96 protein-coding genes, 4 tRNA genes and 1 CRISPR repeat array (2 of these 101 only partly in view) are annotated in these 115,343 nt (G+C 53.8%); of the genes, 55 read left to right on the top strand and 45 right to left on the bottom strand.

All coding sequences use genetic code 11. The annotated features are described in order from the left end of the window. From cysC to rph, 6 genes are all read right to left on the bottom strand, one after another. Positions 1-1,361, bottom strand: the 5' portion of a protein-coding gene (cysC, locus tag NQF64_RS05575; protein WP_266106753.1) for an adenylyl-sulfate kinase. It extends 511 nt beyond the left edge of the window; 1,361 of the gene's 1,872 nt are visible here — the first part of the coding sequence; its start codon is at positions 1,359-1,361; the stop codon falls past the left edge of the window. A gap of 14 nt (positions 1,362-1,375) precedes the next feature. Next, a complete protein-coding gene (gene cysD / locus NQF64_RS05570; protein ID WP_266106829.1) occupies positions 1,376-2,170 on the bottom strand; it encodes a sulfate adenylyltransferase subunit CysD in 795 nt (264 codons plus the stop codon). Positions 2,171-2,235: 65 nt separating this feature from the next. After that, on the bottom strand, positions 2,236-3,015 hold the full coding sequence (locus tag NQF64_RS05565) for a phosphoadenylyl-sulfate reductase (protein ID WP_266106752.1): 780 nt from the start codon (positions 3,013-3,015) through the stop codon (positions 2,236-2,238). A 197-nt stretch (positions 3,016-3,212) separates the two neighbouring features. Next, positions 3,213-4,898: an alginate export family protein gene (locus NQF64_RS05560; protein ID WP_266106751.1), complete on the bottom strand. Its 1,686-nt coding sequence runs from the start codon at positions 4,896-4,898 to the stop codon at positions 3,213-3,215. A 103-nt stretch (positions 4,899-5,001) separates the two neighbouring features. Beyond that, positions 5,002-5,604, bottom strand: a complete 603-nt coding sequence (gene rdgB, locus NQF64_RS05555; protein WP_266106828.1) for an RdgB/HAM1 family non-canonical purine NTP pyrophosphatase — start codon at positions 5,602-5,604, stop codon at positions 5,002-5,004. A gap of 26 nt (positions 5,605-5,630) precedes the next feature. Continuing rightward, positions 5,631-6,350 carry a ribonuclease PH gene (rph, locus tag NQF64_RS05550; protein ID WP_099026457.1) on the bottom strand — a complete coding sequence of 240 codons (720 nt, stop codon included), beginning with the start codon at positions 6,348-6,350 and terminating at the stop codon, positions 5,631-5,633. Positions 6,351-6,485: 135 nt separating this feature from the next. On the opposite strand from rph, the gene NQF64_RS05545 reads away from it, so the two are divergent. The 8 genes from NQF64_RS05545 (at position 6,486) to NQF64_RS05510 (ending at position 17,203) form a co-directional block, all read left to right on the top strand. After that, positions 6,486-9,050: a penicillin-binding protein 1A gene (locus NQF64_RS05545; protein WP_266106750.1), complete on the top strand. Its 2,565-nt coding sequence runs from the start codon at positions 6,486-6,488 to the stop codon at positions 9,048-9,050. Positions 9,051-9,088: 38 nt separating this feature from the next. After that, positions 9,089-10,220 (top strand): peptide chain release factor 2 gene (gene prfB, locus NQF64_RS05540; protein ID WP_266106749.1). Its coding sequence is split into 2 segments (ribosomal slippage): positions 9,089-9,157 and positions 9,159-10,220, totalling 1,131 coding nucleotides; the frame shifts between segments, so codons are not numbered across the junction. Between the two features lie 348 nt (positions 10,221-10,568). Then, the gene (locus tag NQF64_RS05535; protein WP_099026460.1) at positions 10,569-11,258 is read left to right on the top strand and encodes an energy transducer TonB; all 690 of its coding nucleotides are present in this window, start codon (positions 10,569-10,571) and stop codon (positions 11,256-11,258) included. Between the two features lie 92 nt (positions 11,259-11,350). Further along, positions 11,351-12,409: a MotA/TolQ/ExbB proton channel family protein gene (locus NQF64_RS05530; protein ID WP_266106748.1), complete on the top strand. Its 1,059-nt coding sequence runs from the start codon at positions 11,351-11,353 to the stop codon at positions 12,407-12,409. Positions 12,410-12,414: 5 nt separating this feature from the next. Continuing rightward, entirely contained in the window at positions 12,415-12,840 is a 426-nt protein-coding gene (locus NQF64_RS05525; RefSeq protein WP_099026461.1) for an ExbD/TolR family protein, read from the top strand. Positions 12,841-12,932: 92 nt separating this feature from the next. Next, positions 12,933-13,373: an ExbD/TolR family protein gene (locus NQF64_RS05520; RefSeq protein ID WP_266106747.1), complete on the top strand. Its 441-nt coding sequence runs from the start codon at positions 12,933-12,935 to the stop codon at positions 13,371-13,373. Between the two features lie 2 nt (positions 13,374-13,375). Beyond that, complete coding sequence (locus NQF64_RS05515) at positions 13,376-14,665, top strand: hypothetical protein (RefSeq protein WP_266106746.1); 1,290 nt, start codon at positions 13,376-13,378, stop codon at positions 14,663-14,665. Positions 14,666-14,764: 99 nt separating this feature from the next. Next, positions 14,765-17,203, top strand: coding sequence for a mechanosensitive ion channel family protein (locus tag NQF64_RS05510; RefSeq protein ID WP_266106745.1), 2,439 nt, complete (start codon positions 14,765-14,767; stop codon positions 17,201-17,203). A gap of 64 nt (positions 17,204-17,267) precedes the next feature. Here the strand turns inward: NQF64_RS05510 and NQF64_RS05505 are convergent, their stop codons facing one another. Beyond that, positions 17,268-17,435, bottom strand: a complete 168-nt coding sequence (locus tag NQF64_RS05505; protein WP_099026690.1) for a YqaE/Pmp3 family membrane protein — start codon at positions 17,433-17,435, stop codon at positions 17,268-17,270. Between the two features lie 174 nt (positions 17,436-17,609). Here NQF64_RS05505 and NQF64_RS05500 point away from each other — a divergent pair, with 174 nt between their 5' ends. The 6 genes from NQF64_RS05500 (at position 17,610) to NQF64_RS05475 (ending at position 22,375) form a co-directional block, all read left to right on the top strand. After that, the gene (locus tag NQF64_RS05500; RefSeq protein WP_155578945.1) at positions 17,610-17,900 is read left to right on the top strand and encodes a YciI family protein; all 291 of its coding nucleotides are present in this window, start codon (positions 17,610-17,612) and stop codon (positions 17,898-17,900) included. A 10-nt stretch (positions 17,901-17,910) separates the two neighbouring features. After that, positions 17,911-18,783 (top strand): 3-hydroxyacyl-CoA dehydrogenase family protein, encoded by an 873-nt coding sequence (locus NQF64_RS05495; RefSeq protein WP_099026465.1) that lies wholly within the window; start codon positions 17,911-17,913, stop codon positions 18,781-18,783. Next, positions 18,780-19,661, top strand: a complete 882-nt coding sequence (locus NQF64_RS05490) for a YncE family protein (RefSeq protein WP_266106744.1) — start codon at positions 18,780-18,782, stop codon at positions 19,659-19,661. Before NQF64_RS05495 ends, NQF64_RS05490 begins: the two co-directional genes overlap by 4 nt. 218 nt (positions 19,662-19,879) lie before the next feature. Continuing rightward, on the top strand, positions 19,880-20,710 hold the full coding sequence (locus NQF64_RS05485; RefSeq protein ID WP_155572639.1) for a MetQ/NlpA family ABC transporter substrate-binding protein: 831 nt from the start codon (positions 19,880-19,882) through the stop codon (positions 20,708-20,710). After that, complete coding sequence (locus tag NQF64_RS05480) at positions 20,707-21,744, top strand: methionine ABC transporter ATP-binding protein (RefSeq protein WP_266106743.1); 1,038 nt, start codon at positions 20,707-20,709, stop codon at positions 21,742-21,744. Before NQF64_RS05485 ends, NQF64_RS05480 begins: the two co-directional genes overlap by 4 nt. After that, positions 21,725-22,375 (top strand): methionine ABC transporter permease, encoded by a 651-nt coding sequence (locus tag NQF64_RS05475; protein ID WP_099026469.1) that lies wholly within the window; start codon positions 21,725-21,727, stop codon positions 22,373-22,375. The genes NQF64_RS05480 and NQF64_RS05475 overlap by 20 nt, the downstream gene beginning before the upstream one ends. A gap of 88 nt (positions 22,376-22,463) precedes the next feature. Here NQF64_RS05475 and NQF64_RS05470 read toward each other — a convergent pair whose 3' ends face one another. The 9 genes from NQF64_RS05470 to gyrA form a co-directional block, all read right to left on the bottom strand. Beyond that, complete coding sequence (locus tag NQF64_RS05470; protein ID WP_155572637.1) at positions 22,464-23,747, bottom strand: cystathionine gamma-synthase family protein; 1,284 nt, start codon at positions 23,745-23,747, stop codon at positions 22,464-22,466. A 141-nt stretch (positions 23,748-23,888) separates the two neighbouring features. After that, positions 23,889-24,473: a cytochrome b gene (locus NQF64_RS05465; protein ID WP_099026471.1), complete on the bottom strand. Its 585-nt coding sequence runs from the start codon at positions 24,471-24,473 to the stop codon at positions 23,889-23,891. Positions 24,474-24,584: 111 nt separating this feature from the next. Continuing rightward, complete coding sequence (locus NQF64_RS05460) at positions 24,585-25,028, bottom strand: pseudoazurin (protein WP_180794197.1); 444 nt, start codon at positions 25,026-25,028, stop codon at positions 24,585-24,587. 86 nt (positions 25,029-25,114) lie between these two features. Continuing rightward, positions 25,115-27,355 carry a catalase/peroxidase HPI gene (gene katG / locus NQF64_RS05455; protein WP_099026473.1) on the bottom strand — a complete coding sequence of 747 codons (2,241 nt, stop codon included), beginning with the start codon at positions 27,353-27,355 and terminating at the stop codon, positions 25,115-25,117. A gap of 467 nt (positions 27,356-27,822) precedes the next feature. Further along, positions 27,823-27,909, bottom strand: a tRNA-Leu gene (locus tag NQF64_RS05450). Positions 27,910-27,926: 17 nt separating this feature from the next. Beyond that, a tRNA-Lys gene (locus NQF64_RS05445) sits at positions 27,927-28,002 on the bottom strand. Positions 28,003-28,145: 143 nt separating this feature from the next. After that, positions 28,146-28,625: a peptidylprolyl isomerase gene (locus NQF64_RS05440; RefSeq protein WP_266106827.1), complete on the bottom strand. Its 480-nt coding sequence runs from the start codon at positions 28,623-28,625 to the stop codon at positions 28,146-28,148. 121 nt (positions 28,626-28,746) lie between these two features. Beyond that, on the bottom strand, positions 28,747-29,259 hold the full coding sequence (gene coaD, locus NQF64_RS05435; RefSeq protein WP_099026474.1) for a pantetheine-phosphate adenylyltransferase: 513 nt from the start codon (positions 29,257-29,259) through the stop codon (positions 28,747-28,749). Continuing rightward, complete coding sequence (gyrA, locus tag NQF64_RS05430; RefSeq protein ID WP_407651822.1) at positions 29,240-31,996, bottom strand: DNA gyrase subunit A; 2,757 nt, start codon at positions 31,994-31,996, stop codon at positions 29,240-29,242. The genes coaD and gyrA overlap by 20 nt, the downstream gene beginning before the upstream one ends. Positions 31,997-32,167: 171 nt before the next feature. Between gyrA and NQF64_RS05425 the strand changes: the two genes are divergently transcribed. Genes NQF64_RS05425 through NQF64_RS05415 form a run of 3 tightly spaced genes read left to right on the top strand, consistent with a single transcriptional unit; the run spans position 32,168 to position 36,499 of the window. Next, positions 32,168-33,502 carry an anthranilate synthase component I family protein gene (locus NQF64_RS05425; RefSeq protein WP_266106741.1) on the top strand — a complete coding sequence of 445 codons (1,335 nt, stop codon included), beginning with the start codon at positions 32,168-32,170 and terminating at the stop codon, positions 33,500-33,502. Then, positions 33,492-34,355 carry an aminotransferase class IV gene (locus tag NQF64_RS05420; protein WP_266106740.1) on the top strand — a complete coding sequence of 288 codons (864 nt, stop codon included), beginning with the start codon at positions 33,492-33,494 and terminating at the stop codon, positions 34,353-34,355. The genes NQF64_RS05425 and NQF64_RS05420 overlap by 11 nt, the downstream gene beginning before the upstream one ends. Then, on the top strand, positions 34,352-36,499 hold the full coding sequence (locus NQF64_RS05415) for a S9 family peptidase (RefSeq protein ID WP_266106739.1): 2,148 nt from the start codon (positions 34,352-34,354) through the stop codon (positions 36,497-36,499). Before NQF64_RS05420 ends, NQF64_RS05415 begins: the two co-directional genes overlap by 4 nt. Before the next feature lie 26 nt (positions 36,500-36,525). Here NQF64_RS05415 and NQF64_RS05410 read toward each other — a convergent pair whose 3' ends face one another. Beyond that, a complete protein-coding gene (locus NQF64_RS05410) occupies positions 36,526-36,987 on the bottom strand; it encodes a hypothetical protein (RefSeq protein ID WP_266106738.1) in 462 nt (153 codons plus the stop codon). A gap of 187 nt (positions 36,988-37,174) precedes the next feature. Between NQF64_RS05410 and ykgO the strand changes: the two genes are divergently transcribed. After that, the gene (gene ykgO, locus NQF64_RS05405; RefSeq protein ID WP_099026480.1) at positions 37,175-37,300 is read left to right on the top strand and encodes a type B 50S ribosomal protein L36; all 126 of its coding nucleotides are present in this window, start codon (positions 37,175-37,177) and stop codon (positions 37,298-37,300) included. A 26-nt stretch (positions 37,301-37,326) separates the two neighbouring features. Continuing rightward, positions 37,327-37,977: a tetratricopeptide repeat protein gene (locus NQF64_RS05400; RefSeq protein WP_266106737.1), complete on the top strand. Its 651-nt coding sequence runs from the start codon at positions 37,327-37,329 to the stop codon at positions 37,975-37,977. A gap of 9 nt (positions 37,978-37,986) precedes the next feature. On the opposite strand, the gene NQF64_RS05395 is transcribed toward NQF64_RS05400, so the two are convergent. Continuing rightward, complete coding sequence (locus NQF64_RS05395; protein WP_266106736.1) at positions 37,987-40,239, bottom strand: primosomal protein N'; 2,253 nt, start codon at positions 40,237-40,239, stop codon at positions 37,987-37,989. A 36-nt stretch (positions 40,240-40,275) separates the two neighbouring features. Between NQF64_RS05395 and NQF64_RS05390 the strand changes: the two genes are divergently transcribed. From NQF64_RS05390 to NQF64_RS05365, 6 genes are all read left to right on the top strand, one after another. Continuing rightward, on the top strand, positions 40,276-41,283 hold the full coding sequence (locus NQF64_RS05390) for a tyrosine recombinase XerC (RefSeq protein WP_266106735.1): 1,008 nt from the start codon (positions 40,276-40,278) through the stop codon (positions 41,281-41,283). Further along, entirely contained in the window at positions 41,264-42,271 is a 1,008-nt protein-coding gene (locus NQF64_RS05385; protein ID WP_266106734.1) for a retroviral-like aspartic protease family protein, read from the top strand. Before NQF64_RS05390 ends, NQF64_RS05385 begins: the two co-directional genes overlap by 20 nt. 92 nt (positions 42,272-42,363) lie before the next feature. Then, positions 42,364-42,440, top strand: a tRNA-Asp gene (locus NQF64_RS05380). Between the two features lie 116 nt (positions 42,441-42,556). After that, positions 42,557-43,198 (top strand): 7-carboxy-7-deazaguanine synthase, encoded by a 642-nt coding sequence (gene queE, locus NQF64_RS05375; RefSeq protein ID WP_266106733.1) that lies wholly within the window; start codon positions 42,557-42,559, stop codon positions 43,196-43,198. Positions 43,199-43,200: 2 nt separating this feature from the next. Continuing rightward, positions 43,201-43,938: a 7-cyano-7-deazaguanine synthase QueC gene (gene queC, locus NQF64_RS05370; protein ID WP_099026486.1), complete on the top strand. Its 738-nt coding sequence runs from the start codon at positions 43,201-43,203 to the stop codon at positions 43,936-43,938. Beyond that, a complete protein-coding gene (locus NQF64_RS05365) occupies positions 43,935-44,489 on the top strand; it encodes a 6-pyruvoyl trahydropterin synthase family protein (protein ID WP_266106732.1) in 555 nt (184 codons plus the stop codon). Before queC ends, NQF64_RS05365 begins: the two co-directional genes overlap by 4 nt. 19 nt (positions 44,490-44,508) lie before the next feature. Here the strand turns inward: NQF64_RS05365 and folE are convergent, their stop codons facing one another. The 4 genes from folE to NQF64_RS05345 are packed head-to-tail and all read right to left on the bottom strand — an operon-like array spanning position 44,509 to position 47,717. Next, entirely contained in the window at positions 44,509-45,150 is a 642-nt protein-coding gene (folE, locus tag NQF64_RS05360; protein WP_266106731.1) for a GTP cyclohydrolase I FolE, read from the bottom strand. Positions 45,151-45,179: 29 nt separating this feature from the next. Further along, on the bottom strand, positions 45,180-46,031 hold the full coding sequence (gene folK / locus NQF64_RS05355) for a 2-amino-4-hydroxy-6-hydroxymethyldihydropteridine diphosphokinase (RefSeq protein ID WP_266106730.1): 852 nt from the start codon (positions 46,029-46,031) through the stop codon (positions 45,180-45,182). Further along, positions 46,028-46,906 (bottom strand): dihydropteroate synthase, encoded by an 879-nt coding sequence (gene folP / locus NQF64_RS05350; RefSeq protein ID WP_099026490.1) that lies wholly within the window; start codon positions 46,904-46,906, stop codon positions 46,028-46,030. Before folP ends, folK begins: the two co-directional genes overlap by 4 nt. A 37-nt stretch (positions 46,907-46,943) precedes the next feature. Then, positions 46,944-47,717: a DsbA family protein gene (locus NQF64_RS05345; RefSeq protein WP_257875100.1), complete on the bottom strand. Its 774-nt coding sequence runs from the start codon at positions 47,715-47,717 to the stop codon at positions 46,944-46,946. Between the two features lie 210 nt (positions 47,718-47,927). On the opposite strand from NQF64_RS05345, the gene NQF64_RS05340 reads away from it, so the two are divergent. Together NQF64_RS05340 and recA are read left to right on the top strand one after the other, a co-directional pair. Further along, on the top strand, positions 47,928-49,349 hold the full coding sequence (locus NQF64_RS05340) for a gamma-glutamyltransferase (protein ID WP_266106729.1): 1,422 nt from the start codon (positions 47,928-47,930) through the stop codon (positions 49,347-49,349). A 45-nt stretch (positions 49,350-49,394) separates the two neighbouring features. Next, positions 49,395-50,489 (top strand): recombinase RecA, encoded by a 1,095-nt coding sequence (gene recA, locus NQF64_RS05335; protein ID WP_099026491.1) that lies wholly within the window; start codon positions 49,395-49,397, stop codon positions 50,487-50,489. Positions 50,490-50,541: 52 nt separating this feature from the next. Here recA and NQF64_RS05330 read toward each other — a convergent pair whose 3' ends face one another. The 3 genes from NQF64_RS05330 to NQF64_RS05320 all read right to left on the bottom strand — a co-directional run bounded on the left by NQF64_RS05330 (position 50,542) and on the right by NQF64_RS05320 (position 52,621). After that, a complete protein-coding gene (locus NQF64_RS05330; RefSeq protein WP_143813617.1) occupies positions 50,542-50,808 on the bottom strand; it encodes a hypothetical protein in 267 nt (88 codons plus the stop codon). A gap of 166 nt (positions 50,809-50,974) precedes the next feature. Then, a complete protein-coding gene (locus tag NQF64_RS05325; RefSeq protein ID WP_099026493.1) occupies positions 50,975-51,991 on the bottom strand; it encodes a ferritin-like domain-containing protein in 1,017 nt (338 codons plus the stop codon). A gap of 27 nt (positions 51,992-52,018) precedes the next feature. Then, on the bottom strand, positions 52,019-52,621 hold the full coding sequence (locus NQF64_RS05320) for an ATP-dependent Clp protease proteolytic subunit (RefSeq protein WP_266106826.1): 603 nt from the start codon (positions 52,619-52,621) through the stop codon (positions 52,019-52,021). 308 nt (positions 52,622-52,929) lie between these two features. Here NQF64_RS05320 and NQF64_RS05315 point away from each other — a divergent pair, with 308 nt between their 5' ends. The 10 genes from NQF64_RS05315 (at position 52,930) to NQF64_RS05270 (ending at position 65,309) form a co-directional block, all read left to right on the top strand. Next, positions 52,930-53,895 (top strand): OmpA family protein, encoded by a 966-nt coding sequence (locus NQF64_RS05315; RefSeq protein WP_266106728.1) that lies wholly within the window; start codon positions 52,930-52,932, stop codon positions 53,893-53,895. A 151-nt stretch (positions 53,896-54,046) separates the two neighbouring features. Continuing rightward, on the top strand, positions 54,047-55,240 hold the full coding sequence (locus NQF64_RS05310; protein ID WP_266106727.1) for an LL-diaminopimelate aminotransferase: 1,194 nt from the start codon (positions 54,047-54,049) through the stop codon (positions 55,238-55,240). Between the two features lie 48 nt (positions 55,241-55,288). After that, positions 55,289-56,632, top strand: a complete 1,344-nt coding sequence (locus NQF64_RS05305) for a homoserine dehydrogenase (RefSeq protein ID WP_266106726.1) — start codon at positions 55,289-55,291, stop codon at positions 56,630-56,632. Beyond that, positions 56,629-57,633, top strand: a complete 1,005-nt coding sequence (glpX, locus tag NQF64_RS05300; RefSeq protein ID WP_266106725.1) for a class II fructose-bisphosphatase — start codon at positions 56,629-56,631, stop codon at positions 57,631-57,633. The genes NQF64_RS05305 and glpX overlap by 4 nt, the downstream gene beginning before the upstream one ends. An 18-nt stretch (positions 57,634-57,651) precedes the next feature. Then, positions 57,652-59,475: a single-stranded-DNA-specific exonuclease RecJ gene (gene recJ, locus NQF64_RS05295; protein WP_266106724.1), complete on the top strand. Its 1,824-nt coding sequence runs from the start codon at positions 57,652-57,654 to the stop codon at positions 59,473-59,475. A 40-nt stretch (positions 59,476-59,515) separates the two neighbouring features. Next, positions 59,516-59,591, top strand: a tRNA-Glu gene (locus tag NQF64_RS05290). Between the two features lie 112 nt (positions 59,592-59,703). Then, the gene (locus NQF64_RS05285; RefSeq protein ID WP_266106723.1) at positions 59,704-61,254 is read left to right on the top strand and encodes a carbohydrate porin; all 1,551 of its coding nucleotides are present in this window, start codon (positions 59,704-59,706) and stop codon (positions 61,252-61,254) included. Positions 61,255-61,408: 154 nt separating this feature from the next. Then, positions 61,409-62,905, top strand: coding sequence for a carbohydrate porin (locus NQF64_RS05280; protein WP_266106722.1), 1,497 nt, complete (start codon positions 61,409-61,411; stop codon positions 62,903-62,905). A gap of 11 nt (positions 62,906-62,916) precedes the next feature. Continuing rightward, positions 62,917-64,092, top strand: a complete 1,176-nt coding sequence (locus NQF64_RS05275; protein WP_230880564.1) for an NHL repeat-containing protein — start codon at positions 62,917-62,919, stop codon at positions 64,090-64,092. Between the two features lie 11 nt (positions 64,093-64,103). After that, positions 64,104-65,309 carry a Dyp-type peroxidase gene (locus tag NQF64_RS05270; protein ID WP_266106721.1) on the top strand — a complete coding sequence of 402 codons (1,206 nt, stop codon included), beginning with the start codon at positions 64,104-64,106 and terminating at the stop codon, positions 65,307-65,309. Here the strand turns inward: NQF64_RS05270 and NQF64_RS05265 are convergent. Genes NQF64_RS05265 through NQF64_RS05250 form a run of 4 tightly spaced genes read right to left on the bottom strand, consistent with a single transcriptional unit; the run spans position 65,295 to position 68,545 of the window. Further along, positions 65,295-66,320: a chorismate transformation enzyme, FkbO/Hyg5 family gene (locus NQF64_RS05265; protein ID WP_266106720.1), complete on the bottom strand. Its 1,026-nt coding sequence runs from the start codon at positions 66,318-66,320 to the stop codon at positions 65,295-65,297. The two genes, NQF64_RS05270 and NQF64_RS05265, sit on opposite strands and share 15 nt — an antisense overlap. A gap of 3 nt (positions 66,321-66,323) precedes the next feature. Further along, a complete protein-coding gene (locus tag NQF64_RS05260) occupies positions 66,324-67,058 on the bottom strand; it encodes a class I SAM-dependent methyltransferase (protein WP_266106719.1) in 735 nt (244 codons plus the stop codon). 46 nt (positions 67,059-67,104) lie between these two features. Further along, positions 67,105-67,836 carry a class I SAM-dependent methyltransferase gene (locus NQF64_RS05255; protein WP_099026504.1) on the bottom strand — a complete coding sequence of 244 codons (732 nt, stop codon included), beginning with the start codon at positions 67,834-67,836 and terminating at the stop codon, positions 67,105-67,107. A 40-nt stretch (positions 67,837-67,876) separates the two neighbouring features. Continuing rightward, a complete protein-coding gene (locus tag NQF64_RS05250) occupies positions 67,877-68,545 on the bottom strand; it encodes a COG4648 family protein (RefSeq protein WP_266106718.1) in 669 nt (222 codons plus the stop codon). Between the two features lie 20 nt (positions 68,546-68,565). Between NQF64_RS05250 and NQF64_RS05245 the strand changes: the two genes are divergently transcribed. From NQF64_RS05245 to NQF64_RS05200, 10 genes are all read left to right on the top strand, one after another. Beyond that, the gene (locus NQF64_RS05245; RefSeq protein ID WP_257875103.1) at positions 68,566-68,850 is read left to right on the top strand and encodes a phosphopantetheine-binding protein; all 285 of its coding nucleotides are present in this window, start codon (positions 68,566-68,568) and stop codon (positions 68,848-68,850) included. A 17-nt stretch (positions 68,851-68,867) separates the two neighbouring features. Next, positions 68,868-70,517, top strand: coding sequence for an AMP-binding protein (locus NQF64_RS05240; RefSeq protein WP_266106717.1), 1,650 nt, complete (start codon positions 68,868-68,870; stop codon positions 70,515-70,517). After that, a complete protein-coding gene (locus tag NQF64_RS05235) occupies positions 70,514-71,413 on the top strand; it encodes an LpxL/LpxP family acyltransferase (protein ID WP_099026508.1) in 900 nt (299 codons plus the stop codon). The genes NQF64_RS05240 and NQF64_RS05235 overlap by 4 nt, the downstream gene beginning before the upstream one ends. Positions 71,414-71,417: 4 nt before the next feature. Then, the gene (locus NQF64_RS05230) at positions 71,418-72,026 is read left to right on the top strand and encodes a LolA-related protein (RefSeq protein WP_266106716.1); all 609 of its coding nucleotides are present in this window, start codon (positions 71,418-71,420) and stop codon (positions 72,024-72,026) included. Next, entirely contained in the window at positions 72,023-74,338 is a 2,316-nt protein-coding gene (locus NQF64_RS05225; protein ID WP_266106715.1) for an MMPL family transporter, read from the top strand. Before NQF64_RS05230 ends, NQF64_RS05225 begins: the two co-directional genes overlap by 4 nt. Continuing rightward, positions 74,335-75,540 (top strand): beta-ketoacyl-[acyl-carrier-protein] synthase family protein, encoded by a 1,206-nt coding sequence (locus NQF64_RS05220; protein WP_266106714.1) that lies wholly within the window; start codon positions 74,335-74,337, stop codon positions 75,538-75,540. The genes NQF64_RS05225 and NQF64_RS05220 overlap by 4 nt, the downstream gene beginning before the upstream one ends. Next, the gene (locus NQF64_RS05215; RefSeq protein ID WP_266106713.1) at positions 75,537-76,334 is read left to right on the top strand and encodes a beta-ketoacyl synthase chain length factor; all 798 of its coding nucleotides are present in this window, start codon (positions 75,537-75,539) and stop codon (positions 76,332-76,334) included. The genes NQF64_RS05220 and NQF64_RS05215 overlap by 4 nt, the downstream gene beginning before the upstream one ends. Beyond that, on the top strand, positions 76,321-76,746 hold the full coding sequence (locus NQF64_RS05210) for a phosphotransferase (protein WP_266106712.1): 426 nt from the start codon (positions 76,321-76,323) through the stop codon (positions 76,744-76,746). Before NQF64_RS05215 ends, NQF64_RS05210 begins: the two co-directional genes overlap by 14 nt. Before the next feature lie 5 nt (positions 76,747-76,751). Then, positions 76,752-78,014 carry an NAD(P)/FAD-dependent oxidoreductase gene (locus NQF64_RS05205; protein ID WP_266106711.1) on the top strand — a complete coding sequence of 421 codons (1,263 nt, stop codon included), beginning with the start codon at positions 76,752-76,754 and terminating at the stop codon, positions 78,012-78,014. A 62-nt stretch (positions 78,015-78,076) separates the two neighbouring features. Then, positions 78,077-78,709 (top strand): LysE/ArgO family amino acid transporter, encoded by a 633-nt coding sequence (locus NQF64_RS05200; protein WP_266106710.1) that lies wholly within the window; start codon positions 78,077-78,079, stop codon positions 78,707-78,709. A gap of 94 nt (positions 78,710-78,803) precedes the next feature. On the opposite strand, the gene NQF64_RS05195 is transcribed toward NQF64_RS05200, so the two are convergent. Then, on the bottom strand, positions 78,804-83,747 hold the full coding sequence (locus tag NQF64_RS05195) for an autotransporter domain-containing protein (protein ID WP_266106709.1): 4,944 nt from the start codon (positions 83,745-83,747) through the stop codon (positions 78,804-78,806). Positions 83,748-84,075: 328 nt separating this feature from the next. After that, positions 84,076-84,543, bottom strand: coding sequence for an RrF2 family transcriptional regulator (locus tag NQF64_RS05190; RefSeq protein ID WP_099026697.1), 468 nt, complete (start codon positions 84,541-84,543; stop codon positions 84,076-84,078). A gap of 189 nt (positions 84,544-84,732) precedes the next feature. Here NQF64_RS05190 and cysK point away from each other — a divergent pair, with 189 nt between their 5' ends. Then, positions 84,733-85,731, top strand: a complete 999-nt coding sequence (gene cysK, locus NQF64_RS05185) for a cysteine synthase A (RefSeq protein WP_099026516.1) — start codon at positions 84,733-84,735, stop codon at positions 85,729-85,731. Positions 85,732-85,826: 95 nt separating this feature from the next. Here cysK and NQF64_RS05180 read toward each other — a convergent pair whose 3' ends face one another. Further along, positions 85,827-86,597 (bottom strand): glucose 1-dehydrogenase, encoded by a 771-nt coding sequence (locus NQF64_RS05180; protein WP_099026517.1) that lies wholly within the window; start codon positions 86,595-86,597, stop codon positions 85,827-85,829. A gap of 471 nt (positions 86,598-87,068) precedes the next feature. Here NQF64_RS05180 and tauD point away from each other — a divergent pair, with 471 nt between their 5' ends. After that, a complete protein-coding gene (tauD, locus tag NQF64_RS05175) occupies positions 87,069-87,977 on the top strand; it encodes a taurine dioxygenase (protein WP_266106708.1) in 909 nt (302 codons plus the stop codon). Positions 87,978-87,983: 6 nt separating this feature from the next. Then, the gene (locus NQF64_RS05170) at positions 87,984-89,336 is read left to right on the top strand and encodes an amino acid permease (protein ID WP_266106707.1); all 1,353 of its coding nucleotides are present in this window, start codon (positions 87,984-87,986) and stop codon (positions 89,334-89,336) included. 18 nt (positions 89,337-89,354) lie between these two features. Here the strand turns inward: NQF64_RS05170 and NQF64_RS05165 are convergent, their stop codons facing one another. The 6 genes from NQF64_RS05165 to NQF64_RS05140 all read right to left on the bottom strand — a co-directional run bounded on the left by NQF64_RS05165 (position 89,355) and on the right by NQF64_RS05140 (position 96,984). Then, positions 89,355-89,759 carry a DUF934 domain-containing protein gene (locus NQF64_RS05165; RefSeq protein WP_266106706.1) on the bottom strand — a complete coding sequence of 135 codons (405 nt, stop codon included), beginning with the start codon at positions 89,757-89,759 and terminating at the stop codon, positions 89,355-89,357. Next, positions 89,746-91,428 carry a nitrite/sulfite reductase gene (locus tag NQF64_RS05160; protein WP_266106705.1) on the bottom strand — a complete coding sequence of 561 codons (1,683 nt, stop codon included), beginning with the start codon at positions 91,426-91,428 and terminating at the stop codon, positions 89,746-89,748. The genes NQF64_RS05165 and NQF64_RS05160 overlap by 14 nt, the downstream gene beginning before the upstream one ends. Then, positions 91,425-91,778, bottom strand: coding sequence for a DUF2849 domain-containing protein (locus NQF64_RS05155; RefSeq protein WP_155579724.1), 354 nt, complete (start codon positions 91,776-91,778; stop codon positions 91,425-91,427). The genes NQF64_RS05160 and NQF64_RS05155 overlap by 4 nt, the downstream gene beginning before the upstream one ends. Then, positions 91,778-93,226 (bottom strand): siroheme synthase CysG, encoded by a 1,449-nt coding sequence (cysG, locus tag NQF64_RS05150; RefSeq protein WP_266106704.1) that lies wholly within the window; start codon positions 93,224-93,226, stop codon positions 91,778-91,780. Before cysG ends, NQF64_RS05155 begins: the two co-directional genes overlap by 1 nt. 144 nt (positions 93,227-93,370) lie before the next feature. Then, positions 93,371-94,619: direct repeats of the CRISPR family, unit length 29 nt; unit sequence CGGTTCATCCCCGCGAGGGCGGGGAACAT. Positions 94,620-94,810: 191 nt separating this feature from the next. Beyond that, complete coding sequence (locus NQF64_RS05145) at positions 94,811-96,274, bottom strand: mannitol dehydrogenase family protein (protein ID WP_099026523.1); 1,464 nt, start codon at positions 96,272-96,274, stop codon at positions 94,811-94,813. Positions 96,275-96,312: 38 nt separating this feature from the next. Next, positions 96,313-96,984 (bottom strand): HAD family hydrolase, encoded by a 672-nt coding sequence (locus NQF64_RS05140; RefSeq protein ID WP_099026699.1) that lies wholly within the window; start codon positions 96,982-96,984, stop codon positions 96,313-96,315. 340 nt (positions 96,985-97,324) lie between these two features. On the opposite strand from NQF64_RS05140, the gene NQF64_RS05135 reads away from it, so the two are divergent. Further along, the gene (locus NQF64_RS05135) at positions 97,325-98,116 is read left to right on the top strand and encodes a DUF421 domain-containing protein (protein WP_257875106.1); all 792 of its coding nucleotides are present in this window, start codon (positions 97,325-97,327) and stop codon (positions 98,114-98,116) included. A 60-nt stretch (positions 98,117-98,176) separates the two neighbouring features. Here the strand turns inward: NQF64_RS05135 and NQF64_RS05130 are convergent, their stop codons facing one another. Together NQF64_RS05130 and ssb are read right to left on the bottom strand one after the other, a co-directional pair. Beyond that, on the bottom strand, positions 98,177-98,821 hold the full coding sequence (locus NQF64_RS05130; protein ID WP_155572584.1) for a transglycosylase SLT domain-containing protein: 645 nt from the start codon (positions 98,819-98,821) through the stop codon (positions 98,177-98,179). A 2-nt stretch (positions 98,822-98,823) separates the two neighbouring features. Next, entirely contained in the window at positions 98,824-99,357 is a 534-nt protein-coding gene (ssb, locus tag NQF64_RS05125; protein WP_266106703.1) for a single-stranded DNA-binding protein, read from the bottom strand. A 139-nt stretch (positions 99,358-99,496) separates the two neighbouring features. Here ssb and uvrA point away from each other — a divergent pair, with 139 nt between their 5' ends. The 4 genes from uvrA (at position 99,497) to NQF64_RS05105 (ending at position 105,588) form a co-directional block, all read left to right on the top strand. Next, entirely contained in the window at positions 99,497-102,409 is a 2,913-nt protein-coding gene (gene uvrA / locus NQF64_RS05120; RefSeq protein WP_266106702.1) for an excinuclease ABC subunit UvrA, read from the top strand. A 12-nt stretch (positions 102,410-102,421) separates the two neighbouring features. Next, positions 102,422-102,760 carry a DMT family transporter gene (locus tag NQF64_RS05115; RefSeq protein ID WP_099026527.1) on the top strand — a complete coding sequence of 113 codons (339 nt, stop codon included), beginning with the start codon at positions 102,422-102,424 and terminating at the stop codon, positions 102,758-102,760. A 4-nt stretch (positions 102,761-102,764) separates the two neighbouring features. Continuing rightward, positions 102,765-103,268, top strand: a complete 504-nt coding sequence (locus NQF64_RS05110) for a DUF2946 family protein (RefSeq protein ID WP_266106701.1) — start codon at positions 102,765-102,767, stop codon at positions 103,266-103,268. Positions 103,269-103,446: 178 nt separating this feature from the next. Then, positions 103,447-105,588 carry a TonB-dependent receptor gene (locus NQF64_RS05105; RefSeq protein WP_407651821.1) on the top strand — a complete coding sequence of 714 codons (2,142 nt, stop codon included), beginning with the start codon at positions 103,447-103,449 and terminating at the stop codon, positions 105,586-105,588. 58 nt (positions 105,589-105,646) lie between these two features. Here NQF64_RS05105 and trhO read toward each other — a convergent pair whose 3' ends face one another. From trhO to NQF64_RS05080, 5 genes are all read right to left on the bottom strand, one after another. Continuing rightward, entirely contained in the window at positions 105,647-106,591 is a 945-nt protein-coding gene (trhO, locus tag NQF64_RS05100; protein ID WP_266106700.1) for an oxygen-dependent tRNA uridine(34) hydroxylase TrhO, read from the bottom strand. Positions 106,592-106,694: 103 nt separating this feature from the next. Then, the gene (locus NQF64_RS05095) at positions 106,695-108,212 is read right to left on the bottom strand and encodes an autotransporter strand-loop-strand O-heptosyltransferase (RefSeq protein WP_266106699.1); all 1,518 of its coding nucleotides are present in this window, start codon (positions 108,210-108,212) and stop codon (positions 106,695-106,697) included. Next, positions 108,212-109,378, bottom strand: coding sequence for an autotransporter strand-loop-strand O-heptosyltransferase (locus NQF64_RS05090; RefSeq protein ID WP_266106698.1), 1,167 nt, complete (start codon positions 109,376-109,378; stop codon positions 108,212-108,214). The genes NQF64_RS05095 and NQF64_RS05090 overlap by 1 nt, the downstream gene beginning before the upstream one ends. Beyond that, the gene (locus NQF64_RS05085) at positions 109,375-111,201 is read right to left on the bottom strand and encodes an AMP-binding protein (RefSeq protein ID WP_266106697.1); all 1,827 of its coding nucleotides are present in this window, start codon (positions 111,199-111,201) and stop codon (positions 109,375-109,377) included. Before NQF64_RS05085 ends, NQF64_RS05090 begins: the two co-directional genes overlap by 4 nt. Beyond that, positions 111,198-115,343, bottom strand: the 3' portion of a protein-coding gene (locus NQF64_RS05080; protein ID WP_266106696.1) for a type I polyketide synthase. It continues 2,322 nt past the right edge of the window; only the last 4,146 of its 6,468 coding nucleotides appear in the window; its start codon lies beyond the right edge, outside the window; the stop codon is at positions 111,198-111,200. Before NQF64_RS05080 ends, NQF64_RS05085 begins: the two co-directional genes overlap by 4 nt.

Raw genomic sequence — 115,343 nt, 5'->3', positions numbered from 1 at the left:
CGCTTATGCCCGCGCAACCCTGCCCGAACAGCCTCACTCACACCGCTTGCTGTAGGATGAATGGCATGTGCCCCATCTGCCAACACAGCTGGGCCGATAAGCGGTGCCCCACCGACAATCTTCTGATGCCGGTCCACCAATACACCGCGCCCATCTGGCATCCCCGGTGCAAAGGGATCGAACAAGATATTCCGTGCGACCGCCAACGTAATCTCGGCAAAACCATCGGGGGGAACTTCATCAGCGGGGCTGAGGGTGAGGTCATCCAGATTCACCACCGCATCAATCGCCGCAACCGTCACGTCATATTCCGCTGTGGCTAAACGTAGGCGGAAGCTTTCACCCACATGCAACGGTTCACCACGCAGCCAAAAGAGCCGTGTTTTCAAACGCGCCGCTTTCAATGGGGCAGCGGCTTCATCCCCCGCAGGAAAGAGCAAATCCCCACGGTCTGGTACGAGGTCAGGCTCTAAACGCAAAGCAATGGATTCACCAGCACCTGCAACAGGCTCATGCGGGGCATGCCAACGGCAGACCTCCGCCACGGTGGCCTCCTGCCCTTGCCCGCCAATCACCAGCCGGTCCCCCTCCCGCACTGTGCCGCGCTCAATACGGCCTGCGACATAACGCACACCTTCAAAACGATACACATCTTGCACAGGCATACGCAAAGGCAGCGCATGACGAGAGGCTGGCGGCTGAATCTGCGCTAGGGCCTCCAACAAGGTTGGGCCTTTATACCATTCTGCCCTCTCCGAGCGGGTAGCGATGTTATCGCCATCCCGTGCCGAAGCAGGAATGACCTGCTTAACATCAATCTCCAACCGGGCTAACAACTGGCGAATATCGCCCTCGACCTGTTTAAGCTTTGCCTCATCAAAATTGATGCTATCAGCCTTATTAAGCAGCACAATCACATGACTAATGCCGATGAGCCGTAGCAACATCGCATGGCGGCGTGTTTGCTCGCGCACGCCCTCAGCTGCGTCAACCACCAGCACGGCAGCCTCTGCATCCGCTGCACCAGTAATCATATTCCGTAAAAATTGCCGATGACCCGGCGCATCGACAATCACAAAATCCCGCCCATTCAGTTGGAAAGGGATGCGCGTGGAATCCACCGTCACGCCTTGGTCCCGCTCAATCTGAAGGGAATCGAGCAGGAAGCTCCATTCCACAGCAAGGCCACGCTTACGGCTACTCTCGACAATCTGGACGAGGCGGCCATCAGGCAGGCTATCTGTATCGTATAACAAACGGCCAATCAGGGTGGATTTGCCATGGTCCACATGGCCAACAATCACAATCGGCGTGCTAACACCGTGACGCACCTGCGTAGAAGATGAATGAGGTTGTGTCATCGTTAAAGCTCTCCTCACAAATAGCCAGCAACGCGGAGACGCTCAAACGCATCTTCTGATTCATGGTCCATAGCGCGGCCCGCCCGCTCGGACGTGCGGCTTGTCTCAAGCTCGGCAATAACCTCCGCCACGGTGGAGGCTTGGCTCTCAATCGGGCTGGTAATGTCTTGGTCGCCTAGCGAGCGATAACGCTTGCCATCTTTTGCGAAATAGAGGTCCACTAGCGGAATATTTTCGCGCTCAATATACCGCCAAATATCTAGCTCCCGCCATGCCAGCAGCGGATGAACACGCACATGCATCCCCTCCTCATAAGGGGTAGCATATTGGTCCCAAAACTCTGGCGGTTGGTTCCGCACATCCCATTGATGGCTCGCCCCGCGCGGGCTAAAGACGCGCTCTTTAGCACGGGTCGCCTGCTCATCCCGCCGAATACCAGCCACAACACCGCGGAACTTATGCTTATCAATCAAATTCGCTAACCCGACCGTCTTGCGTGCAGCAGAGCGTGCAGCGGGGGGGAGAGACGGGTCCATCTCCTCCACGGGGGGACATTCCCCTAAAATGAGGTCTAAGTTCCATTTTTTGGCGTATTCATCACGAAACGCATACATCTCGGGGAACTTCTTACCCGTATCCACATGCATCACGGGGAAAGGCACATGACCCATAAACGCCTTACGCGCGAGCCAGACCATCACGTTACTATCTTTGCCTAAAGACCATAGCAGGGCCATAGGCTTCAGCTTGCGATAAGCCTCCCGCAGGATGAAGATGCTCTGGGCCTCTAATTGGTCCAAACCATCCATAATATGTGCGTCTTGCAGAGCCATGCCTGCTCCCTTTCCTTACTGATAAACCCGATAGTCGGGCGTCATTCTACGGGCCGTTCCGCTAATAAAGCCGTGGCTGAAATCTCTTCCTTATCCGCACCGGGTGGCGGCGTAACAGGTACAGGGCGATGTAGGCCACATTCCGTTTTCGCAAGCCCAGCCCAGCGGCCTGCGCGGCTATCCTCACCCGCACCAACGGGCCTTGTGCAAGGCTCACACCCAATAGAGCGATAACCACGCGCAACAAGAGGATGAGCAGGCAAGGCTTTCTCCTTCATAAAGTCAGCAATCTGCGCCTCACTCCACCCAGCAAGGGGGTTAAGCTTTACACTGCCATCCGCCTGCCGCTCAGCCACTGGGAGGGCTGCCCGCGTGGCTGCTTGCATACGCTTACGCCCCGTCACCCAAATATCAAACTCTGGCAGAACAACATCTAAAGGCTCTACTTTACGCAGGGCACAACACGCATCAGGGTCGAAGGCCACAAGCTGGCCCTCCGGGTCACGATACTCGACCTCTTTACGCGCAGGCTGGAGGGTACGGACATCCTCCAACCCCAAATGCTGGCTTAGCTCATCACGATAGGCCAAAGTCTCCGGGAAATGCCGCCCTGTATCGAGGAAGAAAACCGGCACGGCTTTATCCTGCGCGGCAATCTGCGCGAGTAATACGGCGGACTCCGCCCCAAAGGAGGAAATCACCGCCACGCGACCGGGAAAACGTGCCAAAACAGAGGCCAGCACACGCCCTGTTTCCTCCTCTGACGCTGCAACAACCCCCTGACGAGGGAGGGTTTGAAATTCATCCTCCGAGACTGCCACGTACCCTGCTCCTGCATCTTTAATACGATAAGAAAGAGAGTAATTGCATAATCCACTAACTTCAATGTGTATTTGATATAAAAAATGAAAAAAGATCATTTTTTGATGATATAAAGATAGCTTTGTAAAGAAATTCAGCCAAAATATTTGCTTTTATTAAACTATTTATATTAGTTGTTTTTTCTCTCGCAGCATCCTTAAAAGCGGAAGGTCAACGTAGAGAGCATATAGGTCCCATTCTTTCCCCCCGCTTGCCGCATCCGATGGGTAAGAAAAATAGCCCCACCATCAAGCTGCCAATTCACATGCTGTTGAAGCTGAAATTGCACCTGCCCTTGCGGTTGTAACCCCACGGCACGCCCCGCCGCCCTTAGACGAGACCCCGCTAAAAAGGAAAAAGGCGATGAGGAGTTATACAGCCCATCATGCACGCTCTCTCGCCATAAATACGGCACACGAATACGGATATTCATAAAAGGGCGAGGCACAATGCTCATAAGCGGGCCTGCACTAATAAGGTTAGCCCGCGCTATCGTCCGTGTGAGGTCGAATGTCGCGTTACGCGGGGAGAAAGGGGCCGAGAATGTTCCCTCCGTACCATGCGCGCGACGATTATCCCCCCCGCTATAAGCCTCCGCCTGCACACCGAGGAAGGGATGTAAAGAAGAGGAAGAATGACGCCAGCCCGCCACCCCACGCACAGCCCATGCGCTCACCGGGCGGCTGCCGATAGCAGATTTGCTCGAATGGAACCGCCCTGCCTGATAAACGCCACTAACATCATACTCAAAGGCGGGGGCCGAGCCATACCAGCGGAACCCGCCATTTTGGCGCGTCTGCGTGCCTGCCTCGCTTCCTTTAAACTGGGCGATAGCAGCAGCCTTCCCCCCATAGTGAAAGCCCATCCAAAATAGGTCCAAAAAAGAATGAACCTGCTGCCCCGCGATAGAAAAACGCGGCAGAGCGACCGTAACATCGCCCCCATAAAGGCGCGTTCCATCATCAAATCCGCCGCCCATGATAGTATCTCGCGTCACTTGTGTTGCCACAAAATTATACACATCAACCCGCACACGCTCCCACATGGCATAGCCTCGCGCGCCATTCCATGAGAGTTGCACATTAGGGGTCTCACGGGCGTAAATCAGCCATGAAGGGGCATCCAAAAATTGCTGCCGCCCGACCATTACGCCCGTTTTTGCACCTAGAAGCTTCTGCTCGTAACGAACAAAAAGCTGCTGCAAGCCAAGCCTACGCCGCCATGTCGCGTTATAGCCGTAATAATTCCACCCTGCGGCCTCGCCATTATTAAGCTGCCCGAATATCTGCCAATGCGTGCCGAGATGCAGCTCTGCCCCCAACAAATTACGCACTGTAAACCGGCCAGAATGACGCTTACCTACTGTGCCAAGCATCGGACTGGATTCATACCAGTTCCGAATCCGTGATTCCCCGGAGAGGGTCAGCCAAATACTGCCTGATTCATTCAGACGAATCGCTTTTAGAGGGTCCAGAAAATCCGTGTAATTCTTCGGGTCTTTTTTGCTGCTCCAATCCTCAGCCCATGGGGCCACACCATAAACCCCCACCGGACCAAAACCTGCGAACTCCCCATTCCCCCAATTAAAAGCCCCCCAATCGCCCTGATGTCGCTTTTTAGAACGATTCTGCTCCAGCGTGACACGGCGTGGTTGGCCAATCACCCCCGCCCCCGGCATGACCTCCACCGCTGGCGGGGGCTTATCCTCTGCCTGTAACGGCCCTACCCCGCCAAAGCACGCCGATACCACCATCACAATAGATGCCCATACAGGGCCATCCCATTTTGGCACATCACCAATGATATACGCACGAGCATGGCGTGATGACGAGGCGGGGGGCATGGGGCATCCATTTATACGTTATGTAATAGTGCAATATATTACATATGTTTTTATCCCCTTTGTGAAGTCGTGAAATTATAATTCCACGATTATTTTTCCGATTCTACGCCACACAATCTTGCAAAAAGCGGGCCATGGCCTGTCCACGATGGCTGAAACGGTTTTTCTCCTCCTCGGTCATTTCGGCAAAACGGCGGCTCTCCCCTTCAGGGATAAAGATAGGGTCATAACCATGGCCATGCGTCCCACGCGGGGGCCATGCGACATGGCCATGACATGCCGCCTCTACCATACGATACGCCCCATCAGGCCACGCCACACATAAGACCACAACAAAAGAGGCCCCTTTATCAGCAGAGCCACTGGCCTGCATCGCCTCATATACGCGGTTCATCGCGAGGGTCATATCACGGTGCGGACCAGCCCAGCGGGCGGAATACACACCCGGCTTGCCGTTAAGGGCTGCAACGCAAAAACCGGAATCATCTGCCAAAGCAGGCAGGCCGGTTGCTTTTGCTGCGGCCGCAGCCTTAATCAGCGCATTCCCGGCAAAATCCGCTGCGGTTTCCTCTGGCTCTGGCAAATTTAATGCCGCTGCGGAGCGGACTGTAATGCCGCTCTCCGCCAATAAGAGGGAGAACTCTCGTAATTTACCTTGATTATGGCTAGCGAGGACAAGCTCACTCCCCCGCGCTAGGCGGCGCATTTTATCTTCATAATGCGGCATAAAGCTTAGCCTCCCTTTTTACGAGTGAGAGCTTCTTTCTGCACGGCAAAGAGGGTCTGTGTGCCTTTCTGTGCAAGGTCAAAAAGCTGTTGGAACTCCTCCGGGCGGAAGGGGCGATCCTCCGCTGTGCCTTGAATCTCCACAATCCCGCCATCGGCTGTGAGGACAAAATTGGTATCGGCCTGCGCGCTGCTATCTTCTTGATAATCAAGGTCCAACACAGCCCCGGCCTCTGTCAAACCACACGATACAGCTGCGACTTGTGCGGTCAGAGCTTTGCTTTTGCCCATCCCCTCCAACGCATGCGCCAGGGCAACCCATGCCCCGGTAATGGAGGCACAACGCGTCCCGCCATCGGCATTCAGCACGTCACAATCTAGCGTAATCATACATTCGCCAAGGGCTTTAAGGTCCACGCAAGCCCGAAGGGACCGCCCAATGAGCCGCTGAATCTCCTGCGTGCGGCCTGATTGCTTACCCCGTGCTGCCTCGCGGGAGCCACGCGTATGAGTCGCGCGCGGTAACATGCCATATTCCGCCGTTACCCACCCTTGGCCCTGCCCCCGCAGGAAAGGTGGCACCCGTGTCTCGACCGAGGCCGTGCAGAGCACTTCCGTCCCCCCTACGCGAATCAGCGCAGAGCCTTCCGCATGAGTGGCAAAGCCTGTCTCGATTGTAACAGAACGGAGGGCATCGGCAGCGCGACCGGAGGGACGTGTAACCATAAAACTGAATCCTTAACTCTTTTTAAAACAAGCCCCACAATAAGGCTTATCCTATGGGCGTCCAGCACCGTACCATAAAACAGAGCCTATGAGGCTGCCTCCCGTTTTTTTATTGACCATGTTATAGAGGGCAGCATGACGCGTTCTTCTATGCTGCCAGACAGCCCGCCACCGCCTTTTCAGAAGCCCCGTTTCCGCCGTTGGCGGTTCTTACTAGGGGCTGCGCTTAGCCTTTGCACGCTTGGCCTTGCCACCCTTGTGCTGGTGGGTTGGGGCTTATATGCCCATCTTAGTGCTAATCTCCCCAGCGTAGAGAGCTTGCAACATTACCAACCCCCCGTTGTAAGCCGGCTATACACCGCTGATGACCAACTCATGGCCGAACTCTCGCACGAGCGGCGTATTTATGTGCCCATCCGGGCCATCCCCCCGCGTGTGCGTAACGCCTTCCTCGCTGCGGAGGACCAAAATTTCTATTCCCATGGCGGGGTGGACCCCTTAGCGATGCTGCGTGCTGGGGTGACGGATATTATCAGCATCCTCACCCATCAGGGTAAGCGTCCCCTCGGGGCCTCCACCATTACCCAACAGGTCGCTAAGGTTATGCTGCTTAATAATAACAGCCTGACCATCGACCGCAAAATACGCGAAGCTCTGCTTGCGATGCGTATTGAGCACACCCTCTCCAAAGACCGTATTTTAGAAATCTATCTTAACGGGATTTATCTGGGTAATGGGGCTTATGGTGTAGAAGCCGCCGCTCAGACTTATTTTAATAAAACGCTCGACCAGCTTAGCAATGCCGAGGCTGCGATGCTGGCCAGCATGCCTAAATCCCCTAGCAATTATAATCCCTTCCTCCACCCTAAAGCGGCGATGTGGCGGCGCAACTGGGTGCTGGACCGGATGAGCGAGACACGCGCCATCACCCCAGAGGATGCCCAGCAAGCCAAGCAAGACCCGCTCATCCCCCAAGGCTATACGCGCTTCGGCCCCTTGCAGGATTCCGAATGGTTCGCCGCAGAAGTCCGCCGCCAGCTCACCACCCTCTATAGTGAGGAACAAACCACCGAGGGCGGGTTGGATGTCCATACCAGTTTGGATGCTCACCTCCAGCAAGTCAGCACTCATTTATTACGGGAAGGGCTCATCAATTATGCACGCACGCATGAGGGCTGGCACGGCCCTGTAGGGCACCTATCCAGCCTGACAACATGGCAAGATGACCTCCCCAGCCAGAAGCCTCCCGCAGGGATGCTCTCCTCATGGCGGTTAGCCGTTATACTCTCCCCAGCCCCAGTAGTGCATGTTGGGTGGGTGAGTGGCCATACAGCCCACACCGCCACACTCCGCAAAGCTGATGAGAGCTGGAGCCGGCGCACTCATCCACTTCTCCCCGGTCAAATCGTGATGATTGAACCGCAAAGCGATGGCTCCGCAGCACTAGAGCAAATCCCTCAAGTGGAAGGGGCTACCGTCACGCTGGATGCCCATACAGGCCGCGTGCTGGCCCTTGTGGGGGGATGGTCCTTCCAGCAAAGCCAATTTAACCGTGCCACACAGGCCCAACGTCAACCGGGGTCCTCCTTTAAGCCGCTCGTCTATCTTGCTGCGATGGAGCGGGATATTTCTCCCTCTGAAACATTTGATGATTCCCCCATCAGCTTTGGGGATTGGAAGCCGCAAAATTACGAGCATGATAATTGGGGCCCCACCACGTTGCATGATGCCCTGCGGGAGAGCCGTAACCTCGTCACGATTCGCGTTGCCGCGCATCTAGGGATGAAGGCTGTTAGCGATATAGCGGTACGCTCTGGCATGGTGAACAATATGCCGCCTTACCTGCCCGCTGCCCTCGGTGCGGTGGAGACAACCGTCCTTAAAGAAGCTGGGGCCTATGCTGCTATCGCCAATGGTGGCCATAGCATCACCCCTAGCCTCATCGACTATATCCAAAACCCAGATGGGACAATTATTTGGCGAAATCAGGCTAATCACCGTACCGTCACAACGGAGAATGGCCTGCCTGTCATCCATGATGACCGGCCTGTCCTCGCCTCCCCGCAAAGTGCTTATCAAATCACCACCATGATGCGCGATGTCATTGCCCGTGGGACTGGTGTGCGCGCAGGTGTGGGGATTGACCGCCCCATCGCCGGGAAAACCGGGACAAGCCAAGATTATCATGACGCATGGTTTGCAGGCTTCTCGCCCGATGTCGTCACTGTGGTGTGGATTGGTTATGATAACCCCCGCAGCCTCGGTAAGAACGAGACAGGCGGCCATCTCTCCGGCCCTATCTGGAATGGCATCATGAAAGCCGTTTTTGCCACCCGTCCCAAACTGGACTTCCCCACCCCAGAGGGCATGACCTTGGCAGAATATGACACAGGGCGCATCCGGGCGATTGATGCGTTTAAACAGGACCAGATTCCAGGAGCATCCGTCCCACTGCATGGCTTTGGCGATGGGACACAAACCCTTACTGCGGCCGATACGGGTGCGGATATGATTCCTGATTCTGAGACCGATATGCCCAGCAGCACCCCCAACAACACATCAAATCCTGCTAACCCTGCCAATAGTGATGCCCCCCTTCCCCCCCCTACACCTATGGCAGCTACGCCAACCCCCAGCACTCCCAACACGACACCAAACACCACAGGGGGAGGTGACATTGGCGTTGGGGGGCTATACTAAGGCGGCATCACTAACCATAGGAATAAGGAGAACGCCTCATGTCGGCTGAGACCGAAGCCCTCTCCGAGCAAATCAAGCAGTCTGTTGCACTGCTGAGGAGGCATCTTTGACTGGGATGCCGCCAAAACACGCCTTGCTGAGCTAAACCACCTCGCTGAGGACCCAGAGCTTTGGAATAATCCAGACGCTGCCCAAAAAATGATGCGCGAGCGCACCATGCTCGCTAATCAGATTGAGGGGGTCGAGGCCTTAGAGACTGAAGTGCAAGACACGCTCGACCTTGTCGAACTTGCCGAGATGGAGAATGACGAGGCTGTCATCCAAGATGGCCTGACCACTCTGCGTGCCTTAGCCGCCCAAGCCCAACAGCGTGAGACGGAGAGCCTTCTTTCTGGTGAGGCCGATGGGAATGACTGTTACCTTGAGGTCAATTCCGGCGCGGGAGGGACCGAGGCGCAAGACTGGGCCGAGATGCTGCTGCGCATGTACACGCGTTGGGCCGAGCAACATGGCTATAAAGTCACGCTGATGGAAAGCAGCGCAGGCGAGCAAGCGGGGCTAAAATCAGCTACGATTCTCGTAAGCGGCCCCAATGCGTATGGCTGGCTGAAAACCGAAGCCGGGGTGCATCGGCTTGTCCGCATCTCCCCCTTTGACGCTGCTGCACGCCGTCAGACCTCCTTCGCCTCCATCTATATCTCCCCCGTTGTGGATGATTCGATTGAGATTGAAGTCCTCGATTCTGACCTCCGAGTCGATACATTCCGTGCTTCTGGTGCGGGGGGCCAGCATGTGAACAAAACGGATTCGGCTATCCGTATTACGCACATCCCCACCGGCATTGTTGTGGCCTGCCAGACAGACCGCTCCCAGCACCGCAACCGTGCCACTGCGATGGAGATGCTGCGTGCCCGCCTTTACGAAGCTGAGCTGCAAAAGCGGGAGGCTGAAGCCTCCGCCGCAGAAGCGGCTAAGACGGATATTGGTTGGGGGCACCAAATTCGCTCCTACGTTCTAGCACCTTATCAGCTGGTCAAGGACTTGCGGACGAACATAGAGAAAGGCAACCCCGATGCCGTTCTTGATGGTGATTTAGATGAATTCATGGCCGCGTCACTCGCCCAACGTGTAAGCGCAACACGCTCCGAAGCCAGTGCAACCGCACAATAATAACCCTATAATCAGCATAAGAGGGGGCACAACACCCCCTCCCCAAAGGGGCTACTCCTATCGTTTTTATAAGTAAGTCTAGTATAAAATTATACACAATGGTCCCTCTCTCAAAAATGAGAGTATGGCTCTACAACCCTTGTATAATAGCCGTTTTTTAATCTTTTTAAAAATTATCCACATTTTATATAAGAGTTATGCACAGGCTTTTCTGCGAAAGAGTCGCATATCACCCCTTGCATAACGGGGACGGCTTAGGCCATTTTGACACAATAAACCAGACGGGAATGGTCCCGTGTTGGGGTAGTGTGTGACCCTAAGATAACCAAAGGGGCAAAGAGTTTTGCTATGAAAAGCTACGCTGCCTTACAACGTAGGCCGATTGACTATATCGTTGCCGCTGTTGTGGCTTTTCTTGCCATTGGGTTGGTGGTCTATGCCCTCACGCTCAATAAGGCAGAGAAGACCGAGCCTACACACCCGCCGATTCAAACGGTCATCATTGCAGAGGCACCACCTCCCCCACCACCGCCACCGCCGCCTCATCCGGTCATGGTGCAGCCACCACCACCTTATATCCCTCCCCCGCGCATTAAGCTGCCACCGCCGCCTAAGCCGCCTATCCATCATAGCGCGCAAAAAGTGCCTCAACCTAAAGTGGCTCCTACATCTGTTGCGCCTGCTGCCACATCGGCCTCGGCGGCGTCCAGCAGCAGTAGTGGCAGTGGTGATAGCACCTCCGATAGCGACCATGCTGCTGGGGCTGTGCCGATTAATAATGTACGGCCAGAATATCCTGAAGAAGCCCAAGAGGAGAGCCGGGAGGGCTCTGTGACGGCTTCATGCGATATTCTCACCAATGGCAAGCCCGCTAATTGTAAGTTGCTCAGTGTAAAAGGAGGGCATGATTTTGCCGAAAGCGCACTCAACTTCCTAGAACGCTCCCCCGTACGCTACCAACCCGCTGTGGCTGGCGGACAACCCGTTATTGAACATAACCACGTCCTACATGTGGACTTCACCCTCGGTGATGAATGAGTATCGCCTCATCCATCACCCGCTTATTTGCCCTGACCACAGGGTCCGTTAAGAAAACGCACCCTGCGTTGATAGACAAGGATATGGGATTCATGACCAGAATGCTCCGCCTTCCCCTGACACATACCGCCTCTAAAGCACGTCCATTCTACGGTACAGCTTTGGCCTTAATCCTTGCAGCTATGCCGCTTTCCTCTGCGGCGTTGGCCCAAGAGGCAAGCCCTGCTGTACCGCCCGCGGGGGCGAGCGCACCAGCCCAACCCCCCGCTGGGGCAACAGCTCCCGCACAAGCACCCGTTACAACAACCGCTCCGGCTCAACCGCCAGCAGGGGCGACTAATGACGCCCAACCCCCCGCTGGGACCGAGGGCAATGCCCCTGTCACAGCAACCCCCGTCAGCGACAAACCCGCTGATGATGCCTCAAAAGACAATCCCTATGGGCTGAAAGCCTTGTGGAAGAATGGGGACATCATCGCCCGTGGCGTCCTGCTGATTATGGCTCTGATGTCCTTAGGGACATGGATTATCATGGTCAGCAAGTTCATTGAGCAATCCCGTCTCTTTAGTGCCTCCAAAGCGGCAGACCGGACCTTCTGGACACAAAAGACCATTCAAGAAGGGGCGAAAACCCTCAAGCCCACCTCGCCCTTCCGCTATATTGCGGAGACAGGCATCATCGCCGCGCAGCATCATGAAGGCTCCATGCGGGATTCAATCGACCTGCAATCTTGGACAGCCATGTCCATCCAACGCGCGTTAGAGACCATCAATACACGTTTGCAAGCGGGTCTCGCCTTCCTCGGTACGGTTGGCTCCACATCGCCCTTTATCGGGCTTTTTGGTACGGTTTGGGGTATTTACCATGCTCTGACAGCCATCGGCATTGCAGGGCAAGCCTCCATTGATAAAGTCGCTGGCCCTGTTGGTGAATCCCTCATCATGACGGCTATCGGTCTTGCTACCGCTGTCCCGGCTGTATTGGGGTACAACCTTTTGGTGCGCCGTAATAAAGGAGCGATGGACCGCGTCCGTAATTTCGGCTCTGACCTTCACTCCATTCTGCTCGGCGGTTATCGGCATGAAGATGGCCTGAGCGAAGCCGTGAAGGATGACAGCCCCACCACGACAACCACCAGCACGCGAGTCTAATCATCATGGCTATGAACATCGGTAACGGTGGAGATGATGACGGCGAGGTGGTGTCGGCTATCAACACCACGCCGCTTGTTGATGTCATGCTGGTGCTGCTTATCATCTTCCTCATCACCATCCCGGTAGCGACCCATACGGTTAAGGTGCAGCTACCGGTGGACCGCAACCAGCCAACCAAGACCAAACCGGGCAATATTGTGTTGGCTGTCACCGCTGATGGGCAAAGCTACTGGAACACCACCCCCCTCACCGGGCATAAGGACCTCCTCAACCGCCTTATGGAGGCAGCACGCCAGCAGCCTCAACCGCAAATCCAAATCCGTGGCGATGGGTCTGTCCAATATATGCCCATCGGTCGGATTGTAGCGGCGTGCCAAGAGGCTGGCATCCAACATGTGGACTTCATCACCGAGCAACCACACGACTAACCCCCCCTCTATTTACCTAATCTGTAACAGAGGCCCCATTTTCTGCCCCCTCTTTGGGGGCCAAACCGGACGAACATTTTGGGAGGTCCATCATGGCTATGGGTATTGGCTCTAGCAGCACTCATGAAGATGAAGCCATTGTCGATATCAACACCACCCCGTTGATTGACGTCATGTTGGTGTTGCTCATCATGCTCATCATCACCATCCCCCTCCAGACTCATTCCGTGGCGATTGACCTCCCCCAAGGCAACCCGCCTCCCTCGGCAATACAGCCACAAATTGTTACGATTAGCATTAATTACGACAATTCATTGAGCTGGAATGACATGCCCATCCCCTCTGAGGATGCTCTCCAAGCGCATATTAACGAGGCCGTACATCCTGCAACGGGGGAGCAGCCCGAAATCCATATCCGGCCCGACCGCCTTGCGAATTATAAAACCGTGGCTCATGTCCTTGCCGATGCCCAGCGCCTTGGTGTGACCAAACTCGGCATTGTAGGGTTAGAGCAAATGATGGAGGGCCAATAATCATGATGTTCCCATCTCTCAAACAGCCGCGCCCGTGGCTTTTAACAGCCCTAATTGGTCTTTCTGCCACCGGGGTTGCAGGGCTAACGCACACCCCTCTTACTCCCCTCGCCTTCAGCACCGCTTATGCAGAGGATGAGCTAGGGCAAGAGGTTGGCAAGCCACTCCAACAAGCGCAAGCTGCTCTGGATGCTCACCGCCCTGCTCAGGCGTTAGAGTTCATCAAACGCGCGGATGCTGTCCCGACAAAAACCGCTTATGAGAGCTACGTCATCGCCCAAATGCGCGCTGCAGCGGCAAGCCAAGCAGGTGATGTCCCAACGGCTTTAAAAGCGTATGATGTACTCATCACTAATGAGCGCACAGCCCCTGCAACACGCCATCAAATGCTCATGGCCCAAGCCAGCCTTGCTTATGGGGCGCATGACTACCCTAGCGCAGCCCGTGCCGCCAGCCGCTACCTGCGTGAGGCTGGCCCTAACCCTGCGATGCAAACTCTCTTGCTGCAATGTTATTACCTCCAACAAGATTGGAAGGGCCTAACAGGGGTTGGGAAAGCCATCCTCGCCGCGGACCAAAAAGCCAAGCTCATTCCCGCGGAAAATCAGCTCCAAATGCTGGCGACTGCTTATGATAAGCTGCATGACATCACCAATAAGACGGGCATTTATGTCAAGCTGGTGAAATATTATGCACGGCCACAATATTGGCAGATGCTGATTCATGACCTCACGACGGACAGCACCTTGACCCCACGTATGGTCTTTAACCTCCAACGCTTACGCCTCGCAACCGGGCTGCTTACAAACCCGGCGGAGTTCCAAGATATGGCCGAGCGTGCCGTCCAAATGGGGCTGCCGCAGCTTGCGCTTAATTTGCTGGATGAAGGCTATAACCGTCATCTCCTCGGTGCGGGGCCACAAGCAGCAGCCCAAGCGCATTTCCGCGCCTTCGTAGCCCAACGCGCGAACGAGACACGCGCGGCTCTTCCTGCTGCTGTTGAACACGCCAAAACCTCACCAGATGCAGGGCTATCTCTCACAGCGGGTTATAATCTTGTCCTCAATGGGCAGGTGGACCAAGGCATCGCCCTGATGCAACAAGGCCTAGCAAAACACCCGCATCAACCAGACCTTGCCCGTCTGACCCTCGGTATGGCCCTGCTGGATGGCGGCAAACGTACCGAGGCTATTGCCCTCTTTAACAGCCTAGATGGTGAAGGAACTGCCGATAATCTGGCACAATTATGGGCTGTAAAGCTCACCTCACACGCCGCCTCCCCCGAGAAATGACATGATCTTCATAAAACTAGCCCTTAAAACCATATGAAACTTTTGAGAAAAGAGCGATTAACTCGCTTTATATCGATCTCCCATAAGAGGCATCTCTCTATGTTCAAAACCATACGGCTCTCTGCCATGATGCGGCGGGCCCTCCATTCTACAATATTGCCAGCCCTCCTTTTAGGCGGGATGCTTAGCGTTGGGGTAGCCAGTTTACATCCTGCCCTAGCTGCGGATACACCCGCTAAAACCGGCTTGAGTGCAGAGCAAGCACAACAGCTTATTTCTGTTTTAAATAATGAAAGCCAACGGCAGCAATTTCTCACAACATTGCAAAACCTTGTCACGGCAGAGCAAAGCACAAAACATGTCTCGCTCCTCACAATAGCGCGCGACAATATTGCAGACTTCGGGGCGCGCGCACTCCAGCAATTGCACGTTCTTCATCAAAATATTCTTGATTTCGGCGCAATTAGCCCCTGGCTTCATACCGTCTTACAGGATGCAGCCCTCCAAACCACCATTGCACAGATTGCGCTGCGCGTTCTCATCATGCTGGTAGCCAGTTTCGTGCTATTTTATGGTATGCGCCTTCTGCTGCGTCCGCTCCGCCAGCGTCTTAATCGCATGGCTAAGGAGCATAACAAGAAAGTCCTCAAAGACGAGGCTTTTAAACTCCGCAAAGCTAATGCCGAGGCGGAAGGTATCGTCCAAAAAACAGCAGCTGAAACCACAACTGAAAGTAAACTTAAAACCACGGATGATGCCGAAGCGCTCCAAGCCAATATTGAGGAAAGCTTGCGCCATCAAGGGGCGTTAACACAGCTTATGCTATGCCTGCGTCGCGCACCCTATGCGCTTGCCTGGGCTGCGTTAGAGCTACTCACAATTGTGATGTTCCCCCTCGTTGCGTTACTGATGGAGATACTAGACCCAGCACGCACCCCCCAAAGCAGCCATGCTTTATGGAGTATTGCGTGGTTAGGCGGTATCGGACTAGGCGTGTGGGTTATTGTTCTCCGCATTTTCCTCGCCCCAGAAGCCCCTTGGTTACGTCTCAGCATCCTGCATGACCGTACTGCGAGCTTCATTTTCCATTATCTACGCCAGGTTGGGTTTATCCTGGCATGGGGGCTTGCTCTACTTGATGTCATTAATATGATGACCGTCCCCGACCCGGTCATTCATGGGTTGCAAAAACTCCTTCTTTTGGTGGTTCACCTCATCCTCGCAGTGATGATCATTCGCTCACGCGGGATTGTCCGCCGGGCTTGCCAACATATCGGAGCAGCAAACCGCCATTTGCAATCGCTTATGACAATCATCGCCCGTGGGTGGTGGGTTGTTGCGCTCTTTTTTGACGTGGCGTTGTGGCTCGTTTGGGCTGCTGATATTGCAGGGGGGTACCAACTCATCCTCCAGCTCTTTGTCCGCACCATTGTAGCGTTAGTCATTGTCCGGGTTGTAAGCATCCTCATCTATGGTGGGTTAGAACGCTTCATGCGCGCTTTGGATGACTGGAACCTTAATGAGGAAACCCTAACGCGCATCCGCCGTTATTATCCGGCCGCTACAGCGATTATTCGCATCATTATGGCCGTTATCACCATCTTGGCTCTTGCCATTGCATGGGGGGCCCCTGTTTATCTGCTCATGGGGCAGAACACACTTGGCCCGCGCATCTTCCAAGCCGCTCTCACCATTCTCGTAGCCTTGATCATCGGTGTGGTTGCTTGGGAAGTAGCCAATGTGACGATTGAGCATCATATCCGCCGCCTTGATGCACAAGAGGACCGCGATACCAAAATCCGCGTAGCACGGCTGCAGACATTAACGCCGATGTTCCGCATCCTCTTTCTCCTCATCTTGGCTGTTATTATTGGGCTGACGGTTCTCTCCCAATTGGGCATTGATACCGGCCCATTAATTGCCAGTGCGTCTATCTTCGGTGTGGCCTTGGGTTTTGGCTCTCAAAAGCTCGTCCAAGACTTTATTAGCGGGATCTTCTTGCTTTTGGAGAACGCCCTTACCGTTGGTGATGCCGTCACACTCAACGGGACATATGGGGTGATTGAGCGTCTCTCCCTGCGCTCGGTGCATGTACGAGCAAATGATGGGTCCATCAATATCTTCTCCTTTAGCTCACTCAGCCAAGTGACCAACTATAATCGCGACTTCTCCCGCGCTATGATTCTCGCAACTGTGGATATTGAAAGCGATACGGACCAAGTAGCGGCTATTCTGGTCGAAATTGGGAAGGAGATGCGTCATGAGGCCCCTTATAAAGACCTCATCCTCGCTGATTTCGACCTCTGGGGCGTCTCGGCCATCGGCACATCCTCTGTCTCGGTTAAGGGGGTTTATCCCACCACCAATGCAGGCCGTTGGACGGTGGAATGGGAGTTTAACCGCCGTATGAAGAAACGCTTTGAGGAGCATGGCATCCAATATCCCCGCGAGGTTGTGGATATTCAAGGTGCTACGTTGGAGAGATTTATCACCAATGCTGCCCCCTCTGGGGAGACCCCCCAACCCCCACAACACTAGCCCATAAAAAAGCCCCCTGACCTTACAATCAGGGGGCTTTCTTTTTAACGGACGTTACCGCGTCTTAGCGATTTGTCTCATCATATTTCTGCAAAGCCAACACCGCCCAAATGGCCGCCGGAATCCAGCCCAGAATGGTGATTTGCAGGATAAGGCAAATAATCCCAGCAAAAGGGCGACCAATGGTAAAAAAGGTCAGCCAGGGGATGAAAAAGGCTATCAATGTACGAATCATAATTAGTCCTCCCTATCATAAAGGGCAGTAGCAAAAACAGCGTTCCTCCCTTTTTGGAAGAACACCTTATCATCCTTAAAAAAAATGCCAATATTATGAAAGTGTTATTCTCCTTCCCTATGGGGCTGCTAGATTAAATCGCCTCCATATACTCACCAAAGGACCTCTTCTATGATCATCGCTGAAGTTTCCTACCTCGCCTCACCTGAAGACGTACAAGCCCAACGCCCTGCTCATCGCGCCTTCCTTGATACATTATATGACCGCCGCTTATTGCTGGCCTCTGGTCCCAAAACCAGCAAGGATGGTGGCATCCTCATCATTCGCGATGGCATTAGCCTAGATGAGATTGAATCCCTCTTAGCGGAGGACCCTTTTGTAACCTCTGGCGTAGGGCAATATCGGTTTATTGAGTTCACAGCCGCCAAAACAGCCCCAGAGCTAAAAACACTAGCGCAATAAAGGGGCCATCATGCTCGATACACTCTTAACAAAAGCCCGTAACAGGCCAGCCGTTGTTATTGGGGCAGGGACGATGGGCACGCGCATCGCCCTTATGCTCGCCACACAAGGGGGAGAAGTACGCCTTTTTGACCGCAGCGTGGAAGCCACCCAACGCGGGCTTGCTTATATTCAACACACACTTCCACAGGTCATCCCTACCGTAAAAGGGGGGAAAGCCGGGCCTGTACATATCACCACCGCTCTGGACGATGCCTTAAAAGACGCATGGCTTGTGATTGAGGCCCTGCCGGAAAAATTGGACCTTAAAATAGATATTTTTGGCCAATTAGAGCAATACGCCCCCAAAGATGCCCTCCTTACAACGACCTCATCCTCCTTCCCCTCTCGTCACATTATTGGCCATGTGAAGGATACGCACCGCGTCTTTAACACGCATTTTATGATGCCACCGGATAAGCGCGCGGTGGAGATTATGTCCTGCGGGGCCACAGAGCCTAGCCTTATGGAAGGGCTAGCGGCTTACTTCACCCAGCTTGGCCTCTCACCTTATCTCCTAAAGAAAGAGAGCATGGGGTTTATCCAAAATCGTATTTGGGCGGCCATCAAACGCGAAGCTCTCTGCGTTGCGGCTGAAGGCATTACCGAGCCTGAAACGATCGACCGCATTTACCGCGAAACTATAGGAACCGCCCAAGGCCCCTTCCAGCTTATGGACCAAGTGGGGTTGGACATCGTTTTACAAATTGAGGAACATTACGCAGCGGTATTCCCTCATCTGCCAGAGGCCCCACGCCAGCTTCTCCGCGAAATGATTGCCGAAAACCGGCTCGGTATCAAAACAGGCCGCGGCTTCTATAGCTATGGTAAAGAAACATCATGACCCATCAGCCCCTTCTCTACACGTTAGAAACCGAACCACCACGCATAATAATTCTCTCCCCCAAAGAAGGGCAGGTGCTCTCCCATATTGACATCGGTTGGGGCACACCTGATGGCCTCTGGATTGATAAAGCCGAGGGCCGCCTTTATTGGACCAATATGGGCAAGGATTACGCCGCTGCTGATGGCACAATAAACACCGCCCGGTTAGATGGACGTGACCATAAAACCCTCATAGGCCACGGCCTTGTCGTAACACCCAAGCAGCTTACCTCCGCCCCGCATTGTGAGCATCTTTATTGGTGCGACCGAGAGGGGATGCGCATCATGCGCTGCCGCCGCGATGGTAGCAATCTGGAAGTTCTCCTCCAAAGAGGCACCTTCCCCACAGATATGACAGATTGCACCCTCCATTGCGTTGGAATCGCCCTCGATACACATCATAATTACCTCTATTGGACCCAAAAAGGCCCCCCAAAAGGAGGCACAGGCAGCATCTTCCGTATGGCATTAGAGCGGCCAGAGGGCATGGACCCCGCTCATCGTACAGATATAGACTGCCTCCTTTCGCATCTGCCTGAACCTATTGACCTGCATCTCTCCTCCGATGGCCGCACCTTATGGTGGACAGACCGAGGCGGCCCCCCGAATGGCAGCAGCTTGAATGTTGCCCATGTAGATAAGCAGGGCCTACACGACCATCGCATCATCGCCCGAGACCTAGGAGACGCCATCGGCCTCGCTATTGATGAAGCAAAAGGATGCGCTTTTGTCAGTAATTTAGAGGGTGCCCTTTACGAGATTAACCTCACCACAGCAGAGGCACGCCTTCTCACCCAACAAGGCCCCATGACGGGTCTCCATCTCTTAACGCCATAAGACGCACCCTTTCCCCCTAAAGGATGATATTCCTGAAGCTTTATATTCCTTTATCATTAACTGCTCATATGGTCATATCTTTATCTTGACAGAATAAAGCGACCAGCTAAAAACTCATCTCACACGCGCTATGATTGGTGTGCGTGTCCCTCTTTCCTTGTGGTGGAAACGTCTGTAATACAGTACCCATCCACTCCCAAATGTTGAAAGGTATGCCCATGTCCCGGTCCTTTTCTCTCCCCCGGCGTCGTTTTCTTAGCCTTTCAACAGGGCTAGCGGGGGCTGCGACTCTTGGCCTTCTCGGTTCTGCCGCAGCTCATGCGGAGGAGCGTACGCTCAAAATCGGTATCATGTCCGGTGAGGATGAAGATATTTGGCGCGTTGTGAGCCAAAATGCGGCACAGCGTGGCTTGAGCCTTAAAATCATCACCTTCTCCGATTATAACACCCCTAATGAAGCCCTCTCCGAGCATGAGGTGGATGCAAATGCCTTCCAGCACAAGCCGTTCCTTGATGCGCAAAAGAAGGCCCATGGGTATGACATCGTCCCTGTAGGGGATACTTACTTCCAGCCGATTGGCCTGTACTCCCATAAATGGCACAGCCCTGCGGACATCCCTAAGGGGGCCCGCATTGGCATCCCTAATGACCCCAGCAATGAGGGCCGTGCCCTGCATGTGTTAGAGACACTTGGCCTCATTAAGCTTCCCAGCAATACGGGGCTCTTCCCCACTGTGCTAGATATTGCTGAAAACCCGCGTGACCTCTCTATTGAGGAGCTTGATGCTGGTGTTGTTGGCCGCTCCCTGCCGGATTTAGACGCCGCGGTTGTGAATATGGACTGGGCGCGTAAGGCTGGCATCCCGCAGACAGAGCGCATTGGGGTAGAAGGCTTGGCCAATAACCCTTATGTCAATTTCATCTCTGTGAATGGGAATGACGCTAATGCACCATGGGTTAAGCCTTTGGTGGAGAGCTATCATCAACCTAATGTCCGTCAGGTGATTTTGGACCTCTATCACGGTACGGTCACCCCTGCGTGGTCATGAGGCCTATCCTTGACATCCAGCATGTAACCCATGCTTTTGGCCACCATACCGCCCTGCATGATATTTCCTTCTCCATCAAGCAAGGAGAGGTTGTTGGGCTGATTGGTCGCTCTGGAGCGGGGAAATCCACCCTTTTGCGCTGCCTCTGCGCGTTAGAGCGACCACAGCAAGGCCATATCTTGCTCGATGGGGTGGACCTCACCACCCAAACCGAGCGGCAACTTGTCCGCGCGCGGCGCAAGATTGGCTTGGTCTTTCAGCATTTTAATTTGCTTACCTCGCGCACGGTGGCGGGTAATATTGCCCTCCCCCTCCAAATCGCGGGCCGCCCCCGTAAGGACCATGCCAAACGCATCGCCGAGTTATTGGCCCTTGTCGGGTTGGAAGGCTTTGAGGATAAATACCCCTCCCAACTTTCTGGCGGGCAAAAGCAGCGTGTCGGCATTGCGCGTGCCCTCGCCGCAGAGCCAACATTGCTCCTTTGTGATGAGGCGACCTCCGCCCTAGACCCGGAATCCACAAACTCCATATTGGCCCTCTTGGCCGACATTAACCGCACACTTGGCCTGACGATTATCCTCATCACACATGAGATGGAGGTTGTCCGCCGCTTTGCCCAGCGGATTCTCGTCCTTGACCATGGCCGCCTCGTGGAAGATGGCTCCTTGCTCGACATCCTGCGCGATGGGCAGGAGAACCAAACCTTACATAAATTGCTAGCCGATATTCGCCCTTCTCTCCCGGCCTTCATTGCTGAGAACCTCAGCCCCAGCCCCCCAGCTGAGCCACATAAAACCATCATCCGGCTGGTTTTGAGTGGGGATAGTGCTACAACCCCGCTCTTTAGTATGCTTTACGCACACTATGCCGTTAAAGCGACCTTACTCCAAGGTGGGGTTACGACCATTAGCCAACGCCTTAGCGGCGATATAATCCTCAGCTTAGAGGGAGAACATATAGAGCAAGCCTTGGCCTTCCTCAAAACAGCGACACAAAGCATGGAGGTTTTGGGCTATGTCCCCTCTCATCCTTAAGCTGATTCTCCAATCCACAGAACAAACGCTGGAGATGGTCCTCGCCTCCACAGCGATTTCCGTCTTATTGGGGCTGCCTCTTGCTCTATTTATGATTGCTACAGGCCCGCGCGGGCTTTATCGCCTCCCTTTTGCAGCGCGTCTTATTGGTATGATTGTTGATGCTGTACGGGCTGTCCCCTTCATCATTTTGCTCGTCCTGCTCATCCCTGTTACCCGCTTTGTTGCAGGGACCTCCTTAGGGACCGAGGCCGCCATTGTCCCACTCTCCATTGCGGGGATTCCTTACTTCGCCCGTATTGCGGAGATGGCATTGCGGGAGGTTGATTCCGGCTTGATAGACGCCGTACGCGCTATGGGCGGGACACGTCTAACCATCATCCGCTCGGTCTTGATTGCAGAGGCCATGCCAAGCCTCGTCACCGGGGTGACGGTGACGCTCATCTCCATGGTGGGGGCCTCTGCTATGGCAGGTGTGATTGGGGCCGGTGGGCTAGGCGACTTGGCCATTCGCTACGGGTATCAACGTTTCAACACCACTGTGATGTTCGGTGTGGTGGTGGTCCTCATCATCATGGTCAGTGTGATGCAGATTCTCGGTAATGCGCTCGCTCGTTGGTTAAAGCACTAGCAAGCAACGCGCCTCCACTCCCATTTAAAAAGCCCGCCTCCATAATGGGGACGGGCTTTTCTACACTGTACCTTAACGCCACACCCTCTCAGGCAACATTAAGAGCTTGCTCAACATCCACCAGCAGGTCATCAACATGCTCCACACCGATGGAGAGACGCACGGTGGACGATGTCACCCCGATGCGCTCGCGCACCTCTTTCGGCACGCCAGAATGGGTCATGGTAGCGGGATGGCTCGCTAAAGATTCTGTTCCGCCAAGACTGACAGCCAGCTTCATAATCTTCAACGCATTGAGGAAGCGGAAGGCCGCAGCCTCACCGCCCTCAATATCAAACGAGAAAGTTGAGCCCGCACCGCTGCATTGGCGGGCATAAAGCTGCCCCTCAGCTGAGGAAGCCTCATAAAAAGGCGGGAAGTGCACCTTCTGCACCTTAGGATGATGGTTTAAGAATGTCGCCACACGCTCCGCATTCTTCGTGGCCCGCTCCATCCGCAAGCTCAATGTCTCCAAAGAACGGCCAAGCATCCAGCAGCTATGCGGGTCCAAATGCGTCCCAATCGCCCCGCGTAATTGACGCAACGGGCGGGTCATCGCCTCACTACCCAGCACAGCCCCTGCCACAAGGTCGGAATGACCACCCACATATTTTGTCAGAGAATAGAGCGACAAATCTGCCCCATGCTTCAACGGATGCTGATAAAGCGGGCCGAGGAGCGTATTATCACACGCAATGACAGGCCGCTTTCCCTGCTTCGCCTCAATCTCTTCTGCAATGTGACGAATCAGCTTTAAATCCACCAGACCATTTGTTGGATTCGCAGGCGTCTCGACCAGAATCATCGCTACATGGCCCTCTGCCATGGCTTGCTCTGCCGCCTTCCGCATTAAGCCAGCATCAACACCATTGCTGCCTAACCCTACGGACTTCATCCCTAGAGAGGCCATAGTTTTGGTCAATAAAGTTTCCGTCCCGCCATAAAGCGGCTGGGAGTGGAGAATCACCTCCCCCGGACGCACATACGCCAATAAGGTGGTCGCAATCGCGGACATGCCAGAGGAGAATAATACGCCCCGCTCTGCCTCCTCATAAACCGCCAAGCGGTCCTCTACAATCTCGCTATTGGGATGGTTAAAGCGGGAATAAACCAACCCCTGCCCTTTGCCCTCCGGTGGCTCTTTACGACCAGAGACGTAATCAAAAAAATCGCGCCCATCTTCCGCCGTGGGGAACACAAAGGTGGAGGTTAAAAATACCGGCGGCTTTACCGCTCCTTCTGAAAGAGCTGGGTCATACCCGTAATTCAGCATCTCCGTCTCAGGATGCAGCTTATGGTTGCCGATATGGGTTTTTTTATGATCTGACGCCATTGCGCTCTTCCTTCAGCGGGCTTTCACTAGCAGGATATATAGCTTGCTTTATATCCTACCTATCACGCTGAGTGATACCATATTCTCCAAAGAAAAACACCCTCACTCCCAATCGAGTAAGGGTGTTCCAGCAAGAACCATTCAGCGGTCAGAACGATGACCCGGCACCATACGCTCTACAATATGGTCCTTCTTAATAAACCGATGATACAACGCCGCCAGCACATGCAATGCAATAAACCCAGCAAATATCCACCCAAGCCACTGATGCAGCCCTGGCATCATCTCTGCAAGGGAGCCACTATCCATCACACTCTGCGGCAGGGGAATTAATGGCCAAGCCACAAGACCAAACAATACAAGCGGCATCGCCATGGCAGAGACCATCAACCAACCTGTTGCAGGTAGGAGAATTTGAAAAAGATACAACATCCCCTCAACGCTGCCCGCCATTACACGTTGAATACCAGACATACCTTGCGGAAGCGGTGGGGCTTTATGCGTCAGCCGCCATATAATCCGCACTGCAATTAGCAGCATCGTTATAATACCAACTGATTTATGCAGCTGATGTAACGCCACTGGATCACTCACAGAGGCATGATCCATATATAAACCAAGGGCTATCAAAAAAAGAATAAGTAGGGCAATTACCCAATGCAGGAGCATCGCAACCACGTCATAACGCGCCAGTTGCCCGCCCTGTGTCTCCGTCCTCTCAGACATGGTGTGTCTCCGTAAAGTTTATATAAAAAACCGGCCTCTCCCCGCAGGGTGCAGAGATAAGGCCGATGATATTATAAACAACTCTATGGCCTTTCTAAGACCAGCTGTTTTTTACTTACTAGCACTGTCCACTTGCTGGAATAGCTGCTCAAAGCGAGCCTTAGCTTTACCATACATCGGGGCTTTACGCGCTTGGGCCTCGTTATTGGCGTTATCCACCACAACAAGCCCTACCATCCCCAATGAGTAATGCGGCAAGCACTTATAGCCATACACACCAGCCGTTGTGAACTTAATTGTCCGCTCTTGGCTAAAGGGTACGCTAAAAGACTGTGCCCCCTCAGGGATCATCCCTGGGATAGACTGCACATTATGGCCTTTATCGGTAGGGATAAAGCGCACACTATCACCAGAATGAATACGCACAACGCCTGGCTCAAAAGCATAAGCGCCATCACTACCATGGGTCAGCATTTTAACATCGACCGTCGCCGCTGTGGCGGACAGGGCCGTTGCCATGAACAGAGCTAAAGCTCCACCTGCAAACTTAAACATACTATCCTCCACTTCTTAACAAACCGCCGGGGAAAGACCCCGGCGGAATGCTTTATCTGATCTTTCTTTAAACGAAGGAACAGAGATTAACGCTGAAGGTCAAAACGGTCTAGGTTCATCACCTTCGTCCAAGCCTTCACAAAGTCGTTATAGAACTTCGCTTTAGCATCGTCAGAAGCATAAACCTCAGCCGCAGCGCGCAGCTCTGGGTTCGCACCGAAGACCAAGTCCACATCCGTGGCTGTCCACAGTTTCTGCCCTGTTGCGCGGTCAAAGCCCTCATAGAGGTCTTCCTGACCAGCAGCTTTCTGCCAGCGTGTATCCATCGTCAACACGTTGGTGAAGAAGTCTTGCGTCAAGACACCTGGGTTCTTTGTCAACACACCATTCTGAGAATGATTGGTGTTGATATCCAGAGTACGCAGACCACCAAGCAGGACTGTCATCTCAGGGATGGTCAGACCCAGCGTATCAGCCTTATCCACCAATGCGTTAAGCGGCGGTGTGTTATCGGCATCTGCACGATAGTAGTTACGGAAGGCATCAGCTGTCGGCTCCAACAAATTGAAGGAGTTAACATCTGTCTGCTCTTGCGTAGCATCACCACGACCCGGAGCGAACGGCACCTGGATGTTCACGCCAGCTTTCTTAGCCGCATCCTCGATCCCGACGCTACCGCCAAGAACAATGATATCAGCCAGAGCAACCTTACGGGCACTGTGAGCGTTGAACTTATCACGGATGGCTTCCAGCTTCGGCAGGATGGTCTGAAGATCCTGCGGATCATTCACTGCCCAACCATTCTGCGGCATCAGAGCCAGACGGCCACCATTAGCACCACCACGGTGATCGGTCACGCGATGAGAAGACGCAGCAGCCCATGCTGTCTTGATCAGATCACGATCAGACAAGCCGCTTGCAGCGATCATCTTCTTCAGCTCACGAACGTCAGCCTGATTGATCGGCTTAGCCGGCATATTGACCGGATCCTGCCATACGAAGGTCTCTTTAGGAACTTCGCTACCGAAGTAACGGCTCTTCGGACCCATGTCACGCACAACCAGCTTGAACCATGCACGAGCAAAAGCATCAGCGAACTCATTCGGATGCTCAGCCCAACGAGCCAAGATCTTGTGGTAAGCCGGATCCGTCTTCAGCGCGATGTCCGTTGTGAACATCATGATCGGACGCATCTTGGAAGGATCGTTCGGGTTTGCCGGGTCTGGAGCGATCTTGTCGTCCGTCTTGGTGTGCCACTGATGCGCACCAGTCGGGCTTGTCCCCAACACCCAGTCATTGTTCAACAGGTTGTCAATATACTGTGTGGTGAAGTGGATCGGATCAGCAGACCAAGAGCCTTCCAGACCACTGGTGGAGGCATCATCAGCTGTTTGCTTACCCTTAATGCAGTGGTCAGCCCAGCCAAGACCCTGATGCTCCACACCGTTAGCAACCGGCGGGCCGCTCAAGCAGGAGTTCGGGTGCGCACCATGTGCCTTACCAAAGGTATGACCACCAGCGATAAGAGCCACAGTCTCTTCATCATTCATCGCCATACGGCCAAAGGCCAGACGAATCATCGCAGCGGACTTCACAGGGTCAGGATCGCCATTCGGCCCCTCTGGGTTCACATAGATAAGACCCATGTGCGTAGCAGCCAGCGGGTGCTTCAGGGTACCGTTCTGACCAACCTGGAAGGAGCTCTTATTGGGGAAGAATGTAGTACCCGGCCCCCAGTAGATCAGCTCGGACTGCCAGTCATCAGGACGACCACCGACAAAGCCGAGGGTCTTAAAGCCCATCTGGTTCAGCGCGACATCACCTGTCAGGACGATAAGGTCACCCCAGGAGAGCTTCTCACCGTATTTCTTCTTAACAGGCCAGAGCAAACGCTTTGCTTTATCCAAGCTAGCGTTATCGGGCCAGTCATTCAGCTGAGCAAAACGCTGTTGTGCGCCTTCCTCACCACCACGGCCGTCAATAGCGCGGTATGTACCAGCATTATGCCATGCCATACGGATGAAGAACGGCCCATAATTGCCGTAGTCAGCCGGCCACCAAGGCTGAGAGGTCAGCATAACCTTCTCAATATCCTTGCGGACTTCCTGAAGATTCAGCTGCTCGAACTTTTTATGATAGTTCGTGTAATAATCTGCACCATATGGGTCAGATTCTGAATCATGAGCGCGCAGCTTGGCCAGATTCATACCCTTCGGCCAGTAATACTGGTTCGGTGAAGGGACATCAGCGGCCATAGCAACCGATGCAAAAGAGGTCAGTGTCGTGCTGGCAATCAGCAGAGCTGCCCCAAATTGTTTCAATTTCATCCTGATAATTTCCCTATTCATGGATGAGGACTCGCTAGAGTGCGTAACGGCAACAAACCACGTACAACAAGCTGTTGCATGGCAGATGCATCACTGTCACACATCGCACAGTTATATTATCGGGAAGGGGTAAGGCAAGTAAATCGTTATTTTCAATAACTCTTATAAAACAATTTGTTTTCTGCCGGTTTTTTCTTATAGAAGAAAGCATACATCTTTACAAGAAAAACAGTACAAAAAAACTCCAATAAGATGCACGATACCGCAAACGCATCGCACAATCTCTTCGCAATAGACCTAAAAAGACTGCACAATCGCCTTAATAAATCGTTTCTTGAAAGAAGTTCTTAATCTCTATTAGAATAGAACAGGTCAAAACACCTCAGTTAGGTGCTGCATCTCATCAATAAATCACTTTTATGGAAACCATATAATGATTGCTTTTAAAGCACTCATCATCACAAGATTGGTGCCCAGAAGAAGACTCGAACTTCCACGTCCTTGCGGACACAGGCACCTGAAGCCTGCGCGTCTACCAATTCCGCCATCTGGGCATACCCATTTGCACGCATGGTGAACCGGCTGGGACTCGAACCCAGGACCATTCGATTAAAAGTCGAATGCTCTACCAACTGAGCTACCGGTTCACTTGAGGAGGCTATCTACCCGCTCCCCTAGGGGGCGTCAACCCCGCTTAGGGGAGAAAGACGCCAGCGCAGCAATTTTCTTCTCCTGCTTAAAACGGGGATACCCCTTACAGGAGAAGAAACGCCATATTCCACCTTACAGCTTACTTCTCGACATAAGCCTTAATGATGTGGTCCGGATTCTGCACCATGCCAGAGGCACCAGCCCCACGTTTGACCTTATCGACAGCCTCCATCCCCTCAATGACCTGACCAACAATTGTATATTGGCCATCCAAAGACGGAACGCGATCAAACATGATGAAGAACTGGCTGTTAGCGGAGTTCGGGTCCATAGTACGGGCCATGCCCACTGTCCCACGGTCGAACACGGCCGTTTGGCTAAACTCTGCTGGCAGGTCGGGATATTGGCTACCGCCTGTCCCCGTCCCTGTGGGGTCGCCTGTCTGCGCCATGAAGCCTTCAATCACACGGTGGAACTTCACACCATTATAAAAGCCCTCATTCGCCAAGGTCTCCAAACGCTCCACCGCTTTAGGGGCGAGGTCTGGACGCAGCGCGATGACAACCTTGCCGTCCTTTAATTCCAAAACCAATTTATGCCCGTTTGTTGTCTCTGTCATGGTTGTACCCTCTCCTAAATTATCACTATCAGCCTGCTCACTAGCCCAAGCTTGTGCCAAGCTTCCGCCAGCCGCGCATAAGGCTGTTAAAGCGGTGACGAAATGCCGCCGTTTCATCTCATTATCCTCCTGCTAATTTACCCCGCAAGTGACGAGCTGTCCTGTCACTGACAAAGGGGGAAATATCCCCCCCTAGGCGGGCAATCTCCTTCACAATCCGGCTTGCGGTTGTACGGTGATTCTCTGAGGCCAGCAAAAAGACCGTCTCAATCTCCGGGGCTAAACGCCGTAACGCACCAGAGAGCTGAGTCTCAAAGTCAAAATCCCCCGCAGAGCGCAACCCACGAATAACCGTCCCCGCCCCAGCTTGCCTAACTGCATCAACTAAGAGCGTATCAAAGCCTGTAACAGAGATGCGATCCCGGTGCGGTAGGCTAGCAATCTCTTGCTCTACAAGGCCGCGCCGCTCCTCAAAGCCTAAAAGCGGTGCCTTAGCATCGTTAATCGCCACACCAACCACAACATGATCGAACAACACCGCCGCCCGGTCAATCACATCCAGATGCCCGAATGTGATAGGGTCAAACGTACCGGGGTAGAAACCGATGCGCGGGTTAGTCATCCGTTTTATCATCCGTAGCGGCTTCAGCCGTTTCGGCCTCACCTTCGGCAGACGATTCAGCCTCCTCAGTCTCCTCCTCCATCACGGGGAATACGCTGATGATGCGCTCATCCCCATCGACACGGAAGAGCGTTACCCCCCCTGCCTGACGGGACATCACGCGCACTTGCTCCACTGGCAGACGGATAAGACGGCCTGTATCGGTCACCATCATCACATCTGTACCATCTAGCGTTACAAGCGTGCCGACCACCTCACGACCACGGCGCGCATTGGAGAAGGTCATGTTATTAATGCCCTGCCCCCCACGGCCGGAGACGCGATAATCATACGCGGAGGACCGCCGCCCAAAGCCTGTATCTGTCACAGTGAGAAGGATTTGCTCCTGCGCCTCAAGCGCGGCATAGCGTTCCTCACTCAGTGGGCTATCAGCGAGAATCCCCTCTAGCCCTTCTTCATCAGAGGCGACATCGCTGCTCTCATCAATATCCTCCTCAAGGGTCTCATCCCCCGATTGAGCGGCAAGGACGCGGCGATGTGCATTTGCGGCGCGGAGATAAGCAGCACGCTCCTCCACGCTTGCCTCAACGTGATTCAATACGGCCAGAGAGACCACCTTATCCCCATCAGCGAGGCGAATACCCCGCACACCGGTGCTGCCACGCCCTGCAAAAACACGCAGCACATCATCGGTGATATGGAAGCGAATCGCACGCGCATTACGCGTAGCAAGGAAGACATCCTGCCCCTCCCGGCATGTTGCCACGCCAATGAGCTGGTCATTTTCATCCAGCTTCATCGCGATAAGACCAGAGGAACGAATATTGCGGAAGTCACTTAACCGGTTACGCCGCACATTCCCGCTTGCTGTGGCAAAGACGAGATGCAAATCATCCCACAGCTCCTCATCTTGCGGCAACGGCAGCACGGCAGTGATAGTATCCTCGCCCAATTCTGGCAGCAGATTCACCAAAGCGCGGCCTTTAGCGGTTGGGGCTGCCTCTGGCAAATGCCAGACCTTCATCCGATACGCCTTCCCGCCAGAGGAGAAGAACAACACCCATTGATGAGTATGGGCATTAAAGCTGCGGATGACGATATCATCACCACGCCGCCCTGCTGCCGTACGCCCACGCCCACCACGATTCTGCGAACGGAATAAATCAAGCGGGGTCCGCTTAATAAAGCCATCGCGCGTGATGGTCACAACCATCTGGCCCGGCTCAATCAGGCTCTCATCGGACTGATCACCCAGCGCATCGGAGATTTCCGTACAACGCGGGTCTGCCAGAGCAGCGCGTGCGGCCTGAAGTTCCTCCCGCATGACTTCCATACGGCGGACATGGCTGCCGATAATCTCCAACAATTCCGTAATGCGCTGGCTGACCTCTGCCAACTCACCCTGAATCTTCTCCCGCTCAAGCCCTGTTAAGCGTTGGAGACGCAGCTCCAAAATACCGCGCGCCTGTGCCTCGGTAAGATGGACGCGGCCATCAATAATCACATTGCCTTCATCATGGATCAATTCCAGCAACGGCTCTACATCCGCAGCGGGCCATGTACGCGTCATGAGCTGCTCACGCGCTGTAGCGGCATCTGGTGCGGAGCGGATGAGGGCAATGACCTCATCAATATTCGCCACAGCCAGCACCAGACCAACGAGCAAATGCCCACGGTCGCGCGCTTTATTCAAATCGAACCGCGCCCGGCGGAGAATCACATCCTCACGGAAGCGAATAAACGCATCCAACACATCGCGCAGCCCCATCGTACGGGGGCGGCCTTCATCCAGAGCCAGCATATTCACGCTAAAACTCGTCTGAAGCTGCGTAAAGCGATAAAGCTGATTCAACACCACTTCCGGCGTAGCATCACGCTTTAGCTCAATCACCACCCGCATACCGGAGCGATCACTCTCATCGCGGATGTCGGAAATGCCTTCAATATCCTTAGAGCGGACAAGGTCGGCAATCTTCTCCTGCAACGTCGCTTTATTGACCTGATAAGGAATCTCTGTCACCACAATGGCAAAACGGTCTTTACGGATTTCCTCAATCTCAGCACGGGCACGCACAGGGATAGAGCCACGGCCTGTCTCATAAGCCTGCCGGATACCCCGGCGGCCCATAATAATTCCCCCCGTTGGGAAGTCCGGCCCCGGGACAATCTGCATGAGGTCTTCAAGCGTCATATCCGGGTTAGCAATAAGGGCTAGGACAGCATCAATCACCTCGCCCGGATTATGGGGTGGGATGTTCGTCGCCATACCCACCGCAATACCGGATGCCCCATTAACTAAAAGATTCGGGAAGGCAGCCGGAAGAACCTGCGGCTCTTGCTCGCTCTCATCATAATTAGGCTGGAAGGCAACCGTATCGCGGTCAATATCATCCAGCAAAAAGGAGGCTGATTTTGCTAAGCGGGCCTCGGTATAGCGCATAGCCGCAGGGCTATCCCCATCGACAGAGCCAAAATTACCCTGCCCATCCACAAGCCGCACACGCATGGACCATGATTGCGCCATGCGGACCATAGCATCATAAATGGAGCTATCACCATGAGGGTGATATTTACCCATCACGTCACCGACCGCGCGGGCCGATTTACGATAAGGCTTATCCGCCGTAAAGCCGCTCTCTCGCATAGCGTACAAAATACGGCGATGCACAGGCTTCAACCCATCGCGCACATCTGGCAAAGCGCGGGAGACGATCACCGACATCGCATAAGCCAGGTAAGAGGAGCGCATTTCCTCCTCAATCGTTACTGGGAGACGGTCGGAGGGTAAAATATCGTGCGGCTCGCTCAAGACAAATCAACCTATTTTCTATAAATGGTTAGGGTCCCTAGCATAGCCTATTCTACCGAGAGTTCCTAGTTTGTTCCGTCCATCCTCTTTTATCGCGCTCTTTTTACCCTTATGAGCCACCCTGCTGCCCCCTTTATCACACCCCTCCCATGGCAGCCGCCTGCGGCATTTTTCCCCCTCTGCCGCACGACAGAACATTCCGTTTTTCTCGATAGTGGCGGCCCTGCCACACAAGACCGCCATCGTTGGAGCTTGCTTTGCCCCCGCCCGGTGGCTCATCTCACCCTGCCTTTGGCAGAGATACACCAGTTTCCCCAAATATTACGCCAGTTCCTCACCACTCATGCCCCCGCTACACCGTTAGAGCCTATGGATGACGCTCTGCCCTTTCTGGGTGGGGTGATTGGTATGCTCAGCTATGAGGCGGGTATGCGCTATGCAGGTCTAACCTCCCGCCATCAAACAGAATGCCCCGCCTTAACAGCCCTTGCCTGCCGGGATTTCTTCCTCTTTGACCGGCGCGCACAAAAATTATGGTGGGTCAGCGCGGAAGGGCTCCCTCCCCCCGCTATGCCCACCCCAACGCATAAACCCGCCCTAACACCACATCTCACCCCTCATGCCACGCAAAATGCCTCACACTGGCAAGAGGCTGTACAAACTATGCGGCGTTACATTGCAGCCGGCGATATCTTCCAAGCGAACCTCACTATGCGCTGGTATGCTGACCGCCCCGCAGGGTTGGACCTCCCACTTTTATATGAGCAACTCCGCACCCAATGCCCTGCCCCCTTTGGGGCGTGGTTTCATACACCGGATTTTACGCTGCTCAGTGCCTCAGTTGAGCGGTTTATCGCCCTTGATGCCGAGGGCATGATTGAGACACGGCCCATTAAAGGCACCTGCCCCATCAGCCCAGACCCACAACAGAATGACGCTTTCAAAGAGGCTCTCCGCCATGATGAGAAAGAGCGGGCGGAAAACCTCATGATTACCGACCTGATGCGCCATGATATTGGGCAAGTCTGCCAGCTTGGCAGCGTCACCGTGCCGCAGCTTTTTGCGGTCGAGGCGTTTGCCCATGTGCATCATCTTGTCTCTAGCGTGCAAGGGCGGCTCAGACCGGGGTTGGATGCAGCGGACCTCCTCGCCGCCACAATACCGCCCGGCTCCGTCACCGGGGCCCCAAAATATCGGGCTATGGAGATTATTGATGAGGTCGAGACCTCCGCACGCGGGGCCTATTGTGGGACGCTTTTCCGCCTCGGATGGGACGGCACGCTTGATAGTGCCGTTATCATCCGCAGTATCAGCGTAACAGCCAAGACCCTTGCCATCGGGGCTGGTGGGGGCATCACATATCCCTCCCACCCAGAGCGCGAATATGAGGAAATGTGCCTCAAAGCCGCGCCTCTTTTAAAGGTGCTTCGCCATTATGGCTCATAAGGTCATCCCCCCTTATCTCTGGCTGAATGACACGCTCCACCCAGCGGACCAACCGGCCATTATGGCCCAAGACAGAGGCTACCTCCTCGGTGATGGGCTCTTTGAGACCATGCAGCTTTATAATCACCGCGTGCCTTTACTAGAGGCTCACCTCACCCGGCTAGAAGAAGGCTGCCGCCTATTGCACATCCCCACACCTCAGCGCACTCTTATTGAGAGGGCACTCCACCAACTTATAGAGGCCAACCACCTCACTCATGGCTCTGTGCGCTTGACGCTCACACGCGGCCCCGGCCCGCGGGGCTTAGCCCCACCAGCTCACCCAAACCCGACCTTGCTCATCACAACCGCCCCACCACTGCAACACCCACCCCAGCCTATCCGCCTGCATATCAGCACGCAGCGGCGGGACCCTCACTCTATGTTGAATCGGGTGAAATCACTCAATGCATTACCGGCCATCCTCGCCCGTTTAGAAGCCCAAGACCATGGGGCAGATGATGCGCTTTGGCTCACCCATGAAGGCTCCATTACCGAAGCCACTGCGGCAAGCTTCCTAGCTTTGATAGACGGACGATTAGTAACACCTCCCCTCTCCACCGGCATCCTCCCTGGTATTACGCGCGCACGATTGCTCGCCGCTGGGATGTGTGAAGAGCAACTTTTGAGCAACAATGACATTCCCCTTCTACAAGGGGCATGGCTGGCCACGGCCCTTAACCTCACCCCGATTGCCGCGATTGGGGGATATGCACTGCCACCTCAGCCAGAGCGCAGCGCAGAGTTACGGCGCATCCTCTATGACCATCCCATCTTGAATCCCCCCACCCAAACAGCCACATCTGCCTCATGACTGCACATACACATACCCCCGCTCCCACCGCCACGCCCAAGGCCCCCATCGCCCGGCGCAACCCCATCGTGCTAGAGCAGCTTGGCCGCACCCGCACGGATTCCTACGCGTGGATGAAAGATGAAAACTGGCAGAAGGTCTTAAGAGACCCTTCCATTCTACGCGATGATATCCGCACCCATTTAGAGCACGAAAACGCCTATACAAAGGCCATGCTGGCCGAGACCGTCCCCTTACAAGAGGCCCTCTTTAAAGAGATGGTCGGCCGGATTCCTCCTGCTGAAGAATCCGTCCCGCTCCCCTCTGGCCCGTGGCTATATAGCTTACGTTTTGAGAAAGACGCCCAATATCCCCTCCATGTCCGCCGCCCCCGCAAAGCTGGCACTAACGAGGCCGATGGGCCGGAAGAAATTCTCCTTGATGTCAACAAGCTTGCCGCTCAACATAGCTTCTACAGCCTCGCCCAAGCTGCCCATACCGAAGACCACCGCTATTACGTCTATGCTGAGGATGTACAAGGCTCAGAGGTCTATCGCATTCAGGTCAAAGACCTCTCCACAGGGACACTCTGCGCCCCAGCGGTGGAGAGCTGTACCGGCAGCTTCACCCTTTCGCCGGATAGCCAATATCTCTTTTGGATTTACCGCGATGATAATGGCCGCCCCTCCCGTATTTATCGCCGCCCCCTGCGTGGGGGGGATGATACGCTCGTCTTTGATGAGACCGACCCCGGTTTCTTCCTCAGCATTGGGGTGAGTGCCTCCCGCGCATGGATTATCATCGAGCGCGGGGACCATGATACGAATGAGACCCTCCTCATCCCCGCAGCGGAGCCAACAGCCCCTCCAAAATTAGCCGCCCCCCTCGTGCGGGGAGAACGCTATAGCCTCACCCATTGGAATGACCGTTTTATCATCCTCACCAATGCAGGGGGGGCGGTTGATTTCAAGCTCATGACCGCACCAGAAGCCACGCCAGACCGGAGCCATTGGCGGAACTTCCTCCCTTATGAGGAAGGCCATTTCCTCCTCGGTGTTAGTACAGGGCGCGAGCATCTCGCTTGGATAGAACGGCGCAATGGCAATACGGAAATCTTCATCCTTGACCATAAGGATGCTGATAAAGGGGCGATTCGCACCCATGCACGCCGTATCAGCATGGATGAGCCAGCCTATACGCTCAGCCTCCTCGGGGTGTTGGAATATGACGTGCCTATTCTGCGTTATATTTACCAATCCCCCACCACACCGGCCCATTGGTATGATTACGATATGCAGACAGGGCAAAAGACCCTCCGCAAAGTGCGGGAGGTCCCCTCCGGGCATGACCCTGCCGCTTATGAAACACGCCGCCTTTTTGCTAAAGCACAGGATGGCGCGTTGGTTCCCATCACCCTCTTGATGAAAAAAGGCACGGAGCTAAATGGGAAGAACCCCATGTTGCTCTATGGCTATGGCTCTTATGGTATCTCTATGGAGGCCAGCTTCTCCACCACTGCGCTAAGCTTGGTGGATCGTGGAGTCATTTACGCTATAGCCCATGTGCGTGGTGGCAGTGAGAAAGGATGGGGGTGGTTCCTAGACGGGCGAGCCACCAAAAAGACCAACAGCTTTACCGACTTCATCAGCTCTGCTCATTATTTGATTGATGAAGGCTATACCGCACCACGCCGCATTGTCGCCCATGGGGGCTCTGCTGGGGGGCTGCTTATGGGGGCGATTGCCAATATGGCTCCGGAGCTTTTTGCCGGGATTGCGGCCCAAGTGCCCTTTGTGGATATGCTCAACACAATGTCGGACATCTCCCTCCCCCTCACCCCGCCGGAATGGCCAGAATGGGGTAATCCTCTCACCGACCCAGAGGCTTACGATCTCATCGCCAGCTATTCCCCTTACGATAACATCCGGCCTGTCCCCTATCCGGCGATTCTGGCGATGGGGGGTTTATCTGACCCACGCGTCACCTATTGGGAGCCAGCAAAATGGATTGCCCGTTTGCGAGAGGAAGCCAAGGGCGGGCCTTTCCTCTGTCATATCAATATGGAGGCAGGCCATGGCGGCTCCTCCGGGCGGTTTGCACGTTTGAAGGAAGTCGCCCTCGTGCAAGCCTTCGCATTATGGAGCCTCCAACGCGCTAACGCATAACCCCTCCATTAAAGCGGGGGAGAGCCTTATTGGAGGTCATCCCCCTCGCTATCCATATCCATCTCTGCAAGCTGGGAGCAAATCTTACCTAGCCGGGAATCACCCTGCCCCACGCCCTCCCCGCAAGCTGTGCGCGCATCTTTACCGCAGCTTTTAATCACGCTCTCCATGTCCGATTCCAAAACATCGCGGACAAGCCCAACGTCAAAGCTACGTTGTGCGGTTTCCTCAACATCGAGCTGCTTTTGCACCTTTCGCATCTCATGCAGATTATTCACACAAGCTGTGCTGACGACACGCGTATGGTCGCGCAAAACGGCGAGGATGTTGTTCACGACCGCGCCTTTTTCATTCACTGCGGGGTCATCATCATCCGTGCGGGCAGAGCCATCAGCCCATGCCACCCCCATCGAACTCATAAAAACAAGGCTCAAAAGCCCCCCTAAAAGGCGGGACCGGCGGGACAAGAAGAAAGAAAACTGGCTCATTCCCCTACCATAATCCGAAAAACATGAAGGGGAAATGGGGCTTTTGCACGACATCACCTTGACTCACCCCTCCATTACAGGCTATGCGGTCGCCAAGTTTCGCGGGCGTGTTAGCCCTGCATTATGAGAGCCACTACCTTGCAAAAAGGTGGGGAGGCGCATCTTTTGGTCGGGGAGCCTGAACATTATGAAGATTCGTAATAGCCTGAAATCCGCTAAGATTCGTGATAAAAACTGCCGCGTTGTTCGCCGCCGTGGCCGCGTTTATGTCATCAATAAACAAAACCCACGTATGAAGGCTCGTCAGGGCTAAGTAACGGATTTATGGGGACGCACCGCTTGATGTGCTGCGTACTTCATGCTCTGCCCCCTTATAAGGGGGGGAAGCCTCTTGCCTTCTGGCTGGGGGCTTTTTTTTGTTTTACGACTACCCCGCTCGCCTATGCAGCAGCCCCGACTCATCCCACGCCTGCTGCCTCTGCCCCCCCTAAGGCTCATAGCCTCAGCTTAAAAGAGAAAATCACCCAAACCGAACAGGCTCTCGCCACAGAGCAAGACGATCAAAAAGCCCAAGCCTTGATGAAAAAGGCCGAAACATTACGCCTCTATACCGTGCAAAATAGTGGCCGTTTACTGCTGAGCGAAGCGCAAGAGGCCATCCAAAAAGGCCATACGGATGAGGCTGAACGCGCCCTCTCTGCCGCTTTGACCCTTCAGCCGGATAATGCCTTTCTCCGCCGCCAACGCGCAGCGATTCGCTTTATCGGCAATGACCTCACCGGCACGGTAGAGGACCTCCAAGTCGCCCTTGTGCATGACCCCGGTGATGCTCAAAGCTGGGATTTGCTCGCCCGCACGCAAGAGCATCTCCATCACCCTCATCAGGCCCTCCATGCTTATACGGAGGCCCTCACCCATGCCCCGCTCCTCCCCAATGGGCAAAAACGCTACCAACAGCTAGAGCAACGCGCAAACGGCACACCGGATTAACCATCCGCCTTACATAAAAGATACCGGGTCCACATCTACATCAATGCGCGCGTCATTCTTGCAAGTCACCCCTGCGAGCCAATGGCGCAAAACGGGTTGGAGGGCGATGTCACGCCGTGTTCGCAAAAGGAGGCGGAAGCGATACCGCCCGCGTAACAACGCTAAAGGTGCAGGGGCCGGGCCTAAAATCTCCATCCCCTCCCCATGCGGGCCATTAAGGGCTAGATGGCGAGCAAGGGCCTCGGCATGCGTCTCCTTAGGAGCACTGACAATCACAGCTGCTAACCGCCCATAGGGGGGCCAAAAGCCGGGGCGGCGTTGGGCGGCCTCCTGCTCCATAAAACGGATAAAATCATTCTCTATAAGAGCCTGCATAACGGGGTGATCCCCCACATAGCTTTGCAGCATCACACGGCCGGGTTTTGAGCCACGCCCTGCCCGCCCTGCCACTTGATGAAGAAGCTGCATCGTCCGCTCAGCCGCCCGTAAATCCCCCCCGCCTAGGCCAAGGTCTGCATCCACGACCCCTACAAGGGTGAGGTCGGGGAAGTGCCAGCCCTTCGCGACAATTTGCGTCCCGATGATGAGATCCACCTCCTTTTGGGCAATTTTGCGGACTGCCTCCTCCATCGCAGCGGGAGAGGTTAAGGTATCAGAGGCCATAACCAGCAACCGGGCCTCCGGGAAGCGCGCTTGTACCTCCTCATGAATCCGCTCTATCCCCGGGCCAATGGGCACGAGGCTATCTTCCGCCTCACAAGCGGGGCAGGCTTTCATTAAAGGTTGGGTATAGTCGCAATGATGGCACGCTAAAATCCGCCGCCGCCGATGCTCCACCATCCATGCCGCACAATGCGGGCACTGGATGCGATGCCCACAAGCCCGACATAAAGTCAGCGGGGCATAGCCACGCCGGTTGAGGAACAACATGCTTTGCTCCCCCGCCTTCATGCCATCCTCAATGCTTTCACATAATAAAGGGGAGAGGAACAAGCCACGCTCCGGCCCGTGGTCACGCATATCAATCAGGCTAATCTCTGGCATACAGGCTGGCCCGTGCCGCGATTCGAGCACCTCATGACGGAAGCGGCCCTTCTGGACATTCACTAATGTTTCCATAGAGGGCGTTGCTGAAACCAAAATCGCCGCAGCCCCGGCAAGGCGCGCTCGCACAATGGCCATATCCCGCCCATGATACAGCACCCCTTCCTCCTGCTTATAGGTGCTCTCATGCTCCTCATCGACCACAACAAGCCCTAACGCAGCAAAGGGAAGAAACAGGGCCGAGCGCGCACCCACAACCACGCGCTGCTGCCCATCTGCCACCGCACGCCATGTCTCCCGCCGGGCCTTCTGCCCTAAATCGGAATGCCAAATCGCCGGAATAGTGCCGAAACGTTTGGCAAAACGCTCCGTCCATTGGGTTGTTAAGGCAATCTCTGGCACCAAGACCAGCACTTGCCGCCCGTGCCGCAGAGCCGCCGCCACAGCCTCGAAATACACTTCCGTTTTGCCAGAGCCCGTTACTCCCTCTAGCAAGGTTACATTAAAAGCGCGCTCCTCCACTGCTTCTATCAAAGCATGAGCAGCCTCAGCTTGCTCGGCTGATAAAGTGGGCGGGGCGTAATCAGGCTCAGGCGGCGTGGCACTCATGGGGGAGCCTTCCAGCACGCTCTCCTCCAGCACACCGGCATGTGCTAAGCCGCGAATCACCGCCGCGCTCGCCCCACTTTGCGCGCTTAATGCCGCTGTACTGGCCGGGCCATGAGCCGCCAACGCGGCTAAAACCGCGTTACGCGCGGGGGTAAGCCGTAAAGACTCTGGCAACGGGCCGGCTTTACGGGCCCACCCAAGCATCGGCTTCATCCCTCCCCCTTGGGCAGGCACGCGCAGCGCAATGGCGAGCACCATACCCGGCGCACTCAGCCCATAAGCAGCTACCCAGTCGATAAAATGCCGTAACGTCTCCGGTAAGGCAGGGATGTGCGTCTCCACGCTAATAATCGCGCGTAAAGAGCTAAACGCCACATGTCGGCTAGAGCGTGGCGGGCGAAGGTCCACCGGTAAATGTGTTGGCTCGGCCTCCCACACACAGCCTACGATCTCCTGCCGCCCCAAGGGGACGCGCACCACCGTGCCCGGTGCCAAAGGCGTATCGAACTTATAATCCAACGGCCCCGTAAAAGGACGTGGCACAAGGACGGAAAGACGATGACCGGCTTCCCGTCTCCTGCTATGGGGGGAGAGGCGTTGTTCTGCCATATCGCATCACCTTACCCTCTCCGGCGGGGAAATACCATGAGCCATCTACCAACGCGCACGCCTTCATCGCTTACGCTACATACCGCGCAAGAGGCCCTCACCGCGTGGCAAGAATGGCTCCTCTACGAAAAACGCGCCAGTAAAGCGACCTGCATAGCCTATCAACATGATGTTGCCCTCGCTTTAGGCTTCTTCAGCCGTCATTTTGGAGGGGAGCTGCCTCTACACGCTCTTGCTCGCCTCTCTTTAACCGACTTCCGCTCATGGCTGGCCCATGAGACAACACGTGCAGAGCAGAACGCCCGCCGCCATCCCCATAGCCGCCATACACAAGATGGCCATGCCCGCAGCCGCGCCCGCCGCATCTCCGCTCTACGCTCTTTTTACCGTTATTTGGAAAAAGAACATCACCTCACCAACCCCGCTTTAACCCTCCTTCGTAGCCCACGGTTAAAAACCCGCTTGCCCCGCCCCCTTACGCCAGACGCTGCACGCCTCGCCCCAGAAGGCATTGCAGAGCAAACCGTTAATCCTCATTTTGCTGCACGTGATGAAGCCCTCTTTACCTTGCTCTATGGTGCAGGTTTGCGAATCAGCGAGGCTCTCTCCCTCTCTATCGGGGATATAGAACGCCTCAGTGATGATATGCTGTTCATCACCGGTAAGGGCGGTAAAGAGCGCGCCGTGCCGATTCTACCACCTGTTAAGCAAGCCTTGGAGCGTTGGTTAGCAGCACATCCTTACCGCCATGCAGAGGCTCCCTTCTTTTGTGGGGTACGAGGGGGACGACTGAATCCGGCCATCGCACAACGGGCCATGCGCCAATGGCGCATGATGGAAGGACTGCCCGATTCTGCAACACCGCATGCCTTACGCCATGCTTTTGCCTCTCATCTCCTGCAAAATGGGGCCGACCTTCGCACGATTCAGGAGCTGTTGGGCCATGCCAGCCTCTCTAGCACGCAAATCTACACCCTTGCTGATGAACAACACCTCATGGATGTATGGCAGAAAGCCCATCCCCGTGCTGATACATCCCCCTAACCAACATAAATGGCTGATGATGACCTTCCCCCGCGCTCTCAAAGTGATAATCCCAACCATGATGATGGCTCTCTTGAACCTCATCCTGCCCATAGCCTATGCGAGCGAGCCGGGGCCTGCTTGTCGGCAGAGGCATCTCACCACCATCACCTTGCAAGAGACAGGCTATTATCTAACCTCTGTGGCACAGATTCATGGCCGGTCCCTCTCCATGATTATTGATACAGGCTCGGAGGGGAGCTTGCTCACACCAGAGGCTATTAGCCAATTACATCTCACACCCAATGCAGAAGAAGCCGCCATCATCTCCGGGGCGGATGGGCATGGTCATGTTGTCCCCACTATTGAGCTGGCCTCCCTCACACTCGGCCATGTGACCTTTCATCAACCGATTATGCCTTTAGGGGCCTTACCCGCCTTCCCCGCGATTCAACCGCCCGTATTGGGGTTAATTGGGATGGATTTGCTCGGCCATTATGATCTTGACCTTGATCTTCCTCACCATCAGTTAAGCCTTTGGGACGTTCATGCGCGCTCTATGCTCTGCCAACAACCTCCCTTTTGGCCGTATCAGAGCCAGAGGCTCACCGCAGGGCGGGTGAGAGGGCGATTCTTCATCCCCTTTACCTTAGACGGCCAAGATGGTGTGGCCTTAATTGATAGTGGAGCACGCTCGCACATCATCAGCAAAGAGTTCGTCTATAAACTCGGCATTACAAAAGAAGCACTCGCCCAAGACCCCGGCGGTATTAGTGCAGGTATTGGCGATAAAGAACATCGCTACCATTGGCACCGTTTTGGCCGCCTCACCTTGGGGGGGCAAACCCAGCTGCACCCAGTCCTTACGGTGACATCCCTGCATGAACAAGCTGATATGCTCCTTGGGGCAGATTGGCTGATGCATCATCACCTATGGCTCTCCGCAGGACCGGAAGGTGCCGTATTTGTCCAAACCGCTCATGAGGCAAACCCTCCGCAGAAAAAGTGAAAAAATCATTTTTCACTATTGCCAGCCCTGCTCTATCCCGCTAAACAGACGCCATCCCACGGGACAGACCTTTTTGTAGGGTCGTTGAGACTGCGGGTGTAGCTCAGTTGGTTAGAGCGCCGGCCTGTCACGCCGGAGGTCGCGGGTTCGAGCCCCGTCACTCGCGCCACTCTTTATTCAAAGGGTGGCGTTTTTGTATCATCCCCCCTCTCAAAAATAAAAAACTTACCCCATGCGATGAGAAATCGCTTGCATCCAGCGCGCTGCTGCCCGACATCTCTGCCCATGGCTTATATCATCAAGGAATTATTCGCTACATTGCAAGGCGAGGGAGCCCATGCGGGCCGTGCGGCTATCTTCTGCCGGTTTGCAGGCTGTAACCTCTGGTCTGGCCGGGAGGAGGACCGCCATAAAGCCCAATGCAACTTCTGCGATACGGATTTTATCGGCACGAATGGCCCCGGTGGAGGCCGTTTTGCACATGCCGATTCCCTTGCAGAGGCCCTAGAATCATGCTGGCGCGCCCATACAGATGACGCAGCACATCGCTATGTCGTCTTTACAGGGGGGGAGCCTTTGCTTCAGCTTGATGATGCCCTCATCAAAGCCACAAAGGCCCGCGGCTTTACCCTCGCAGTAGAAACTAATGGAACACTCCCCGCCCCTGCGGGGCTTGATTGGATATGCGTTAGCCCCAAACCGGGCCAGTCGCTCGTACAAACCCATGGTCATGAGCTTAAACTCGTCTATCCCCAACCAAGCCTCACACCAGAGCAATTCGCGGGGCTAGCCTTCCAACATTTCTGGCTCCAACCTATGGATGGGCCAGAGCGCATCGCTAACACAAGGCACGCTGTGCAGTATTGCCAAGCGCATCCGCAATGGCGTCTTAGCCTGCAAACTCATAAACTCATCGGGATTGCCTAATTATGCCCAATGCTCCCCTTTCCGCCAGCCATCAAGCCGCGCAGAATCGCCGTGCGCTTGTCCTGTTCTCCGGCGGGCAGGATTCTGCAACATGCCTCGCATGGGCGTTGCAGCATTTTGAGCATGTCGAGACGGTCGGCTTTGCCTATGGCCAACGCCACGCCATCGAGCTGGAATGCCGCAATACCCTTCGCCACGGCCTAACAGAACAGAACCCTCTTTGGGCAAAAAAGCTGGGGGAGGACCATATGATTGACCTCGCCAGCCTTGGGGCCCTCTCCGACACAGCCCTCACCCGTGATGCTGAAATCAGCATGGGGGAGAATGGCCTACCCAACACCTTTGTGCCGGGGCGCAATCTCATCTTCCTCACCTTTGCGGCAGCCTTAGCCTTTCGCCGTAGCCTCCGCCATATTGTCACCGGCGTGTGTGAGACGGATTATTCCGGCTATCCTGATTGCCGCGATGATACCATCAAAGCCCTGCAAGTCGCCCTTAATCTCGGCATGGAGCAACGCTTTGTCCTCCACACACCGCTTATGTGGATCAATAAAGCGCAGACATGGCAACTCTGCCACGAGCTTGGCGGGGATAGCCTTGTGGACATCATCCGCCATGAGAGCCATTCTTGCTATAAAGGGGAACGCTCCCATGAGCATCCATGGGGCTTTGGCTGTGGGGATTGCCCCGCCTGCGCCTTGCGTGCTGAAGGGTGGCGGCACTATCAGGAGGGGTTATGAGCGACATCACCCGCACAGAACTCGTTTTTACCCGGCGTTTCTGCATGGGGCATCGGCTTATCTCTGGCTGTAGCGAGCGTTGTGCCATCCCACATGGGCATAATGAATATGTCACCGTCACGCTCATCCCCGGCCCTAACGCCCCGCAGGGTCAGAGGCTTGATGGGCACCATAATATGATGCTGCCCTTTGCAGAGGCCAAAGGCCGTTGGCATCGCTTTATTGATGAGCGGATGGACCATAGCTTTCAGCTTTCCGCATCCGACCCGCTCTTACAATGGTTCACAACACATGAACCCCAACGCCTAGAGCGAATCGTCGTTACACCGGGTGACCCAACAACGGAGCTGCTCGCTGCCCTGCTGATGAGCAAACTACAAGCCTTCCTCACCGCCCAAGGCGGGCTACTTGCCCCTGCAAGTTTAGAGATTAAAGAAACACCCACCAACACGGTGCGCCTGCATGGCGAGCCGACCCCCTATCTCCCATTAGTGGACCGCCCCGCAGAGCAATGCTGGTGGCACCGGGCTGATGACAGTACGCGCGATTAAACCCGCACGCACAACCACGTCAATCGCGCATCAACCCCATGACTTCCTGCCGCGCTTGGGCATCTTCAGCCCATAAACCGTAAGACCCTGTCGTGACGGTCGTAGCACCGGGGCTACGCACACCACGGAGGCTCATGCACATATGCTCTGCCTCTATCATGACCAGCACGGCTTTAGGCTCCAATATCTCCACAAGGGCTTGGACAATCTGGTCCGTTAGTCGTTCTTGTAATTGAGGGCGGCGTGCATAGCCCTCCACAACACGGGCTAACTTGCTTAGGCCCGTCAAACGCCCGCCCTCTGGCAGATACGCCACATGCGCCCGCCCGATAACCGGCAAGAGATGATGCTCGCATGTAGAATGGAAGCGAATATCCTTCACCAACACCATCCCACTATGATGATCCGCACTGAATTGCTTTTTGAGATGGTCGCGCGGGTCCTCATACAGGCCGGAGAAAATCTCCAGATACATCTTGGCTACACGCTCTGGCGTATCGCGTAGCCCCTCACGGCTAGGGTCCTCCCCTATAGCGAGCAGAAGCTCCCGCACGCCACCGGCAATGCGCTCCAACGCGTCCTCTGGCTGAATGATAGCCCCGGCTGCGCCCTCTGGCGTGGGTTTTGCCTCTGTTACTGCCTTTATCGTCTTACGCGCCATTCAACACTCCCCATCACCACATAGCCCCATTATCGCCGTGTTACATCCCCGGCTATACGCTCCATCCCTGCTAACGCCTCCGCGATGGAACGTCCAGCAATCTCAAGCTTTGGTGCGATTTCCACAAGCGGTTCTAACACAAAAGCGCGCTCAAACAGATGAGGGTGCGGCACGCTCAGCGCAGGATGCTCGATAACACGCTCCCCATAGAAAAGAAGGTCAATATCCACAGCACGCTCACCCCAGCGACGCCCCGGCATGCGGCCTAAACGCTGCTCAATCTCTTTGCATAAGCGCAATACCGTCTGCGGGGGCAGGGTCGTACGCCCTAGGGCTGCGATATTTACAAAAGGCGGTTGGTCCTCCACCCCCCACGGGGCACTATCATAAAAGGAGGAAACAGCCTCTATCTCCATCCCCTCATAATGGCCGAGCGATTCCACCGCGGCGCGTAACACCGCCTCGCGCTCCCCCAAATTCGCCCCTAAAGAAAAACCCACTTCATGCGCTCGCTGCTGCGCCACCGTCACAGAGACATCTTCCACCGGATGCGGTACAGGGGCAGACGGTTTACGCACCGTTACAGAAACCTGCTCCACCACAGCATGAGCCGCCAACACAGCATGACCAATCTGCGCGGCTAATGTCTCTATCAAATGATAGGTCGTATCATGGAACACTGCCTCAGCAATCTGGCATAGCTGGCCATAACAGACGGCCTTTTCGTAATCATCCGCACTTGTCGCAGCAGAAAGGTCCGCCTGCACATCTATTGAGATATAAAAACGCTGGCCGAGGCGTTGCTCCTCCCCATGCACACCATGAGGGCCAAAAAGGCAAAGATCATGCACACGCACATGCGATAAAGGAGCAGTAATCACGCTGTCTCTCCCACCATAGCACAAGCCGCCCCCTCATCGCGCCCAGCCAATAATGCCGCCATTGTAAGGGCATCTTTGTGCGCTTGAACATCATGCACACGCACCATACAAGCCCCCTCTGCGGCCCCATAAAGATGAGTGGCCAATGTTGCAGGCAAGCGGGCCTCCACCTCTCGGCCAAGCAACTTCCCAAAAAGCGACTTACGCGACACACCGAGCAGAATAGGCCGCTCATAATACGCCCCTAATGCGCGCATATGCCGTATTGCCCATAGATTTTGCTCTACTGTTTTGCCAAAGCCAATGCCGGGGTCCAGCATAATCTTCTCCCGCGCAATACCCGCTTGCTCAGCCAACGTAAGGGAGTGGTCAAAAAAACGTTGCCACTCATCCCATAAATCCAACTGCGGGGTAACCTCTTGTCGGTTATGCATCACTGCAACAACCGCCCCGCCTTCCGCCACGACAGAGGCCATAGCCGGGTCCGCCTGCAACCCCCACACATCATTAATCATCTGCGCCCCAGCTTTTAACGCCCGGCGTGCAACAGAGGCTTTAGTGGTATCGATAGACAATACCGCCCCCTCATCCACTAAAGGAGGAATGACAGAGGCTAGACGTATCCATTCCTCATCCGCCTCCACAGGGGTAAAACCCGGCCTTGTAGATTCCGCCCCAAGGTCCAAAACATCAGCCCCTTGGGCGCGTAATAGACGCGCTTGCTGGAGTGCCGCCTCCGGGGTGAAAAACTGCCCCCCATCGGAGAATGAATCCGGCGTGACATTCACAATCCCCATAATGAGAGGACACCGTCCCGGCGATGTGAGGTCAGACGGACCATAAGCCGCAATCTGTTCAACAAGGGTAGGTTTCATCTATCCGCACCACCTTACATACAAGGCATCGGCACGCCTAACCCTTCTGCGCAAGGGTCAAGAACTGCTCCATTTGCGCCATATCCAACGCACCGGGGGCAATTGCAGCTTGGCCAAATAGGAAGGTCGGCGTCCCTTGCACACCAACCATTTGCGCTTGATGTAAATTCGTAGCGAGCAGGCCCATAACAGCCGGGCTTGCCATATCTTTTTCAAACCGTGTTAGGTCCAGCTTTAAACCCTTCGCAATATCACGAATACGCTCCATGCTTGGCTTAGCATTGTCCTCCATTAAACGGCGGCGCATCGCATCATATTGCCCTTGAAAAGCCGCCGCATAAATCGCCCGTGCTTCCAAAATACTGGCTTCACCCAATACAGGGATGACCTTTTCCACCAAGCGCACATCAGGATGTTTTGTAAGGAATTGATCCACCAGCGGGGCCGCCTTACGGCAATAACCACAACGAGGGTCGAGGAACTCTACAACCGTAACTTGCCCTTGTGGATTACCCCGCACCGCATAAGAAGGCGCGGTGGAAAGAGCCGCCCAATTCGCCCGTACAGCCGCTTTTGCTTGGGCATCCTGCTGCGCTGTCGCTTGTTGACGGATAGACTGAATCGCATCAGAGAGGATAGTCGGGTCCGTCTTTAAGGCATTACGGACAATCTCTATAATAGCAGCACGTTGTTGGGGGTTAAAAACATCTGTTCCGGCCGCATGGGCTTGCTGCAAAAAAGCCCCTCCCCCTACAGGTAGGCCAATACATAACGCTAATGCACATGCTGCTACATAATTCTTCATGCTCATGCCTTCCAATACCTTCAATAATATGGCCCTCAGGCCGCTCCTTTTACACAAAACGGTCCAACCATCACAATTCCCATGAAAAGAGCTTGCTCTTTCCCTGCCGACCGCTTTAACGCTATGATAGCTTTTCTGGAAGCTCACCATAGCTTTCCACAGTCTGAATGACCACCTAACTTAAACGTGACCGCAAAATACTGGAGAGCCGCCACCGTGCCACAGCATGACAGCCAGACACCCTCATCCTCCTGCCTGTCTAAAAGACCAACCCGCCGGTGGGTCCGCCATTGTGCCTTACTGGCCTCTGTCAGCCTTTTAGGTGGTACACTTAGTGCATGCTCCAGCGGTAAGAGCCTTAAACATCATCTCTTTGGCCCAACAAACGCACCTAATAGCGGTATTGTTGTCGCTGATGAACCCCAAGCCGCGCTAATTGGGCGGGATGTCCTCGCCCGAGGGGGTAATGCCGCCGATGCTGCAACAGCCACAGCCTTTGCGCTCTCCGTCACGCTGCCCTCACGCGCCTCTCTTGGCGGGGGTGGGGCCTGCCTTGTCGTCCGCCCTGGCAAAGCGGCCGAGAGCATCACCTTTGTCCCTGTTAATGGCAGTGGCCCAACAGGCGATCGCCCGGCCTCCGTCCCGATGGTCGCACGCGGGTTGTTCCTCCTGCATCTACGTTATGGCTCTGTTCAATTTGGCGAGACAATCGACCCCGCCATTACCCTTGGCCAACAGGGCATTACTGTCAGCCGTCTCCTTTCAGACGATATTGCGACTGTCAAAGCACCGCTCTTTTCCAATGAAGGCATGCGCGCTCTTTTAAGCAAAGATGCCACCGGCACGGCTGTGAGCGAGGGAGATCAGCTCACCCAACCACGCCTGACCTCCTTCCTCTCCCGCCTCAAACTTGTAGGGGTTGGTGACCTCTATACAGGTGCGCTCTCTGACGTATTTGTCTCACAAGCGAACCAAGCGGGAGCGGCCCTCACGCGTGATGACCTTCGCCACGCCATACCCGGATGGACCAAAGCCCTCTCTCTCTCTGATGGGCAATATAGTCTCAATTTCCTAGCCCCCCCTGCTGATGGTGGGATCGGCAGTGCGGCGGCCTTCAGCCGTGGTCTACCAGCAGAAAATGTCGTTAATGCCTGGCGGCATTCTGGCTCGCACAACAGCCTTCGGGACGCACAAAGCTTTATTACCTCTGGCCAGAGTGATGCCACAGGCTTACCCCCGCTCCCTGCCTCAACCTCCTTTGTGGTGCGCGACGGCAAGGGTCTAAGCGTCGGTTGTGTCCTGACGGAAAATAACCTCTTCGGTACGGGGCGACTAGCTGGCAGCACAGGCGTTGTCCTCGGTGGGGCACCACGCTACTACCCCGCCCCGCTCCTCAGTGCCGCCTTTATCAGTTCGTCGCGTACCCACATGCAGGCTATCCTTGCGGCTTCTGGTCAAAATGACGCTGCCCAAGCCGTGGCTGATGGGCTACGCAACATCACCCAAAACCACATGGCTGCGACCACTACAAGCGGCTCTGGCGTGCTTAATAGCATTACCTGCACAGGCACAAATTGCACAGGTCACGCCGCTGCCAATGGTAAAGGCCTGAGCGCGCAGACCCTACCACATCACTAATCCCATCTCTTCCTACGCGACAACGCATCATAACGAGGTTTCTTCATGTCAGCAGATAAAAACGCCGAAAAAAGCAAAGCCTTAGACGGCGCTCTCAGCCAAATTGAACGCTCCTTTGGTAAAGGCTCCATCATGCGGTTGGGCCAACGCCCCAAGGAACAGGTGGATGTTATCTCCACCGGTTCGCTCGGCTTAGATATTGGCCTTGGGATTGGGGGGCTGCCACGAGGGCGCATCATCGAGATTTACGGGCCTGAAAGCTCTGGTAAAACAACCTTAGCCCTCCATGCCGTTGCTGAAGCGCAGAAAAAGGGCGGCACCGCTGCCTTTATTGACGCCGAGCACGCGCTTGACCCCATCTATGCCCGCAAGCTGGGTGTGGATATTGATAACCTCCTCCTCAGCCAACCTGATGCAGGTGAGCAAGCTTTAGAGATTGCCGACACACTCGTCCGCTCTGGGGCGATTGATATTCTGGTAGTGGACTCTGTGGCCGCTCTCGTCCCCAAGGCTGAATTGGAAGGCGAAATGGGCGATAGCCATGTCGGCCTCCATGCCCGCCTTATGAGCCAAGCTTTACGCAAACTTACCGGCTCTGTCTCCCGCTCTAACACCACCATCATCTTCCTCAACCAAATCCGTATGAAGATTGGGGTAATGTTCGGCAACCCAGAGACCACAACAGGCGGTAATGCGCTGAAATTCTATGCCTCTGTTCGGCTGGATATCCGCCGTATCGGCTCGGTCAAAGATAAAGACGAGGTGGTGGGGAACCAGACACGCGTTAAGGTAGTGAAGAACAAAATGGCCCCGCCCTTCCGTCAGGTCGAGTTTGACATCATGTATGGTGAGGGGGTCAGCAAAATGGGTGAATTGCTGGACCTCGGCGTTAAAGCAAATGTGGTGGAGAAATCCGGCGCGTGGTTCTCATACGATAGCACGCGCATTGGCCAAGGGCGGGAAAATGCCAAGCAATATCTACGCGAACATCCTGAAATGGCCGATGAGATTGAAAAACGCGTCCGCCAGAGTGCTGGCCTCATCGCTGATGATATGATGACGGGAGAACAAGAGGACGACACCGACCTTACAGGGGAAGAACTCCCCCTGGATAACGCCCCCTCAAAACGTAAAAGCTAAAATCCTTTGGTCCTATGGAGGGTATCTTCATAGGACCACACCTCCTTTATTATTATGCCTCGATATTAAACATACTCACACATTCACATCCATCAGGCAGATTGACATTACGATAACTAAAAACGCCTTTTGAATATTCATAAACCTCTAAAGAAGCTTCCCCTGCGCCTTCAATCGCAAACCGACCAGAATGACGCGTCGCTGTTTCCACTCCACGTGTCTGCGTAACGACCTCGTTCCATTCAATCGCTGCTGAAGGGACAATCACCTTCCTATCTGGCGGTATAACAAATTCCGCATATCCTGATATAGAAACCATACTATCCTTGGCCCTAGTAATTCAGCTCATATCCTACTGAGCAACCTTTTATTATCTTGCTATGAAAATGATTACCTAAAAAATAACGACATAAAAAAATCCCGCCTCGTTTTAAACGAGACGGGACAAAACTTAGCTCCACCCTTAGGCTGAGCTCCCTTGTTTTTTAGGCCGCATGCCGTGCTGTATTATCCTGGCCCGTAAAACGCCGCCACAGCTTTACACCACCTAAAGCTAAACGCGCAGCAAATGGTGCCATCTGAGGCCGTACGAGACGGGAATCATACCCAGCAAAGCGACGCTCATTCTCACGGAGGCACAACTCCATCAGCTCGACAAAATCGACCTGCTTGTCCGTCATGCTCTTTGCACCTGTAACGGTGAAGTTGTTATCCTGCGTATGCTCCACGCCATTATCATCAAAGCTACGCACCAGGCTCAGACGCTCATAAAGTAGGAAGAACAGAACACCAATAACGCGCATCTCAAACCATGGGCGACGCCAAAGCGGCATAACCGCACGATGATAAGCCAGCCAGTTTGCAAAGAGCAGAATATGGCGACATTCTTCCTGCATCACTGGCTCAAACGTCTCAATCAGCTCCATCGGGAAGAGGCCTGCCTTCTCAGCAAGAGAGAACAGCCCAAATGCAAAGAAGCTATCCCAACATTCAGAGAAACCCGTTACCAGATAAGCCCATTCCGTATCGCGTGGCTCGATATATGGCTCTTCCGGGGCCAGCGGGATGCCGTAATGCTCGACCATGCGGGCCAGCACCTCTTTATGGCGATTCTCCTCCCACGCATTACGCGCGATAGCATCTTTCACATCCGGGTCATCCAGCATCTCGGCATAGGCAGCCATACGCAGGCGCGCCTTACCCTCTGTCTGCACCGCAATATCCCAGATAGGCAAGGAAGTGATGCGCTGCATCGTCTCTGGGTCCAACTTTGGCCAAGGAATGACGGAAGGCTTGTACGGGTTAAACGTCTCACGGAACATATCAGCCATTGCCTTTTTATGCTCCGGTGTACCCGGCTTCAGCGGTCCCTTAATGGGGCTGCTCCAATGGCGGGCATCGTAATCCACCTGCTCCAACGTTTTTTCAGACGGGCTATCTGGCAGATGGGAGTAAATATCCGCCAAAGAGCTTTTACCAGCTGAATTCTTCACGTCACTCATCGATAGGCTCCTTTCTTTAACTGGGCATCAGACCTTCTTAAGATCAGCCGCGGACGAAATGATGCGGTCAACAAGCCCGTATTCAACCGCCTCCTTCGCCGACATCCAATAATTGCGGTCCGTATCACGGGCCACTTTCTCGTAAGGCTGCCCTGTTTCCCGCGCGAAAAGCCGGTTGAGGCGTTCACGCATTTTAATGATCTCGCGGGCCTCGATATCAATATCGGTCGCCGGCCCCCGCACACCGCCCATCGGCTGATGCAAAAGGAACCGGGTATTGGGAAGACATACACGCCGCGCTGCTTGCCCCGCAGCAAAGATCAATGCCCCAGCCGAGGCCACCCAGCCTGTGCCGATCATCGTCACAGGGGCAATAGAATCCACAAAGCGAATCATGTCATGGATGGTATCGCCACTCTCTACATGGCCACCAGGAGAGTTCACGTAAACCTCAATCGGCTTATCCGACTCTCCAGCAAGAGCGAGAAGGCGGCCGGTAATCTCGCGGGCCATGCGGTCATTCACCTCCCCAAAGATCAGCACTTTGCGCTGCTCAAAGAGATGGCGTTCTACCTCCGGGGCGGGAGCGGCCTTTTTCTCCTCCTCCGATCTATCCTTCTGCTCCGCCATATGAGAGGGCACCCTCTCTGAAACAGAAGTACGAGCAAGCCGATGGGCTACGGTATGTGTATCGCGTTCGTCATATGTCATCATGCGTGCTATCCTGCTCCCGCTTTGTCTCTCTGCCAAGTCATAAAAACGCACTTCTGGGTCGCTTTTTCATTATTTCCTAAGATAAAATTAGGACTCTTTTTCTCCCTTTCCTATGCAGATAAGGAATTGCGTCAAACAGCAGAGATACATATTCTGCCCCCATAAATTCCTTTGGGGCTTTCTTTTTGGGCCCTGTCCCTTTGCCCCCATCTTACGCCCGGATTATGACACGCAGCTTTTTTGATCACCTCTCCCGCCTTACTTACAACGCCCTATCCCACATCGCCTCCATAAAAAGCGATAGGGCAGCATGCCTGTTGGTTGTAATATTACCCCTTACAGCTTGCCAACATCGCGGCCCGGTGGAAATAACGCGCGACCTCTCGCATGACCTCATGGGCGGCGAGATTAAAAAACTGCACCCCCTTACACCAGGTTATAATACACCTGCCCCTAACATCGCCTTTACCCCCACCACCATTCCCGAATTCCCCAGCCCAGAAAACCGCGCCATGATTACGACTCGGCTAGAGCAAGACCGTAATCTCACCCAACATGTCGGCGCATCAGGGGGTGCATTGCCAATTGGTATGGTCAATCCCCTTCCCCCACGCACTCAACATGGCGGGGCAACAACCTTAAACAGCTCAAGCCAGCCTCCCGCATTGGAGGACACACCCGCGCCTCCTCCTGCACGAATCTCTAGCTCTGGCTCAACGCTCATCTATCAACCCATCTCCCACAAAATGCCTACTTATCTGCCAGACCCCGGGCACCCTCCTAAACCGGTACTTTTCCCCGGCTTCACGCTGCCAGATACGGCCCGCTCTCTCATCCCTAATTTTGATACCACCACCCCAACAGGGACGCTCATCCGTTTTCAATCTGGTACAGACCGGATGGTAGAAAATCAGACTGATCGTTTTAACGAGATTATCGCCCATCGCCGCCATCATCGGCTTGTCATCCGTGGCTTCGGCACCACCCTTACTGCACAAGCGGGCCTCTCTCCTACAGAGCAAGCCAATGAGATTGCCCTCGCCCTCCTACGCGCCCGGGCAGTCGCGCAGCAATTAACCCTCATGGGTGTTTCAGCAAGCGATATGCGTCTTACTGGTGAGCCTATCGGCGATGGGGTGCGCGTCTCTTACGAGCTAAACATCAAACCCACCCAAACAGCCCAACGCTAACGGGCTGTCATCGCACTCCTGTGAAATAAAAATCGCCTCATCTGCGCGAAAAACCCTTGTCGAACGCCCCGCCCTCATGAAACATGGGGCGTTCGTTTTTTGAGGTTTTAGGCCCTGCCCTATTGCCCCGCCTGTTGATTGATTGAGTGTCATGACTGAAGAATTCCACAAAATCCGCCGCCTGCCGCCTTATGTCTTTGCTGAAGTCAACAAAGCCAAAGCCGCCGCACGCGCCGCCGGGGAGGATATTGTGGATCTCGGCATGGGCAACCCAGATAGCCCACCCCCGCAGCATGTTATTGATAAATTAACCGAGACACTGCGTAACCCGCGTGTACATGGTTATTCTGTCAGCCGTGGCATCCCCGGGTTACGTAAAGCCCAAGCCGCTTATTATGACCGCCGCTTTGGTGTGAAGTTGGACCCAGAGACGGAGATTATCGCCACCATCGGCTCTAAAGAAGGCTTAGCGAACCTCGCCTCAGCCATCACTAGCCCCGGCGATACCATCTTGGTGCCTAACCCTTCTTATCCTATCCATCAATTCGGCTTCATCATTGCTGGGGCCTCTGTCCGCTCTGTCCCTGCCTCACCTGATGAGACGATGCTGCGTGCGCTCCACCGGGCTGTTCGTCACTCCGTCCCCAAGCCAACGGCCCTCATCATCAATTTCCCCTCCAATCCGACAGCCTATCTCGCCTCTAAGGAGTTTTATAAAGAGATCGTCGCCTTCGCGCGGAAGGAGAATATCTGGGTCCTCTCCGACCTCGCCTATTCGGAAATCTATTTTGGTGATGAGCCTCCTCCTTCCATCCTCTCTATTGAGGGTGCAAAGGACATCGCTGTGGAGTTCACCTCCATGTCCAAGACCTACTCCATGGCGGGTTGGCGCATTGGCTTTGCAGCGGGCAACCCGCGTTTAATTCAGGCCCTCACACGCATTAAATCCTACCTTGATTATGGGGCTTTTACCCCTGTGCAGGTTGCTGCCACGGCCGCTCTTAATGGCCCGCAAGATTATGTGGAAGATATGCGCCTGCTTTATAAAGATAGGCGCGATGTTCTTATCCGCGGCCTCCATGCTGCGGGGTGGGATGTCCCCACACCGGAGGGGTCGATGTTCGCATGGGCACCCATTCCGCCTCACTTTGCTCATATGGGCAGTGTGGCTTTCTCCAAACTCTTATTGAAGGAAGCAAAAGTCGCCGTTGCCCCAGGGTTAGGCTTTGGTGAACATGGAGATGGGTTCGTCCGTATCGGGCTGGTGGAAAATAACCAACGCCTCCGCCAGGCCACACGCTCTATTAAAGCCTTTATGAACCACCATAACGCCGTTAAATCATAACTCACTCCCCCTCTCGGGGCTTGTACCATCAGACGAAAGCCAGCGCTCATGACGACTGCCCATCACAACACTGTATCATCTCCCGCCCTTCCGCCGCTTCGGTTAGGTATTGCAGGCCTTGGGACAGTGGGGACGGGCGTTATTCGCCTATTGCGCACTCATATGGCTTTGCTCCAAAGCCGTACAGGCCGTCAGATTGAGGTTATTGCCGTCAGTGCCCGCAATCGCACACGCGATCGGGGGATCGACCTCTCCGCCCTGCAATGGTACGACAACCCCATCGCCCTTGCTGCCGCCCCTGATATTGATGTGGTAGTAGAGCTTATGGGCGGGGCAGACGGCGCGGCCCGTGCTTTGGTGGAAGCCGCCTTGAAGGCGGGCAAAGCTGTCGTCACAGCTAATAAGGCCCTTGTAGCTCGTCATGCCCAAACGCTCGCGCGTCTCAGCCATAAACATGACGCCCCACTTTTGTTTGAAGCAGCCGTGGCAGGGGGCATCCCCGCTATCAAAATGGTGCGCGAAGGGGTCGCCCCAGATGCCCTCACACGCTTAGGCGGCATCCTCAATGGGACAAGCAACTTCATCCTCACCGAGATGGCAGAAACAGGCCGCGCTTTTGATGATGTATTGAAGGAAGCCCAAGAGAAAGGCTATGCCGAGGCTGACCCCTCCGCTGATATTGATGGCTGGGATGCCGCCCATAAGCTAAGCATCCTCACGGCCATTGCCTTCCGCCCGATTCTCTTTGATAGTCTTGCCGTCAGCGGGATGCGCCGCATCACAACAAGCGATATTCATCAAGCTCGTAAGCTGGGTTATGCCATCAAAATGCTCGGTGTTGCCCGCCGTCTTGCCGATGACCGCGTAGAAGCATGGGTGCAACCCTGCCTCATCCCCGCACAATCGGGCCTCGCGCAGGTTAATGGCGTGTATAATGCCCTCACAACGGAAGGGCCTTTCAGCGGGCCGATTACCATCTCCGGCCAAGGGGCAGGGGAAGGCCCTACAGCAAATGCGGTCATGGCCGATATTATCGACCTCGCCCGTGGTCATGCCCTCCCTCTCTGGGGCCGTATGGCAGAGCAAGCCCCCATCGCGTGCGAGCCGATTGAAGGCTTGCCCAGCCGGTTCTATCTCCGCATCACGCTCAAAACCCCATCAGATGCGGTACCAGATGCTACTACGGCCCTGCGTGAGGTCCGCACTATTTTAGAAAATGAGGCCCTCCCGATAGAGAGCGGCCATCACCATATGGAGGGTGATGCTGCCCAGCTTATCTTCCTCACCGGCACCACAAGCTTGGCCGAGATTAACCGCCTCCTCCCCATTTTAGAGGAAGTCGCCTTTATCAACGGCACACCACTCGCCCTCAAGCTGGAGGATTTACCATGAGTTCCCAGCCCTCCAGCATCACACCTCATGCGTACCGTGTAACGGGGCGGAATCTGGGCCTTGACCTCGCCCGTGTGACCGAGGCCGCTGCCATTGCCTCTGCCCGTTGGACAGGCCGTGGCGATAAAAACGCTGCGGATGCGGCCGCTGTTGCAGCAATGCGTACAGCCTTTGACACTGTTGCCATCAGCGGTACAGTGACCATTGGTGAGGGGGAAATGGATGAAGCCCCCATGCTCTATATTGGCGAAAAAGTAGGCCACGGCGGCCCAGAGATGGATATTGCTGTGGACCCGCTGGAGGGAACCAATCTCTGCGCCCGTAGCCTGCCCAATGCCATCACTGTTGTAGCCCTCGCCCAAAAAGGCTGCTTCCTCCACGCGCCAGATATTTATATGCAAAAGCTCGCTGTAGGCCCCGGCCTGCCGGACGGCGTGATAGAGATTGATGCCTCTATAGGCCAAAATCTCGCTAATCTAGCACGCGCCAAACACTGCGATGTCAGCGACCTCACCCTCTGTGCGCTAGAGCGGGAACGCCATAATGAGCTTGTGGCCAAAGCACGCGAAGCCGGAGCGCGTGTCCGGCTCATCAGTGATGGTGATGTAGCCGCCGTCATCGCCACATGCTTGCCCAATAGCGGGGTCGATATTTATGCAGGCAGCGGTGGCGCACCGGAAGGTGTATTAGCCGCCGCGGCAATACGGTGCCTGAATGGCCAGATGCAAGGCCGCCTCCTTTTTGAAAACGAGGCCCAAATTACACGCACACACAGCATGATTCGCGCTGACCTCGACCCTACACAGGCCCTTACCTTGGCCGATATGGCGGCCGGTCCTGTCTTTTTCTGCGCTACAGGGGTGACCTCTGGTGATTTGCTAAAAGGGGTGGAATATCCCAACCCGCATTATATCCGCACCCATTCCGTCATGATGCGCTCAGAGAGTGGCACAATCCGCTATATGGATGCTTATCACCATTTCGACCCTCATCTCGCTTAAGGACCTTTTACCCCTTTCATGCGTGCCACCTCGCCTTCTACCACCACTCCCCCCACTACGCCGGACCTTGTTTTAAATATACAATGCAGTGCAGGGCTACGCCGCTGGGTATGGCGGCATCCCCTCCTTGCCCAAGCAGATAACAGGCTGGCCCTCGCCCTTGCCCAGAAGCTGGATATGTCCGAGCTTACAGCACGCATCCTGGCAGGGCGTGGCATCACGGTGGAGACGGTGGAATCTTACCTCCAACCCCGTTTGCGCGATGCGCTGCCAAACCCTTCTTGCCTCAAAAATATGGACGCCACAGCAGCCCGTTTGGCAGCAGCCGTGACACACCATGAGACAATCGGCATCTTAGGGGATTATGATGTTGATGGAGCTTGTGGGACGGCCCTGCTCTGCTCCACACTCACTGCTTTGGGCTGCCGGGTTTTTACCCACATCCCTGACCGCATTGCCGAAGGCTATGGCCCCAACATCCCCGCTTTAGAAGGGCTCCTCCAACAAGGGGCGACACTGCTCGTATGTGTGGATTGCGGTACCGCCGCGGTTGAAACACTCGACCATTTTGAGGGCAGGGCAGACCGCATCGTACTAGACCATCACAAGCCCGATGGTATGCGCCTACCAAAAGGGTTGGTCGTCAACCCGAATCGTCTTGATTGTGAATCCGGCCTTGGGCAGCTTTGTGCCACATCTGTTGCGTTCCTCACCATCATAGCCCTCCAACGCACACTCCGCCAGCAAGGGTGGTTCAACCACCATCCAGAGCTTGACCTTATGGCTCTGCTAGACCTCACAGCTTTAGCAACCATTTGTGATGTGATGCCCTTACAGGGGCTTAATCGCGCTCTTGTTGCCCAAGGCCTCAAAATCATGAATCGCCGTCAACGCCCCGGCTTAGCCGCACTGGCTGATATTGCCGGGGTAAAGGCCGATGCCACCGCAATGAGCTGCGGCTTTGCCCTAGGCCCGCGCATTAATGCTGGGGGACGTATTAGTAAAGCTGGGCAAGGTTTGCAGCTCCTCCTCAGCCCGACTGAGAACGATGCTCGCCCCATTGCCGAAGCCCTAGATGAGATCAACCGCAAAAGACAAACCGTTGAGAGCCATATTCTTGATGCAGCTATAGAGCAAGCCCAAACGCAGCTCGAGGCTGGCCATGCGGTTATCTTCCTCCACGGGGCGGATTGGCATCCCGGTGTGGTGGGCATTGTCGCAGGCCGGTTGAAAGAACGCTTTAACCGCCCTGCCCTTGTCGGAGCCTTGCAGGAAGGGATAGTGAAAGGCTCTGCCCGCTCCGTCACAGGGTTGGATATGGGGGCAGCCATTATTCAGGCCCAACAATCCGGGTTGCTCTTAACCGGTGGGGGGCATGCTATGGCGGCTGGCTTCTCCCTTACTGAGGAACAATGCCCCGCTTTTCACGCCTTCCTAGACGATATGCTCAGTGAGGCCCGCACTCTCCCCCCGCAAGATGATTTGCTCTTGGATGGCGTGGTGAATATTCAAGGGGCTACACCTACCCTTGCCCAACATATCGCTCAACTCGCCCCTTTTGGACCGGGAAATGAGGAGCCATTATTAGCCATCCGCGATATCCGCTGTGTTAAAGCTGATCGCATCGGTCAAGATGGCAATACATTACGGGTGATCCTCCAAGGCAGCGATGGCTATAGCCGCCTTAAGGGGTTGCTCTTTCGCGCTGGGGAAAAGCGTTTTACCCCCCTCTTAGAGGATAAGAGCCGTCCCCTCCTCCATATTGCTGGGCACTTACGGCTAGAGCGTTGGCAAGAGCGGGAAAATCTTACTTTTTTCATTTTTGACGCCGCACTGGCTTGACGCCACGCCCCATCCTGCCTATTAACCCCTCACGCCTTTAGTCCCGTTCGTCTAGAGGCCTAGGACACCGCCCTTTCACGGCGGCAACACGGGTTCGAATCCCGTACGGGACGCCATTTTCAGTATAATTGAAAATAAAGCGGCTCAGTTTCATTCAAAAAACAATTTTCTAACCTTTAACGTTACTCCTATAGTGATGCAGCCTTCCCTTTTCATTTGGAGGCTTGCATGCCCTCTCTTGCCTCCCTATCCAACATATTATCTTTATTAAAGCGCCATCTTCCCCGCATCGCTATAACAGGGTTAGCCCTGCCTCTTATTGTCCTTCCCGCTTATGCGCGTGCGCCATTGGTGAATCTCGGCAATGCCACTGCAGCGGGGGAGGACTCCTCCACGGCCATCTTTGATAACCTTTCCCACAACATCTTCGATACACCGCCTTTAGGCAGCCTTTATAGCCTGCTCTCCCCTTTCCCGAGTTGGAGCAATCACCTCACCCTCCTCGGCGCAATGGGGGGGCTGCGGACCCAAATGGCCAAAATCGGCCTTGTTCTAGCCGTTCAAGAAACATCAGAACTTTTTGGCAATATCTCTGGTGGGTTCCGTCGCGGGGCAGCTTATGACGGCATGACAACAGCCGTCCTTCAACTCAACACACAACGCGCTTTTGGATGGTCGGGCGGGACATTCCAAGTCAGTATGGAACAAATACACGGCCGTAATCTCAGTGCGGATAATCTTGGTGTGTATCAAACTATCAGCGGGATTGAGGCCGACCGCTCCACCCGTTTATGGGAGTTATGGTTTGACCAAAAATTCCTCCCCCATCACACGCTCGACATCAAAATTGGGCAGCAAAGCTTGGACCAAGAATGGATGATCAGCAATAATGCGCTGCTCTTTGCCAATACGATGTTCGGCTGGCCGATGCTCCCTTCAGCCGACCTCCCCGGTGGTGGCCCAGCCTCTCCTCTTGCCAGCCTTGGGGGACGTGCCCGGTATCATGTCGTAAAGCCACTCTACATCCAAGCAGGCATCTTTAGTGGTAGCCCCGCTTATGCCCGCACTGGCGATGCCCAAAAGAGCAACCGCTCCGGCACAAGCTTTGTCCTCAATCGCGGTATATTTGCTATTGCAGAACTCCAATATGCGCGTGGCGAGCTAAAACATATCGCCTCACCTGAGGAAGCCACAACCCTGCCCTATGTCTATCGTCTAGGCGGTTGGTATGATTCCGAGCCCTTTGCTGACCAATATGGGGATGAACATGGCATCGCCCTAAGCTCCCCCCAAAGTACCGGTAGGGCACGCCTCCATCGTGGGGCCTTTAGCCTCTATGCTGTGATGGACCAAACACTCTGGCACAGCCATCACAATTTAAGCCGCGCTCTGGCTCTCTTTGCCCGTGTAATGGGCACCCCACAATCAGACCGTGTGCCGATTGATTTCAGCATGAATGCTGGCCTCACCCTCAAAGCCCCTCTCCCCGCTCATCCTTATGATGTGCTGGGCCTTGGCATGGGCTACACCCATACAAGCCATAGCCTTGCCCAATATGACCGCGCTGTACAAACACATACAAATCGCTATAGCCCTGCTCAAGGCAGCGAAACCTTTATGGAGCTAATGTATCTTGGCCAAATGACAGGTTGGCTCCAACTCCAGCCGGATTTTCAATATATCTTCAACCCCTCTGGGGGCATCCCTAATCCGCTCCATCCCACACGGCGTATTAAAAATATCGCCGTCTTTGGGCTGCGCGCAAACATTACGTTATAAAAACAAATATACTCCATAATGCCCCATCCTACGTCAAAATGGAGTGACAGAAGATAGCGTTACTATTTTGTTGCGAATGATTATTAGAATCGTTGACTTTTAGAAAAGCTTTTTTATATCTGTAATAAATATTACCCATGAGTTGGACATCATCATGACCCCTCCTCACACCGCTCTGCTGGATAGACAATCACCCCTAAAACGTTTCCTAAAAGCAATGAGTCTCGCAGGGGCGAGTGCCCTCCTCTTAGCTGGACATATAGCTTATGCCCGTGCGCCGATGGTCAATATCGGCAATGCGGCCGCTGCGGGTGATGAATCATCAGATGGTGTATTTGGCTTCCTCTCCAACTGGAAGCGCGATGCCAACCTTCTTGGCAATATGTGGGGCTTACGCACAGAGATGGGCAAGGCCGGGCTTGTCCTTGCTATCCAAGAAACATCGGAGCTTTTTGCCAATGTCTCTGGTGGGTTTCATAAAGGCCCTGCTTATGATGGGCTGACAACGGCCGTCCTGCAAATGAACACACAACGCGCTTTTGGCTGGTATGGCGGGACCTTCCAAATCAGTATGGAACAAATCCATGGCCGTAGTTTAAGTGCTGATAATCTTGGTGTGTATCAAACTGTCAGCGGGATTGAGGCCGACCGCTCCACCCGCTTATGGGAAATGTGGTTTGACCAAAAATTCCTCGACCAACAGACTCTTGATATTAAAATTGGCCAACAAAGCTTGGACCAAGAATGGATGGTCAGCAATAACGCCCTCGTCTTTGCCAATACGATGTTCGGCTGGCCGATGCTCCCCTCTGCCGACCTCCCCGGCGGTGGCCCGGCCTATCCGCTCTCCAGCCTTGGGGTACGCGCACGCTATTGGGCTGCCACGCCGCTTTATATTCAAGGAGGCGTGTTTAGCGGCAGCCCCGTCCATAACCGTACAGGCGACCCCCAACAACATAATCGCTCTGGCACAAGCTTTACGCTCGACCGTGGGGTGATGGCGATTATGGAGTTCCAATATGTCTATCCGGGCCTTGGGGCTATGGTCTCCCCCGATGATGCTGACGCCCTCTCCCGCGTTTATCGCATCGGAGGCTGGTATAATTCCGAGCCTTTTGCCGACCAATATTGGGATACAAGTGGCACATCCCTCGCCTCCCCCGATAGTAATGGAACCCCACGCAGGCATAGAGGGGCCTTTAGCCTCTATGCCGTGGTTGACCAAATGCTCTGGCATAGTCACTTCGACCCTAACCGCACCTTCAATATGTTTGCCCGCGTTATGGGAACGCCGCAATCACACCGCGTGCCGATTGATTTCAGCATGAATTTTGGCTTCACCTTAAAAGACCCTCTCCCCTACCGCCAAGATGATACGTTAGGCCTCGGGATGGGCTACACCCATGTTAGCCACGCCCTGGCAAAATATGATCGCGCCGTGCGGAACTATTCTGGCACCTATAACCCTACCCAAACCGGCGAGACCTATATGGAGCTGATGTATCAATGCCAGATGACAGGCTGGCTCCAACTTCAGCCGGACTTCCAATATCTCTTTAACCCCTCTGGGGGCATCCCCAACCCACTCCATCCCACACGGCGCATTAAAGATATTGCCGTCCTTGGGCTACGCGCCATCATTGCTCTGTAAGGATAGACATCATGCGCATTAAACCGCTCTCCTCTCGCCCTTTTACCCTCCTTACTCTCGGCTTCTTGCTAGGCTGGCAGCTCTCCTCCACGCAGGCTCAGGCTGCCCCAAAAGGGTTTTTAGAGACCATCCACCGCCATGCCATGCTCGCTTCCACTAGCCCCGGTAATGGCGACCTCAACCCTTATGCAATTTATGTTGTCCCCCAAGATATGGGAAGCCTGAAGAAAGATGAGGTACTTGTTACTAATTTTAACAACGTCAATAATCTACAAGGTACAGGCACAACCATTGTTGCTTACTCTCCCGTAACGAAAAGCGTACGCCTCTTTGCCAGCGCGCCCGCTCATCTCGCCGCCTGCCCCGGTGGTATAGGCTTTACTACGGCTCTCACAGTGCTCAAATCCGGCTGGGTGATTGTCGGCAGCACCCCCAGCAAAGATGGCACAACCGGCACAAAGGGCGATGGTTGCTTGCTCGTCTTTGATGCAAACGGCACCTTTACCACGGCATGGAAAGGCCCGCTCATCACTGGCCCATGGGGCAATATTGCCAGCGTCGATAATGGCGATAAGGCAGTGCTTTTTATCTCCATGGCCGCAGCGGGCTTGCCCAGCCCTTATGTGAGCGACCCTGTCACCCATTATCCCCCCATCTTACATAATGCGACAGTGGTACGCTTTAACCTCGACATCCCCGCAGGCAAGCCCCCTGTTATCGCCCAACAAACCGTCATTGCCAGTGGTTTTGCTGGGCGTGCGGACCGCGATAACTTCCTCTTTGGCCCCACAGGCTTAGCCCTAGATACTGATGGCACATTATACGTCACCGATGGCTATGATGAGGAAGTCACCGCTATTGATAACGCCCTCACCCGCACCGAGCCTGTAACACGCCAAAATGATGCTGTTGGGCGCATTATCACCAAAGGCAAATTGCTCAACTGGCCTTTAGCGATGATTTGGGTCCCCGGCCATCATTTGCTTGTTGCCAATGGCCGTAATGGGCAAGTGGTAGAGATTGACCCGGTGGCGAAAAAACAGCTTTACGCCCAATGGGTAGATAATGACCAAGCCCAGCAACCACCCGGTAATGGCGACCTCTTTGGCCTTGCTATGACACCAGATAATAAGGGTTTTTATTATGTCGAAGACGATATGAATACCCTCAATGTCAGCCTACCATAAGGGTGAAAGCCATGGCTCATCTCCTCACACGCCGTAAAGCTCTAGGCACTGCTCTTAGTATGGCTGGGCTGGGCTGCCTCGCCCCGCGCCATGCTTGGGCGACATCCCCCGCAGAGTTCCTCCATCAACCAGGTATTACCCTGCCACAACTGCCTTTTCTCTATTTCCTCACGCTGGATATCACGACCGAGAACCGCCATGATGTTGCCCAGCTTATGCAACGATGGACGGACGCCGCAGCGGCTCTTATGGCAGAGAAGCCCATCCCCGACCTTGTTGATTCTGATGAAACATACGGCCTGCCTCATCAGGCCTTAACGCTGACCTTTGGCTTTGGCCCCACCCTTTTTACCAAAGAGGGGAAAGATAGGTTCGGCCTCGCTGCCCAACGGCCCGCCCCCTTAGCCGACCTCCCCCGCTTTACAGGGGACCAGCTTGTCCCCGCCCATACGGGGGGCGATTTGTGCATCCAAAGCTGTGCCGATAATCCGCAAACGGCTTTTCATGCCATCCGCATCCTCACCCGCCTTGCTGATGGCATCGCCACACCACGTTGGGCACAAACGGGCTTCCTCCCTGATTTTGGGCCGCACCAAACGGGCCGCAATCTTATGGGCTTTAAAGATGGGACCATGCAGCCCAATATTGCCGACCCTGCTGTTGCTAAGCGCGTCCTCTGGGCCGCAGATGATGATAAAGCATGGATGACGGGTGGGACCTATCTCGTTGCCCGGATTATCCGCATTGCCCTAGAGCATTGGGACCGCACGAAAACCAGCTTCCAAGAGGAAACAATGGGGCGGCAAAAACGCAGCGGGGCCCCTATTGGGGGGCATCATGAGTTTGAGCCCCTCACCCTCAAGCAAACCGATAAATACGGTAATCCCATCACGGCGGAGGCTTCCCATGCACGCCTTGCCGCCCCAGAAGAGAATGGCGGAGCCGAGTTTTTAAGGCGCGCTTACTCCTACGATAATGGCCTAAGCTACATCGCAGAGCGTTGGCCCCCGTGGCGACAGGGCAATGAGTTTGATACTGGCTTGATGTTCCTTGCCTATCAGCAAGACCCACGCAAAGCCTTCACCCGCATTTTTGAGCGTATGGCAAAGTTCGATATGATGAACCAATACACAACCCATATTGGCAGCGGTCTGTTTGCCTGCCCCGGCTATCGTAAAGGTCATTATCTCGGTGAGGACCTGCTAATGACGCGCTAAGAGAATACCCTCTACCTCTACCAACAGCTCCGCTCGGCAAATATCTGCCACCAAGAGCGGGGCTTGACCAGCAGGACACGGAAAAGCACGCTCTATTGCCGCTTGCACAACAGACACATCCTTAGGATGACGCACATAGAGCTTCATGCTCTCAAACCGACCAGCCTGAAGACACGGAAAGCGTTTCTCTGCTGCCGCACGCAGGCTATGGATTGTCTCAATTGTAATGGCAAGTTGCTCATCAAGCGTATGACCAACCGATTCATGCCCACGAATACTAGCCGTGCCAGAAAGGTAAAGGACTGTCTGGCTCTCACCCTCCATCACTGTAGCCCGTGCAAAAGACGGGGACCGCCGCCCATAACGTGGTGGATAATGATAAGCAGGCAACTGAGATGGGTTTTCTACATTCACGCCCTGCATGACACGATGAGCAATAAGATAAACAGCCACTCCTCCCGCGGGCAACCCAATCCCTGTCGCAGCAGGTAGGGCCGTAAGCTCTACCCCCAGCGCATCGAATGCCTGCGCTCGCCCGCGGCAGAAATCGCGATAGCGCTCCTCCCCATACTCATTATCCTGATTGATCGCCCCTAAATAATTCCACATCCGATAAATATGGGGGAAGCCCTTCTGCCGGCTTAATGTGATCAAACGCTCATAATGTGTTTGTACTGCATCGCATAATTCTGGCTGGTCTTGCACCCAAAAAGCTGCAAACAACACATCACCTTCGCAGCTCCAACCTATGCCAGATTCCTTACCGACCATACGCGGTATAATAGACGCTGCGCCCTCAGCCTGTTGTTCTCCTATCTGCATAGGATGCCATGTTTCATAAAGAACAGGCGAAGGGCCGGGAAGGGTCATAAAAACACATCCCTGTGCGACCTCTACCCCAGCTTCATCGCCCCCATAACGCACGCAAGCCAGAGGGTTATGCGCTGTCTCAACAGGCGTACCCCTCGCATAATGGGGCACCAATACCCGCCGCTTAAAAGACGATGTCACAGCTTAGACGCGCCCCATATAAGCACGGAAAATCCCCAACGCGACATCACAGCGCACATCCTGAAACCCCGCAGCTTCCATCGCGGCCATAATCTCCTGATAAGACACACAATGATCTATCGTATCCCAATAATAATCCATCAAACGACGACTAGCCCGCGAGGCCGCCACACCAGAGAGAAACGGCACAACACGCCCTAAATAAAACTGCAAAAGCTTTTGAACGATTTTATGCTCTGCCCGGCTGATCTCCAAAATCAAAACACGACCGCCAGGCTTCAACACACGATGGTAAGAGGCAAACGTTTGCTGTAAATCCGCTACATGCCGCAACGCATAGCCCATGCTGAGGAAATCGATACTCCCATCAGCAAAAGGCAATGACATCGCATTCCCTTGCACAAGAGAAATAGGTAAAGAATGACGGCATTGCTGGAGCATCCCAAAGCTCATATCCAGCCCGGTCACCTTTTCTGCGCCCACAATGGCCATTGCCTCGCGCGCAACAAGGCCCGTCCCCACCGCGACATCTAAAACATTTTGGCCTGCCCTTAACCCCGCCTTGTGCAACATTTGCCGGCGATAACGACCACCCGTCCCTAACGAAAACAAAGCGTTGATACGGTCATAATGGCTGGCTGTTTCATCAAACAAACCACTAACGAATTCTTCGCGTTCTTCACGATGTGTATAAAAGCGCGATAAAACAGGATGAGGAGATTTAGGAGAATTAGACATGCCGCCTCCTTAGCACATCCGACAATAAATGCATCTACTATCCCTCTTACACACACCCCATATATGCGTGAAACACACCACAAGAGACCTCGCACCGTATATTATGAAACCCCGCACGCTCCATCGCTGCGATCACATCGTGGCGAAATACACAGCTCTCTAGCGTATCCCAATAATAATTCATCAGGCCGCGACTCGCCCGATACGCCGCTTGCCCCGATAAAAATGGAACAACCCGTCCTAGATAAATATGCAATAATTTATGCAATAGACGGCTCTCCGCCCGCCCAATCTCCAGGACCAAAATCCGCCCGCCCGGTTTTAACACACGGCGGCAAGCAGCGAAGGTTTGAGTCAAATCTTCCATCAAACGCAACGCATAACCTAGACTAAGGAAGTCAATACTCTCATCGCCAAAAGGAAGGGACATCACATCCCCCTGCACAAGCGAAATAGGCAAAGCGCGTTGGCATTGCTGGAGCATACCCCAACTTACATCCACCCCTATAACATGCTCCGCCCCTATAATAGCTACCTCCTCCCGCGCGATGAGGCCTGTGCCAATAGCCACATCCAAAACAGTTTGCCCCGGCTGCAACCCCGCACGCCTGAGCATACGACGACGATACCAACGACCCGTCCCTAGAGAAAATAAGCTATTTATCCGATCATAATATATTGCCACGTCATCAAATAAACCACGCGCCATAATGCCCTCCCGCATGTCCCCAGGCACAAAAGACGATGAGCGTTGTGAAGAAAATGTACTATCAGACATGGCCTATTTCATCACATATGAGTGAACTATTTAAGACCTATCAGAATAGAGAGTTCTTTCTCATAAAAACAACACGGCTTGCCATAATATTTTGCTTTAATGTGGCATGTTGATAGTGACGGATAATCACCCGCCGCAGAGGCATCTCACCACAAAATAAAAGCAATGCCACGCCCAACGTACCGCCGCGTATGGGGATATGCCACCATCCTTGCTGTGGCGCATAGAGCCACAAAATAACCGGGGCCCCCAAGGCGATCATAAAAAAGCCGCTCCACACCCATGTTAGGATGATCGTGTAACGCCGTATATCCTGGCGCAAAGGCCCGTGTACTGCCTCAGCTAATTGTGTGATAAACGCCGTCTGCCCCCGCCGTAAGGAGCGTACAAACATCATAAACGGCCCCAGCAAAGCCAGCGCATAAAGTAAGAGCTGGTCCCCCAGCCGCACAAAGCCCGGCCATAACCCACCGGCTACCCCTATAAACAATAATAATCCATAACCCCAACACACCCGGTATGGCAGCAACATCACAAGCTGCATCATCATACCCAACCCGACACATACTGCCTGCCACTGAGGCCCTCCGATTGTCAGATTCACCACTCCTACACCACTAGCAAATATGACAATCCGCCAAAGCCAAGCCCTACGGCTCTTGCTGCCTGCTACACCCGGTGTTAAGAGGTCACAGCTTTTGCCCTTCATATAAATGGATGCCTCTTTCAGTGACAGCCACTGCCCCTTTGCATGAACAAACCCCCTTTGAGCACGAGGTTGCAACACATCTTGTGGACGCCGTGCAGCTTGATATGGACCCCCACGACATCGACCCAGAGACGCCCCTTTTTGGGGAAGGGTTGGGGCTCGATTCCATCGATGTGCTTGAAATTGCTCTGATGGTCAACACACAGTACGGCATCAAGCTGGAATCACATGATGATAACAATCGTGAGATATTCCACTCATTACGCTCCCTTGCACATTATATTGAGGCTCATCGTCCATCGTAACGCGATTTGCCTCATCCATGCATGCCTCTTTTGATCTATCCCTCATCACCGCACCAGCACGCCCTATTTTTTACACGATGGCCGGGCCTATTAGCGGTGAGCAACTTCTCTCCTTCGCATGGGCCTTGGCTGATCATTGGCCAGAACGCCCCATTATCAACCTCCATACCGACCCTCTACACTTTACCATCGTCTTTTTAACAAGCCTGCTAAAGGGACAATATTGCATACTCTCCAGCAATCACGCAGCTTCGCAATTACTGACCTTACAAAAGGAACATAACGCCCTTTGCAGCAGCCCTACAGCGTTGCCAGAAGAGCTGGTGAATCTGTCCCTCCCACCTCTGGCCACACTCAAGGCAACACAATCAGATAATCCCCACCTTGCTGTGGACTATAAAGCGGCCTACGTCTTTACCTCAGGCAGTACGGGCCAAGCTAAAATGCATGTTAAATATTGGGGGGAGCTTGTCGCTCGCAGTCACGCAGCCCTACCCCTCCTCGCCCCACATCATCCCACCACTACGACTATGCTAGGTACGGTACCGCCCTACCATATGTACGGGTTTGAGACACTCATCCTCCAAAGCCTCCATACCCACACAGCCACAGCAAGCGGCCCTTCCTTCTTCCCCCGCGATGTCGAAAAACTAGCCGCTCACATACCCACAGAACATACACTCATCACAACGCCAGTGCATCTACGCTCCCTCACCACAGCACGTATCGCCCTGCCAGAAGTAAGGCGCATTATCTCCGCCTCTGCTCCCCTGCCCCATGACCTCGCTCTTGAGGCAGAAACCCTTTTCCACGCCCCAGTGATGGAGATTTATGGCTCTACCGAGACAGGCTCCATTGCTAGCCGCCGCACAATAAACCCCGACCCATGGCAACTTTACGACGGGGTAACCCTAACTGCAGACCCAACCTCAACAGATGCAGAGGCCTATATCTGCACCGCTCCCTATGCAACACCTCACCCCCTTAATGACATTATCACCCAAAAAGGGCCACGCCATTTCACGCTCATGAGCCGCAAAGGGGACCTCCTCAAAATCGCGGGAAAACGCACCTCTTATGGAGCCCTTAACAAAGCACTCCTCCAACTAGACGGGGTCTTAGATGGCTGCTTCGCCCCCCTCTTTAGTGAAGCAGAGCTCCAAAACGACAAGCCAGAACCCACGCGCTTGCAAGCCTTTATTGTCAGCTCAATAGACGATACTACTGCTCTTATGCGGGCCCTGCGCCATTATATTGACCCCGCCTTTATGCCACGCCGGCTTGTCCGCCTGCCGCATTTACCACGCAATGCCATTGGCAAACTTACACGGCACGCTTGGGAGAGCCTCATCCGCGATTATGCTGAAAAACGCTCCTATCCACCTTTTTCCATCCCAGCTACACACCCTGCCCTCCCTGGCCATTTTCCCCAGAATCCTACTGTGCCAGGCATTGTCCTGCTGGAGGAAGTCTTTACACGCTTAAAGCTCAAACCCCATTTTATCGAAAATGTAAAATTTCTCTCTATTGTCCGCCCGGAGGAACCACTCCATCTTCTCTCCAGTGCTTTAGGCGATGGCCGGATCCGCTTTAGTTTGCATCATCATGACGGCCATACCACCACAAGCACCATCCTCCGTGGTACGGCTAAAGGCCCATCCTTATGAGCGCCAACACATGGCTCCGCCCAGAAAAGGGTAATCTAGTAATCGGCCGGCTGCTCATTTGGGTTGCACTGCATTTGGGGTACCACATCACAGCGTTATTCCGCTGGCCTGCAACCCTTTATTACGCCACCTTTTATCCTTCGGTGCGCCGTGCCTCATGGCGCTATCTTACTCATCTCCATAATGTTGGGCGAGGTCAACAGCCCCATTATGGTATGGTCCTTGCACATATTTATGCTTACAGCACCAATATTTTAGACCGCATTTATCTTCTCAGTGGACGTTTCCCACCCCATAAAATCCATATCCATGGGCGCGACTACCTCTTAGACGCCCTAAAACAACAAAAAGGCTGCATCATCATGGGGGCACATATTGGCTCTTTTGATGTCCTCCGTTATTTCGGCATAGATGCCCCTGTCCGCTTTCGCATGTTGATGTATCGACGGTTCCTAGGGGAAACCTCACGTTTGATTGAAACCCTTGCCCCGACCTTTCAAGCCGACCTCATTGAGCTTGGCCATGCAGATAGTATGCTCACAACCTTCAACGCCCTTAAACAAGGGGAGGTAGTGGGCATATTAGCCGACCGCGCTCATGATGATAGCCGCTCTGTCCCTGTGACATTTCTTGGGCAAACCGCCCGCCTTCCCGCAGGGCCGCATCAACTTGCTGCCCGTACAGGCGCCCCGGTTGTGCTTGTCTCGGCCATTCGGCAGAAAAATGGCTCTTACCATATTGCATGCCGCCGCCTTACTGATACTCTCTCACAAGGGGAAACACAGTCCACTTTACATCCGCACATCCTCGCCTATGCCCGCTGGATGGAAGATTTATGTGAGCAAAACCCTTATGCTTGGTTCAATTTTTTCGACTTCTGGGAAGAAGGTCTCTGACCTTATGAAATATCTCTCTCTTCTTCTCTGCTGCCTTACCTTCAGCCCTGCTCTAGCCCAGCCCCTCTACAGGCAAGACCACGCCCCCATAGCCTCCTCCACATCTAATGAGGCCCTAGCCGTAGAGATCATTCACCATATTGGGCTGGTCTCCCAACGGGATAATCACTTTCGTGAAACACGCCAGCTCCATGCGTTAAAGCAACCCCTCCATAGCGAAGGGCTGCTCCGCTTCGTACCCCCTGACCATATAGAGAAATACACCCTCACCCCTGTGCAAGATCACTTTATTTTGGAAGGCGATATGGTGCAGCTCCAACATGGGCAAAACCCTATGCGGAGCATCCCCCTGCACATAAACCCAACTATGCAAATTATGGCAGCAACAATCCGCGGCCCCCTCCAAGGTGACGTAACTTTGTTACAAACCTACTATAATCTCAGCGCACAAGGCGATATGGGACATTGGACGCTCCTCCTCACCCCCCGCACATCAGAGGTTGCGCAGATTATCCAACGCGTCCAACTAGAGGGGCGCAATAACGTGCTAGAACGTACACGCCTCATCCAAGCAAATGGCGATAGCACCGAGACCATCATCACCCCGCAATGAGACGCCGCCTCCCCCTCCTACTCGCAGTTTTTTGCGCCATCGCCGTAGCCATAGGTACATTCTCCTGCATCCCTTTACGCATGGATATGCGGGCCTTCCTCCCCCGGCCCCATGACGATACATCTCAGTTCCTGCTTGACGAGCTTAATAACGGGACGACGCAATCCCTTATGCTCGCCTCTATCAAAGGCGATGATGAAGCCACTCTCCTCAACATAGGTCATCGCTTTCATGACGCTTTAGTCGCGGGAGGGCAGTTCAACCTTATTCTTGATGGCCCGACCGCCCTCTCATGGCAAAAGGACCAGCCCCTTCTTTTTGCTCATCGTTATGGTCTTGCCCCTCATGACCATACCCGCCTCTTCACCCCAACGGCTCTCAGAGCCGACCTAAACCAGCTTTACGACCTCCTACAATCTATGGCAGCCCCCGTGGTGGAAGATGTCGGCCTACATGACCCTACAGGGGCTTATGGGGATTACTTGGCAAGTCTCAATGAAGTAAACCCACCTCAGAGCAAAGATGGTTTATGGCTCACAACGGACCATCACGCCACATTGATGCTGCTCCATCTCCGCCATCCCAGCCTTGATACCGCCCAGCTCACGCAACTTCATCACACCATTATGCAAGCCTTTGCCCAAAGTGTAGACGGGCATAAAGGCTACACGCTCACCCTTACAGGCACACCAGCTTTCTCTTTTTTTGCCGCACAATCCCTGCGGCATGATATGGACCGCCTGGCCCTACTCTCTCTCTCACTCGTTATTATAATCCTATATTGGCGGTTTCGCTCCCTTTGGGTCCTAGCCGCCATTGGTGTGCCGTTTTTGCTGTCTCTCTCGCTCGCTATGCTCGGGCTACACCTCCTCTTTGGCTGGGTACATGGCATTGCCCTAGGGTTTGGCATGACTATGCTGGGGGTTTCGTTAGATTATCCCGTTCTCCTCCTCGGCCATCGTGATAAAGGCGAGGCCATCCCCATTGTCTTAGGCCGTATCGGTACAAGCCTGAAATTAGCCGCTCTGACAGCCATCATCGGCCTATTAAGTATGATCTTCTGCGGCTTGCCGGGGCTTATGCAACTCGGTTTGTTCTCAGCCATCGGCATCCTCACCGCCGCATGCTTGACCATCTGGGTGCTGCCCCATCTCATCACCCAGGCCGACTTAGCAGCCTATCATCAAGGCATTTCCCGCTCGCTCTTACGCTGGGAAAAATTACGGCATTATCGTATGCTCTGCCTTCTTGCTGCCCCCTTAGCTTTGGCCCTCCTCTGGCTTCATCCTTTTCAAATCGAACGCCAAGGCCAAATCCTCAACCCCATACCCCCTTCCATGCTCGAAACGGACCGCCAACTCCGTCAACAACTTGGAGCCCCCCAAGCAGGCCTGTTAGGTGTTATCCACGCCGCTGATAGTGAAACTGTCCTTCAGCGGGAAGAAGCCATTCTAGAGCGTCTCCCCCCCTCACATGATATAGAAGCTGCTGCGTTACTACTCCCCAGCAAAGCCCGCCAGCAACACAGGGTGGAGAGCCTCCCGCCAGAAAAACTTATCACAGCTAATCTACATACAGCGTTACAAGGCTCTCCCTTCTCAGCTGATGCCTTCGCCACTATCCCCCGGGACGTTGCCTCCGCACAACAACAACCATCCCTAGGAATAGAAGACCTCACTAACACCACGCTCGCTTATCGCCTTGCACTCCTACTCTTTCCCCGTCATGGCAGTTGGTACGGCCTGCTTATCCCCCGCACGCCAGAAGCAGCCGAATGGTTGCGTCGTGATGCTCAGCACGACCCTACAATATTGCTGGTGAATATGAGGACAGCCGTAGGCGACCTGCTTCACCCTTATGTTCAACAAGCGGCCTTATGGCTCATCATCGGGATAGGTTTTGCCCTCATAACCCTCTTTTTCTGCCTTAAAAGCCCAGGGCGCGTTGGCCGTGTGGCCCTCACCTTAACGCTCACCGGCCTAAGTACATTAGCCTTATTGCGCCTTCATAACCCTGTTTTTTCAATCATCCATATTGTCGCCCTCGCCTTTGTGCTAGGTGTAAACATAGATTACGCTCTCTTTTTTGGACGACCTCAATTAGATGATGCCGAACGCACCCGTACCCTACGCACACTCTTGACCTGTAACCTGATGACTGTTTCTTCCTTTGCTATCCTCGCCAGCTGCCAAACGCCCCTCTTGCGAGAAATTGGCCTCACCATCTCCTGCGGGGCCTTATTGGCGTTGATCTTTAGCTTCCTCCTTATGGGGGCCATGCCTCCCAAAGCATCAATGAGAGCGAAGCTATGACAGAGCTTATCATCACCGCAGGGACCGCTATTAGTGCTATGGGGCGCGGCATAGAGGCAACGCAGCGTTGTTTACAAAATAAGCAACACACCCTCCAACCTGACCAGTTTCAACCAACAGGGCATGGTTATATAGGCCGAGTCGCCGGGGTGGAGGAGCATATCATCTCCCCTCATCTCGCACAATTTGACTGCCGGAATAACCGACTGGCCGATATGGCCTTAATGACAGATGGCTTCATAGAAACTGTAAAAACCGCATCTGCGCATTATGGCCCTCATCGCATTGCGGTCATTATGGGTACAAGCACATCCGGTATTCTCAGTGCAGAAGAGGCATACGCAGCCCGTACGCCCGGTGACCCGACGCTACCGAAGAGCTTTCATTACACCAACACGCAAGACCTCTCTTCCCTCCCCCGTTATGTCGCTGCACGACTCGGTGTTAGTGGGCCTTTGCTGACCATTTCCAACGCTTGCGCCTCCTCCACACGGGCTTTTATAGATGCCGCTCATCTTATTACGAGCGGCGTATGTGATGCCGCTATTGTTGGCGGGGCCGATAGCCTATGCCGGATGACCCTCCAAGGTTTTACTTCACTAGAGCTCATCTCCCCTCACCCTGCTCGCCCATGTGATGCCGAGCGTGATGGCATTTCCATTGGGGAGGCCGCCGGTTTTGCTTTATTAGAGCGTGCTAACGCCCGCCCTCTTCCCCTCGAAACATCAAGTTATAGAGCGCGGCTTGTCGGCTATGGGGCGAGTAGTGATGGCTACCATATGTCCTCTCCCGATCCCACTGGGGCAGGGGCCATACGCGCTATGCAACGCGCATTAGAACACGCACACCTCCCCGCCAAGGCGATTGGCTATATCAACATGCATGGTACCGGCACCCGCGCAAATGATAAAATGGAGGATAGTGCGATTTACACACTCTTTGGGTCTCGCGTGCCATGCTCTTCTACCAAAGGATGGTCAGGCCATACGCTAGGAGCTTCTGGTATTTTAGAGACGATGATCTGCGCTATCGTACTCAATACTCATCACCTCCCCCCTTGCATGAATAGCCACACAACTGACCCTACCTTTCGCAGCGATATTCTCCTTACCGCCCGTCATAGCCGCTCTGATTATGTAATGAATAATGCCTTTGGCTTTGGCGGGACTAATAGCAGCCTCATTCTAGGGAGGTTTGCATGATCGTCACAATCGAAGCCATTGGCTGTTGGGGAGAGGGGCTGCATGGTTGGCCAACCGTACAAAACATCCTTCGTGGTGAAGCCTCTTTATGTGCTGAATCGCTAAAACTTCCCGCTCCTACGAGCCTCCCGATGAATGAACAACGCCGAGCAAGCCAGATTATCCGTCTTGCTCTGCGCTGCGCTGAAGAAGCCTGCCAACAAACCCCCTATAAGCCGGAGGACCTCCCCGTTATTTTTGCAAGCTCTAATGGGGATGGCTTTATCATCAACCGGATTTTAGAATCCCTCACCACACCGGGAGGGGCGGTATCTCCCTCGCTCTTTCATAATTCCGTCCATAATGCACCAGCAGGTTATTGGATGATCGGCCATCACAGCCACCAGCCAGCTGTTTCACTCGGCCTTCATGATGAAACCCTCCCCGCCGCACTCCTCAAAGCCGCTATTGAAGCACATATAGAGCAGCGCCCCGTTCTATTCTGCATTTATGATGCGCCCGTCCCCGGCTCTTTAGGCACAGCACGCCGCACAGACCACGCATTTAGTTGTGCGTTCATCCTCACACCTGGTGCAAACGGAGCCCTATCGCTCACATTATCCTTCCAAGAGGGAAAAGGTGAGGCCACTCCGCCACCGCCTCTCCCAGACGTGATGATGAACATTCTACGTCATAACCCAGCAGGGCATGTTCTCCCGCTACTCTATGCCATAGCCCATAAACGGGACTGCACGCTCACCTTGCCTTACGGGGCGAACCATCTTAGACTCGCCCTCGCTCATGCTAACTCGTGATGACATACTCACCCTTATTCCTCACCAAGGGGTAAGCTGTTTGTTAGACCGTGCCACCCACTGGGATGCAACACAGCTAACAGCCCAGATATTATGCCATAATGACCCCGCGAATCCTTACCGTATCGCAGACCATCTCCCACCCATCACAGGGGTAGAGATAGCCATGCAAGCAGCGGCCCTTCATGGAGCACTAACCGCCCATGAAGCCCGCCAAGGCTGGCTAACAAGCGTGCGTGATGTTCACATCCATTGCGATAAGCTGGATATCCCCCATTGGGATAGGCTGACCATTACCGTCACGCAGAAACATCAGAGCCATAATGGCATGATTTATGATTTCTCCCTCTTGAGCCCTTCTGCCACGCTCCTGCTGAGCGGGACGGGGACTGTCATGTTACCAACTGGATAACTGTTATGACCAACAACTCTCCCCTCCCTTGTGATGTGCTCATTATCGGCGGTGGGCCAGCAGGCAGCACAGCGGCAATCACCTTGGCACGACAAGGACTTGATGTCGTTATAATAGAAAAAGAGCAGCATCCCCGCTTTCACATCGGGGAATCCTTGCTCGCCTGCAATATACCCATTCTAAAAGAGCTGGGCGTCTTGGACGATGTTGCCGCTATAGGCGTGTACAAACCTGGTGCAGAATTTGTTACCGACACAGGAGAGGGGCGCATGTCCTTCCCCTTTCGTTACGCCATTGATGCACAAGCGGACCATGCCTTCCAGGTTCGACGGGCTGAATTTGATGAAATACTCTTCCGCCATGCCGCAAAAGCTGGGGCCACAACGCTAGAGAAAACACGCGTTACAAAAGTAACTTTCACACCCACCGCAACCCTTTTAATCGAAGCCAGAACGGAAACGGGCGAGATGCGCCTCTTTGCCCCTCGTTTTCTCCTTGATGCCTCTGGGAGAGATACGCTCATGCTCCGCCAACATGGGCAGAAATATAGCGACCTTCGCAATAATAAAGCGGCAATCTTCAGCCATTTCCGCAATGTCCCACGCGCTGAAGGCGAAGGGATGGAGGGCTATATCTCCGTCCATCTTGTCCAGGGCGGTTGGTTTTGGATGATCCCCCTGCCAGATAATGTCATGAGTGTTGGTTTTGTAGGCGACCATGAAAGCTTTAAACATCATGGTGGCTCTCTCGACGCACTCTTCTGGAAGCATGTGCAAGCAAGCCCTAGCGTACAAGCCCGTATGGCCAAAGCCGAAGCCCTCGCCCCCCTCTCCACCACGGGCAATTATTCCTATAAAGGCGACAAAGCATGGGGGGAGCGTTATTTCATCATTGGAGATGCGTTCGGCTTTTTGGACCCCGTCTTTTCCTCCGGCGTCATGCTAGCCATGAAAGGGGCCCTCCGTGGGGCTCATGTTGCCTCCCAATGGTTACTTAGCCCCCAATGGGGCCGCAAAGCCGCCCGTAAGGCTGAGCGTCAAACACGCCAAGAAATGCAACTAATTAGCTGGCTCGTCTATCGCATCAATGACCCGCTGTTACGCTATTTCTTCATGCGCCCTAAAAACAAACCTCTTAGAATGCGCGATGCTATCATTGCCCTCTTAGCGGGAAATTTTGCCCCTTCATGGCGGGTTATGCTTCCCTTCCGCGCTTTTACAGTAATCTTCGGGCTTGCAAAACGCTTTAAACACTCATCTGGACTTTAATAAAAATGTTTACGCCCTGCATAAATAACTATGCACGGCTCCACCACCAACCACTCCCTTTAATGATGCATACAATCTTCACACCCGTCTTCACTGGTTTTTGTTTGGGAGCTTCGGCTATCATCGCCATCGGCGCCCAAAATGTTTTCATCCTACGGCAGGGCCTAAAACGAGAGCATGTCCTGCCTATCATCCTGCTCTGTGCTGGGGTGGATGCGGTGATGATTACCCTTTCTGTCCTAGGGGTTGGACATGTTGTGCAAACCGTCCCGTATCTTACAACAGCTCTGACCTACGGAGGCGCTGCTTTTCTGCTCTGGCAGGGGCTACAAGCCCTACGCCATATGATAAGCCACAACCACCTTACCCTAGAGGACCAACCGCCCCAAAGCCTTAAAAAGGTTATGATGATGACCTGCGGCTTTACGCTGCTCAACCCCCATTTATACTTAGATACAGTACTCCTTATGGGCTCTGTCAGCTTAACCCAACCAGAGGCCAGTCGTCCTTATTTTGGGCTAGGAGCCATAATGGCAAGTTTCGTTTGGTTTCCCCTACTTGGCTATGGTGCCGCCATACTGAAACCTATCTTCAGCAACCCTCTTTCATGGCGCATATTAGACGGGTTAACAGCTCTCATCATGCTGACTTTAGCGGGTACACTTATCTACCACGCCGCTTTACCCAATCCATAAAGACATAAAAAAACGGATCACCGAGATGGTGATCCGTCCTTTTACATAAAAGCTTTCTAAAAGCGCCCCCGGATAAACCCCGGGGGCTTTCTCATTAGAAGGCAACCTTAATAGACCCTGTGGCCCCACTATCAATAGAGTGGTTGCCGTACTGACCGATATAGGACAGGTCAAGATCAATACGGTCCGTCACCTTAGCAGAAACACCGGCCTTCGTTACAGCAGCATCACGGGAGAGCAGCACACCTGTGACATCCATATCATTCGCACTGCCGTAGAAACGCTCCTGACGGCTAGAATGCAGCGACCCGTAAGCACGCCGATAAGCTGCCATCACATGAGCATGCAAACGCAGATCACCAATCCGGAAGTCACGCGCCGTACGGAACCCAAAGCTGGTGAAGCCTACGCTACGGTTCTTCGACTGGCTATAAAGAGCCGCCGCTCCACGCTCATTGAAGTGGCCCGCATACTGGTTCACATAAGCCCCTTCAAGGAAAGGCTCAAACTGGAACTGACCAGCATGCATCGTATAGCTCAGCTCCGTAAAGGCACGACCCGTACCGTTACGGTAATGGCTCGTCTGCCGTCCGCCAAAGCCGAACACATCAACATGACGCCGCATGTTCATCAAGTTCCATGTATAGAAGGCGCCCAAACGTAGATTGAACCCACCCCAATGAGACCCAGCATAAGCACCTAAGCTTATATTGTTACTATTCCCAGAAGAGTTACTCGCCCCATTCGTGTTAAACATGGAATGGCCATAAGCAATCATGCCACCAAGGCGCCAGCGGTCACCCACCGGAGCATCTGCCCCCATGACAAAACCAGCCGTCTGATGGTGGAGTCTATCTGCATTGCCCGCACCACCATTATGACCCAAGCTACCGTAAGCTTGGCCCCACATGATAGCGTGGTCACTATAGCAACGTGACTCCTTACGACGCGTATAGAAGTCATAACGCCCCTGAGACGACACATAATCACCATCGTGACCATGGCAGCCAGCATCAGAGAGTCTATCCAGCACAGCTTGCTCAATCAAATAGCTATCTTGGATCAGAGCCGTGCGTGCAGACGCATGAATTTCACCAGAAAGATTATTCAGCGCCCGGCGTGCTTCCTTACCCGATGTCGCGCCCGTCATCGCTTTTACGATGTCACTGCTCCCCGGTAAGCCATCCAGCCCGTGGCCGGTCTCACGCTCATTATGTGTCTGACCTACACTCTCGAAAGAGCGATCATTCCGGTCATAGAGTACATCCACGGCCTGATTTTCAAAAACCAGGTAAGGCGCAACGAACAGCGAGCCATTCGTCAAATCACCCGTCAACGCGTTATCATGATTCGCGCTTACCGAGCCTGTCGCCGTCAAGATACGATAGCCATCCCCTGCGAAGACCCGACCTGTCTCGCCGCCTTGGATATTAATCGTCGCGCTATTAAGGACAGCATCACCATTGACGTGAATCTGCCCACCGCTCAACTGCCGATAACGACCACTTACAGTCTTACCCGTTGTATCGATAGCGCCATTCGCGCGGCTATACTCCGTAGCATTATCAAGATTGATGTAGTTATTTGTCGCAGCCGAGCCAACACCAACGGATAAGACAGACTGATGCCCAGCGGTGCCATTCATCGTCAGTGCTGTACCAGTATGGTTCAATGCACCAACATTCAATGTCCCTGTAGGACGGCTCCAGTTTGCCTCAATCGTACCGCCACCCTCTACAGTCGTAACAGGTGCAGCACCGTAGTCATTCGCATCTTGCTTCGTGTACCCAGTTAGGCGCGCCCCATCAGCAACTGTTAGGCCAGAAGAGGTAGCAATATTCGCATCAGATTCCACACCATAATCAGATGCCAATGCCAGCGTACCCTGCTTAACGAGTGTCTCACCCGTGTAATTACTGTCATGACCCGTCAGATACAGGGTGCCATCGCCTGTTTTCTCAATACCACCTTGCCCACGGTCAAGCAGGTTACCTTGAACATAGGTGTTCTGGCCATTCGTGTCGAACGTCCCACGACGCACGTCAGAGCCATAATGCCCATCCGAGAGGTAAATATCTGAAACAATATGCAGGTCAGCTCCCTGCCGATTCTGGATGACACCATTACCAAACAAGGTAAAGGCGTTCGCCTGCGTAGAAGTGCTCAGAATGCCAGGGTTGCCATCCAAATCACCTGCGATCAACGTCCCCTTCTTACCTGATTCAAAGGAGGCATCACCATCGCCGACCTTCAAGAAGCCATCACGTGTAATGTGAACCTGCCCTTCACTGTTGATGGTACCACCATGGGTCACCCCAACCGCATAAAGAGTTTGATCCTGTTTATCATTACCAATGGTTAAACCGCCTTTACCAATGGTCAACTGGCCACCATCCAAGGCATTTGCATCTGTTGCTACGCCAGGCGGATAAGCCCCGACATTGAGCGAACTCCCCGGCGTCCCACCAACAGACACACCATAAGCGGTAACCTCACCACCTTTTTGGATGCTCAGATTACCATAACCCTGTTGACCAACAATGATATTGCCGGACGTCCCAGTCCCTGTAAGGTCCAGATGGGACGTTACGCCAGTATCTGGCAGACCGTACCGTCCATCCCCAACTACAACCTTACCATATCCCCCAGCTTCGTTACCGATGGTCAAATTACCACCAGCCGTTACTGAAGCACGCTCATCTACATTCAAGAAGCCAGTCCCAGCATTACCAACAACGATATTACCGGTCTTCCCTGTATTCTTCAGCGTAATGCTAGAGGTAGCACCAGTCGTGATTTTATCAGCAGGCAAATCACCCGTTACATCCTTGCCAGAGACAATCACAGCACCAGCACCAGAGGCCTTGTCCCCAATAGTCATGTCGCCATCACTGGTGATGCTACCACCATTTTGTACAACAAGCCTATTATTGTCCTCCAACATGGCAGCTTTATCATTGGTATGATCTTTTTGCCCACCAAGGTCACTACCAACAACAATGTTCCCACCGCCAGTGATGGTAACACTCCCTGTTTTCCCGGCATAAGAATCTACAGCCAAGTTGCCTTTACGCAACAATAGTGCTGTATCGGGGCTACCATCTACGTGGGTTAAGTTTGTCTGGCCTGTCAAATGGGTAAAGCTATTCGCTTGATCCAATGTATCTGCCGACTCATTGATGACGCCATCGGTAGTATCACGCAATAATTGCCCCTGACCGGAAATATCGTTTGAAAAGACACGATAATTTTCCCGCGCTGCACTATTAGGCGAATGATTGGGGTTATTAGGCGTATCAGCTAAGGTATTTGTAGCCCAAGCGAGGTTTAATGTACCTGTTTTGCCTAATGTTATAGCACTTGAGGGATCAATCTTACCGGCTTGATTATAAGCTGTCTGGAGGTCGTTATTATACGCATCACTCCCTTTGTAAGATTGTGCAGACCCATTGGTATTCTCCTCCAAAAGCCGTGCTGCCAATCTTTGATCATAAGGCGTTGATGGCGTAGCCGAACCAACAATCCCCCCCAACTGCAACGTACCATCTTCTACGGTCGTCACACCTGTGTAGGTGTTATTCCCCAACAAGGTTAGTGTACCAGAACCCGTTTTATTCAGGTTACCTGTATAACTATTGCCGGACGTATCTTTATAATTAGAGATATTACCAGCAACGGTAATCCCTGTTGCATCCTGCTTATTACTAATAGGATCCAATGGCGTGGAAGAATTCACCGCCGCATTTGTGGCCCTAAAGGTTGCCGTACCAGCGATGCCGATATTCATATTCGTATGCAATGGGTCGGCCTGCTTACCATCAGAGCCGCTATCTGTGCGGTTAGCCAATGTCCCATCAATGATGGAAAATTGTGCCTCTTTAGGATGCAACGCGCTAGACGACACTACAGCATTCTGCCCGTAGCTGCGCGTAATCCCATCCACACGCCCATAATCAAAAAGCTTTGCTTGATGGACAATCAACCCATTGCCGTTACTACCATCGACGACAGTATTATTGGCCGCAACATTGCTATCCCCCGCAATAAGCGTACCACGCCGCCCGACAATCAGATTACCCTGGACTGTGTCATAAGCATTATCTGAGGTATTACCATTACTATTCTGCGCTGTACCTGTTGTGCTAACAGCGTGAACGTCCCCAAAGGAAATAACACCCTTACTCTCAATAACACCGCTGCGATCTACGAGGACAATACCTTTGCCTTCATTAACGGTGATCCCACCATCACCAGCAACAAGCTGTGACCCATCACCCGTAACGTAAATAACACCGCCATTGTTACCCACATTATTGGCGATAGAGACTGTCCGGGCAGAGACTGTCCCCCCGTTCTGCACAGTAAGGTTATTATTACCTTCGCTCTCAACCGTCCCTAGATTATCTGGGGTCGGATCATTATTGCCAACAATCAGCGTGCCAATCACCGCATTAGGTGTCTGACCTGATGCATCCCCATTCAGCGTCAAGGAACTACCGCGATCCACAATCATATGAGCCGCATCAACAGTCCGGTTACCGACTTCCGTCACACCCTGAGAGTTAATAGACCCCCCATCCTGTAGGATCAGGCTACCATTGCCGCGCACCAACGTATAACCGTCATACTCAGCCTTAGCCTTAAGCGGAAGAATGTTCATCTTATCAGTCGCAGTGTCATTAGAACCGAGACCAACAATCAGTCCAGCAGATTGGGTAACAATAGGAAGCTTATTGTTGTTTTGATCGGTTGCATATGCCGTGCCCCGACCAAAAAAATTGGACTGCACCCCATTAGGCCCCGTGGGAAGACCCGCCTTCTCACGCTCTAAAATTTGCGACGCGACTGCATCGGTAGGGTGATCCGCCCCCCCCGCAAGGTCACCATTAGCATTATAGACACCCGTAATGCCGGAGTCGTCCAAGCCAGTTACCGCAGCATCATAAGCATCAGCGGCGCGGGCAGACGTATAAACGCGCCCAAAAGGCGTCATTTCCACGCAGAACAAAGCCGCTGTAAACAAGAGTTTGTTGCGCATATTCCCTCCCCGCGCCTAGGAATCCCACCTTAAACTGTGGACCCTTTGAAAGTTCGAATCGCCAAAACAGAAAATTCTTGGAAACCAGGATAACTAAGAGTTAACATTATATCAATACAGATTAATTAATGATGAAATTTTTCACCGTTTATAAGGAATACTAAAACAACGCTGAAAAGAAAACTATTTTTTCCTAAAAAAAATAATAAGATCAGATAAAATTTTATGTAAGATAGATTAATCTTATAAAGAAAGGTCATAAAAAATATTAAAATTTAGTAAAAATTGGGACGTACTCTTTACTAGATTCCCTAATTTTTGTTTAAGTTTAGATTGTAAAAGAAATAGGTACTTGCCTTGGTCGTTCCAAACCACAACGTTCTGCTTGTTGTAGCAGATCTGCCAATGTAACGTTACTCAGCTTATCTTTTACCCCATCATTAAGCTCGCGCCACAAAGGCTCCATCACTATATTTTGAAGGGGATTGTCTCTCTCTCCCGCGGTGGATGTCGCCTCATTAGGCTCACGCCCTCCTGCGCCCACAGCACAGGCGATCTCATGCAAATTCATGACACGAGGTGAACGCCCTAAGCGATACCCTCCCTTAGGGCCTCTTACACTATCTAACAACCCAGCCCGCGAAAGGGCTTGTAAGACTGGCTCTATCCCCCGTCGTAAAAGGCCGCTCCGCTGGGCAATGTCGGCCCCACTCACTACTCCAGAACGCCCCGCATGGAAGGCGACATCTAACATAATAGATAGAGCTGTTAAAATACGGTCAGTTTTAAGATACATGCCTAACATCCTTTAAGCATCAAAATATGCCCCTTCTTTTTACCTCATTTTACGGTAGAAAAAAGGGATTTATAATTTTAACATCATCTCTTTGCGTATTCCCCTTACAATCGTTTAAGCTATAGCAGTAAGTACCACACAAGTCCTATGGACGAGGTCCTTTATACCATGACAGGGAGTACCACTTAAATGTCAGGATCATCCTCACACGTTCCATTTCCCCTTTCAAAAACTGCTTTTGCGCAACCGCGTGGGCATGTTTATCCTTCTTTTTTAGAAGTTGTGGGCGGCACACCGCTGGTAGCCATCCCGAATCTGACCAAAAAAGAGCATCTTAAAGCTCATCTGCTCCTAAAATTGGAATTCTTTAACCCTCTCTCCTCCGTCAAAGATCGTATCGGCGTGGCGATGCTGCGTGATGCACAAGAGAAGGGCCTCATCACACCGGGCAAATCCGTCCTTGTAGAGCCGACCTCTGGCAATACAGGGATTGGCCTAGCCTTCGCTGCGGCCTCTATGGGCTATAAGCTCATCGTCACGATGCCCGAAAGTGCCTCGCTAGAGCGGCGTAAAATGATGGCGCTCCTCGGTGTCACGTTGGAACTAACCCCCGCTCAACAAGGGATGAAAGGGGCCATCAACAAAGCTGAAGAGATCCTCAAACAGACTAAAGACGCATGGATGCCAAGCCAGTTTACAAACCCTGCGAATCCACGCGTGCATGAGAACACCACCGCTGAGGAAATTTGGACTGATACAGCAGGGCAGGTGGATGCTATTGTGGCTGGGTTAGGTACAGGTGGGACGGCCTCCGGCATTGCCCATGCGCTTAAACCACGCAAAGAAGGACTGAAAGTCTTTGGGTTAGAGCCATCAGAGAGTGCTATTCTCAATGGGGATGACCCCGGCCCACACGGGATTCAGGGCCTTGGCCCGGGCTTTAAGCCTGAGACGTTAGACATCCGCGCTATTGATAAAGTCATCCCTGTTGCTGAGCATGACGCTCTTACCACAGCGCGCCTCTGCGCCAAGGTAGAAGGGCTACCTATTGGTATTTCCTCCGGGGCGTCCCTCTTTGCGGCGATGGAGCTTGCAAAACAAGATGAATGGGCAGGCAAAACCATTGTTGCCGTCATTCCTGATTTTGCCGAACGCTACCTCTCAACCGCTCTCTTCTCTGGCTTGTAAGACGAGCCTGTAAAAGAGGTAACCTACCTAAAAGGAAAGGCCTGCCCCCAAGGGAGCAGGCCTTTTTTAGTAACGCACCCTAAGCGCGCTTTACCTCACTCTGAGGTGTAACCACCATCAATCACCAGCTCGGTAGCGGTGACGAATTTGGATTCATCAGAGGCCAGATACAACACACCATAGGCCACATCTTCTGGCGTCCCCAGATGACCAACAGGGTGAATATCCACAAGATGCTGATAAGCAGCTTTGTCCGTATGTGTTAGCTCATCCACCAGCGGTGTTTGAATATAACCAGGGCAGACGTTATTGACGCGGATCTTATAGCCCTTACGCGCACAATGCAGCGCAGCGGACTTGGTCAGCATCTTCACCCCACCCTTGGAGGAACCATAAGCAGCGAGGTTGGGAATCCCTACCAGAGCCGAGCTGGAACACATATTGACGATGGACCCGCCATCCCCACCATTAAGCTCACGCATCGCAGCAACGGCATATTTCACACCGAGAAAGACACCATCCAGATTGATGGACTGCACACGCCGCCATTCCTCCAAAGAGGTGCTCTCAATCGTACCATCAAAAGCGATACCAGCGTTATTGACGACAATATCCAGACGGCCATCATGCTCTTTGATGGCGGCCATCGTCTTTTTCCACTCATCTTCTTTCGCCACATTCAGCGGTAAGAAGCATGCTTTGCCACCAGCTTTACGAATCTCCTCTACGACCTCTTCACCACCTTTTGGGTTGAGGTCCGCGACAATAACCTTCGCCCCTTCTTTAGCCAAAAGTACGGCGATGCCTTTACCAATACCGCTACCACCACCGGTGACTAATGCGATCTTTCCAGAAATCCGTCCCATCTGTTATCTCCTCAGATAAAGGGTCTGTGTCACATAACCGTCTTTGCATAAAACCATCTGAACTTACATAAAAATAACACCCGCATATTGGCTCATCGCACTGGTTTTAGAGGGTGCGCAAAGCCATGAACCGCCATTTTCAGCCCTTAATGGGCACCTTCGCCCTAAGCTGCATATCTTCCATGCCTATAGAGCAAACCGATTAGAGCAATTAGCTATGGCTACCCTCAAAAGGCAATTAACACGACTAATAATAGTTATTTAAAAAGTTTTTAAATGACTCCCTCCCTCCGAATCGGACAAAATCCCTCGCGTCTTACCCTTAATTAATCCTTATAAAACAATAAGCTATAAAAAATAATCGCTTTTTGCTAATTTTCACTTTTCAAAATGATTATTTATATCATTATGTACATATGAATCGTTGTTTTACTTAATAACGATATATGATCGCTTTTAGGAGTGCCCATCATGGTTGCCACCGCTACAGCTTTTGCCCCATCTTTTCCCTCACCCGCTAATGCGGATATTAAAGCGACTCCCCTCAGCCCCGCTATCGGAGCGATTATTGAAGGGGTTAACCTCTCCCACCCTCTCTCCGCAGAGCAAAGAGACACCCTCCATCAGCTACTTTTACGCTATCAAGTGCTGTTCTTCCGTAAACAAACCATTAGCCCAACCCAACAACGGGACTTTGCCCGTAATTTTGGCGAACTTCATCTCCATCCCATCTTCCCGACTGTACCCGATGTGCCAGAAGCCATTGTGCTTGATACCGCCAAAAACGACCTGCGCGATAATGCCCTTTGGCATACAGATGTCACCTTCCAGCAAAACCCACCTTTAGGGGCTGTCCTCACAAGCCGTCTCTTACCAGAGACAGGCGGTGGCGATACGCTTTGGGCCAGTGGCACTGCCGCTTATGATGCGCTTTCTGAAGGATTAAAACAGAGGATCGACCCCCTCACCGCCCAGCATGACTTCCTCCGCTCTTTCCCTGTCTCCCGTTATGGACGGACAGAAGCGGAACGGAAAAAATGGGCCGAAACACGCGATGCTTATCCCCCAGTGACCCATCCTGTTGTCCGCGTCCACCCAGAGACGGGGCAAAAAGCCCTTTTCGTCAATGAGGGCTTTACATCTGAGATCAACGACATTGACCCAGAGGAAAGCGCCTCCCTCTTGGCTTATCTCACCCGCCATGCCACAAAGCCCGAGTTTTCCATCCGCTGGCGGTGGGAAGAAGGGGATGTCGCTTTTTGGGATAATCGTGTCACGCAGCATTATGCTGTTAATGACTACCTTCCTGCCCGGCGTATTATGAACCGCGTTACCATCATCGGGGATCGTCCCTTTGGCCCCGGACATCAGGAAGGTTAAAGCCCGATGGCCCAGTCCCCCGCGGCGTCCTCTACGACACATCCTCCAAGTACCAACCGCTTTAAAGGCATCCATGTCGCGATGATCTCTATTGGTGGGATCATCGGGGCGGGGCTATTTGTCGGCACCTCTGCCACCATCGCTGCGGCAGGACCCGCAGTGCTGCTCTCCTACCTTGCGGCAGGGTTAGTGGTCTGGCTGGTGATGCGTCTTTTGGGCGGCTTGGCCATTACCGCACGCGGGCAAGGGTCCTTTATTACCCATATTGCCACCCATATCGGCCCACGCACCGCCTTTATTACAGGTTGGAGCTATGCCTTCCTCTGGGCTGTGACCGCTGGGGCACAAGCTGTGGCCGGAGGTATGATTATCGGGCGGCTGGCTCATATTGCCCCTTTATGGGGTGCGCTCGTCCTTGTAGCCATCGCTTGGTCTATTAACCGTCTTTCACTCCGCCATTATGGACAAGCAGAGACAGGCCTCTCCATTTTTAAGCTACTCTTTCTAGGTGGGTTTATTGCCCTTGGCTTAGGGTGGCTAGCCCTTTCGGGCCATCCCTTTGCAATAGCCTTCCAGAACATTACTGCTCATGGTGGGGTCTTCCCTAAAGGGGGATGGGCTGTCATCGGGGCTGTGCCCATGATCATACAGACCTTCACCGGCTGCGAAATTGCCATCATTGCCGCAACCGATAGTGATCGCCCCCTACGCGCTATTGCACGGACTATGCGGCGACTGCCTTTGCAGGTGCTGTTCTTCTACGCTGGGTCGGTTTTGGTCATTATCGCCCTTCTGCCGTGGAGTGACGTGCATGTCGGGCAATCACCCTTCCTCAGCGTGTTGGAATATCTCAAGGTCCCCTTGGCACGCTATGCGGCAATTGCGGTAACACTTGTGGCGGTTCTCTCCTGCTTAAATTCGGCGGTTTATGTTGTCTCGCGTACATTAAAAGAGCTCGCAAGCCTACGCTTAGCCCCACAAAAGCTAACCCTTGAGACCGCTCGCCATGTACCGCTTTGGTCATTACGGCTTACAACTTTGTTGGAGTTGCTCGTCATTGCCTCGGCCATTAGCTCGCCAGAAACACTCTACCCCGTCCTGCTTGGCTCATCAGGTGGGTTAATCCTCTTTATCTATTTCATCATCGCCATTGCTTATTGGCTGTGGGGCCGACAATCACAAACAGCCACCGCCATGCCCGTGGCGCGTGGATTAATCCTGCTCATCCCCATTTTGGGGGCCATTCTTCTCATTCTACCCGCTGCACGGGAGGATGCCTTGCTCTCTTTAGCGGTCATTCTCGTGCTAATATGTGCAAGCTTCATCGGCGGAACGCGCACCCCAACCAATAAATCTTAGGGGGGGCAATATGCCCCCTTATACCAGGCTAACAGCGGTATTCTGATAATAAAACTGATAACGGCTCAACTGCTCGTCCCAGTCCTGCGTATTGGCTTCCTCTGGTAAGGCCACACTATCAAACCCACAGCGTTTAAGGTGAATCGCTTGGTCTGGCAAAAGATGACCAGAGGCCCGGATCTCCCCTTTATACCCCTCATATTCCCGCAGAGAGCGCGCTTGCGTAAAAGCCCGCCCATCCCGGAAGATGGGGAACTCCAACACAATCAAGGTCAGCTCGTTGAGATGAGAGCGTAAATCCTCCACCTCGACATCCTGAGGCAGAGAGATAGCTGTACCGTGGGGAGCGTCCTTCCAATCTGCAAAAGCCACAGGGGAGGCTTCCTCTAACGTCTTACGCCCGCTGAGATTAAACAGTTTCATAAGCCACCTCCTTAAAGGCCTTCAGCCCGCACCGCTTCAGCATAGCAGCAAAGCTTTCCCCCTTCTGCCGCTGTGCGAGATAGAACTCCACAATCCGCGCTACGGCCTCTACGGCTTCATCCTCTGCAAAGGAAGGGCCTAAAATCCCGCCAATGGCAGCATTCTCTCCCCCATCCCCCCCAAGGAGAATCTGGTACGTCTCAGCCCCGCGCTTATCAACACCCAACAGGCCGATATTACCCACATGATGATGCCCGCACGCATTAATGCAGCCAGACATATGGATGCTCAACGCCCCAATCTCAGCCTGCAACGCTGCATCCCCAAAACGGGCTCCCAATTTCTGCGCCAAGGGGAGGGAGCGCGCATTGGCCAGATTGCAATAATCCAAACCGGGGCAGCTCACAATATCGCTAATCAGCCCAACATTCGGCGCGGCAAGGTCAAGCTTCTGCAAGCCCTGCCACACATCATAAAGCTGGTCCTTACGCACATGACCAAACACCAGATTCTGCAAATGCGTCACCCGCACTTCCCCAAAGGCATAACGAGCGGATAAATCTGCCAGACCGTGCATTTGCTCTGCCGTCACATCACCGGGGATAGCCCCCGGCGTTTTGAGGGAAATAACCGCACAAATATAGCTGTCATGATGATGAGGGTGCGTATTGCTTGCCACCCAGCGGGCAAAGGCTGGGTCTGCCTGCTTATGCTGCTCAAAGAGAGAGGCCGCATCCGCTGGGGCTTGAAGGTCCGGCACAGCAAAACGCGCCCGAATCTGTGCAACATGCTCCGGCGTCAAGCGGTAAGCCGCACGGTCCATGCGGCTAAGCTCCTCCTCCACAGCTTTGCGGAAAGCCTCTAACCCAATGGTCTGCACCAAAATCTTGATACGCGCTTTATAGAGATTATCTCGCCGACCAAACGCATTATAAACGCGCAACACCGCCTCTAGCGTGGCGATGAGGTCTTCTTCCCTCACGGAATCGAACAATTCCTGCCCAACAACGGGCGTCCGCCCTAAACCACCCCCCACAAAAAGGCGAAAGAGCGGGCCATGTTCGCTAGGGCGTGCCAGCAAGCCAATATCATGAAAGCGCGCCGCTACACGGTCCTCTGGGCTACCAGAAATCGCGATTTTAAACTTACGGGGCAGGAAGGTGAACTCAGGATGCAAAGTGGACCATTGCCGCACAATCTCGGCATGGATGCGCGGGTCCATCAGCTCATCCTTAGCCGCCCCAGCGAACTCATCAGAGGTGACATTACGGATGCAATTACCACTTGTTTGGATGGCGTGCATATCCACCTCGGCCAATTCCCGCAGGATGGCTGGCATATCCTGCAACGCAATCCAATTAAACTGAATATTCTGCCGGGTGGTGAAATGGCCGTAATTGCGGTCATATTTCGCAGCAACATCAGCAAGCTTATGCAGCTGGCGGCTATCTAACACACCATACGGAATCGCCACGCGTAACATATAGGCATGAAGCTGAAGATAAACGCCATTCATCAAACGGAACGGCTTAAACTCCTCCTCGCTTAATTCGCCAGCAAGACGGCGGCGCACTTGGCCTTCAAACTCATTAATCCGCTCTTGAAGAAAGGCCCGGTCCCGCTCCTCATATTGATAATGCCCAACAGAATGTGAGTTAGATTGAGTCATTGCGCACGCTCCTTCTCCTGCGCTGGGGTCCGCGCTAGGGCATCGTCATACGAAAAATCAGGGTGAACACTCGGCCCGTGAGCACGAATCACTTCGCGTGCTGTTACAGGCTCTGGCGGCTGTGTATCATGGGCGACAACTTCATAAATCGCCACAACCTCTTTTTGCGCCGCTGCGGCCAAAGCACGCTCTAAGGCAGGGCCTGCCTCCTCATAGCTAAAGCGTTTTGCCTCAGCAATGGATTCACGCCAATGCTCTCCCTCGCCAAGCCAAACAATACGGCCATCCAGCAAGCGATTTGCCGTCAGCAATAGGACTTCCCCCTCTCCCGGGCGGGATAGACGTTTCATCACGCACGCTCCTTTGATGTGCTCTCACTGGAAGCAGCCGGCGGCTCCACCGCACCACGATGATGCACCACTTCCCCCACAATAATTAAGACTGGGCTTTCCAACCCCTGCTGCTGCACAAGCGCGGTAATTGTGCCCAACGTACCCTTGACGCATCGTTGATCCGGGCAGGAGCCACGATAAATCACCGCAACAGGCCAATGGGCGGGCAGACCATGCCCCTGCATTTGCTGGCATAGCTCCCCTATAGAGCTTAACCCCATATAAATCACCACCGTTTGCCCCTTACAGGCAAGGCTGGGCCAATGCAGATTTAACGTACCATCTGCGCGCGCATGACCCGTCACCATAATGCAGCTTTGGGCACAATCCCGATGTGTGAGCGGAATCCCCGCCGCTACTGCACAACCATTCGCCGCCGTAATGCCAGGGACAACCCGCACCGGCACATGCGCGGCGAGCAAACTCTCCATCTCCTCACCCCCACGGCCAAAAACAAACGGGTCCCCTCCTTTTAGCCGTAAGACGCGTTCCCCCCGCTGGGCACGGCGCAAAAGCTCGGATTCTATATCACGTTGCGGCAGCGTATGATGGCTACGCTTTTTGCCAACATACACACGCTCCGCATCCCGCCGCACGCGGTCCAGAACCTCTGGAGCCACGAGGTTATCATATAAAACACTATCAGCATTTTGCATCAAACGGAGGGCGGCAAGGGTCAACCAATCGGGATTCCCCGGCCCAGCCCCCACAAGCCACACCTCCCCTTGCGGGCGCGTGGCGACTCCCTCCGCTGCCTCGACAAGCTGCTCTAGCTGATGACGGGCTGAAGCCTCCTCCCCCGCCAAAGCGGCCTCATAAGCAGGGCCATCCACAAAGGATTCCCACACACGTTGCCGCTGCTTCACATGCGGGAGGCGAGCCTTCAGCCAACCGCGCTGTTGCTGCATAAACCGTGCGGCCTCACCCACTCTAGCCGGGAGCATAGCCTCGACCATCTGCCGCACCCGGCGCGCTAAAACGGGAGAGGCTCCCCCCGTGGTAATCGCCACTTGCACGGGGGAGCGATCCACCAACGCCGGGGTAATAAAGCTGGAAAGCTCTTGATTATCCACCACGCATACAGGCACACGCAACGCATGAGCCTGCCGCGACACCATCTCATTAACAGCCTCATCATCCGTAGCGGCAAAGACTACAGCCATCTCCGGCAATATCTCCCGCAGGGCTTGCTCCTCAACGCGCCCTTGCCGAAACACCGCCTGCCCCTGCGCAATGAGAGCCTCTAGCTCAGGATGCATGCTCTCCGCCCAAATATGAAGCCGCCGGCACCGCCCTTTAAGCAAGCGCATCTTCTGCACCGCCACCTGCCCACCCCCAATGAGAAGGGCATCGCGTTGGTCTGTCCGCATCATAATCGGCAGATAAGAGAAGGGCTTCATCGTCATGCAGGGAGCATGTCAAATCTGGTGCAAAAATCAACTCATTATTTTGTTGTTTTTTTTAATAACGATGAATTTTAGTTGTTTTATGCCTATTCTTCCTCTGAAAGTTACCAATTGCTACCGCCTCTTCCCGCTTCTGCCGTTCTGCGGTTCATCCCCGCGGGGGCGGGGAACATTTCGTCAACAAAGCCGCTCATAGACGCTTTCCCGGTTCATCCCCGCGAGGGCGGGGAACATGGTTGTAGATAAGGCTGTGCAGGACAAGTTGGCGGTTCATCCCCGCGAGGGCGGGGAACATCGGGTGTGTCCGAAACAACTGTCAAAAAAACACGGTTCATCCCCGCGAGGGCGGGGAACATCTCATCAAAATATAGGTATCAGCAATATTTGACGGTTCATCCCCGCGAGGGCGGGGAACATTATAGGGTTTCAGAAAGGTTGGGGTGGTGTCCCGGTTCATCCCCGCGAGGGCGGGGAACATGGCACGTACAAAGCCCGACCCGGAGGGATTAAAGGTTCATCCCCGCGAGGGCGGGGAACATTTCGGACCCGGGTTTTCTGACTCGCTGGCCGCCGGTTCATCCCCGCGAGGGCGGGGAACATAATCCCCAGCCTTGTGTCGCTCATCTGGGTTTCGGTTCATCCCCGCGAGGGCGGGGAACATGTAATATTTTTTGGCCTCATTTCTCGAATTTTCGGTTCATCCCCGCGAGGGCGGGGAACATGTCCATCTCGATACGGTGCTGCTGTCTGGCCGCGGTTCATCCCCGCGAGGGCGGGGAACATTCAAAAATCCACGCGGGAATCGGTCTCTTGCCCGGTTCATCCCCGCGAGGGCGGGGAACATACACTGCACATCGCGCAGAGTGAATAGATTCTCGGTTCATCCCCGCGAGGGCGGGGAACATGCTGACCGATGCAGCGTTGAAGCGGGCCGCGCCGGTTCATCCCCGCGAGGGCGGGGAACATCGGCCTGTACAGAGCCTATCACTGGAATTTTTCGGTTCATCCCCGCGAGGGCGGGGAACATCCTCAGAATGTGGCTCTCAATCGAGTTTTGATCGGTTCATCCCCGCGAGGGCGGGGAACATTCAGCATTGGTGTCGTAATTGGCTCGGTCTGCCGGTTCATCCCCGCGAGGGCGGGGAACATCTCGCTATAGCCACTGGCGTGTTGCCGTCCACCGGTTCATCCCCGCGAGGGCGGGGAACATTTTCACACCCGTTATAATGATAACCCGCCCCTCGGTTCATCCCCGCGAGGGCGGGGAACATTGGGGGTAATAATGGGGGTATTTTTTAAATGACGGTTCATCCCCGCGAGGGCGGGGAACATTTCGACCGCGTGGTGCAGTTGTCAGACGTGGTCGGTTCATCCCCGCGAGGGCGGGGAACATACTTCCTAGAACTACTTGTATTATAAACATAATTCATATGTCAAAGGCCGTACCAACTTAAATATAAATTTAATATCCTTTTCCTTACAAGCTTTTTCTCAATTTTCTACCTCCTACATCCATCCCATAAAAAAGAGGAGAAGGTTTCCCCTCTCCTCTTTCACTAAGCCTTCTATCAACCGTGCGACGCGTTACACAGGTAGGCTCGCCAATACACCTTTTTGGCGAATAACGTCGCGCGCCTGTGCAATCTCCTGCTCAATCTCTGGCGTAAGCAAATCACGCCATGTATCAAACGCTGGCAAGCTAATAGACGCCTTAACATCATCAGAAGCAGCAATTTTTAACTGCTCGGCATTCAAGAAAGGCTCTTCTAACTTAATTGTCTCTCCCTTTTCGGTCTTACCCCGCAAGAGCTCCAACAATAACGCCATACAATATACAAGCCGGCTACGGTCGCGCCCCTCACCTAAGACAGCACGGACAGTCTCCGTCCAGAAGACCTGTGCTTTAGAGGTCGCATCGGAGGCAATACGCGCAACTTGGTCTGCCATCGCTTTATTAGAAAAGCGGCTTAACAACGTAGCTTTATATTTGTGCAGATCCACACCAGGAGGGGCCTTTAATGTTGGGATAACGTCTTTTTCCAACACTAAATCTACAAATTTATGCACACGCTGCTCTGCTAACACTTGGTCCACCAACTTCAAGCCCAAGAGCATCCCCGCAGCACTAAGGATGAGATGGCTGGAGTTCAGCATACGAATCTTCGCATGCTCATACGCGCTTACTTGGTCGCTAAACTCTACCCCCACCTTCTCAAAAGCGGGACGGCCTGCGGCAAATTTATCCTCTATCACCCACTGGATAAAATCCTCCGAGATTAATGGCTGGAGGTCATCCAACCCGCTACGCTCATTCAGCTTCGCTTTCCCCTCGGAGGAGACAGATGGCGTAATACGGTCCACCATCGCGTTGGGGAAGGTCACATTCTGCTCAATCCACTGGGCAAGCTCGGCATCCACAGCGCGCGCATAACCGACAAATGCTTTGCGGGATACATCCCCATTATGGCGCAAATTATCGCAGGACATTACCGTCAAGCCCCCATGGCCAGCCTCACGGCGGCGGCGTAAGCCCTCCACCACATAGCCAAAGACTGTCTTAGGATGTTGCGGGTCTGCGAGGTCTTCCTTCACCTCTGGATGTGTAAGACGAAACTCCCCAGTTGTTTCGTCAATATTATAACCACCCTCGGTGATAGTCATGGAGATAATCTTCGTAGCTTTATCAGCCAACAGAGCCAGCACTTTCTCCGGCTCATCAGGGGCTTGGAGATAATCCCGTAACCCGCCCATTACGCGGATTTGCGTCGCACCACTAGCGGCGATTTCCGTCAGGGAGTAAAGCCCCTCCTGCGCACGAAACTCCTCCGCCTTTTTCTCCGAGCGATCACCAGAGCGCAGCCCTACCCCGGTAATGCCCCACCCTTCATGACCAGGCAAAGCCAACACACGGTCCACATAATACCCCAGATGAGCACGGAAGAAATTGCCCACACCAAAATGTACAATGCCCGATGTAACCTTACGCACATCGTAAGAAGGGCCAGCGACATTCTTCGGTAATGTTTTTAAACCTTCATATGTCAGCATAACATGTCTCCAAAAAACGGTTACGACTATGAAGAAACTCAGCCTTTGTGATGGTCTTTCTGCGCAGCGATGATCTTCTTTAACAAGGGGACAAATTCATCTAGATGCTCAATACGCAATAAACCCGGCCAAGATGGAGCAGGCTTGTTTAAATCCCGCAGCAGCACGCAAGCCATCCCTGCCCGGTGAGCAGCCTCTACCCCAGCATCAGAATCCTCCAACACAAGGCAATGTGCTGGGTCAACTCCCTCCTGCTTAGCCCCATAAAGATAAATATCCGGGCGAGGCTTAGGCATATTCAAATCCCGGCCTGAATGAATGCGATCCTCCTTAAGGATCTTATCCAGCCCTGTACTTGCAAACTTAGCCTCCATCTCCGCCTCAGAGGAGTTAGACCCTACACGAATCGGCAAGCCAATTTCATTAACAACATCATGCAGCATCTTAGTGGCACCGGGGACCTCTTTAGCCTTCTTCCGCATCATCTCAACGATGCGATTCTGCATGATCATATCCCAGTCATCAGGCAATTTATCGCCTGTTTTCTCGGCAATCATCTCGCCAATTTTGGCAAGTTCACCCCCGCCAAAAAGCTTATTGCCTTCTTCATCACTAATATCCCACCCATGATGGCGGGCATCTTCAGCCATCAACGCGGTAGAGAGATGCTCCCCGCCTACCAACACGCCGTCACAATCAAAAATGATCATTTCCAAGCGCCCTGTAGGCAATATAGCAGCAGGGGCTTGGTCGGGAATCGGGAAATTCGTGTGCTTGCTCATGATCACTCCTTATTTACCTTACCTGATTTTGCTCTCTTACACGCTTTGCGACAGCCTACCCCTGAGAGTAACAGGACAAGAAAAGATCGCAACACCTTGAAAACTTATTAAAGAAGCTTATAGCATTCTGATGCAAGGGCTTCATCCCCTGCGCCTACGCGGGATATTACAATGAGTTAACCCGCCGGGGCATACTACCTGCTTAACCACGTTAAGGTTTTCTTTCATGCTCCACCAAATTTTTCCGAATTTGTCTCTTAATATATGGATGTTTCTAAAGCTCGTCACTGGCTTTGCTATCATCATCGGTTATCTCAACATCTCTGGCCGTAGCCAAGTCTCCCAGATGAATGCCATCGACCTTGTTGGTAACTTCATCCTCGGTGGGCTTGTTGGCGGTGTTCTCTACACGACCAATATTTCCTTCCACGAATATGTCATCGCCCTCCTCATCGGGGTGGGTATTTTGCTAACCATTACGCGCTTCTGCCGGAAGATTAATATGTTCAGAAACGTCGCTATTGGTCGGCAGATCACCATCATGAAAGATGGACGCTTCTTGATGGAAAATATCCGTAATAAGAATAATAAAATTGATATGCTCAATATTGCATCTCAGCTTAATATTCAGGGTATTTATTCGTTTGATGAAGTGTATTTCGCCCAAGTTGAGCCAAGCGGTGCGCTGACAGCTATTACGGATAAAAAGAAACTTCCTGCTCTCATCGTCTATTATGATGGTGTTATCCGCGAGGATGACCTCAAAGACGTTGGTCTTTCTGCCGATGACTTCAAAGAAGATATGAAACGTAGAGGCATCGAAAAGCTAGAAGATGTCTTTATGGCCGAGCTTAAAGACAAACAATTCCACTATGTCTTAATGAACGGTCTCGTCGTCCCGCACCCTCGTAAAGACCGCGAAGAGGAAGCTGCTAAAAAACGGGCTGAAGAAGCTGCTCAGAAAAAAGCCGAGGCTGAAGCCGAAGAAGCCAAAGCAAAGGATAAAGCTAACTCTGAGGATAAAGATCAAAAAACCACATCAGAGGATAATAAAGCTTAATTACCTCTCTGTTAATACCTGCCAGAGTCGTTGGGCTCTGGCAGGTTATGTTCATTGCTATTAGAAAATACTATTCCAAAAACGCTCCCACCAACTACCCTTTAGCTCATCTTTACATGCATTATATTGCTTTTGATATTGCTGGGCACGCCGCCCCACTTTACGCGCAACAGTGACCAACCACGGCTTTGCCTCGTAACTCCGCTTGCGGTAGCCACCCCAACCTTCGTGATACGCAAGATATTGCCGTGTTGCATTAGTGAGGGGAATCCCATCAATTTTATGGCTATTGGTGAGATACCAATTCACAAAATTCAACGCATCAGCGTAGTTTGTCCGGCTACCCCCGGCCCCGGTCTGGCGTTGATAATCCCGCCAGATTTCATTCTTCGCCTGTGCATAACCGTAGGCGGTACTAATATGCCCCCACGGAATCACCCATAGAATATAAGTTCGCCGCGTCCGCGCATTAGCCCGAAAGCTCGATTCCTGATTCATAATCGCCATCGGGATGGCAGAAGGGATGTGCCATTTCTCCTCCTGCCGCATCGCAGTGTGATACCAGCTACGCTTCTCCCGATAAATCGAGCATAAATCATCAGGATGCTGAGGCGGGGTTGTGGTACAGCCCGCCAGCATTACCCCCGCCATCACAGCAAGGACCCCAGCCCACCTAGGCTGTATGACCTGTTGATTCGCAGCCATAGTTAGAAGGGGATTTCATCATCCAAGCCTTGGTCGTGGCCAGCAGAGCTATCCCAGCCATTGCCGCCTCCCATACCACCATTATTGCCCCCACGGTTTGCAGGACCGGCCTGTTGTCCCCCAAAATTGCTTCCCCCGTCATTATAACCGCCATCATTATAGCCACTATCATCACCACCGCTGCGCTGGCCATCAAGCAACACAAGATTGCCACGGAAGCGGTCAATCACCACCTCGGTCGTGTATTTCTCTACCCCTTGTTGGTCCGTCCATTTACGCGTACGCAATTCGCCCTCAATATAGACTTTCCGGCCCTTCCGCAGATATCGCTCAGCAACCTCCCCCACGCGCTCATTAAAAATCACAACACGGTGCCATTCAGTCCGCTCGCGCCGCTCACCACTATTACGGTCATTCCATGTATCACTAGTCGCAATGGCGAGATTGACAATCTTACTGCCGGACTGCGTATTGCGCGTCTCTGGGTCACGCCCCAAATTACCTACGAGAATAACCTTATTTACACTACCAGCCATGTATAATCCCCATCTCTCTTAAGAAGCTGTTTGCACTCTTACGGTTCGATTCTGGCACCATGTGCCCTTATTGCTTATATTGCACAGAACAATCGCCCATGCATCCACCCTGCCATAAAGACCATCAAGAGGACATAGCGTGACAGACACACCCACACCTACCGGCACCAGCCATATCATTGTCCGTGGTGCCCGCACGCATAATCTAAAAAATGTCAACGTCACGATCCCACGCGATAAGCTTACGGTCATGACGGGGCTTTCTGGCTCTGGTAAATCCTCCCTCGCCTTTGATACCATCTATGCCGAAGGCCAACGCCGTTATGTGGAGAGCCTCTCTGCCTATGCGCGGCAATTTTTGGAGCTCATGGGCAAGCCAGATGTAGAGTCCATTGAGGGGCTGTCCCCCGCTATTTCCATCGAGCAAAAAACCACCTCGCGCAATCCACGCTCTACCGTTGGGACCATCACCGAGATTCACGATTATATGCGCTTACTCTGGGCGCGGGCGGGGGTGCCTTACTCCCCTACTACGGGCCTACCGATTGAGGCGCAGAGCATCAGCCAAATGGTGGACCGTGTTATGGCCATGCCCGCGGGCACGCGGCTTATGCTGCTCGCCCCCATCGTGCGGGACCGCAAAGGCGATTGTGCGAAAGAACTCGCCGAGCTGACCCGCCGTGGCTTTGCGCGCGTGCGGATTGATGGCACACTTTATGAAATCACCGATGCCCCCAAGCTCAACCGCAAAACACGCCATAATGTCGATGTTGTGGTCGATCGCATCGTCCTAAAAGAGGGGATAGAAACCCGACTAGCCGATAGTTTTGAAACCGCTTTGGAACTCTCAGACGGTTTGGCCTCTGTTGAGGAAGTCCTCCGCAGCGGGGAAGAGCGGGAGCCGCTTAAAGCCTCCTTCTCCTCCCGCTATTCCTGCCCAGAATCTGGCTTTATGCTAGAGAGTGTGGAGCCACGCCTTTTCTCCTTCAACGCGCCAATGGGGGCCTGCCCAACCTGTGATGGGTTGGGTACAGAAACGCATTTTGACCCCAATCTCATCATCCCTGATGATAGCCTAACCCTGCGAGAAGGCGCCATTGCACCATGGCGTAATGAACAAGACCCGCTCTTTGACCAAACCCTCGCCGCCCTCGCCCGCCATTGCGAGGAAACTCTTGATACACCATGGAGCAAGCTGAAAGAGACATCCCGCCAATTCCTTCTCCATGGTGGGGCGGAGGCTGTCAGCATCCCTTATCAGGATGGTAAGGGCAAAACACACACCATCCACCGCCCCTTTGAGGGCATCATCAGCCATCTACAACGCCGCCTTGCCCAGAGCAGCAGCATCCATGTGCGCGAGGCCCTTGGCCGATATCAATCCGCTATGCCCTGCCCTGCCTGCCACGGGGCACGATTGCGGCCAGAAGCCCTGTGTGTGAAGGTCAATAACAGCAATATCGCCGAAGCCTCAGAGCTTACCATTCAGGAAGCTCTTGCATGGTTTAAGACTGTGGAGGCCAGCCTCACCCCCCAGCGGGCCGAGATTGCACGGCGCATTCTCAAAGAAATTACCGAGCGGCTGCATTTCCTCGACCGTGTGGGGCTAGATTATCTCACCCTCTCCCGCAGCTCTGGCACGCTCTCAGGTGGGGAGAGCCAGCGCATCCGGCTGGCTTCGCAAATTGGCTCCGGCCTAACGGGCGTCCTCTATGTGTTAGATGAACCCTCCATCGGGCTGCATCAGCGCGATAATGCCCGCTTACTCACCATGCTGGAGCGGCTGCGCAATCTCGGCAATACCGTCCTTGTTGTGGAGCATGATGAAGATGCCATCCGCCAAGCTGATTACCTCATCGATATGGGGCCGGGGGCCGGGACCCAAGGCGGGCGCGTCATCGCTTATGGCACGCCAGAAGAAGTCGCCCAAAATCCCGATAGCCTCACCGGCGCATGGCTCGCAGGTCGCCGGGGCATCCCCGTGCCCACCACCCGCCGTAAAAGCAAACGCTGGGTAAGCATCCATGGGGCAAAGGGTAATAACCTCAAAAATATCAGCGTAAAGTTCCCTTTAGGGACCTTTATTGCCATCACCGGGGTCTCTGGCAGTGGGAAATCCACTCTCATTACCGATACCTTCTATAAAGGCCTAGCCCGGCAGATTATGAAATCGGCCGCCGTCCCCCTCCCTTATGGACGGCTAGAAGGCACAGAGCAGCTCGATAAAATCATCGAGATTGACCAATCCCCCATCGGGCGCACACCCCGCTCCAACCCTGCTACTTATACGGACCTCTTTGCCCCTATTCGGGATTGGTTTGCCGAACTGCCAGAATCCAAAGCGCGGGGTTATAAGCCGGGGCGTTTCTCCTTCAATGTCAAAGGGGGTCGTTGCGAGGCTTGCCAAGGTGATGGTGTATTGAAGATTGAGATGCACTTCCTACCGGATGTGTTCGTAACCTGCGATAGCTGCAAAGGTGCGCGCTATAATCGGGAAACGCTGGAGATTAAGTTTAAAGGTAAATCCATTGCCGATATTCTGGCCATGACGGTGGATGAGGCTGTGCCCTTCTTCAATGCGGTACCACGCATTGCCGACCGCCTCGCCATCCTTCAACAAGTGGGGCTAGGCTATGTCGCCCTTGGCCAGCAAGCCACCACCCTCTCCGGTGGTGAGGCCCAGCGTGTAAAGCTCGCGAAAGAACTCGCCCGCCGCGCTACAGGCCGAACCCTCTATGTACTGGATGAACCCACAACTGGGCTGCATACAGAGGATGTGCATAAGCTCCTCAACGTCCTGCATGCACTCGTAGAGCAAGGCAATACGGTGCTGGTTATTGAGCATAATCTGGACCTCATCAAAACAGCGGATTGGGTCATTGATATTGGCCCAGAGGGCGGCGTAGGCGGGGGCGAGGTTGTAGCCACTGGCACACCGGAGGATATTGCCGCCTGTAAAGCCAGCCATACAGGGCGATTCCTCGCCCCGATGCTCGCTGCCAAAGGCCCGCCCTCTCATACAAAGAAGGATGCCAAACCACGCAAAAACTGATAAGCACCTCTTATGACGCCCTTTTTTGCTTGGCTATTCCTCTTAGGGGCCATCTTGTTAGAGGTTATGGCTACCAGCCTGCTTAATATCTCTAACGGGTTTCGCAAGCCCCTACCGACCATAGGCGCGCTCCTCTTTTATGGGGCGGCCTTTTTCTGCTTGGCCCAAGCCCTAAAATGCATCCCCCTCGGCATTGCTTATGCGGTATGGTGCGGGGTGGGGATTGTCTGCATTGTGGTTATCGGGCTGACTGTCTTCCGCCAGCCCTTAAACCTCACCGCTTATCTAGGGGTTGGGCTCATCATGCTTGGCACGTTACTCGCCTGCCTCTCTGGCGGGGTACGGCACTAACGCTATGAGGGCCACTCTCTTACAACGCCACATATTACGCGGCTTGATGATGCTCATCATGCTCGTAGCATTTAGTGGGCAACTCCTCCTCACAGCTACGAGCTTACCAGAGGAAAGCCCCAGAGCGGCTATTTTACGTCTAACGCATCTCGATATTGCACCCGCACCGCCGCCAGAGCCAGCAGGCCCTGCCCCCTCATGCCCAGAGCCTCACGCTGGTCCTACCATGCATGACGCTATGGGGATGACTACTCCTCATCACACAGCCCAGCATGATAAAATGACCCATCATGGGGGCCATCATCACGGGGTGGACTGCCCCCTTTGCCCGCTTTTAGGGCACATCCTCTTTACCCTTACCAGCCTATTCGTGCTGTTAAGTTGCATCCGGCTTTCCCGGCAGCTTTGGCAGGCGAGTCCCCCCGCACAAGCCCCACCAGAACCCACACGCCAACGCCCGCCAAGCCGTGGGCCGCCTCGCCTCTTTCTAAACCAAACATTCGCCTGACCGAGCCAGCTTAAAAGGCTGTGCGTCGGCCTTTTCTGCATGTTGTTTTCAGGATGGATTGATTTTGTTTTTCCCCTCATATCGTCTGGGGCGGGGCCTAACGCGCCGTCTCTTAGTGCTGGGTGGTTTTGCTTTACCGCTTACGCCCCTTCTCGCCCAAACACCCCCTCAAAATACGCTGCCCACATCCACATCTGATGCCGTAGCCTCCGCCACGCCCATCCCCCACCCGGTGGAGCAAATCAGCGTGATAGGCACGCGGCGGCCTTTCACACAGGCCGCGGACACCGCAGCGTTATTCCGCGATGTACCGGGTTTTAGCAGCTATAAAACGGGTGGGATTGCCAGCCTCCCCGTCTTAAATGGTATGGCCGATGACCGGGTCGCCACCTTTGTGGATGGCATGCCCCTTATGGCCGATTGCCCTAACCATATGAACCCCGCCCTCTCTCAAATCAGCCTCGATGAAGTCGCCCATAGCGTTGCGATTGCGGGGATCACCCCTGTTAGCCTCGGCGGTGATAGCACCGGTGGGACCATCTCTGTGGAGCGCAAAGACCCACAATTTGCCAAAGAGGGCAAAGTCCTCATCACCGGTGATGGACGAGAAGATTGGCGCAGTAATGGCGGCGGCTCTGGCGCAGGGGGCTCCCTCACTATTGCGAACGATATGCTCAGCCTTCGCTATAGTGGCTCCTACACCCATGCGAGCGATTATACCGCCGGGGGACGCGGCGGGCGGGTTTTATCCTCCAATTATCTCAGCTTCAACCATGATGTCACAGCAGGGCTAAAGCTAAAGAACCACCTCTTTAGCCTCACATTTGGGCAACAAAATACCCCTTATGAGGGCTTCCCCAACCAATATATGGATGAAACAAATAACCGCTCCACCTTCGTTAATGGCAAATATCTAGGAACATTCAACTGGGGTACGTTAGAGGCTCGTGGCTATTGGCAACATGTGACCCACGCCATGAATATGCTAGCCGATAAAGGCGGCCATAGTGCTACCACCGGTATGCCGATGAATAGTGATGGACGCACAGCCGGTTATAGCCTTGTAGCCACCCTCCCCTTGAGCCGGAGCCATCAACTTAAACTAGGCAGCGCGTTTAGCCATGATGGCCTTAATGATTGGTGGCCCCCTTTAGAGGGCAGCATGATGATGGGGCCAGAGGCCTTCCATAGCCTTAACCACGCCCATCGCGACCATCTTGGCCATTTCATCCAATGGGATGCTCAATGGTCCCCGCGCTGGTCTAGCGAGCTTGGGATGCGTAGCGATGTCATCATGATGAATACTGGCACAGTCTCCCCTTATCAGGGCCTCTCCTCCATGAGTGATATGGGGATGAATATGGGGGGAAGCATGATGGGTATGGGCGGCATGGCCGGTATGGATATGTCCAACATGGGCATGAGTGGTATGAGTATGGGCAGCACCAACCAAGAGGCCGCCCGTGCCTTCAACAAAGCGCGCCGGGGCCGGACGGATGATAATTTCGATGTCACGGCCTTACTACGTTATAAAGCCAACGCCTATCTGAATATCGAAGGCGGCTATGCTCGCAAAACACGTTCCCCCAACCTCTATGAACGCTATGGCTGGAGCCGGGAAAGCATGACCGCGCGGATGATTAACTGGTTTGGCGATGGCAATGGCTATGTCGGCAATCTCAACCTCAAGCCAGAAGTCGCTAATACAGCGAGCATTACCTTCCGCCTCCATGATGCGGCGGATCATCAATGGGAGGCAATGGTCCAACCCTTTTATACCTATACGCATAATTACATTAATGTCGTGCGGATTGGGGCCCTCTCCCGCGGGTTTAACCTCTTACAATTTGAGAATCATAATGCCCAAAGCTACGGCATTAACGCTTCTGGCCGCGCCACCTTATGGGATGGCGATAAATGGGGCACGGGGGAGATTTCCACCCAGCTGAATTGGGTAAAGGGGCAGGACTTCAAAACCCATTCCGGCCTTTATCAACAAATGCCGCTTAATGGGAGCATCCGCCTCCATGAGCATTTTGGCCCCTGGCACGGCATGGCCGAGATTGTTCTTGTCAAAGCTAAGCATACAGTCGATTGGGTGCGTAATGAGCCCCGCACCCCCGGCTACGCGCTGCTGAATCTGGGAGCAGGGTATCATTGGTCCAAATATCTACAGCTTGATGTAAGCCTCGATAACTTGCTGAACCAACGCTACGCCCTCCCCCTTGGTGGCCGTGCTGTCAGCACCGCAGGCAGTCCACCCGGCCCTGTGTTAGGCATGGGCCGCTCTGTTAATCTGACCCTACGGGAGCATTTCTAAAAACAAAAGGCGTCTCCACAATGCAGGGGGACGCCTTTCTTTGTGAAGGGAAAGGGCCTTACCCCTGCGCGCCATCACCAAGATGGGTCTGGCCGCGTTTTTCTGCCAGAGCGGCTTGGCGTTGCCGCTCACGGTAACGATGCCGTTGGGCCTCTGTGCGTTGGTTATAGCAATGAGGGCAACTTACCCCCTCCTCATAATGAGGGGACTGCTTATCCTCTGCACTAATAGGTGCGCGGCATGCATGGCAAAGGTCATATTGGCCCAGCTTTAACCCATGCCCAACAGACACACGTTGGTCAAAGACGAAACATTCACCCTCCCACAGGCTTTCCTCCTCTGGGATTTCCTCTAGATATTTTAAAATGCCACCTTTGAGGTGATACACATCCTCCACCCCTTCTTGCCGCGCAAAGGCGGTGGATTTTTCACAGCGTATGCCCCCCGTGCAGAACATCGCAATTTTAGGTGTGCGGCCTTGGGCCTCTACCTCCTTGCGCCACTTACGGAACCATTCTGGAAACGCACGGAAGGTTTTGAGGTCCGGGTCCACCGCCCCGCGGAAGGTCCCAATCGCTACCTCATAATCATTGCGTGTATCCATCACCACCGTATCAGGGTCGGAGATAAGGGCGTTCCAATCCTTTGGCTCAACATACCGCCCAACGCAGACGAGCGGGTCAATATCAGGCTGCCCCATTGTGACGATTTCTTTCTTCAACCGGACTTTCATCCGCAAAAAAGGCATCGTCTTGGCGCGGGATTTTTTATAATCAAACCCCGCACAGCCGGGCAGGTTATTAATATGGGCCAATACTGCATCAATCCCAGCATCAGAGCCGGCAATCGTACCGTTAATCCCCTCACGGGCCAAAAGGAGGCTGCCCTTTACCCCCTCCCGCTGGCACATATCCAATAGCGGTTGGCGGAGAGCCTCATGATTATCAAAGGCTGTAAAATGATAAAGCGCGGCTACACAAACCGGCAAAGATGTTTCTGTCATTAGTCACCCATCTCGCAAAGAAGGAACCTTTCCCCCTTCTAGCAGCCTACCCTTAGAAAGGCACGTCCCCCAGAGTAAGGGACGTCAAGGTTCCCTCATGCTCTTAGAGCGTCCAATAGACCTCATGCCGATGCTCGTAACCCTCCTGTTTGGTCGCGCCCTCGGCACGCTCTTTATCATCAGGCCAAGGCTCCCCTGCCGCAACGGCCGGTGGAACATAGCCGTGGTCCCGGCAGAGACGCTTAATCGTATCAATCACATACGCTGTCCCGATGATGCGCGTACATTCAAAAGCGCGGTCTGTCCCTTTATGACGGGGGCAAAAGAGATAATCATTATGCTGAAAAGGCGTGCGAACATCATGCCAACAGCTATTACAACCATGCGTACTAAAGACCCGATACGGCGTAGTGAACTCATTCATCGGGTCTGTAAAACCGCTAATCATCACAACAGGCGTCTCAACCGCCCATGCTAACCAAGATAGACCAGAAGATAACCCCACAAAGAACTCTGCATGTTTTAACCAACGCGCACGCTCTGCCAGGGGACGCTCGCCTGTTTCATCCTCCACACCATGAGGCAGGGCGTTCCAATAACAACCCATCCCAACCACAGGGTCTTTATCGATACAAATAACACGATACCCCATCTTTTTGAGGTATTTTACCGTATCTAACCACCCAATAGGGTGATGCCACATTTTACACGCGCAAGAGGCCTGTACCGCAACAACAACATAAGGTTCCTCTATCGGGCGGGTATCAGGTTTCTCAATCGCCACTCTCGGGCGGCTCTCGGTCGGGTCCACACCCAAAATCCATCCTGCCGTCCGATGCAACCCCACCGCGCGGAAATCCCGCGGTTGCCATTCCTGATCCTCATCATGGAAGAAAAGCCCGAGATAATACGTGGCGTAAAACTCATCACGCACAGCACCAAACTCTTTATCCACCATGAAGCGAATTTCTGGATAAACCGGTGCCATGAGATCGCGGATCATTTCACTCACCACAACGGTGAGCGTACAGCCATGCACTTGGCTAAAACGCTCTGCATAGGGCATCCACCCAAGGGGGTCGCCCAATGTCCCCGCAGGCATGATAATGGCGACCTTCTTCCCCCGCGCATTATAATGATGCGTCCAGATGAGCTTTTCATCCTCAAAAAGCTCTATCACACCTTGGAGAAAGTATTTCTTGCGGGAATATATCACCTCCCCGCCCTTCTTCTGGTCATAAAGGCATGTATCAGTCTGCCCGTCCCAAAAGCGTAGCCGCCATTGCTCCCCTTCTGGAAGCTTAACGCGTATCCCTAGATTAAAGTCATAACGCAGCCCATGTGGCCCTTCCTGCGTAAGTATAGTCGCTGGGGCAGGGAATATAGCACCAGGGATGCGCTCAATATCATCGTCTTTTACATGATGGTCCGTCGTAGAGGCAGAGGACGCCTTATCAGACTGAATCGGCTCTGCTGCACCTTCTTCGCCCATAGTAGAAACCGTGCCCCCCGCTACTAATAACTCCGAGGATGAAGAGGCAGGGCGTAACATGGCAATATCTTGTAAGATACGCTCCTTCTTGTGAGTGTCTTGGGTGGATTGATCCTTTTGCTCTGTCATTAATCCAACTCCCCAAAACCCGGAATCGTCTCAATAACCGCTTTCACCTGCGTAAAAGAAATCCCAATAGAACATTCGAACATACGGTCCGTACCTTTATGCCGAGGGCAAAAAAAGGCATCTTCAGCACGCAGATCAATATTCACATCATTCGCACAACCATTACAAACATTCCGATTAATGATGCGATACGGCGTCATGAACTCATTATAGGGCTCGGTATAACCACTTATCATCACCACTGGTGTCCCTGCCGCCCAAGCTAACCAAGATAACCCCGATGACGTCCCCACAAAAAATGCTGCATGTTTTAACCAACGCACACGCTCTGTTAAGGGGCGGGGGCCTGTTTCATCTTGCGTCCCATGTGGAATAGGGCGTAACGCCGCAATAGGCCCTCCCATCCTGTCTTTATCAATACATACAACTTTATAGCCTTTTTCTTTAAGAAAGCGCACAAGGTCATACCACCCACGCGGGTTGTTCCAATATTTACTAAGGCCTGATGCTTGGGCGGCTATGCATACATAGGGCTCCACCATCGGACGCCCCTCTTGATCAGCCGAGACACGCGGCCTTCGATCTTGCGGTGGAAGCCCCAAAATATACGCGCCCATATGGGCAAGGCCACTCTGGCGATAATCATTAGGCTGACAGATGCGCTGATGGTCCTCAAAAAAAACAAGCACGCTGTAATGTGCGTAATATTGTCTATCCTGCATATCAGATTCACCAATAAAACGAATATGCGGATATTCATCCTCGAATAGTGGGATCAATAATGGATTAATGAAGAACGTCGCCTTACAATCGTGTTTTTCAACAAACGCAATAGCGTGACCAATCCAGGCAATATGATCCCCAAGTCCACCCAAATTCATCGTAATAAGAACTTCACGATTCCGTAAATCACACACATGCGTGAAAATAAGTTCGCTATTCTTCCAGATACAAATCTCAAACTGAATATAATAACGTTTAAAGCTCTGCACCATGCCAGAGCCTGCAATCTCCTGCATGAACAAAACCGTATCGGTCTCCATATCCCGCAAACGGACTAACCATGTTGCCCCTTCTGGCACCCAAACACGGCATCCATCATTAAAATCATACCGGATACCTTCGGGGCCAATTTGCGTTAGTACAATCGTTTTATGCTCACTCATAAAGGCCGCTCTCCCCAGGCCAAAACCTCGATACGCTCTAAAAATTCAGGGCCGAAACGTTGCTCCTGCACAATGGGCACTCGTCCCTCAGCATAGGCTGCACATGTCGCAGAAAGACGCACTTTCCCACTGGGGGTCCGCCATATGCCCCCTTGGCGCACCAATACGCAGCGTATGTGCTTGACTGGGCAAACCCGTCTCATAGCCCGCGCCATAGCCGCCAGCACATCCTTGTGCCCCTCGGTCTGACGAATATGCGTTAAAGAAAGTTCCCCCATGACGCATAATAGGCCTTCGTAACGAAACACCGCTACGCCACGGCTGTGAAAAAGTGGGCAAGCCTGCCGCACGGCTTGGGCTAAATCCGCAGGATCATAACGCTGACCATCAATCAGTACACCATTATCCAACCGCCCAGAGACCAACAAACACCCCTGCTGCATGAACCCTAGGTCACGGCTACGGAACCACCGGCGGCCATCATCGCCTATAATGAAACGCTCGCGATTTTCGACCTCACAATTCACATAGCCCGGCGTGACAGACGGCCCGCTCAACCATAATTCCCCCACCTGACCTTCTGGCAAGCAGGTTTCGCTCTCCGGGTCCACCACAAGGATGGCATGCCCTTCAATCACACGCCCACAATTCGCCACGGCCCGCTTATCATACGCCGTCTGCGGGGGGGCAACGCGCCCCTCTGCCAAAGCATAGCGCGACACAATCTCAAAAGACACAACCTCTTTGCCATCACCCTCACCGCTAGCGATCATCAAGGTGGTTTCTGCCATCCCATAGCCGGGCCTAAGGACAGATTTTTTCAACCCTAAAGGCATATAGCGCTGAAAAAGCCTCTCCACCGTATCCTGCTCTATCATCTCCGCCCCGATGAAAGACCATGCCCAGCAAGAGAGGTCTAACCCCTCCAAAGCAGTATCTGGTACCCGATGCGCCAAAAGCTCATAAGCAAAATTAGGCCCAGCGGAAAAGCTGAGGCGATACCGGTCGATCGCCTGCACCCATCGCTCCGGCTTGGCGATAAAATGCTCTGGCCGCATCAACCACAAGGCCCCACCAGCCCCGATGCAATAAAGCACACTCACCAAACCAAGGTCATGCGAGAGGGGGAGCCAAATAAGCCCACTCTCCCCCGCCCATAAATTACCACGGAGCATCAATTGTTGGAGGTTCGCCCCCACATTGCGGTGCGTAATCTTCACACCGCGCGGATGCCCCGTAGAGCCAGACGTATATTGCACATAGGCAATATCATCCAACGCTGCAGCATGACGGCGATGAAGCGGTTTGGCCTGCTCGGCACCTTCTATGGGGATCCATTTAAGACCCGCAGCCCGCCCATCAGCCTGCCGCCTAAAGCCCATAAGCGTCTCGCGCGTGCCGAGCACCGCAACCGCCCCACAATCCTCCACAATCTCAAAAAGCCGGTCTGCGCTGCCCAACATAGCCGGATACACACCAGAGACAGGCTCCATATTCGCATAAAGGCAGCCAAAAAAGCCCGCTACAGAGGCTGTTCCATTCTCAAAACATAAAACAACCCGGGACCGCTCTGGCATGAAGCGATCCACCAATCCGGCAATCCGACATGCCCAATCATGCATTTGCTGGAAGGTCGCACTCTCCTCAATCTCCCCTTCCTCATCAAGTAAGAAGAAGCGGACCTTATCGGGGTTTTCCACCGCCCGGAAGCTGAGCATCTCATCCAGCCGGTTTTTATCTTTATTTAGAACAGCAAGCGTATTTTCATAAAAATCAACCACATAACCATGCTGTTGAATCGTCCTATAGGAAACCCTCCTCATAGATCTGCCCCTTCCACCGTGATGGCACCGCCTTGCTGCACCATCATCACGGCTTGTTGCAGCAGGCTCCGCGCCATCTCGATGATGGTTTCACTCCGTGCAAGGAGCGTTAAGGTCGCATCCACACCAAACTCCACATTGATAGCCGTTTGCAGCTCCACCCCGGCGAGGGAATCAATCCCCAATTCAGAGAGACGCGCGCTGTCAGCAATGCCCTGCGGGTCGACTTGGAGGACCGTCCCTAATTGCTGCTTTAACCGTGTCAGCACATAATCTAGTCGCTCCCCCTCAGGCATGCTCATTAAAAGCTGCACGGAATCAGAAACGCCACCGCTTTGGCTCTCTTGCTGCAAGAGCGCAAAACGTGCCGAGTTTTTCAGCCATGTGAGAGCCCCAAAAGCCTGCCGCCAATCAATCTCCACCACAGAGACTTCACTGCGCTCCACACCATAAAGAACCGGTAAAAGGGCCAAAGAATCCGCCGCTTTCATGGTTTTAATACCCGCAGCCTCAAAAAGACGGCCCGCCCCCGCACTCTCTGTCACCATGCCGACATCACCAATCGCTCCCCACCCTACAGCAAGAGCCGGTAAGCCCTGCTGGCGGCGATGTTCTGCCAGAGCGTTAAGGTAACTATTAGCCGCGATATAGCTGCTCTGCCCCACATTCCCCAACTCTGCCGTAAAGGAGGAATAAAGGACAAAATGATCCAACTTCAGGCCACGCGTTGCTTCATCCAAAGCCTGCGCCCCCACGATTTTGGGGGCCATAACACGGGCGATGCTGCGCGAATCATCCATCGATTCAATAAGCTGGTCTTCCACCACCCCAGCCGCATGGAACACCCCGCGCAATGGCCGCTCATCTTGAGCGAGCTTCCGCACTAATGCCTTCACCGCATGAGGTTGGGTGACATCCAGCCGATGCGTTACAACCTGCCCGCCATGCGCCGCAGCAAGCTTGTTAAGCTGAGCGATAGCATGTTGACGCTCCGGGTCTTGCGGTAAGGTCCGCCCAGCCAGATGCACAGCCCCCGCCCCTTGTAAGAGCAGATATTCCGCCGTTTTGAGGCCAAAGCCGCCCATCCCCCCGGTAATGAGGTACGAGCCATCCCGCTTAAAGCCCGGTAAGGGGCGCGCAATAGGCCGTGCCTTTAGGCCGCTCATATCCTCATAAGAGAGCAGCACCTTCCCAATATGCCGCGAGGCCATCATATAGCGGAAGGCTTCCGCCGCCTCAGCCGCAGGGAAGGTTTTTATCGGCAAGGGAGCAAGCTTACCCTCCCGGCTGAGCGTCAAAATCTCATCCATAATCCCAAACAACGCCTCATGCGGCATCATCCGGTCCATATCGAAGGAGATATAGGTCAGATTCTCATTAAACGGCCTCAGATCCAACGCCCGATGCTCAACAATATCGCGCTTGCCAATCTCCACAAACCGGCCCATCGGCGCGACAAGTTTAAGGCTATGAACCATCGCCTCACCGGGGAGGGAGTTCAACACCACATCTACCCCGCGGCCCCCGGTAGCCTCACGGATACCATCGACAAACTCTAACGTACGGGAATCCCACACACCGGCACAGCCTTGTTGGCGTAGATAGTCCCGCTTCTCCGGATTGCCCGCTGTGGTGTAAATGACAGCCCCACGCATTTTTGCAATGTGAATTGCTGCCTGCCCTACACCACCTGTCCCAGCATGAATCAGCACACTCTCCCCTCCGGCAAGATGTGCTAACTTCACTAAGGTGTAATAGGCCGTCATAAAGGCCACGGGCACACCGGCAAGCTGCTCTAAAGCCTCATGCGTTAGATCAGCCGAAAGCTTAAAGGCACAGCCTGCCAGCGCACTTACCTTCAACACACGGCGATAAGCAAAGCTATCAGGATAAGCCACAACAAGCCGATCACCCGGTGCCATATCCTCAACACCCTCACCAACGGCTTCAACCTCCACCACGGCCTCAAGACCGAGGCTTTCGCCGTTAAAGGTCCCCTCAATCACGCTCTCCGGGAGGAGACCAAGGGCTTTAAGAACATCCTTAAAGTTAAGGCTGGCTGTTAATGTCCGCAGCTTGACTTCACCCGGCCCCGGCTCTGGCACGGTATAAGCCTGCCAGCGGATGGTCTCCACCGTGTTCGCGCGTCCCCCCTCTAGCCGCACGCTACAGCTCCCCTCATCATGAAAGCTGATAATCTCACCCCATGAGACAGGTTGCGGCTCTGGCTTGAGAGATGGGGAGACTAACCGCTGAACAAGCCGCTGCACACCCTCATCACTCGGGCGCAACCAGACACTATCCTCAGCACACCCCTCCAACACCAGCTCGGCAGCGATATCCTCTACTAGCTGGTCCGCCCCAATAGCGGGGACATCCACACAACGTATGGCTAGGTCTGTTCTCTCTGCCTCCACAGCGCGTAACAAACCATGGAACACACGCTGCATCGCCACAGCCTGCCCATGCTCCGCATAAGCCCCACGCGTGATGAGGATGACCGCAAGGCGATGCTTCCGCCGCCGTTGTGGAATATGTTGGATGACCTCAACACACGCCATCACATCATCAAGGCAGTGTTGATAATCCGCACCATCTCGCGGGAACAACACAAGCGCACGTTGTTTGCTTAAAAAGGACTCATGCGCCAAGCGTTCCGCTAAATCCGCCCCGTTAAGAGAAGCAGCATGGGTTATATCTGCCCCATTTTGATGCAGCATCTCCGCTACAGCCTCTGCAAGAGCGTCATTTTCCGCATGACAAAACGTAATCGCCAAAGGCTCACTTAACAAAAGCTGCTGCTCTGCATGAATCCATTCCGGTGCGTAAATAAGATGCGCACCTGTAGAACGGTCTCCCCCACGGCGAGCCATACGGCGGCAACATAGCCCTAATAACTCGCACACCAACTCTCCCTCTGGGGTAAAGAGCTGCATATCCGCAACAATCTTCCGCTCCGTCCGTTGGGTCGGTGTGACCTTTACATAAAGCCGCGCAACCTTCTGCCCCAGATAACTCACCCGCTCGATTGATGCAGGGACGAATACCTCCTTTTGCTCCTCAAAGGGGAAGGCCCCGATAAGCGCGTGCATAGCCCCATCGAGCAATGCTGGGTGCAGCAAATACTCGCCTATTGTGGCAGCTTGGTCATCAGCAAGGGCAATCTCTGCCACGACATAGCCCGCCCCACGATGTAAGCTTCGCAAGGTTTGGAAGGCAGGGCCATATTCCAGCCCGATCGTGGCAAAAGCCTGATAAACCTCTGCCCCTTCAAAACATGTGGTCCCTTGGCAAAGAGCCGTAAAATCGAACCCCTGATTCCGCTCCGCAGTCGCACACCACGGAGCCGCTTGCAACACCGTAGCATGACCATGAGTTTGCCAATCCCCATTCCATGCAAAGCTTTCACTCTCAAAGCTTAAACGCCGCGTTGTTGTGTTAAACCGCCACATCATAACGGGCACTTGCCCCTCTTGCACAACAAGGGGGGTATTGAGGGTCACATCCTCAATCACAGCGGGGGCTTTGGCCTCCAACTGTGCATGAGCCGCCAAAGCGGCCTCAATATAAGCCGCAGCGGGGAACAGCACCATCTGATGCACCTTATGGTCCATCAGCCACTCCATCACGACGACACTAATATCCGCCCGCCACGCACGCCCTTCCAATAGGCTCGGTGTCCCTAAAACAGGATGAACCTGCTCATCCAACCGGTCACGCCGCGCGGCTTCTGTCTCCAAAGAGGGGACTAATTTTTCAACCCACCGATAGAAGGGTAAATCCATCCGCTCGGCCCGAAGGATATAACGCCAATCCGGCTCCGCCCCACTCAAGGTTAGGCGTACTAAGGCACGCAATAGCCCTTCTGCATCATCATGATGACGGCGCAAAGTGGGGATGACGGCGACCTCATATCGCCCTTCCTCCGCACAATGCGTCACAGAGGCCCCCAAAACCGGATGTGACGCGACCTCTAAAAAGACGGCATGACCATCCTGCAACAGATGGTGCATAGCCTCATAAAATAAGACCGGCTCACGCGCGTTTGCATACCAATATGCGCCATCATGACGCTCCTCATCCCGCCATGCTTGACCCGTCACGGTGGAATAAAGCGGAATCACCGGTTTTTTAGGCTGAAT

This window comes from Bombella saccharophila (assembly GCF_026385475.1).
Classification (GTDB): Bacteria; Pseudomonadota; Alphaproteobacteria; order Acetobacterales; family Acetobacteraceae; genus Bombella; species Bombella saccharophila.
The sequence above is the reverse complement of the archived record's forward strand: the minus strand, read 5'-3'. Positions and strand labels throughout refer to the sequence as shown.

Bases quoted from the DNA above. Each gene is read 5' to 3' on its own strand.
- cysD (WP_266106829.1), bottom strand. From the start codon at position 2,170: ATGGATGGTTTGGACCAATTAGAGGCCCAGAGCATCTTCATCCTGCGG.
- NQF64_RS05560 (WP_266106751.1), bottom strand. From the start codon at position 4,898: ATGCCCCCCGCCTCGTCATCACGCCATGCTCGTGCGTATATCATTGGT.
- rdgB (WP_266106828.1), bottom strand. From the start codon at position 5,604: ATGCGCCGCCTAGCGCGGGGGAGTGAGCTTGTCCTCGCTAGCCATAAT.
- rph (WP_099026457.1), bottom strand. From the start codon at position 6,350: ATGGTTACACGTCCCTCCGGTCGCGCTGCCGATGCCCTCCGTTCTGTT.
- NQF64_RS05545 (WP_266106750.1), top strand. From the start codon at position 6,486: ATGACGCGTTCTTCTATGCTGCCAGACAGCCCGCCACCGCCTTTTCAG.
- NQF64_RS05535 (WP_099026460.1), top strand. From the start codon at position 10,569: ATGAAAAGCTACGCTGCCTTACAACGTAGGCCGATTGACTATATCGTT.
- NQF64_RS05530 (WP_266106748.1), top strand. From the start codon at position 11,351: ATGACCAGAATGCTCCGCCTTCCCCTGACACATACCGCCTCTAAAGCA.
- NQF64_RS05525 (WP_099026461.1), top strand. From the start codon at position 12,415: ATGGCTATGAACATCGGTAACGGTGGAGATGATGACGGCGAGGTGGTG.
- NQF64_RS05520 (WP_266106747.1), top strand. From the start codon at position 12,933: ATGGCTATGGGTATTGGCTCTAGCAGCACTCATGAAGATGAAGCCATT.
- NQF64_RS05515 (WP_266106746.1), top strand. From the start codon at position 13,376: ATGATGTTCCCATCTCTCAAACAGCCGCGCCCGTGGCTTTTAACAGCC.
- NQF64_RS05510 (WP_266106745.1), top strand. From the start codon at position 14,765: ATGTTCAAAACCATACGGCTCTCTGCCATGATGCGGCGGGCCCTCCAT.
- NQF64_RS05500 (WP_155578945.1), top strand. From the start codon at position 17,610: ATGATCATCGCTGAAGTTTCCTACCTCGCCTCACCTGAAGACGTACAA.
- NQF64_RS05495 (WP_099026465.1), top strand. From the start codon at position 17,911: ATGCTCGATACACTCTTAACAAAAGCCCGTAACAGGCCAGCCGTTGTT.
- NQF64_RS05490 (WP_266106744.1), top strand. From the start codon at position 18,780: ATGACCCATCAGCCCCTTCTCTACACGTTAGAAACCGAACCACCACGC.
- NQF64_RS05485 (WP_155572639.1), top strand. From the start codon at position 19,880: ATGTCCCGGTCCTTTTCTCTCCCCCGGCGTCGTTTTCTTAGCCTTTCA.
- NQF64_RS05480 (WP_266106743.1), top strand. From the start codon at position 20,707: ATGAGGCCTATCCTTGACATCCAGCATGTAACCCATGCTTTTGGCCAC.
- NQF64_RS05475 (WP_099026469.1), top strand. From the start codon at position 21,725: ATGTCCCCTCTCATCCTTAAGCTGATTCTCCAATCCACAGAACAAACG.
- NQF64_RS05470 (WP_155572637.1), bottom strand. From the start codon at position 23,747: ATGGCGTCAGATCATAAAAAAACCCATATCGGCAACCATAAGCTGCAT.
- NQF64_RS05465 (WP_099026471.1), bottom strand. From the start codon at position 24,473: ATGTCTGAGAGGACGGAGACACAGGGCGGGCAACTGGCGCGTTATGAC.
- NQF64_RS05460 (WP_180794197.1), bottom strand. From the start codon at position 25,028: ATGTTTAAGTTTGCAGGTGGAGCTTTAGCTCTGTTCATGGCAACGGCC.
- katG (WP_099026473.1), bottom strand. From the start codon at position 27,355: ATGAAATTGAAACAATTTGGGGCAGCTCTGCTGATTGCCAGCACGACA.
- NQF64_RS05440 (WP_266106827.1), bottom strand. From the start codon at position 28,625: ATGACAGAGACAACAAACGGGCATAAATTGGTTTTGGAATTAAAGGAC.
- coaD (WP_099026474.1), bottom strand. From the start codon at position 29,259: ATGATAAAACGGATGACTAACCCGCGCATCGGTTTCTACCCCGGTACG.
- gyrA (WP_407651822.1), bottom strand. From the start codon at position 31,996: ATGCGCTCCTCTTACCTGGCTTATGCGATGTCGGTGATCGTCTCCCGC.
- NQF64_RS05425 (WP_266106741.1), top strand. From the start codon at position 32,168: ATGAGCCACCCTGCTGCCCCCTTTATCACACCCCTCCCATGGCAGCCG.
- NQF64_RS05420 (WP_266106740.1), top strand. From the start codon at position 33,492: ATGGCTCATAAGGTCATCCCCCCTTATCTCTGGCTGAATGACACGCTC.
- NQF64_RS05415 (WP_266106739.1), top strand. From the start codon at position 34,352: ATGACTGCACATACACATACCCCCGCTCCCACCGCCACGCCCAAGGCC.
- NQF64_RS05410 (WP_266106738.1), bottom strand. From the start codon at position 36,987: ATGAGCCAGTTTTCTTTCTTCTTGTCCCGCCGGTCCCGCCTTTTAGGG.
- ykgO (WP_099026480.1), top strand. From the start codon at position 37,175: ATGAAGATTCGTAATAGCCTGAAATCCGCTAAGATTCGTGATAAAAAC.
- NQF64_RS05395 (WP_266106736.1), bottom strand. From the start codon at position 40,239: ATGGCAGAACAACGCCTCTCCCCCCATAGCAGGAGACGGGAAGCCGGT.
- NQF64_RS05390 (WP_266106735.1), top strand. From the start codon at position 40,276: ATGAGCCATCTACCAACGCGCACGCCTTCATCGCTTACGCTACATACC.
- queE (WP_266106733.1), top strand. From the start codon at position 42,557: ATGGCTTATATCATCAAGGAATTATTCGCTACATTGCAAGGCGAGGGA.
- queC (WP_099026486.1), top strand. From the start codon at position 43,201: ATGCCCAATGCTCCCCTTTCCGCCAGCCATCAAGCCGCGCAGAATCGC.
- NQF64_RS05365 (WP_266106732.1), top strand. From the start codon at position 43,935: ATGAGCGACATCACCCGCACAGAACTCGTTTTTACCCGGCGTTTCTGC.
- folE (WP_266106731.1), bottom strand. From the start codon at position 45,150: ATGGCGCGTAAGACGATAAAGGCAGTAACAGAGGCAAAACCCACGCCA.
- folP (WP_099026490.1), bottom strand. From the start codon at position 46,906: ATGAAACCTACCCTTGTTGAACAGATTGCGGCTTATGGTCCGTCTGAC.
- NQF64_RS05345 (WP_257875100.1), bottom strand. From the start codon at position 47,717: ATGAGCATGAAGAATTATGTAGCAGCATGTGCATTAGCGTTATGTATT.
- recA (WP_099026491.1), top strand. From the start codon at position 49,395: ATGTCAGCAGATAAAAACGCCGAAAAAAGCAAAGCCTTAGACGGCGCT.
- NQF64_RS05330 (WP_143813617.1), bottom strand. From the start codon at position 50,808: ATGGTTTCTATATCAGGATATGCGGAATTTGTTATACCGCCAGATAGG.
- NQF64_RS05325 (WP_099026493.1), bottom strand. From the start codon at position 51,991: ATGAGTGACGTGAAGAATTCAGCTGGTAAAAGCTCTTTGGCGGATATT.
- NQF64_RS05320 (WP_266106826.1), bottom strand. From the start codon at position 52,621: ATGGCGGAGCAGAAGGATAGATCGGAGGAGGAGAAAAAGGCCGCTCCC.
- NQF64_RS05315 (WP_266106728.1), top strand. From the start codon at position 52,930: ATGACACGCAGCTTTTTTGATCACCTCTCCCGCCTTACTTACAACGCC.
- NQF64_RS05310 (WP_266106727.1), top strand. From the start codon at position 54,047: ATGACTGAAGAATTCCACAAAATCCGCCGCCTGCCGCCTTATGTCTTT.
- NQF64_RS05305 (WP_266106726.1), top strand. From the start codon at position 55,289: ATGACGACTGCCCATCACAACACTGTATCATCTCCCGCCCTTCCGCCG.
- glpX (WP_266106725.1), top strand. From the start codon at position 56,629: ATGAGTTCCCAGCCCTCCAGCATCACACCTCATGCGTACCGTGTAACG.
- recJ (WP_266106724.1), top strand. From the start codon at position 57,652: ATGCGTGCCACCTCGCCTTCTACCACCACTCCCCCCACTACGCCGGAC.
- NQF64_RS05285 (WP_266106723.1), top strand. From the start codon at position 59,704: ATGCCCTCTCTTGCCTCCCTATCCAACATATTATCTTTATTAAAGCGC.
- NQF64_RS05280 (WP_266106722.1), top strand. From the start codon at position 61,409: ATGACCCCTCCTCACACCGCTCTGCTGGATAGACAATCACCCCTAAAA.
- NQF64_RS05275 (WP_230880564.1), top strand. From the start codon at position 62,917: ATGCGCATTAAACCGCTCTCCTCTCGCCCTTTTACCCTCCTTACTCTC.
- NQF64_RS05270 (WP_266106721.1), top strand. From the start codon at position 64,104: ATGGCTCATCTCCTCACACGCCGTAAAGCTCTAGGCACTGCTCTTAGT.
- NQF64_RS05260 (WP_266106719.1), bottom strand. From the start codon at position 67,058: ATGTCTAATTCTCCTAAATCTCCTCATCCTGTTTTATCGCGCTTTTAT.
- NQF64_RS05255 (WP_099026504.1), bottom strand. From the start codon at position 67,836: ATGTCTGATAGTACATTTTCTTCACAACGCTCATCGTCTTTTGTGCCT.
- NQF64_RS05250 (WP_266106718.1), bottom strand. From the start codon at position 68,545: ATGAAGGGCAAAAGCTGTGACCTCTTAACACCGGGTGTAGCAGGCAGC.
- NQF64_RS05240 (WP_266106717.1), top strand. From the start codon at position 68,868: ATGCATGCCTCTTTTGATCTATCCCTCATCACCGCACCAGCACGCCCT.
- NQF64_RS05235 (WP_099026508.1), top strand. From the start codon at position 70,514: ATGAGCGCCAACACATGGCTCCGCCCAGAAAAGGGTAATCTAGTAATC.
- NQF64_RS05230 (WP_266106716.1), top strand. From the start codon at position 71,418: ATGAAATATCTCTCTCTTCTTCTCTGCTGCCTTACCTTCAGCCCTGCT.
- NQF64_RS05225 (WP_266106715.1), top strand. From the start codon at position 72,023: ATGAGACGCCGCCTCCCCCTCCTACTCGCAGTTTTTTGCGCCATCGCC.
- NQF64_RS05220 (WP_266106714.1), top strand. From the start codon at position 74,335: ATGACAGAGCTTATCATCACCGCAGGGACCGCTATTAGTGCTATGGGG.
- NQF64_RS05215 (WP_266106713.1), top strand. From the start codon at position 75,537: ATGATCGTCACAATCGAAGCCATTGGCTGTTGGGGAGAGGGGCTGCAT.
- NQF64_RS05210 (WP_266106712.1), top strand. From the start codon at position 76,321: ATGCTAACTCGTGATGACATACTCACCCTTATTCCTCACCAAGGGGTA.
- NQF64_RS05205 (WP_266106711.1), top strand. From the start codon at position 76,752: ATGACCAACAACTCTCCCCTCCCTTGTGATGTGCTCATTATCGGCGGT.
- NQF64_RS05200 (WP_266106710.1), top strand. From the start codon at position 78,077: ATGATGCATACAATCTTCACACCCGTCTTCACTGGTTTTTGTTTGGGA.
- NQF64_RS05195 (WP_266106709.1), bottom strand. From the start codon at position 83,747: ATGCGCAACAAACTCTTGTTTACAGCGGCTTTGTTCTGCGTGGAAATG.
- NQF64_RS05190 (WP_099026697.1), bottom strand. From the start codon at position 84,543: ATGTATCTTAAAACTGACCGTATTTTAACAGCTCTATCTATTATGTTA.
- cysK (WP_099026516.1), top strand. From the start codon at position 84,733: ATGTCAGGATCATCCTCACACGTTCCATTTCCCCTTTCAAAAACTGCT.
- NQF64_RS05180 (WP_099026517.1), bottom strand. From the start codon at position 86,597: ATGGGACGGATTTCTGGAAAGATCGCATTAGTCACCGGTGGTGGTAGC.
- tauD (WP_266106708.1), top strand. From the start codon at position 87,069: ATGGTTGCCACCGCTACAGCTTTTGCCCCATCTTTTCCCTCACCCGCT.
- NQF64_RS05170 (WP_266106707.1), top strand. From the start codon at position 87,984: ATGGCCCAGTCCCCCGCGGCGTCCTCTACGACACATCCTCCAAGTACC.
- NQF64_RS05165 (WP_266106706.1), bottom strand. From the start codon at position 89,759: ATGAAACTGTTTAATCTCAGCGGGCGTAAGACGTTAGAGGAAGCCTCC.
- NQF64_RS05160 (WP_266106705.1), bottom strand. From the start codon at position 91,428: ATGACTCAATCTAACTCACATTCTGTTGGGCATTATCAATATGAGGAG.
- NQF64_RS05155 (WP_155579724.1), bottom strand. From the start codon at position 91,778: ATGAAACGTCTATCCCGCCCGGGAGAGGGGGAAGTCCTATTGCTGACG.
- cysG (WP_266106704.1), bottom strand. From the start codon at position 93,226: ATGACGATGAAGCCCTTCTCTTATCTGCCGATTATGATGCGGACAGAC.
- NQF64_RS05145 (WP_099026523.1), bottom strand. From the start codon at position 96,274: ATGCTGACATATGAAGGTTTAAAAACATTACCGAAGAATGTCGCTGGC.
- NQF64_RS05140 (WP_099026699.1), bottom strand. From the start codon at position 96,984: ATGATCATTTTTGATTGTGACGGCGTGTTGGTAGGCGGGGAGCATCTC.
- NQF64_RS05135 (WP_257875106.1), top strand. From the start codon at position 97,325: ATGTTTCTAAAGCTCGTCACTGGCTTTGCTATCATCATCGGTTATCTC.
- NQF64_RS05130 (WP_155572584.1), bottom strand. From the start codon at position 98,821: ATGGCTGCGAATCAACAGGTCATACAGCCTAGGTGGGCTGGGGTCCTT.
- ssb (WP_266106703.1), bottom strand. From the start codon at position 99,357: ATGGCTGGTAGTGTAAATAAGGTTATTCTCGTAGGTAATTTGGGGCGT.
- NQF64_RS05115 (WP_099026527.1), top strand. From the start codon at position 102,422: ATGACGCCCTTTTTTGCTTGGCTATTCCTCTTAGGGGCCATCTTGTTA.
- NQF64_RS05110 (WP_266106701.1), top strand. From the start codon at position 102,765: ATGAGGGCCACTCTCTTACAACGCCACATATTACGCGGCTTGATGATG.
- trhO (WP_266106700.1), bottom strand. From the start codon at position 106,591: ATGACAGAAACATCTTTGCCGGTTTGTGTAGCCGCGCTTTATCATTTT.
- NQF64_RS05095 (WP_266106699.1), bottom strand. From the start codon at position 108,212: ATGACAGAGCAAAAGGATCAATCCACCCAAGACACTCACAAGAAGGAG.
- NQF64_RS05090 (WP_266106698.1), bottom strand. From the start codon at position 109,378: ATGAGTGAGCATAAAACGATTGTACTAACGCAAATTGGCCCCGAAGGT.
- NQF64_RS05085 (WP_266106697.1), bottom strand. From the start codon at position 111,201: ATGAGGAGGGTTTCCTATAGGACGATTCAACAGCATGGTTATGTGGTT.